The organism is Bradyrhizobium yuanmingense (assembly GCF_900094575.1).
Classification (GTDB): Bacteria; Pseudomonadota; Alphaproteobacteria; order Rhizobiales; family Xanthobacteraceae; genus Bradyrhizobium; species Bradyrhizobium yuanmingense.
The window spans coordinates 109,386-192,853 of record NZ_FMAE01000011.1 but is presented as its reverse complement, the minus strand read 5'-3'; the positions used below and the strand labels follow the sequence as shown (position 1 = coordinate 192,853).

Here is an 83,468-nt window from a genome sequence, read left to right as displayed (position 1 = left end):
AGCCCCGTCCAGGACGTCGTCGCGCAGACCTCGCGTGCCAACCTGGTGTCTCAGTTCAACAACATCCTGAACCAGATCGACACGACCGCGCAGGACTCCTCGTTCAACGGCGTCAACCTCTTGAACGGCGACCAGCTCAAGCTGGTGTTCGACGAGACTGGCAAGTCGAGCCTCAGCATCACCGGCGTGACCTACAACTCCAAGGGTCTGGGCCTCGCCTCGCTGACCAGCGGTGTCGACTTCATCGACAACGCTGCCACCAACAAGGTGCTGACCAACCTCAACGCCGCCTCGAGCACGCTGCGCTCGCAGGCCTCGAGCCTCGGCTCGAACCTGACGATTGTGCAGGTCCGTCAGGACTTCAACAAGAACCTGATCAACGTGCTGCAGACCGGCTCGTCCAACCTGACCCTGGCCGACACCAATGTTGAGGCGGCCAACAGCCAGGCGCTGTCGACCCGTCAGTCGATCGCGGTCTCCGCGCTGTCGCTGGCCAACCAGTCGCAGCAGAGCGTGCTGCAGCTGCTCCGCTAAGTCGCGGACGACATCGCAAGACGATTACGGCGGCGGGGCTTCGGCCCCGCCGCTTTCTTTTTGCGCACTGTTCGGAGATTTCGAGAGAGCAGGCGCCGCTCGAAAAAGTAACCAGCGGTTATGGTTAATGGATCGTAGTCGCCAGGAATTGCCAATGATTTCAGATGGATTGCGCGCCGTGCGCGCACGGTCCGCCCGCTTATGGTGAACCGGCGCTTATGCGGGCTTCATGCGTTTCACCCTTTGTTAGCCATGTCACGGCACGCTGGCCCCGTCACTCGATCCGGAAGCGATCGAACGAAGACGCGTAAGCCAGAAGGGTAAGAGTCATGTCCAGTATTGTTCTCTCTGCGTCGGTTCGTCAGAACCTGCTCTCTCTCCAGTCCACCGCCGATCTTCTCGCCACCACACAGAACCGTCTGTCGACCGGCAAGAGCGTCAACTCGGCCCTGGACAATCCCACCAACTTCTTCACGGCCCAGTCGCTCGACAACCGCGCCAGCGACATCAACAATCTGCTCGATGGCATCGCCAACGGCGTGCAGGTGCTGCAGGCTGCCAACACCGGCCTGACCTCGCTGCAGAAGCTGATCGACTGTGCGAAGTCGATTGCCAACCAGGCGCTGCAGACCACGGTCGGTTATTCCACCAAGTCGAACGTTTCGGCCACGATCTCCGGTGCGACGGCGGCGGACCTGCGTGGCACGACTTCGTTCGCCAGCGCGACGGCGAGCAGCAACGTGGTGTATAGCGGTGCGGCCGGCGGCACCACGGCGGCGACCGGCACGAGCACGCTCGGCGCCACCATCGGCGTCTTCGCCAGCACGGGCGCAACGGCTGGTGACGGCACCACGGCGCTGGGCGGCACCATGACCCTGCTCGCCACCAACGGCACGACCGCGACCGGCCTCGCCGGCAACGCCCAGCCTGCCGACGGCGACACGCTGACCGTGAACGGCAAGACCATCACCTTCCGCAGCGGCTCGGCTCCGGGTGCGTCCTGCGTTCCGGCCGGCTCGGGCGTCAGCGGCAACATCGTCACCGACGGCAATGGCAACAGCACCGTCTATCTCGGCACCGCCGGCACTCCGGCCGCGACCGTCAACGACCTGTTGAGCGCGATCGATCTCGCCAGCGGCGTCAAGACGGTCTCGATCACCTCGGGTGCGGCGACGATCGCCACGAGCAACGGCCAGACCGCTTCGACCGTCGCTGCGGGCGCCGTCACGCTGAGGAGCTCGACAGGTGCGGATCTGAGCGTCACCGGCAAGGCCGACCTGCTCAAGGCTCTCGCCCTGACGACGTCGACGGGTGCAGGCAACGCTACTGTCAACGTCAACCGGACCACGAGCGCGGCCTCGCTGGGTGCGACGATCACCGACGGTTCGACGTTGAACGTCAACGGTAAAGTCATCACCTTCAAGAATGCGCCGATCCCGGGCTCGACCGGTGCGCCGAGCATTCCGACCGGCTATGGTGCGAACGGTAACGTCCTCACCGACGGCGCCGGCAACTCGACGGTCTATCTGCAGGGCGGCACGCTCAACGACGTCTTGAAGGCGATCGACCTTGCCACCGGCGTGCAGACCGCGACCATCAGCGCCGCCGGCGTTGCCACGCTTGCGACGGCCACCGGCCAGTCCAACTCGACGATCAATACGTCCGGTCAGCTCAAGATCTCGACCGGCGTCAACGCTGATCTGTCGATCACCGGCACCGGCAATGCGCTGAACGTGTTCGGCCTCGCCGGCAACACCGGTAATGCGACCGCGTTCACCGCGGCACGCACCTCCGGTATCGGCGGCATCGCCGGCAAGACCCTGACCTTCACCTCCTTCAACGGCGGCACGGCGGTCAACGTCACCTTCGGCGACGGCACCAACGGCACGGTCAAGACGCTCGATCAGCTCAACACCAAGCTGCAGGCCAACAATCTGGCTGCGACGATCGACGCCAACGGCCTGCTGACGATCTCGACCACCAACGACTACGCGTCCTCGACCATCGGTTCGAGCGCCGCGGGTGGTGCGATCGGCGGCACGCTCACCTCGGCCCTGACCTTCTCGACCGCTTCCACGCCCGTCCAGGATGGCGTTGCCCAGACGGCGCGTGCCAATCTGGTGACTCAGTTCAACAATATCCTCAACCAGATCGACACCACCGCGCAGGACTCCTCGTTCAACGGCGTCAACCTCTTGAACGGCGACCAGCTCAAGCTGGTGTTCGACGAGACCGCCAAGTCGAGCCTGAACATCACGGGCGTGACCTACAATTCCAAGGGTCTCGGCCTCGCCTCGCTGACGGTCGGCGTCGACTTCATCGACAACGCCGCCGCCAACCGGGTGCTGACCAACCTCAACGCCGCCTCGAGCACGCTCCGCTCGCAGGCCTCGAGCCTCGGCTCGAACCTCTCGGTGGTGCAGATCCGTCAGGACTTCAACAAGAACCTGATCAACGTGCTGCAGACCGGCTCGTCCAACCTGACCTTGGCCGACACCAACGTCGAGGCGGCCAACAGCCAGGCACTGTCGACCCGGCAGTCGATCGCGGTCTCGGCGCTGTCGCTGGCCAACACGTCGCAGCAGAGCGTGCTGCAGCTGCTCCGCTAACAAGCGGCTGAAATCACTGACTAAAATCGAGCGGCGGGGCCTTGGCTCCGCCGCTTTTTCTTTGCGTCCGGGGGCGGGCAGGGGCGTTCATCGGCGGTTAACCCTATCCCTTAAACCGCCGTTAACCATACTTTAAAGGACACCTCCTAAAACTGGACAAAAGGTCGGCTTTCCAGTCCGCGCGGCCGATTCGTATCCGGTTCAAGAGGAAGACTCGCCAATGTCCAACATCGTTCTCTCGGCGTCAGTTCGCCAGAACCTGTTGTCGCTGCAGTCGACGGCCGACTTGCTGGCCACGACGCAGGAGCGGCTGTCGACCGGCAAGAAGGTCAACACGGCGCTCGACAATCCCACCAACTTCTTCACGGCGCAGGGGCTGGACAACCGGGCGAGCGACATCAGCAACCTGCTCGACGGCATCAATAACGGCGTCCAGGTGTTGCAGGCCGCCAACACAGGCATCACCTCGCTGCAGAAACTGATCGACAGCGCCAAGTCGATCGCCAACCAGGCGCTGCAGACCACGGTCGGCTATTCCACCAAGTCGAACGTCTCCACCACGATTCCCGGCGCGACCCCGGCCGACCTGCGCGGCACGACCTCCTATGCGAGTGCGACCGCGAAGAGCAACGTGCTCTATACCGGCGCGGCCGGCGGCGTGACCCCGGTCACGGGAACTGCCGCACTCGGCGCCTCGCTCGGCTCGACCGCCGGCACCTTCACCGGCACGGCCGCGCTCGCCGCCGACGGCACCACCGCGCTGTCCGGCACGGCGACGCTGGTCGGCACCACGGCATCGACCACCTTCGGCACGCCGCCCGCGGACGGCGACACCATCACGGTGAACGGCAAGACCATCACGTTCCGCACCGGCGCTGCTCCGAGCGCCCAGCCGACCGGCTGGGGCCTCGACGCCAGCGGGCACATCGCCACCGATGGCAACGGCAATTCAATCATTTATCAGGGAACGGCGGCGGCGCCCCTAGCGACCGTCAACGACGTCCTCACCGCCATCGACCTCGCCAGCGGCGTCAAGACCGCAACCATCAGCGCAGGCGCGGCGACATTCGCGGTCAGCGGCTCGGCCGGCCCTGTCGGCACGCTTCAGGTAGCATCGTCCATCTCGGGTGGTGGCGCGGTGACGCTGAAGAGTTCGACCGGCGCCGATCTGAGCGTGACGGGCAAGGCCGACTTCCTCAAAGCACTCGGCCTGACGTCCGCGACCGGCGCGGGCAACGCGAACGTGACCGCGAACCGCTCGACGACCGCGGGTTCGCTCGGCACCCTGGTCCAGGACGGCTCGACGCTGAACATCGGCGGCAAGACCATCACCTTCAAGAACGCGCAGACGCCGCAATCGACAGCGAGCGTGGCCACCGGCTATGGCGTCAGCGGCAACGTCGTCACAGACGGCAACGGTAACTCGACGGTCTACATCCAGAGCGCGACGCTGACCGATCTGCTTAACGCGGTCGACCTCGCCACCGGCGTCAAGACCGCCAGCATCTTCAACGGCGCGGCAACCATCTCGACCACCGCGGGCCAGATCCCGTCGTCGGTCAACAGCAGCGGTCAGCTTGCGCTCTCGACCGGCATCAATGCCGACCTGTCGATCACCGGCACCGGCAATGCGCTCAGCGCCTTCGGCCTCAGCGGCAACACGGGAACGGCGACGGCCTTCACCGCGGCGCGCACCTCCGGCATCGGCGGCATCAGCGGCAAGACCCTGACCTTCACCTCCTTCAACGGCGGCACGCCTGTCAACGTCACCTTCGGCGACGGCACCAACGGCACCGTCAAGACGCTTGACCAACTCAACGCGCAGCTTCAGGCCAATCACCTGACGGCCACGATCGATGCCAACGGCGTGCTCACGGTGACCACCGTCAATGAATACGCCTCTTCGACGCTCGGCTCGACGATCGCGGGCGGCGCGGTCGGCGGCACGATCACCGGCGTTCTCGCCTTCACCACCGCGCAGCCGCCGGTCCAGGATCCCGTGGCGCAGACCGCGCGCTCCAACCTGGTCAACCAGTTCAACAACATTCTGGCCCAGATCGACACGACCTCGCAGGACTCCTCCTTCAACGGCGTCAACCTGCTCAATGGCGACACGCTGAAGCTGGTCTTCAACGAGACCGGCAGCTCCACGCTGAGCATCAACGGCGTGGTGTTCAATGCGGCGGGCCTCGGTCTCAGCAATCTCGTCAACGGCGTCGATTTCATCGACAACGGTGCCACCAACAGGGTGCTGGCCAGCCTGAACGCGGCCTCGAGCACGTTGCGTTCGCAAGGCTCCACGCTCGGTTCGAACCTGTCGATCGTGCAGGTGCGTCAGGACTTCTCCAAGAACCTGATCAACGTGCTGCAGACCGGCTCAGCCAACCTGACGCTTGCCGACACCAATGAGGAAGCGGCGAACAGCCAGGCGCTGTCGACGCGCCAGTCGATCGCGGTCTCCGCGCTGTCGCTGGCCAACCAGTCGCAACAGAGCGTGCTGCAGCTGCTCCGCTAATTCCGCAGCGCAACTTCGCTATTCGAGATTACGCGGCGGAGCTGATGCTCCGCCGTTCTTTTGAGGAAGATCGCTAAGACGAGATTAGCCGAGATCGACGCGCATCACGCCAGGCGAGTTTACATCGTGCGTGCGTAGATCTAGCGTTGCGCTGACGAAGGACTCCGTGCCCCGTAATTCTGCGGAGTACTTCCAAGCACGATACGTAAGCAAATCTTAAGCGGTGCTGCCTAGGGTTGGGAAAGAAATCCTTAAGCGCGTACAACGCGCTAGGTAACCTCCAGGGTGTGATTGATGTCGAATTCCGCTGCCTCGGCTTATGCGCGTGTTGCAACCACCACCGCATCTCCTCGCGACATCGAGGCGCAGACTCTGCTCAAGGCCGCCAACAAGCTCCAGGACGCGGTGAACAACGCCGATCCGCTCAGCGAGCAGACCATGCAGGCCCTGATGTTCAACCGCAAGCTCTGGACCATCTTCCTGAGCGAGGCGATGCGCGACAGCAATCCGCAGCCGATCGACGTCCGGCAGAAGATCGCCAACATCAGCGTGTTCGTGTTGAGCCAGACCGCCGCGCTGCAGATGAGCCCGCAGTTCGATCACTTCCGTCCGCTGATCGAGATCAACCGCAATATCGCGGCAGGGCTGTCCGGACGGCCGTGACGGAATTCGTGATGGTCGCATCACGAGCACATCGGCGAAACTCGCAATTTAGGCAGGAGCTGATCGCGGCCAGTGGTCTTGCCTCGGCACGCGAACTCCGCGCTGACCGATGACGGCCAGACGCAGAGCAGAAACATCGGCATCGATCGCGTGATCGTTAGGCGCTGAGATCCGTGCTGAGCGGACGCGAGGGCTCGGACTTCATGTCCAGTGCGTGGAAATAGGCACGCCGGCGGAGCATCGCCTCGTCAGGGAACTGGTTCACCACCGTGTCGGTCTTGTCGTTGACGACCTGAAAGACGAAGGACGCGGCCGCCTGGTCGAACACGACCTGGCGCGAGATGTTCTCGTGGTTCGGCAAATCATTGCGCACCGGCGCGCTCGTATCGCTCGCGGCGACCGTTTGCCTCACCGGAAGATCAGTTTGCACAGCCTCGTTCGCCGCCGAATTCGACGTCGGTACGATCTGCACGGGGGCCGGGATCCCCACCGGCCTGATGCTGAAATCTGTACTCATGGCAGCCTCCTGGTTGCCTTACGTGAGTCAAATCCCAACCCCTCTAATCACGCAAGCATGGAACACCAGGACTGAACACCCGGTAAGGAAACGTGCCTAACCGCGCGACGCCATCGCCGCGCGGTTTTTCCTAAAATTGTCGGTTGTTCTCGTGCTGCTCAGAGCGAGCGGCTGACCGCAAGCGGCGTGATATGGCGCGGACCTGGCGCTGCGCTGCGCCCGGCGGCGGTATAGGTGTTCGGCACGTTGCGCTTCTGGATCTCGGCGTTGACGCCGCGCACGACGCTTTCGGAAACCGCGTGCGCGGTCGCGAGCACGGTGAGATTGACCTGGAGCATCGCGCGGAACGCATCGTGGTGGCGATGCAGCGTCGAGAGCAGCTCCGGCGCGGACTTCGCGAGCTGGTCCTGGTTTGCCTTCAGCTGGCCGACTGCGCTGACGTAGCTGCGCGACAATTCCTGCTTCTTGCCCTCGAGCGTCATCGCCTCGCGGACCTTGCCGGCGCGGACGAGCTCTGTCTCGCGCTCGATCAATCCGAGCAGGGCGCTCATCGCGTCCATTAGGCCTTCGGCGAGCTTGCGCGCCTCGCTGCTGACGGGCGCGCTGCCCGGGCGCTGGCCCTGCATCGGCTGACGTGAGGCGTTGAAATGGTTCATCTCGTTTGACCTTATGCCGTGCGGATCGTTTTCGCCTGCTGCAGGATGAGGGTACGGTAGACGTCGCTGGCGATGCCGACGCCGCCGGCCTGGGCGAAGTTCTTGGAATATTGCTCGGTCAGCATCGAGCGCCATACGCCGGTGCCGGGCGTGTCGCCGAACGGACCTTCGCCTTTCAGGCCCGAGGTCATCTGCGCGAACATGCTGTTGAGGAACATTGCCTCGAAGTCGGTGGCAGTCTTCTGCGCCTTGGCCTGTTGCTGCGGCGAGACCTTTTGCAGCGCGGCGGCGAGCTCGAAGTCCGGCCGGCCGTTCCGGCTCTCGACCGAGAAGGCCGAATTGGTGGCGAGGCGAGGGGGGTTGATCGCGGTGGTCTGCATCACATCACCTCGATGTCGGCTTCGATGGCGCCGGCAGCCTTGATCGCCTGGAGGATGCTGATCATGTCGCGGGGGCCGATGCCGAGGCCGTTGAGGCCGTCGACGAGCTGCTGGAGCGAGACGCCGTCCTTGACGAGCGCCAGCTTCTTGCCGTCCTCGGTGACGGTGACGCTGCTGCGCGGCGCGACCACGGTGCGGCCGCGTGACAGCGGATTGGGCTGGCTCACTTGCGGGCTCTCGGAGATGGTGACCGTGAGGTTGCCCTGCGCCACCGCGACGGTGGCGACGCGGACGTCGCGGCCCATCACGATGATGCCGCTGCGTTCGTCGATGACGATCTTGGCGGCGAGATCAGGGTCGACCTGGAGCTGCTCGATCTCGGTGAGGAAAGCGACGACGTTGCCCTTGAACTCGGGCGGGATCGACAGCTGCACCGTCGAGGGATCGATCGGCTCGGCGGTCTTGACGCCGAGATAGTCGTTGATCGCGGCCGCGATGCGCTTGGCCGTCGTGAAGTCGGGGTTGCGCAGCGCCAGGCGGACGTTCGGCAGCCGGTTGAGCGCGAACTCGATCTCGCGCTCGATGATGGCGCCGTTGGCGATGCGTCCCACCGTTGGCACGCCGCGCACGATCTTGGCCGCCTCGCCCTCGGCCTGGAAGCCGGAGATCGCGAGCGAGCCCTGCGCCACCGCATAGACGTTGCCGTCGGCGCCGAGCAGGGGGGTGACCAGCAGGGTGCCGCCCTGGAGGTTCTTGGCGTCGCCGAGCGCGGACACCGTGACGTCCATGCGCGTGCCCTGAGTGGCGAAGGCCGGCAGGTTGCCCGTGACCATGACGGCGGCGACGTTGCCGGTGCGGATGGTGGCGCCGCGGATGTTGACGCCCATGCGCTCGAGCATCGCCTGCAGCGACTGCTTGGTGAAGGGGATGTTGTTGAGCGTGTCGCCGGTGCCGTTGAGGCCGACGACGAGGCCATAACCGATGAGCTGGTTCTGCCGCACGCCCTCGATATTGGCGAGGTCCTTGATGCGCGAGGTCGCCGCCGCCGAGGTGACCGACAGCGCCAGCGCCGACAGCGCGGCGCAGGCCAACCCAACAATCCTCACCCAACGAACGCCTGGCATCTCTGCTCCCCAAGGCCCCTAGAAAGGGCTCCTCAAATCGGACAGGACTTGCACGACACTCCCATGACGAGCTGGTCCGGCGCTTTCCTTGCGAGCGCTGTGCCAACGCCTGGTGGCGAGCTAGGTGGCTGAATAGCTTGAATAAATCTGTTGCGTCCGCTGTCAGCACTCGTTCGCCCTGGGGAGCGAAACTGCCGCCTGTCGGCAGATTTTGCCGGGCCGTTTACGCAGCGTTAACCATAAGACAGCGAAGGTGAGGCATCGATCACCCGGATTCTTTCCGATGCGCATCTACGGACCGAACGGTACGACGCTTGGCACGCCGGCCAGCCAGGCCAAGCGGACGGGCTCCGGCAGTTTCGTGCTGCCCGACACCTCATCGGCGCAGGAGACGCGGAGCGCTGCCGCACCGAAGGCGGCCGCCAACATCGATGCGCTGCTAGCGTTGCAGGGTGTCGAGGAGGATCCGGTCGAGCGCCGCAAGCGCTCGGTCGCCCGCGGCAGGACTGCGCTCGACGTGCTCGACGATCTCAAGATGGGCCTGTTGTCCGGCAATCTCGACGCCTCGACCGTGATGCGGCTGCGTGATGCGGCGGCCCACCTGAAATCGTCCTCGGGCGATGCCGGTCTCGATGCGGTGCTCTCCGAGATCGAGCTGCGGGTCGAGGTCGAACTGGCGAAGGCCGGGCAGGCGTAGTCACGGAGGCTCTTACGCCGCTTCCTCCTTCAACTGCGCATCATAGCGGCGCTGGGCGGCGAGCACGTCTTTCAGATTTTGCTCGGCCCAATCGCGTAAGGGATCCACAGCCGCCGCCAGTGTCAGGCCGAGCTGGGTGATCGAATATTCCACCGTCACTGGCACGGTCGCGATGGCGCGGCGCCTGATCAGGCCGTCGCGTTCGAGCGACTTAAGCACCTGGCTCAGCATCTTCTGCGAGATGCCTTCAATCGTGCGGCGCAATTGATTGAAGCGCATCGGCTCCTCGCGCAGGAGCAAGAGGATCAGCACCGCCCATTTGTCGCCGACGCGATCGAGGATTTGGCGGGTGGGGCAGTTCGCTGCGTAGACGTCGGGTTTCATCGTCGGTTCTCGGAAATCCATACCGTTGCTTGGCATCCGCGTGCCGGTTGTACGCGATCAGTTACCTCAGCGTAATCAGGTAAGCACAAAGTGCTCTCTTAACACCAGCATTCTTTGCGATATCTAGTCTCTGTCAGTTACCATAGAAGCAAAGGAGCCTTCCATGAAAATCGCAGTCGCCGGTGCCTCGGGCCGGGCTGGGTCGGAGATCACCAGGGAACTGTCCCGCCGCGGCCACACGGTCACGGCCATCGCCCGGAACCCGGAAAAGATTGCGGCCCTGCCGAACGTCACGCCAACCAAGGGGGATGTGCTCGACCAGGCGGGCCTCGCCAAGCTGTGGGCCGGTCACGACGTCGCCGTGAGTTCCGTGCACTTCCTGGCCAGTGATCCGCTCAAGCTGATCGGTGCGGCGAAGGACTCCAAGGTCGGTCGCTACCTCGTGGTGGGCGGCGCCGGGAGCCTCGAGGTTGCCCCGGGCGTGAAGCTGGTCACGACTCCCAATTTTCCGGCCCAATACAAGGCCGAAGCGGAGGCGGGCTCGGCCTTCCTGGACCTGCTGCGGCAGGAAAAGGACCTGAACTGGACCTTCATCTCGCCCTCGGCGCTGTTCGAGGAGGGGGAGCGCACCGGCAAGTTCCGGCTCGGGACCGACCAGCTTCTCGCAGATGCGAACGGCAAGAGCTGGATCACCTTCGCCGACTACGCCATTGCGCTCGCCGACGAGATCGAAAAGCCGGCCCACCTGAAGCAGCGCTTCACGGTCGGCTATTAAGGGCGGCCAGCTGCCTCCAAGCCCTCAAGGATAAACCTTCCTGTGCAAGGGCTTGGGGGCGCGGATCGGGCGGTGAGGGAAATATTGTCTGTCACGGGAGGCCACTATATAAGGCCCGGCTCAACGGACCCCGGTCCGTCCGCGAGTCGTTGCTTAAGAAGATAGGCCTCCCTTGGAAAAGTTGAAAAACTACCGACCGACCGACAAAGAGCCTTTCATGAACGACCGGCAGAAGGAGTACTTCCGTTTGAAGCTCCTCGCCTGGAAGGATGAGATCCTCAAAGAATCCAAGCTCACCCTGCAGGCTCTGCAGGAGGAGAACGTGAACCACCCCGATCTCGCCGATCGGGCCTCGTCCGAAACCGACCGTGCCATCGAACTCCGCGCCCGCGACCGCCAGCGCAAATTGATCGCCAAGATCGATGCCGCGCTCCAGCGTATCGAGGACAACACCTACGGCTATTGCGAGGAAACCGGCGAGCCGATCTCGTTGAAGCGGCTCGAGGCCCGGCCCATCGCGACGCTCTCGGTGGAAGCGCAGGAGCGCCACGAGAAACGCGAGAAGGTCTATCGCGACGAATAAGGTCCGAGCCGCAGAGATGCGGCTCTTTGTTTTTGGACGCAGGGCGCCATTTCGCGCCATGCTCCGCATATTGCCCATAGCTTGCCGTCGCGCCCACCATGGCGACAGCGCGATCGCGAAAGGTGAATCGCGATCAACGGGCTAGACCGGATTGCTCCGAGCTCACGTGAGTTCGGATGAGAAACAGCCTTCACTTCAGGTGCGGGAGATTTTGCGAGTCGCATCAACGAGATCGACTCTGAAGTTGAGACGCTGATCCAGCTGCATCAAGCATCGCTGCAATCAGGCCTGCTGCGACGTCTCGAGACGGGCATTCCCATAAAGCCTGGACCAGCTCAATATTTCCTTAAACGCCGGCAGCAGGCCGTACGCCGATCGAGCGCCGCAAAGGCGCCAACACGAAGCGCGCCGTTCTTCAGCGCTAACAGAGTCTCCAGCTTGCGGGGAACGTGGGTCATGAGCACTGTTCTGGTCACCGGCGGGTCGGGCTTCGTCGGCATCCATGTCGTCCTGCAACTTCTGGCCGCCGGCCATGCCGTGCGGACGACGGTGCGCCGGCCAGAGCGCCAGGCCGATGTGCTCGCCATGCTGCGCGAGGGCGAGGCGGCGACGCCCGAGAGCGTGGCCTTCGTCGCCGCCGATCTGACCCGGGACGACGGCTGGGCGGCGGCGGTCGCGGGCTGCGACTACGTTCTCCATGTGGCGTCCCCGCTCTCGACCACCGTCCCCACGGACGAGAACGAGATGATCATCCCCGCCCGCGACGGAACGATCCGGGTGCTCCGGGCCGCGCGCGCGGCCGGTGTCAAGAGAGTCGTCATCACCTCGTCGCTGGGCGCGATCGGCTATGGCCATCCGCCGCGCGACAAGCCGTTCGATGAGACCGAATGGACCAATCTCGCCGGTGTCGACGGCCAACCCTACGTCAAGTCCAAGACGCTGGCCGAGCGGGCGGCTTGGGATTTCGTCGCGGGCGAGGGGAATGGGCTGGAGCTGTCGGTGATCAACCCTGCCGGTATTTTCGGGCCGGTGCTGGGGCCGGACTTTTCCGGCTCGATCGAGATCGTCAGATCTCTGCTCGACGGTGCCATGCCGGCGGTGCCGCGGGTCTATTTCGGCGTGGTCGACGTCCGCGACGTCGCCGAGCTGCATCTGCGGGCGATGATTGCTCCGGAGGCGAAGGGCGAGCGTTTCATCGCGGTCTCCGGCGAGACGATGTCGATCCTCGACATCGCCCGCGTGCTGCGGCGGGAACTCGGGCCCCGGGCGCGCCGGGTTCCGCGGCTCCAGGCGCCGGACTGGCTGGTGCGGCTGGCCGCCCGCCGGATTCCGCTGCTGCGTGCGGTCGTGCCGATGCTCGGAATGATCAGGCATTCCACCAGCGCCAAGGCCAAGTCGCTGCTCGGCTGGCAGGCGCGCTCCAATGAGGAGGCGATCCTTGCGACCGCCGAGAGCCTGATCCGGCTCGGCCTCGTCAAGGGGTGAGGGCATGCCGCCCGCGCTTGTCAGGCCGGAGCGGGGATGCTGAAGTGCCGCCTTGGACTGCGTAGCGTGGGAGGCGGCGCCGATGGACAAGATTCTCGAAGCCGCAAAGGCGATCGCGCTGGCGCGCCGCAACCACGCCCCGCTCGCGGCGCTGGAGCGCCCCCCTGCGGACGAAGCCGAGGGCTATCAGGTCCAGCGCACCCTGCACGATTTGCTGCTGCCGCATGTCGGTCCGCTCGTCGGCTACAAGATCGGCTGCACCAGCCAGGTGATGCAGGACTATATCGGCATCCCGCACCCTTGCGGCGGCGGCGTGTTCCAGAAGGGCGTCCATGACAACGGCGCCAAGCTCGCCGCCTCCAATTATGTCCGGGTCGGGGTCGAATGCGAGATCGCGGTGCGGCTGAAGCGGGACCTTGCCGCCGGCGAAGCGCCGTTCACGGCCGAATGGGTCGGCGAGGCGGTCGAGTCCTATCATCCGGCGATCGAGATCGTCGACGACCGCTACGTGAAATGGGAGACGATGGGCGCGCCGACCCTGATCGCCGACGATTTCTTCGCCGCCGGCTGCGTGCTGGGTCCCTCGGTCCCGCGCTCGTCGGTGCCGGACCTCAAGGCGGTCAAGGGCCGCGCCATCGTCAACGGCGAGGAGGTCAGCCACGGCACCGGTGCGGACGTGCTCGGCCATCCCCACAACGCGCTCGCCTGGCTCGCCAACCATCTCGCCGCCGAAGGCAAGGGGCTGCACGCCGGGCAGCTCGTGCTCACCGGCAGCCTGGTGAAGACGCTGTGGCTGAAGGCCGGCGACAAGGTGCGGATGGAGCTGGACGGGCTCGGCGTGGTGGAGGCGGAGTTTACGTGAGCGGCATTGGTCCTCTCCGCAGTCATTCCCCGCGAAGGCGGGGAATCCGGTACGTCGCGCCTTCGCCAAGGCTTCGGCGGACAAGTCGCTGCGCTCGCAATGACGGAGTGTGTTGTCGCGGCGTTGCAATAATGTCGCGGACCTGCCTCGCAGTACGCAGTTTCTGACACATCCCGACAAAGGCATCTTGCGCCCGCCGGCAATCGGGTCTATGAGCCCCGTCCCATTCAACCTGCGCGTTCAAAATTGAGGAGACCAGCCGTGAGTACTTTGTGGCGATCGACACATTCCGTGCCGACGCTCTCAGTGCGTCCGGCTGACAGTCATCCAATCATGTTGAACGACAATGGCACAGTCATTGATTCAGCGCCGGCGGGAGGCCGAGCGCACGCGGGTTGAAGCCTACGAGCTGTCGCTGCGGCATGTGTCGCAGCGGACGCGTCCTCCACCGGATTTCGAGAACGCGATCAAAGAGGCCAGGCGTGGCTTCGAGGCGGACGTCCTTCGCGATGCTTCGGCATGGAAGCCGCAGCTGAAAACTCGCGACGCGGCGCGTCTTCGTCTTGGCGCCGCCCGCTATCTCTTTGCGCGCTATCCTGTCGCTGAGCATCTGGAGCAGATCTGGATCGACAGCGCGGGACTGAGCCGCGACGAGATCATGTTGCGCAAGCGATGGTATGTCGTGGCGGCCGGCGGCGGTTCGCTCTACGCCGCCGGTGCGGCCGAATGGCTGTCTCGCAAGGAGGTCCATGCGTTCCTCAATCCGTTGGGGAAGGTCGGCTTCGAGGCTGCGATCTGGCAGGCGATTGCGCGTTCCTATGCGACCGATCCCGCTGTTGCGATGCGGATCGCGCGCACCAGGATCACACAGACGCAGCGCGCTCAGCATCGCTTCTGGCGCGAGGTGGTGCGCTTCTTCTGCGCGTATGCCACCACGGTCGAGGACATGGATGACTTCCATGACTACCTCGCCGATTGCCACCGGCGTGATCCAGAGTACACCCTCAAGGGGCGTTCACTGATCTCGCTTGGGCGGCAGATGCGCGAATGGCATCGCGATCTCGATGCGATTGCTCGTATCGAGGCCGCACGCCGTCGCGCCGAGGCGGCGCGAAACCGTGCGGGGGGGCTGGCAGCAGGCCCCGAGCAGAGCGAGGACCGTTGGCCCGGTGCAGCGATCGCGGACTGGTCATGGACCAAGTCGTCCAAGGACCGCGCCAAGCGCGAAGAATATGTCGTGGTCCAGTTGCGGACCGCAGCCGATCTCGTGGCTGAGACGCGGGGCATGCGTCACTGCGTCGCCACTTACGCGACAAAGTGCATTGCCGGGCATGCCTCGATCTGGTCGCTCCGTCGCCGTGCCTCGGGTGACGTCCAGCGGCTGCTGACCATCGAGCTTGATACCCGTTCCAGGGCGGTTCAGGTTCGTGGGTTTGCGAACCGTCCGCCGTTTGCCGAGGAGTGCAAGATCCTCCAGCGATGGGCGCAAGCACGCGGGATCATGCTGCTGTGAGAGAAGCCTGCGCCGCTTCGGCGGCGCAGGCAAAATACATGCGGCCCTCGCCAGGGGAGCTAGCGAGGGCCGCGTAGTACATCGTCGTTCGCGCCTTTAGTTCGCGAGCACGATGTGGGAGCTCTTGAAGGGGCTTAGAAGGGCAGCAGCACGTCCATGACCTGCTGGCCGTAGCGCGGCTGCTGCACGTCGGTGATCTGGCCGCGGCCGCCATAGGCGATGCGGGCCTGGGCGATCTTGGTGGAGTCGATGGTGTTGTCGCTCTGGATGTCCTCGGGGCGGACGATGCCGGCGACGATCAGCTCGCGAATTTCGAAGTTGACGCGGATCTCCTGCTTGCCTTCGACCACCAAATTGCCGTTCGGCAGCACCTGGGTCACCACCGCGGCGACGTTGGTCTGCAGAGCTTCCTTGCGGTCGACGCTGCCCTTGCCCTCGCTCGAGGAGGTCGAGTCGGCGGTCAGGATGCGGCCGGGGAGGATCTTGTTGGCCTGGGTGATCGTCTGGGAGCCGATGAAGTCCGTGATCCCGGAATCTTCCTTGTTGCTGCGGCTGCGCGAGGTGTCGTTCTCGATGTTGGCCTTGTCGGTGATGTTCACGGCTACCGTCAGGAGATCGCCGACCTGGCGGGCGCGCTGGTCCTTGAAGAAGGCGCGGCTGCCGTTGCGCCACAGCGAGTTCGGATTGTAGGAGGCGACCTCAGGCTTGGGCATCGGCATCTGCACCGGCTTGTAGCCGGGCTGCGTCGTCGGGTTGTCGATCGCCGACAGCTTCGGCTGCTCGCCGATCTGCGACAGGCGGTCGATCGAGGAGCAGCCGCTCGCCAAGGCGCAAATTGCAAGCAGCAGGGCAGAGATCGCGATGCGACGAAGGCGGGAGGCCGAACTGAACGTGGACATGAATCTACTCTGACTTGGCTGGAGCTTGCGAGAGGCGGACTTGCGGAATCTGGGCTTGGGCGATCTCGGCTGCGGACGCGGGTGCCTGGACCAGGCTCTGCGCCAGGGCAGCGGCCGCCGGCACGGGGTCGCGCTTGACCGACGAGGTCTGCTCGACCGCCGGTGCCATCGGTGCGGACTGGCTGGCGCCCTGCACCGTGACCTGGCCGCGGCCGGTCACGATGCCGGTCAGCGTGCGCTTGGAGTGCAGATTGAGCACGCTGACGGTGTCGCCCTCGGCACCGCTCTCGATCGCCTTGCCGCGCGTGGTGAGATAGAGACCGGGCACCTGGTAGATGATGGTGACGGCCTGGTCGCGCACCACGAAGTCGGGCTTGACGAGGTCGGCGGCGCGGATCGGCGTGCCCGCGCGCATTGCTCGGCGCAGCTGCATGCCGATGCTGCGGTCGCGCGAGGCAGGCTCGCCGGCGACTTCGGCCTTCGGCCGGCGCTCCAACGACAGGTCGGAGGATTTCAGGAGATCGGCGCGGTCGATGTCGCGGGTCAGCACGGCCACCTCCACCGTCTCGATCGCGGTGCCGGTGAAGCGCAGCTTGGTCGGCGCGGCGTTGCCGTCGTTGGCGATCTCGAAGGCGATGTCGAAACGCGTGCTGCGGGCATCATAGCGGGTTGCGACCGGCTGCAGCGCGCCGCTGTTGGAGGCGTCCAGCCGCATCTCGGCGACGCTGCGGTCGAACGTGATGGTGATGTTGGCGGCGTCGCCGAGGCCGAAGCGGCGCTCGAGCGCCGCGGCGACGGCGTTTTCGATATCCTTGCTCGCGAGCGTGCGGGCGAGGCGGGTGACCTGGACCTCTTTGATGTCCCCGGTCATGACGCCGATCACCTGCTTGGCTCGCAGGACCGAGAGCACCTGGCCTGTCGTCAGCGTGCCGGTGGTGCCGAGATCGGGCGAGCGGTAGACCGGGATCAGCGCGGCCGATCCGGCGTTGTCGATGAGATCGCCGATCCGCACCACGTCCGAAGTCACCGTGACGCTTGCGCGCAGCGTCGGCGCGGCGATGAAATCGTCGGCGGCCGCTGCCGGCAAGGCCAGCGCGAGAAGGGTGGAGATGGCGGCGAGGGTGGCGCGGATCATGGTCATCACCTCAGCGGAACAACGCCGTGGTCGATTGCATCATCTGGTCGGCGGCGCTGATCACCTTGGCGTTCATCTCGTAGGCGCGCTGGGCGGCGATCAGGTCGCTCATCTCCGAGACGACGTCGACATTGGCCTGCTCCAGGCTGCCTTGCGTGAGCTTGCCGTAACCTTCGGTGTTCGCGGTGCCGTCCTGCGGCGCACCGGACGAGGGCGTCTCGGTGAACTGGTTGTTGCCGACCGGCTGCAGGCCCGCCTTGTTGATGAAGCGCGTGACGCCGATCTGGCCGACGATCGAGGAGGTGGTTGAGCCCGGCAACGTCACCGAGACCTGGCCCTGCTCGCTCACGGAGATGCCCGAGGCGTTGTTGGGAATGGTGATAGTGGGCTGCACCGGATTGCCCTGCGCGGTGACGACGCGGCCCTGATTGTCCATCTGGAAGGTGCCGTCGCGGGTGTACTGGAAGGTGCCGTCGGGCATCAGGATCTTGAAGAAGCCCTCGCCCGAGATGGCGAGATCGAGGTCGTTGCCGGTCTGCGACAGCGTGCCTTGCGTCATGCTGCGCGGCGTGCCGACGGTCTTGACGCCGCCGCCGATGTCGACGCCGACCGGTAGGATGGTGCCCTGGTCCGACGATTGGGCGCCGACGCGGCGGACGTGCTCGTAGATAAGATCCTGGAACGCCGCCGTCTGCTTCTTGAATCCGGTGGTGCGGAGGTTGGCGATGTTGTTGGAGATCACCTGAACGTTGAGTTCCTGTGCCGCCATTCCGGTCGCTGCGGTGTGAAGCGCCTGCATCTCAGTTCTCCTTCAATCAGGCCGGAACGTCGGCGAGCTTCTCGATCGCCGATTTATGGAGGTCGCTCTGCTGCTGCAGCAGGTTGGCGACCGCGGCGTAGCTGCGCATCACCTCGACCATGCGGGTCATCTCGCCGACCGCATTCACGTTCGACTTCTCGACATAGCCCTGCTGCAGGGTGGACTTGGTGTCGGGCTGCTGGTTCGCCGAGCCGGCGGCATAGAGATTGGCGCCGAGCTTGGTCAGCTTGGCCGGATCGTCGAACGAGACCATGCGGATCTTGCCGCGGATCGAGTCGGTCCGCGCCGTGCCCTCGAGCACCGTGACGGTGCCGTCGGGCGCGACGTTGATGTCGTGGTCGGTCGGCTGAAAGGTGATCGGGCCGGCATTGCCAAGCACGAGATTGCCGTCGGCGGTGACGAGCTGGCCGGTGCTGTTGAGCGAGAACTTGCCGTCGCGGGTATAAAACTCGCCGCCGTTGGCCTGCACTGCGAAATAGGCGCCGCCGTTGATCGCCATGTCGAGCGGATTGTTGGTCGGCTCCAGCGGCCCCTGGCTGATGTTGCGGAAGGTGCCGCGGTCGTGGACATAGGAGACCCGGCGGTCGCGGCCGATGAAATTGTCCTCACGCGCGTTCGAGTTCAGATATTCCTCGAACAGCGAATGGTCGGACTTGAAGCCGTTGGTGTTGGCATTGGCGACGTTGTTGGCGATGACATCCATCTGCCGTTCCAACGTCATCTGCCGTGACAAGCCGATCAGACGCGCGTTCTGCATCGGAAATCTCCCCTGAGCGGATCTGCCATTTCGCTCTCCCAAGCGCCTTGGCGGACCCCGTGACCGAGACCGTCGGGCTCTCCCAAGCCGTGCGGTCTCGGGCCTGTCTCAGCGAAAGCCGTGCCAATCAGGAAAATCACGTAACTTCAATGTGTTGGCGACTTTCGAGGGGCGCGAGCAGGCGGCAGAAAGGTTCTGTTAGCCATGTTTGCCCGGCAGATTTTTCCTAGCGGCGGCCCAATCGAAAGATTCCGTTAACCATTATTACCGTAGCGTTTGCGCATCAGAGGAGCGCATTGCGCTGGGGCATTCGTATCGCGTCATTGTCTGCCAGGAGGCTTCGCTCTTTCGACCCCTTTGAGAGATGAACGGGCGCGGCAACCATGGCAGAGAACGAGGAAGGCGGCGCAGCCGCTGATGGCGCGGAAGCCGCTCCGCCGAAGAACAAGCTCAAGCTCATCATCATGGTCGTCGGCGCGCTCGCCGTGCTCGGCGGCGGTGCTGCGACCTGGTTCTTCTTCTTCCGTCATAGCGGCGATGAGCATCATGCCGAGGCCGCGCCGCCGCCGAAGCCGCCGGCCTTCGTCGACGTTCCCGACCTGATGGTCAACCTCGCCGGTTCGCCCGGCGAGCGCGTGCAATATCTGCGGTTGAAGATCGTGCTGGAGCTGAAGGAAGAGAAGCAGATCGAGGCGATCAAGCCGACGATGCCGCGCGTCACCGACATCTTCCAGACCTATGTGCGCGAGCTGCGCCCGTCCGACCTCAACGGTTCGGCCGGCATCTTCCGCCTCAAGGAGGAGCTGACCAAGCGCGTCAACGCGGCGGTCGCCCCGATCCAGGTCAGCGCCGTGCTGTTCAAGGAAGTCGTGGTCCAGTGAGCATGACGGACTAGGGATCATGGCGGGCAACGACCAAGTCGACCAGGATGCAATTGCCGCCCAGTGGGAGGCCTCGCTCGATAGCGAGGATCCCGCCGAGGCGGCAAAGGCTGCCGCCGAGAACGAGCTATCGGAGACGATGGCCCTGCAATGGGCCGCCATGGTCGAGGACGGCAGCCGCGATCTCGGCACCGGCAAGAATTCCGGCGAGCGGGTGTTGTCCCAGGAGGAGATCGACAATCTCCTCGGCTTCACCGTCGGTGACGTCACGCTCGACGACCATTCCGGCATTCGCGCGATCATCGATTCGGCGATGGTCTCCTACGAGCGCCTGCCGATGCTCGAAATCGTCTTCGACCGCCTGGTGCGGTTGATGACGACCTCCTTGCGCAATTTCACCTCCGACAACGTCGAAGTCTCGCTCGACCGCATCACCTCGGTGCGCTTCGGCGATTACATGAACTCGATCCCGCTGCCCGCCGTCCTCACCGTCTTCAAGGCCGAGGAGTGGGAGAACTTCGGCATGGCGACGGTCGATTCCAACCTGATCTATTCGATGATCGACGTGCTGCTCGGCGGCCGCCGCGGCACCAGCCAGCTGCGCATCGAGGGCCGGCCCTACACCACGATCGAGACCGAGCTGGTCAAGCGGCTGGTCGAGGTGGTGCTGGCCGACGCCGAGCAGGCGTTCCGGCCGCTGTCGCCGGTGACCTTCTCGATCGACCGGCTCGAGACCAATCCGCGTTTCGCCGCGATCAGCCGTCCCGCCAACGCCGCGATCCTGGTGCGCCTGCGCATCGACATGGAAGACCGCGGCGGCAACATCGAGCTGCTGCTGCCTTATGCGACCATCGAGCCGATCCGGGGCGTCCTGCTCCAGATGTTCATGGGCGAAAAGTTCGGCCGCGACCCGGTCTGGGAGGGCCACTTCGCCACCGAGATCGTGCAGGCCGAGATCGCCGTCGACGCCGTGCTCTACGAGGCCGACATTCCGCTCAAGCAGCTGATGCGGCTCAAGGTCGGCGACACGCTGCCGCTCGACATGCGCGCCGACGCCAACGTCACCGTGCGTTGCGGCGACGTCACGCTGACCGAGGGGCGGATGGGCCGGGTCGGCGACCGCGTCGCGATCCGTGTGACGAAACCCTTGCGCAAGCCAAGTACGACACTTGCGATGTTCGAGAAGGTGGACGAGCAGAACAAGATGATGGAGGCCCCATGAACCACTCCCTGGGAATGGCGATCGAGACGCTGGTGGCTATCCTGCTGATGCTGACGATCGTCTACTGCGTCACGCTCAACAAGCGCTTGAGGCGGCTGAAGGCGGACGAGCATTCGCTGAAGGCCGTCATCGCCGAGCTGATCACCGCGACCGAGATTGCCGAGCGCGCGATCGGCGGGCTGAAGCTCGCCGTGCGCGACGTCAACGAGAACCTCGGCAGCCAGCTCGCCGCCGCGACGCAGATGTCGGATCAGCTCTACAAGCAGCTCGGCGAGGCCGACAACGTGGTGCGGCGCCTGTCCAAGATCGCGATCGCCGCGCGTCCCGTCACCAATCCGGAGACGGTCGCCGCGCCCGCGCCCAAGCCGTCGTCCGCGAAGGCGGTGGCGGCGGCCGCCGAAGCCTTCTCCGAGCGCCGACGATCCAACGGCCTTGCCGCATGAAGCCTGGGTATGAAGTCCTTTCGTAACATCCGCGTCATTCCGGTCGTCCTGGTCGCCGTTGCCGGCCTCGCCACGCTGAAGGTGGCGGGCCTTGCGATCAACGGCGGCTATGTCTTCGACTACAAGCCGAACCAGGGCAAGAAATCCTGGGCGGAAGAGAACCTGAATTTCCCGACCGGCCGCGAGGATCCCGACATCACCGGCTCGACCCCTGCGCCGAAGGAAGCACCTAAGCCGGCAGCGCCCGAGACCAAGATGGAGGGTGGCACCGTCGTCAAGATCGACGAGGGGCAGCCGCAGGTCTCGGCCGCGGAGCGCGCGATCCTGGAACGGTTGCAGGCGCGGCGTCAGGAGATCGAGGCGCGCCAGCGCGAGATCGACATCCGCGAAAGCCTGCTCAAGTCGGCCGAGAAGCGCATCGAGACCAAGGTCGAGGAGATGAAGGCGGTGGAAACCCGCATCTCCGCGACCCAGGCCGAGCAGAAGGCCGCCGAAGCCCAGCGCATGAAGGGCCTCGTGACCATGTACGAGGGCATGAAGCCCAAGGATGCCGCGCGGGTGTTCGACCGGCTCGAAATGGGCGTGCTGATCGAGATCGCCTCGGCGATCGCGCCGCGCAAGATGTCGGACATCCTGGGCCTGATGTCATCGGAAGCCGCCGAGCGGCTGACCGTCGAGATGGCCCGCCGCGCCAATGGCGGCGGCGATCAGTCCGCCTCGGCCGGCGAATTGCCCAAGATCGACGGCAAGCCGACGCAAAAGCCGAATTGAGGCTCGAGGAGAAGCGCGCTTTCAATCCGCGCGCTGTCGACTGAAGCCCAGAGAAATGCCTCGTGCGCCTAATTCGCGAAGGCCTGTTGCACCCTGCGAACAGGCGGGCGCAACTGCTGCTCCATCTGGGCGAGGATATTGACCTGCTGCTTGATCAGCGCCGCCTTTGAGACGCGGGTCACGAGCTGCAGGGTGCTGTGGCAACAGGCACATTCATATGTCTTCAGGGCATATCCTCTTGCAATCGGGACGATCGCGACGACCGCTCTTGCTCTGCTACACACAATGCAACCGGCTTCTCCGCTCATTGATTACCCCCAGAGCTAACCAATGCGATTTGCATCGCCGAGATTCACATCTGATTCAGAGTCGCGCGCGAACCGCAACGAGCCGAAGGTTGTGAGTGCGCGCGCTCAGCAACCCGTCAAGGTGGAAATCAGAACCCGTGGCGGATGCAGCCGGGGCAGGCGGCATCCTCCGGGACTGCGATGACTTGACGCGCGCAGGTGTGAAGTGGCGTACAGTGGTGCTCAAGGCGCCGTCCTACGCTTCGGTCATTCGCAGTCGGCAGCGCAGGAGGAGGCCATGAACTACTCGTCCGCAGCAGAACGCGTCATCGAGGCCGTCAACCGGATGCTCATAGCGGCGATGACATCCGCATGGACATCCGCGCTAAGCCATCAGCATGCCGCGCCGCCGGATGGCGAGGCCGGCAACGATGATCAATCTTCTCTTGGCGAAGAGAGCTCCTCGGCGCCCGATGGCGCCGGGACGCAACACTGAAGAGCCCATTGGCTCGGGGCGTCACAAGATCAGATCGTGCAAGCCGTGGCCGTGAGCCGGACTTGGGCCATGAGGCGGATCAACATCGGGCGGAGATGGTTCAGGCGTGAACGCCAGTTCGAGCCCGTGGAATCCTCCAGCGTGGCCGGGATGACCGGCGAGGTCTAGATGATCCGGCACCACGCTGTGCTGTGAGCCCTGCGAAGCGTTATCCTTGAACTTGAACGACTCGCCGAGCTGTTGCGTCTCGCTTGCAAGCGAATGGTTGGCGCCTCCGCTCGACGACTTCAGAAGGCTCGGATTGAGCGTCGCCTCTGCCATTCCATCGTTGGCACGACCGTGGGCATGCGCCGCCTCGTCGGCGTTTCCTTGATGCGAGGCGCCGTGATTCCCGGCATTGTTCCCCGGTGCAAGCCCGCGCCCGGCGTGCTGTTCGGCGGCATTCTGGTCAAAATTCAGCGCGGCGATGGCAATGTCAGGCATGTGGCCGCTTCCAGCAATCGCGCCACTTTTGGCCAGCAATGCTGTGTCGGGACCGGCCAGGTGGTCGAAGACAAAACTGGCCTCCGTCGGTGCGGCGACGTATTGCGACATCGTAGACGGTCCGCTGCCCGAAGGAGCTACCGCAACAATAGCGAGTGTTTCGGTCGAGGGCGTTTGCATCGGGTCCGAACTGGAGATGCTCGAATATTCAGTTTGTTCGATCTGGTCCGAAGGCGTATCCAGGTTGTGGAGCGGCTCGCTTGACTGGATGTCCGGACTCTCTGCGAGGAGCGTGCCGTCGCCGCTTCCGGAGTCGGACGAGATTTCGGAAGTGATCGTCATTAGCCCGGCCGCATCACTCTGCAGGGTTGCGGTGAGGTCGGTCAGCTCGCTGGCGACCGCCACTACAGGCGCCGCTGGCGCCAGGATGAAGTCCGAGGCATCGACGGTTGCAATCCCCTGCAAATGGATTTCGAGCAGACTGGAATCGCCGATGTGCAGGGTCTGGTCCGTTGAGTTGACGTACACGATGGTTTCGTTCGACGCGCTGTCATAGATCCAGGCGATCGTATGTGGCGGCACCGTCGTGTTGGTTGAGCTCAACGCCAGGATGGCAAACCCGAGCGCGCCAAAGGCGGTCAGGTCGATCCTGTCCGCTCCCGATGCGAAGTCGGTGATGGTGTCGAACTGACCGGCACGGGAATCGGCAACGAACAAATATGCGAAACGATCGTTGCCATTGCTGCCGGTGAGTTGGTCCGCACCAAATCCGCCGGTTATGGTATCGGCGCCGTTGTTGCCGTTTACCGTATCGTTTCCCGAGCCGCCGTAGATGGCATCATTGCCATCGTTGCCCTTGATCGTGTCATTGCCTGAGCCGCCATAGAGAACGTCCGTCTTGCCGGTCCCATTGACCGTATCACTGCCGGCTCCCGCATAGATGACCTGACCTGTGTCGCCGCCGCCGGCGATGGTTTCGCTCCCCGGCGTTCCGTACACGTTCGGAGGATCGGAGATCACGACGGATCCGGTGGCCAGGTTGTCAAAATCGTTGGGGTCGGCATCACTGGCGCCATGAATGGCGACGGTCACCGTCTGCGTGGTACCGTCGATCGCGGTTACCGTGAATGTGTCGGTCAGGGTGTCGCCGGAATCGAGAGCCTCAACCACGCTATTGTTGTTGTCGAGGGTGTACGTCCATGCGCCGGCTGCGGTCATCGTGAAGGTGCCGTATCCGTCGTCGCTCGCGGTCGGTGAAGAGATCGCGGTGAACGTATTCGGCGCGTTGTCGACGTCGGTACCGGTCAGCGTGCCAGTCGCGATGGGAGCGCCGGGCGAGAAGGTTCCTGCCTCCGTCACTGAGCCGGTCGTGGTGCCGGAAATGAGGGCCGCGTCGTTGCTGCCGTGAATGGTGATCGTCACCACCTGTGGCGTGCCGTCGAGGGTCGTGACAGTAAAACTGTCGGTGAGTGTGTCCCCGACATTCAGCGCCTGCACCGCGCCGCTCGCATTGTCGAGCATGTAGGTCCACGCGCCGGCGGCGGTTAGCGTAAAGGTGCCATAACCATTCGTGCTTGCCTTGGGCGAACTCAGTGCTGTGAAGGTATTGGACGCATTGTCGACGTCGGCGGCAAACAGCGTGCCGGTTGCGCTCGGGCTGCCCGGTGTCGCATTGGCAACGCCGCCGGCCTCGGTCACCGCGCCGGTCGTGGTGCCGGAAACGATGGCGGCATCGTTGGTGCCATGGATGGTGACCGTCACCACTTGGGCGGTTCCATCCAGAGTGGTCACCGTGAACCTGTCGGTCAGCGTTTCGCCGGTATTGAGCGCCTGCACCGCAGCGTTGGCGTTGTCGAGCGTGTAGGTCCACACGCCGGCAGCCGTCATGGTGAAGGTGCCGTAGCCGGCGGCGCTCTGCGTCGGCGAGCCGACGGCCGTGAATGCATTTGCGATCGTGTCCACGTCGGTATCGGTGAGGGTGCCGGTCGCGATGGGCGTGCCGGGGTTAGCACTGGCGACGCCGCCAGCCTCGATGACGGCGCCGGTCGTGTCGCCGGAGATGACCGCTGCATCACTGGTTCCCTGGATGGTGATCGTCACCACCTGGGGCGTGCCTCCGATCGTGGTCACCGTGAAGCTGTCGGTTAGCGTTTGGCCGGCATTGAGCCTCTGCACTGCGAGGTTCGAATTGTCCACGGTGTAGGTCCACACGCCGGCAGCCGTCATCGTGAAGGTGCCATAGCCGCCGGTGCTCGTCGTCGGCGAACTCACGGCCGTGAACGTATTTGGTGGGTCGTCGACGTCGGTATCGGAAAGCGTGCCGGTCGCAATCGGCGTGCCGGGCGTTCCATTGGCAATGCCGCCAGCCTCGACGATCGAGCCGGTCGTGGTGCCGGAGATGATTGCAGCGTCGTCGACACCGTTGATGGTGACTGTGAACGTCTGACTCGCAGAACTGAGGCCGTCGGAAACCGTGACGACGAAACTGTCGGTCGTGGGCGCCTTCAGCGCGTTGATCGCGATGCTGTCAGGCACGAACGTGTAGGCGCCGCTCGTACTGTTGACGTAGAGCGTTCCGTACGGACCGGGCTTTGACAGGTCGTATGTCACTCCGCCGAGGACCGTCTCGCCGGCGGTTGCCCCTATGACGCCAAAGGTCAGCTTGGCGCTGCCGCTGGTGCTGCTGGCAGCGAAGATTCCGCTCGTCGCAGTGAATGTATCAAACACCACCGTATCGAGCTCGGTCGGCCCCGCTCCGGTGCTGAGTGTCGGCGGTATGGGGTCGAAAACGGGAATGGCGAATGGCGACACAGGCGCCAGCAAATTCTGCAGCGAGGGCGCGTCGGGCTGAATGAAATTGATCGGCTGCAGCAATTGGGTTTTGACGAAGGGAGGCGTGCTCGAGCCATGCGGCCCCTGTCCGTCCAGATTGGCGAGCACGTCCTGCTGTGCGGCGCGCAACTCGTCCATGCGAGCGGCCGAGTTCGCGACCTGATTGACACTGATGGTGGATCCCACTTTCTTGACGATGATCGTTTCGCCGGGATCATCGACGATGATGTGCCGTGGGATCGGCTCCTTGGTCACGAGCTCAAATGCGCCGTGCGCAAGGTCCTTGTAAGTGATGGAGTCGTCATCCAGGAATGTGACGTCCGGGTCCGCGGCCTCGGCATTTTCCGCAACCGAGAAAGTCAATGCTGCAAGCGTCAGCATTCCGAAACCGCCCGCGTGACTTCGGGCGCGAATGCCTGCAATTGGCGTATTCAGCTGGAGAGACCCGGTTTCTGCCAGCCGATCTGGTACGAAACTGAAGCTGCCTCGGGTCACGTCGAACAGGGCTGTAGGTGGCGTGCCTTCGACGTCGAAGACGAATTCGCTCAGCGCGAGGCGAGTGTCGCAGGAGATGTTGAAGAAAGTACCGTCGATAAAGCGAATCGTGATCTGTCCGTCGGCGTCAGTCTCTATCACGTCAGCCCGGTAGACAGGCGCGCCGGCTACGGCCTGTGTGGCGACGCCACTGGCTCGCGTGAGCGTACCGCAGCCGATCGCTGTATGAATATGGCCAATGATTTGGACGGGTAGGGCCGCGGCGGCCCTATTGCCAACCTGGACATCGGATGCAACCAACATGGCTCGACCTCGCCTGGGTGATTAATTCAGGCTCGGCGTGCTGCCATGGTCTTTCGGGGCGGCCCTCGCCAAGGGACAAATATCCTGGGCGCTGGCAGCCGAAGGCTTGCCGCCGAAAATCATCAAGTCTGGTCCAGAGAGACGCATGGCGCGGGGACGGCGGCGCGTAATACCATTCCCGGCGCGTATCCCTCCCGCTAAAGTGATTAAATTGACAAACGAGAGCTTATTTAATTTGTGGCGCTTCCGTAGCGTTACGGTAAACTAGAACGATTAAAATTATTAAACAAGAAATTTATTTATTGCGACCGCGCTTCGCGGTTCAAGAGCGGTTCAAGAAATGAGCCGCCGCTAGTCGATAGGATCTTCTCGGAAAGGGCGGATCATGTGCAGACCTACGACAGCCGCTTTGGCGACCGGCTTGGTCTTGGCGCTAGCCAATTTCTCGCCGAGTGCGGCTCAAGCGCAAGTCGATTCCACCGGGCCCGCCGTCGCCAGCTCGTCTTCCAAACCGATCGGGAAGGTGGCGACGGCCACAGGCTCCGTCACGATCGAACATGCGGGCGCAGTGATCGTTCAAGCGAATGTCTCAAGTGAGCCCGGCCAGGCCAAGAGGGGTGATCCCGTATATCTTGGTGACGTGGTGCTGACCGGAGACGACGGCCGGGTCGGAATAAATCTTAGCGACGGCAGCTCGTTCAATTTATCGAGCAACGCCCGTATGGTGCTGGATCACTATGTGTATGAGCCGGCCGGCAAGTCCAACGCGACCCTGTTCAGTCTTGCCAAGGGAACGTTCACTTTTGTTGCGGGCAATGTTGCGAAGACCGGCGATATGAAGGTCGATACGCCCGTTGCCACGTTGGGGATCCGAGGTACGACGCCGCACATCGAGATTTCTGATGACGGGTCAGCCAAATTTTCGACGCTGATCGAAGAGGGCAAAAGCAAGGTCCTGAAGAAGCCGCCGGCCGGCGCGGCGCCGGAGCCCGATCGAAGCGCCAATCGCAGGCTCATTATCTGTCGGGGATGCTGAGAAGTTTGCTCGGCCGAAGCCGCCGTGATGCCGGCGCAGCGTCCGGCCCGGCAGAGAGACGCAACATGAGTGCTTCGTTTCGCTCGCGGAGTTCGGCGCTTGGTGTGAAAATCGCACGGGCCAGTGTCATCAGGGCAGGGATGCTCATTCTGATCGTTGGACTCTCCGGTTCGTCAGGCTTGGCGCAGACGTCGAAGAAGAGCAGCTCACTCAAGAATATCGAACTGTGCAACGGGTCAGATCGCGTCTCGCCCGAAGCTCGGATCGAGGCCTGCACGGCGTTTATCGATGCGGGCGAGGGGAGCGCAAACGGCTTCGCTGTCGCCCATAACAACAGGGGCAATGCCCGTAGCGCCAAAGCCGACTACGGAGGCGCGATCAAGGATTTCCTTGAAGCGATCCGGCTCAACCCGAATTATGCGAAAGCCTTCAACAACCTCGGCGTGGCTTATCTGAGGACGGGCTCTTACGACCTTGCTCTTAGCGCTTTTCAGGAGGCGCTGAAGCTCAACCCCAACTATGCCACTGCCTTTGCCAACCGTGCGGCAGCGTTCTTGAAGAGGAATGCGTACGACCGTGCAGCGCAGGACTATGACGAAGCAATTCGCCTTGACCCGAAGCTGGAGGCGGCCTGGAGCGGACGCTGTTGGGCCCGGGCCATCCTCGGCGCCTTGCAGGCTGCGATGGAGGATTGCGAGATGGTGCTTCGATTGGGAGCAGGTAACGCCGCGACATACGATTCGCGAGCCCTGATAAATCTGAAAATGGGACAACTCTCCGCGGCTATCGACGACTACAACGCGGCGCTGCGGTACGCCCCCAAGCTGGCGAGCGCGCTGTACGGTCGCGGGGTCGCCAGATTCAAGCTCGGCGACACAGACGGCGGCAATAGCGATATCTCGGCGGCCAGAAGGATCGAGGCCCGAATCGCCGAAGATTTTGTCCGCTATGGGGTGCCGCAAAGGGACTGACAGGCCGCGACATCGTGCAGCCGTTAACAACTGCTTAACCGCCTGCGTCTCAAATTCAAACTCGCGGAACGGCCCCCGCTCCATCCGGCACGGCATGCTGTTCCCGCAAATCAAGACATAGCATTAACAAGTCCTTAATTGGCGAGACCTACAGTCGACGGCACGGGCCGGCGCCAGTGCCGGCATGCCCGCCGAACCGGAAGAAATGCCGCCAATGGCGCGAGAGGCTGCCGCTGGATTTGTGTCGCGAGCCCGCGCATCGGCGCGGGGCTTGTCGCGTCACGCCCGCGCCGCGGCCTTGCTGGCGGCCTGTCTCCTGCTTGGCCTTGCGGCGCCCGGCCGGGCGGCCGATCCGATCAGGGGCGAGGCGACGTTTTCAGCCGGTGGCGGCTTTGCCCGTCTCGTCATCAAGCTCGGCGAGGACGTTCCCTCCGAGGTGACGACCGCGGGCTCGATCCTCGTCATCCGCTTCGACCGGCCCGTCGATGTTCCCGTCGAGCGCATTCCAGAAGGCGCGCCCGATTACGTCAATTCCGCCCGCCGCGACCCTGACGGCGGCGCCATCCGCCTGTCGCTGGCGCGGCGCGTCACCGTGAACACCATGAACGCCGGCGAGCGCACCTTCATCGACCTGCTGCCCGAGGGTTGGAAGGGGCCGCCGCCGAGCCTGCCCATGGACGTGGTCAAGGAGCTTGCCGAGCGGGCACGCGCGGCCGAGCGTGCGCTGCGCGCCCAGCGTGCCGCCGCGGAGTCCAGGAAGCGTCCGCCGATCCGCGTGCGCGCCTCGGTGCAGCCGACCTTCGTGCGCTTCGTGTTCGAGATGCCCGACGGGGTCGGCGTCTCCTCCGTGCTCAACGAGCAGAAGCTGACGCTCGTCTTCAACGCCAATCTCAATTTCGACCTGGCGGACGCGGTCCTCGCCGCGCCGCCGAACGTCGCCTCGATCAAGCAGAAGTCCGATATCGACCAGACCAATGTCGAGATCGCGCTGATCGGCGATGCCGACGTGCATTCGTTCCGCGACGAGAAGAACTACGTCGTCGACGTCTCCTTCCAGCCCGACAAGGGGAAGTTGGCGGCAACGCCCGAGGCGACGATCGCGCAGATGAAGCCGGTCGGTCGCGGGCCGGCGGCTGCCGCTGCACCTGCACCTGCACCGGAAAAGCCCGCCGCCGAGAAGAAGGACGCCCATCGCGAGATCCCACCGCCGACCTCCGAGACGATCGCGCGCGAGGCCAGGATCGACATCAAGCCCGAGGTGAAGGTGGAAGCGCCCGCCGCGCTGCCGCCCGCCGAAACGCCGAAACCGGCAGCCTCTCCCGCGGCCGAAGCGGCCCAACCGCCCAAGGAAGCTGCGAAGCCGGCGCCGGCGGCTGCGGCTGCGCCCGTCGAAGCGCCCAGGGAGGTCGCGAAGGAACCGGTCAAGGATGCCGCTAAGGATGCTGGCAAGGATGCTGCCAAGGCTGGGCCGGGGGAGGTGCCGGTCGCGCCCGCGATTGCCAGCGTCGATGCGCGCCGCGACAGCGACGGCTTGCGCGTGACGTTCCCGTTTCAGGTCGCAACGCCGGCGGCGGCGTTCCGCCGCGGCGACACCGTGTGGCTGGTGTTCGATACGCCGAAGCTCGTCGATGTCGAGGCGATCCGCACCAAGGGCGGCGCGATGATCGGCGAGGTCGGCCGCGTCCCGCTCGACAAGGCGCAGGCGGTGCGCATCCGTCTCACCCGTCCGCTGGTCTATTCGCTGACGAGCGAGGAGGTCGGCAAGGAGACCAACTGGATGTTGACGCTCGCCGACAAGATCCAGGCGACGCCGCTGCCGCTGATGATGTCGCGCAACATCACCGATCCCGCGCTCGCCAATATCGCGATCCCCTTCGCCAATCCGGGCCAGCTGCACAAGCTCACCGATCCCGATGCCGGCGACACGCTCTATGTCGTCACCGCGCTGCGGCCGGTGCGCGGCTTCATCAAGCGGCAGGACCTCGTCGATCTCTCGCTGCTGGAATCCGCGCACGGCATCGCGATCCGGCCGAACTCCGACGAGATCGGCGTCGAGGTCGGCTCCGACAAGGTCATTCTCGGCAAGAAGGGCGGCTTGACCCTGTCGCCGGTCGACATCTCGGCCGAGCGGGCGCCGACCGCCGTGCGCCCGATCTTCAGTCCCGAAGGCTGGCGCAAGGGCCAGTCGGAAAACTTCATGGCGCGCCAGGGCGAACTGATGACGGCGATCTCGGCGGTCGAGCCGGCGCTGCGTTCGCTGCCGCGGCTCGATCTTGCGCAATTCTACATGTCGCGCGCCATGTATCACGAGGCCAAGGCCGTGACCGACGTGATGCTGAGCGATCCGCTCAACAAGGAGGAGAGCGGCGCGCTGATCATGCATGCGATCGCCAACATCCTGATCGGCCGGCCGGCGCAGGGCCTGAAGGATCTCGCCAATCCTGCGATCGGCAATAGCCACGATTCCCAGCTTTGGAAGGCGCTCGCCTATGCGCGCCAGGGCAAATGGGCCGATGCGCGCGAAAAGTTCAAGAACGTCGAATTCGCCATCGCCTCGCTGCCGCTCGACATCCAGCGCATCGTGACGATGGACGCGATGCGCGCATCCCTCGAGGTGAAGGACTATGCCGGCGCCTCCAAGCGCCGCAACGAGCTCGAGGTGGTCGGTGTCCCGCCCGAAGCCGCGCCAGGCTTCGCCGTGCTGCGCGGCCGGCTCGCCGAGGCGCTCGGCCACGACAAGGATGCGCTCGACGATTACAAGCTCGCGGTCGCCTCGAATGACCGTCCGGCTGCGGCCGAGGCCAAGCAGCTCGAGATCGCGCTGCGTCAGAAGCGCGACGAGATCGGCAAGGAAGAGGCGCTGCGCGAGCTCGAGACGCTGTCGATGACCTGGCGCGGCGATGCGATCGAGGTCAAGACACTGCAGATGCTGTCGCGCCTCTATGCCGATAACGGGCGCTACCGCGATGCGCTCACAGCCGCGCGCACCGCGACGAGGCTGCAGCCGAACGCCGAAGCCTCGCGTCAGGCGCAGGATCTCGCCTCCGAGCTGTTCACGCAGATCTTCCTCGGACCGAAGGGCGACGAGCTGCCGCCGGTCGAGGCGCTCGGGATGTTCTACGAGTTCCGCGAGCTGACGCCGATCGGCCGCCGCGGCGACGAGCTGATCCGCCGTCTCGCCGACCGTCTCGCCTCGATAGATCTGCTCGACCAGGCCGCCGAGCTCCTGCAATACCAGATAGATCATCGCCTCGAAGGCGCCGCGCGCGCCCAGGTCGCCGCGCGCCTCGCCATGATCTATCTCGCCAACCGCAAGCCCGACTTGGCCATCACCGCGCTGCGCGCGAGCCGCATCAGCGATCTCTCAGGCGAGCTCCGGCAGCAGCGCCTGCTGCTGGAGGCGCGTGCGCAGAGCGACGTCGGCCGTCATGATCTTGCGCTCGACATTGTCTCCAACGTCGCCGGGCGGGAAGTGCTCCGCCTGCGCTCCGACATCTTCTGGGCGGCGCGGCGCTGGCGCGAGTCCGCCGAGCAGATCGAGCTCTATTACGGAGACCGCTTCCGCGACTTCAAGCCGCTCAATGCGGTCGAGAAGAGCGACATCATCCGCGCCGCCGTCGGCTACGCCCTCGCCGACGACGCGATCGGCCTGTCGCGCTTCCGCGAGAAATACGCCCCGCTGATGAGCGAGAGCGCCGACCGTCTCGCCTTCGACACTGCGAGCAAGCCGGCCGCAGCCTCCAGCGCCGAATTCGCCGAGATCGCCAAGCTCGCTGCCAGCGTCGACACGCTCGACGGCTTCCTGCGCGAGATGAAGCAGCGCTTCCCCGACGCCACCGCCCGCGCGCCCGGCGCGCCGCAGACCAAAGACACGAGCGACCACACCGGCTCGCTGCCCACGATCCCGGTCGTGCGGCAGATCAAGATGACGCGGTAGGGCTCGGTGCCGCGCGAAGCGCGGCCCGTGACCGCGCCACAAACTCGTCATTGCGAGCGCAGCGAAGCAATCCAGACTCTTTCCGCGGCGGCAGTCTGGATTGCTTCGTCGCAAGGGCTCCTCGCAATGACGAGGAGGGAGCGGGGGCTGCCGCTGAGAGCGGCAAGGACGCAGCAGCGAACGAAGCCTTACCCCCCGTAACTCTGCACCAGGCTCCCCGCCACCAGCGACCAGCCGTCGACCAGCACGAAGAAGATCAGCTTGAACGGCAGCGAGATCGTCGCCGGTGGCAGCATCATCATGCCCATCGACATCAGCACGGAGGCGACGACGAGGTCTATGATCAGGAACGGCAGGAACAACAGGAAGCCGATCTCGAAGGCGCGCTTCAGCTCGGAGATCATGAAGGCGGGGACGAGGATGCGTAAGGCGAGATCGTCGGGCGTGGCCGGCGGCGCCTCGCCGGAGAGATCCAGGAACAGCTTCAGGTCCTTTTCGCGCACGTTCTTCTGCATGAAGCCGCGCAGCGGCACGGAGGCGCGCTGGAACGCGTCCTCGACGCCGATCTGGTTGGCGACGAGCGGGCGGATGCCCTCGTCGTAGGATTTCTGCAGCACCGGGCCCATCACGAAGAAGGTGAGGAACATCGCGAGCGCGATGATCACCGAGTTCGGCGGGGCGGTCGCAGTGCCCATCGCGGTGCGCAGCAGCGACAGCACCACCACGATGCGGGTGAACGACGTCATCATGATCAGGATCGACGGGGCGATCGAGAGCACCGTGAGCAGCGCGATCAGCTGGATCGCGCGCTCGGTGACGCCGCCGCCACCGGCGCCGCCGCCGAGATTGATGCTGATGTCCTGGGCATGCGACGGCATTGCGAGCGAAGCCGCGCCGACCAGGACAGAAAGGAAAAGAACTCTACGCGGGAGGGCGGGCAACCTCACGAAGACGGCTTCGGACGGCCGAGCAGGGAGGCCATCTCGTCTTCGAGATTTTCAAAGCTGGTCTTTTCCGCAGCCGGCTTCGCCGGCGCAGCGGGCGGTGCCGGCGGCTCGCTGCGGGCGGCGCGCGCCGGAGCGGGCGGCGGCTCCGGCGCAACCGGAGGCGCGACCGTTTCCCCGGCCGGGCGGCGCAGGGCAGCCTCGAGCCGCTGCGCCATTTCGGCGAGATTCTGCTCGGCGCTCGAGGGCGCGGCAGCCGCTGCCGGCGGCGGAACGGGCGCAGCCTGCGGCACGGGCGGAGGAGGAGGTGGTGCAGCGGCGCGCTCGGCCCGCACCGGCGGCATCTTCATCGGCTCACTGCCGCGCGGCGGACGCGGCATCAGCGGCGGCTCGCCGCGGGCGATGCGCGGCGGCAGCGGCTCGGGCCGCGGTTCGCGCTCGGGACGTGGCGCGATCGGCTCCGGCGTAAAGCCGCCCAGAGCCGGCTCGCTGCGGCGTTCGGCCAGTGCAGGCGCAGGCCGGCGCACCTCGTCGGCGAAGGATGGCCGCGCGGGCCGCGGCGGCGGCTCGGGCATTTGCGGTTCGGGATGATCGAGCAGCTCGGGCCGCGGCGCTTCGTCGGCCCAGCCGCCGGCATCGGGCATGGGGGCAAGGCGCGGCGGTTCGGCGGCACTCGGACGTTGCGGGATCTGGTCGCGGCTGGGCGCGGCGCGAACGATGTTGGGCTCGACAACGATGTCGGTTGGGCCGCCGATCATCAGCAGATGCTCGACATTGTCGCGCCGGACCAGCACCAGGCGGCGCCGGCCGTCGACCGCGGCGGCGTCGATCACGGCGAGCCGGGGCATCCGGCCGCGCTGGGTGTTGGCGCCGATGCGGCTACCGGCGAATCGGCGAACCAGCCATGCAGCGACGCCGATCAACGCCAGAACGACGATGAACGCGACGATGAAGGTGATAGGGCTGCCTTGCATACTTGTCCCCGACAAATGGCGCTTTTTTCGTGCCCATGGTCAGTCGAATCGACCACCGGCGGACGATGCCCCAAACTGCGATTTCTTAACGTTCCACGGCAAGTTTTGCCGTCCCCAACTCTTAATAACCCATGAATCGCCCGATCCAAAACGACTTCTTGCCCTGTGCACGTCTCGCCAAACGGCTGGGTTAATGCCACTTTTCGCGGCGTCGAATGGCGGGGCGCAAGAATCAGTTTCGGCTGGGGACATGCATCACGACCCGTCCTTAACCAGCTGTTAACCATACAGGCGGCAAATTCTGCCTAGCGGCGGTCCCTAGGGTCCGTCGGGGCGGAGGGAGCCGCGACGATGTCCATCAACGATATTCCGGAACTGTCGGTGCTTCGCACCAAGATGCAGTGGCATCAGGAGCGCCAGCGCGTCCTGTCCGAGAACGTCTCCAATTCCGACACGCCGAAATTCCGGCCGCGCGACCTGGTCGAGCCGAAGTTCGACAAGGCCGGCGCCGTCACGGGGTCCATGGGGCCCTTGGTCCTGACCCGGACCAGCGCCTCGCATTTGGCGCCGTCGGGGGCCGCTTCCGCCTTCGACCAGAACAAGAATGCGGGTTTCGAGACCCGCCCCGCCGGCAATGCCGTCAATCTCGAGGAGGAGATGATGAAGGCCGCCAGCAACCAGATGGACTACGCCGCGGTGACCTCGCTCTATTCGAAGAGCCTGCGCCTGCTCAAGACCGCGATCGGCAAAGGTTAGGCCCTAAAGGAGGCGGATCATGGCAAATGACAGCAGCGACTTCGCCCGCTCCATGGCAATCGCGACCTCGGGCCTGCGCGCGCAGGCCGGCCGCATGCGGGTGATCTCGGAGAACATCGCGAATGCGGATTCGACGGCGCAGACCGCCGGCGGCGATCCCTACCGGCGCAAGGTGCCGACCTTCTCATCCGCGCTCGACCGCACGCTCGACGCGCAGGTCGTCACCCTCGGCAGGATCAAGCCCGACCAGTCCGCCTTCCGCGTCAGATACGAGCCGAACAATCCGGCTGCGGATGCCAGCGGCAACGTCAAATATCCCAACGTGAACTCGGTGGTGGAGATGACCGACATGCGCGACGCGCAGCGGTCCTACGAGGCCAACCTCAACATCATCAGTGCGACGCGCCGGATGATCCAGCGCACGCTCGACATCCTCAAGAGCTGAACAGGACATTTGAGCCATGGCATCACCGACAATTGCCGCCAATGCTTACGCCAGCCTCGCCCGCGTGCTGGAGAACACCGGCACCGGCGCCGGCAAAGGCAGCGAACCGAACGGCCAATCCTTCGCCGCGCTGCTGAAGGACGCCGTCGGCAGCGTCGTGGAATCCGGCCGCAAGTCCGACGCGCAGACGGTCGCAATGGCCGCCGGCAAGGCCAACGTGATGGACGTGGTTACGGCGGTCGCAGACACCGATGTCGCGGTGTCCACGCTGGTCTCGGTCCGCGACCGCGTCATCGCGGCCTATGAAGACATCATGAAGATGCCGATCTGATGCGCGCCGTCATTCCGGGGCGCGACGAAGTCGCGAGCCCGGAATCCATGGTGCGACCAACGCTGCGGCTAAATGGATTCCGGGTTCTCGCTTCGCGAGCCCCGGAATGACGACAAACAATTTCAGAGTGAGAACTCCCAAATGACCGGACCCGAGACCCTCGACGTCGCGCGCGATGCGATCTGGACCATCGTGATCGTGTCGTCGCCGCTGATGGTGGTCGGCCTCGTGGTCGGCGTCATCGTGTCGCTGTTCCAGGCGCTGACGCAGATCCAGGAGCAGACGCTGATCTACGTGCCGAAGATCCTCGCCATCTTTGCCACGATGCTGTTGGCGCTGCCGTTCATGGCCGATTCGATGCACGCCCACATGCTGCGGATATCGTCGCGAATCATAGGCGGCTGAGGCACTATGCGTGAATTATGCGCATCGACGTCTCGCTGCTGCCGGCGCTCGCCGCTTCCTTCATGCTCGCCTTCGCCCGGGTCGGCGCGATGGTGATGCTGCTGCCCGGCCTCGGCGAGACCAACATCCCGACGCGGATCAAGCTGTCGATCGCGCTGCTGCTCACGCTGATCATCCTGCCGCTGCATCGCAACGCCTATCAGGTCGACATGGGCTCGCTGGCGCCGCTGCTGGTGCTGATGCTGCATGAGATCGCGATCGGCATCGTGCTCGGCGCGACCGCGCGCGTGACTTTGTCGGCGCTCCAGGTTGCGGGATCCGTGATCGCGCAGCAGATGGGGCTCGGCTTCGTCACCTCGGTCGATCCGACGCAGGGCCAGCAGGGCGTGCTGGTCGGCAACTTCCTGACCATGCTGGGCGTGACGCTGCTGTTTGCCACCGACAGCCATCATCTGGTGATCGCGGCGCTGAACGACAGCTACACGATCTTCTCGCCGGGCGAGACCGTGTCGAGCGGCGACGTCGCCTCGCTTGCGACGCGTGCCTTCGCCGCCGCGTTCCGCCTCGGCTTGCAGCTCTCCGGGCCGTTCCTGGTGTTCGGCCTCGTCTTCAATATCGGACTGGGCGTGCTGGCGCGGCTGATGCCGCAGATGCAGGTCTATTTCGTCGGCGTGCCGCTGTCGATCTTCGCGGGCTTCCTGGTGCTTGCCGTGGTGCTCACCGCGATGATGGGCACCTTTCTCGACTACTTCATCGGTGTCATGCACCAGATGATGCCGCTCAGGTGAGGGGGATCGATCGGTGGCCGAAGACAACGATCCCGAAAGTCAAACAGAAGACCCGACGCAAAAGCGCCTCGACGATGCGCTCGAACGCGGCGACGTCGCCAAGAGCCAGGAGATCAACACCTGGTTCATGATGGCAGGCGGCACGCTCGTCGTCTCCACCTTCTCGGGCTCGGTCGGCAGCGGGCTGCTGACGCCGATGCGCAACCTGCTTGCCAATTCCTGGATGATCAAGACCGACGGCAAGGCCCTGCTCGCGCTGATGGAGCAGATCGAGCTCGCCGTGCTTGCCGCGATCGGCGTGCCCCTGTTGATGCTGGTGCTGGCGGCCATCGCCGGCAACATGCTGCAGCACCGGCTGGTTTGGTCGGCCGAATCCCTGAAACCCAAGTTCAACAAGATTTCGCCGGGCGCCGGCTTCAAACGCATCTTCGGCAAACAGGCGGCGGCCAATTTTCTCAAGGGCATCGGCAAGCTGGTCGCCTTGGCCGTGGTCATGACCATGATCCTGTGGCCGGAGCGGCACCGCATGGAGGCGATGGTCAGGCTCGATCCGGCCGCCATGCTCGGCGCCAGCACCAGCATGACCATCCAACTGCTCGGCGCGGTGGTCGCCGCGCTCGCGATCGTCGCCATCGCCGACTATTTCTTCCAGTACCGAAGCTGGTTCCAGCGGCAGAAGATGTCGCTCCAGGAGATCAAGGAAGAGTACAAGCAGTCCGAAGGCGACCCCCACATCAAAGGCAAGATCAGGCAGCTGCGGCAGCAGCGCGCCAAGAAGCGCATGATGGCGGCGGTTCCCAAGGCCTCCGTGATCATCACCAACCCAACCCACTATTCGGTGGCGCTGTCCTACGAGCGCGGCATGACCGCGCCGATCTGCGTCGCCAAGGGCGTCGACAATCTCGCCTTCAAGATCCGGGAGATCGCGCGCGAGCACGACATCCCGATCGTGGAGAACGTGCCGCTGGCCCGCGCGCTCTACGCCACGGTGGACATCGACCAGGAGATCCCGACCGAGCACTACCATGCCGTCGCCGAAGTCATCGGCTACGTCATGCGCCTGAAGCGCGGATTCAGCGCCGGGCGGGGATAAGATGCCCGAAAAGAACCGGAAATGGCCGTAATCTGGGAATCAGCGTACCTTTTGCCGCTGCTGCCCTTGCACCTCAGGGTCCGATTCAGGCAGGGAGGACCCCACGCGCCCGGTGGCGCGTTGATTCTCTGCCGACAGGCTGCGCCAGCTCGAGAATGACCGCCGAGACCGACCACGACCTCACACGCGAGCCCGTTGCGGCGCACGAGCCGTCGCCGCGCTCGGGCAGCATTGCGCTGGTGCTGCTGGTGGCCGCCGGCCTCGTCGCCGTGGCCGTCGGGCTGATGACGCTCGGGCGCGCGCAGGCGCAGCCCTATATCCTCGGCATCCTCGCCGTGCTGGCAATGGTCGGCCTGTTCAACCTGTTCGCCTTCGCCGCCGGCATCATCCGCTTCGCCGACCGCAATCTCGACGATCCCGTCATCGGCCGCATCTCCGATCACGCCTTCGACGGCCTCGCGGTCACCGACGCGCGCGGACACGTGGTCTATTCCAATGCCGCCTATCTGACGCTGACCGGCGCCACCGGACCGCAGGACGTGCGCCCGGTGGAGCGAGTCTTCATCGGCAACCCCGACGTCTCGGAAGCCGTGTTCCGGCTGCTCAAGGCCGCGCGCGAGGGCAAGCGGCAGCAGGAAGAGGTGCGCATCTCCGGCCATGACGGCAATCAGGGCCGCTGGCTGCGCATGCGCGTGCGCCCGCTCGGCACCGGCAAGCGCGAGGCGAAATACGCGGTGTGGTCGATCGCCGACATCACGCGCGACCGCGAACGCCAGGAGGACGTGTTCCAGGAGCTCCAGCACGCGATCGAATATCTCGATCACGCCCCGTGCGGCTTCTTCTCGGTCAATCCGGCCGGCGAGCTCGCCTATGTCAACGCGACATTGGCGAACTGGCTCGACTACGACCTCGCCGAGATCGGCTCCGGCGGCCTGAAGCTCACCGATATCGTCTCCGGCGACGGCGCTTCGCTCTTGACCTCGATCGTGGCGGTGCCGGGCGAGGTGAAGACCGAGGTGTTCGACATCGACCTGCGCATGCGCACCGGCAAGACCATGCCGGTGCGGCTCTATCACAAGCTCGCCTTCGGCGCCGACGGCGCGCCGGGGCCCTCGCGCACGCTCGTGATCAGCCGCGCCCGCGACGAGCGCAGCGACCCTGATCGTGCCGCCGAAGTGCGCTTCATGCGCTTCTTCGACCACACGCCGATGGCGATCGCGACCGTCGATCGCGCCGGCAACGTGGTGCGCGCCAATGCGCGCTACGCCAAGCTCAGTCAGGCGCTGGGGCTCGACACCTCTTCCAAGTCGATCTTCCGCGCGGTCAATTCGCGCGACCGGCACCTCCTGATCGCGGCCATCAACCAGGCCGCCGAAGGCAAGGCCGATATCGCGCCGGTCGAGGTGGCGCTGGAAGGGTCCAAGGAACGCTGGGGCCAGTTCTTCGTGACGCCGGTCGATTCGGCCGAGACCGAGGCGGAAGCCGCCATCGTGCACATGCTCGAGACCACCGAGCGGCGCGCGCTGGAAAACCAGATCAACCAGTCGCAGAAGATGGAGACGGTCGGCCAGCTCGCCGGCGGCATCGCCCACGACTTCAACAACGTGCTGTCCGCCATCATGATGGCGAACGACTTCCTGCTGAACGCGCACAAGCCGACCGACCCGTCGTTCCAGGACATCATGCAGATCAAGCAGAACGCAACGCGCGCCGCCACCCTGGTGCGGCAGTTGCTGGCGTTCTCGCGGCGGCAGACGCTGCGGCCGCAGGTGCTCGATCTCGGCGACGCGCTGTCCGATCTCACCATGCTGCTGCGGCGGCTGATCGGCGAGAAGGTCAAGCTCGACCTCGTCCACGGCCGCGACCTCTGGCCGGTGAAGGTCGACGTCTCCCAGTTCGAGCAGGTGATCGTCAACCTCGCGGTGAACGCGCGCGACGCCATGCCTGACGGCGGCAAGCTGATCATCCGCACCGCCAACGTCACCAGCGACGATTCGGGCAAGCTCGCCTACAAGGGCATGCCCGCCGCGGATTATGTCCGCATCGAGGTCGCCGACACCGGCACCGGCATCCCCGCCGACATCCGCGACAAGATCTTCGAGCCGTTCTTCTCGACGAAAGAGGTCGGCAAGGGCACGGGCCTCGGGCTCTCCACCGTCTACGGCATCGTCAAGCAGACCGGCGGCTTCATCTACGTCGATTCCGAGCCGGGGCAGGGCACCTCGTTCCACATCTTCCTGCCGCGCCACATCGCCGAACCGGAGGTGCAGGTCGAGCAGCCCGCAGCCGCAATCGGCGCGACCAGCGACGCCGCGAAGGAAGCCGCGCCCCCCGCGGCGGCAGAGGCGAAGCCGCGTACCGACCTCACCGGGCAGGGCACCATCCTGCTGGTCGAGGACGAGGAGGGCCTGCGCGCGCTCAATGCCCGCGGCCTGCGCTCGCGTGGCTACACCGTGGTCGAGGCCGAGAATGGCGTCGAGGCCATGGAGGTGCTGGACGAGCAAAGTGGCGCGATCGATCTCGTCGTCTCCGACGTCGTCATGCCGGAGATGGACGGCCCGACGCTGTTGAAGGCCATGCGCGAGAAGAACCCCGACATCAAGTTCATCTTCGTCTCCGGCTATGCCGAGGATGCCTTCGAGAAGAGCCTGCCCGAAGGCCAGCAGTTCGACTTCCTGCCAAAGCCCTTCACGCTCAGCCAGCTGGTCGCGGCGGTGAAGGAGACGATGACGAAGCAGGGGTGAGACCTGCCGCTCTCCTCGCAATGACGGCTGGTGGGCCAGCTCGGCTCGCGGACCCGGGTAAAAGCGGAAATCGGGTCGTAAACCCGGCGGTAAGCATCCTCCAATGGTTCCCGTAAAACCCCTGTCATATATGGGCTTTTGCCACATCCCCGCGACTGAGGGCCGCAGCCGCAAGTTCCGAAACCGGCTTCACTTTTGGGGAAGTCTGACCATCTTAGGGGCACGTCCCCATGCCGGGGATTTGGGAAACGCACATGACTTTCTCGCTTCGCTCCCGGAAATTCTTCAACACGATCGCCGTCGTGCTGGCGCTTGCGCTGCCGACCGCGCTGACGATCTCGTCGGCCGACGCCCGCGCGGGTGGCGGCATGTCGTCCGGTTCGCGCGGTACGCGCTCCTATTCGGCGCCGCCGTCGACCACGACCGCACCCGGCTCGGCCTCGCAGTTCAACCGCACCTACACCCAGCCGGGCGCAGGCATGAACTCGGCCGCGACCGCGCCGGCGCGCGGCGGCCTGTTTGGCCGCGCCGGCGGCTTCATGGGCGGCCTTGCGGCCGGCTTCCTCGGCGCCGGCCTGCTCGGCATGCTGTTCGGTGGCGGCCTGTTCGGCGGCCTCGGCGGCCTGTCCTCGATCATCGGCCTGATCATCCAGATCGCGCTGGTGGTGCTCGTGGTCCGGCTGGCAATGTCCTGGTGGCAGCGCCGTCACACTCCGCGGGCGGCTTACGCCAATGTTGAGGCCGGCGCAGCGCCCGGACCGCAGACGAACTATCGCAGCGGTCTCGGTGGTGGCCTTGGTGGCGGCCTCGGTGGCTTCGGCTTCGGCGCCAACAACGCGCCGCTCGAGATCAAGCCGGACGACTATGAGGCGTTCGAGCGCCTGCTCGGCGACGTCCAGGCCGCCTGGTCGAACGAGGACGTGGCCAAGCTGCACACGCTCGCGACGCCGGAAATGGTCTCCTATTTCGAGCAGGACCTCGCCCAGAACCGCGCCCGCAACGTGGTCAACAAGGTCACGGAAGTGAAGCTGTTGCAGGGCGACCTCGCGGAAGCCTGGCGCGAAGGCGAGACCGACTATGCCACGGTGGCGCTGCGCTTCGCGCTCACCGACAAGACGGTGGATCGCAACACCGGCGCAATCGTCGCCGGCAGCGAGCAGCCGGGCGAGGCGACCGAGATCTGGACCTTCGCCCGCCGGCCGGGCACAGGCTGGGAATTGTCAGCGATTCAGCAGACCAACTGATCGCGGACGAGATGAGGAACCAGGGCGTCGTGCTTCGGCACGGCGCCCTTTTCTTTTGGGCCTCTCGCAGCACGGCATCGGAATAAGCGGGGGCGCCTCGGGTTGAAGTCAGGCGGCGAACAAAACGTTGGGAGGACAGGATGATCCGTATCGAGAAATCCATGACGATTTCCGGTGTTGCGCTGGCTATTGTCTTGCTTGCTGCCCCATCGGCGCAAGCGCAGTCGGCCGACATGACCTTTTTCGTGACCTCCAACGGCCCCGGCAAGGGCGCCGATCTCGGCGGCCTCGAAGGAGCCGACGCGCAATGCCAGAAGCTTGCACAAGCCGCCGGGGCCGGCACCAAGACTTGGCGCGCCTATCTGTCGACGCAGGCCGCCGACGGCAAGCCGGCCGTCAACGCTAAGGATCGCATCGGCAAGGGGCCGTGGCAGAACGCCAAGGGCACGGTGATCGCCAAGGACGTCGCCGAGCTGCACGGCGCAACGAACAATCTCACCAAGCAGACCGCGCTCAGCGAAAAGGGCGAGGTCATCAATGGTGCCGGCGACCAGCCGAACCGGCACGACATCCTCACGGGATCGCAACCGGACGGCACCGCGTTTGCCGGGCCGGACGATCGCACCTGCAAGAACTGGACGTCGAGCACGCAAGGCGCTGCGATGGTCGGCCATTTCGATCGCCGGGGTCTGCGCGACGACGAGCCCTCGAAATCCTGGAATAGCTCTCACCCCTCGCGCGGGCCCGACGGCGGCTGCTCGCAGGCCGATTTGAAGACCACCGGCGGCGATGGTCTGCTGTACTGCTTCGCGGCGAATTGAGACGCTGAGTTCTCTCCACCGTCGGAGCTCTCTCCATTCGTCATCGCGAGGAGCTCTTGCGACGAAGCAATCCAGAGTGTCCCCGCGGAGGCATTTCTGGATTGCTTCCGCCTTCGCCAAGCCTTCGGCGGACAAGTCGCTTGCGCTCGCAATAACGGCGTATGTTGAACCGCCGTTCCGCCTCACGCTGACGGAACCTTCAGCCACGTGCTACATTGGTCCGATCGCCTCCACGCTCACGGACCCCCCATGACATACGAGCTCTACTACTGGCCCGAGATCCAGGGCCGCGGCGAATATGTGCGGCTGGCGCTGGAGGAGGCGGGTGCCGCTTACGTCGATGTCGCGCGCGGTCCGCGCGGATCGGCCGCGATGATGAAGATGATGGATGCGCAGAAGGGCACGCCGCCCTTTGCGCCGCCGTTCCTGAAGGCGGGCAAGCTCGTCATCGGCCAGACCGCCAACATCCTGCTCTATCTCGGCTCCCGCCATGGGCTTGCGCCGAAGACGGAGGCCGGCAGGCTCTGGGTGCACCAGCTTCAGCTCACGATCACCGACTTCGTCGTCGAGATCCACGACACCCATCATCCGCTCGGGCCCTCGCTCTATTATGAGGATCAGAAGGCGCCGGCGAAGAAGCGCACGGCCGACTTCTGGGACGAGCGCGTGCCGAAATATCTCGGCTATTTCGAGCGGCTCCTCGCCGGGAGCGGCGGCATTTACGTGACGGGCCGGCGCCTGACCTATGTCGATCTCTCGCTGTTCCAGCTCGTCGATGGGCTGCGTTATGCTTTCCCCAAGCGCATGAAGGCGTTCGAGAAGGATGTCCCGGGCCTCGTCGGCCTGCACGACCGCATCGCCGCACGGCCCAACATCCAGGCCTATCTCGCAAGCGAGCGCCGCATTCCCTTCAACGAGCAGGGCATCTTCCGCCGCTATCGCGAGCTGGACCGATAGCGGCTTCGTGCAGTTGGCGCGTTCACCAGACGCCGGGGATGAGGCGATGGCGCACCCGCGCCGTGTAATCGGTGTAGCCGGGCAGACCCTCGCGCAGCGTGCGCTCCTCGATCGGAATGCGGACCGCGAGCAAGGCGAGGAGAAGCGGCATCATCGCAAGTCCCCACCACGATCCCAGCAGCAACGGCACGCCGGTGAAGAACAGGATCATGCCGCTGTACATGGGATGGCGGACATAGGCATAGGGTCCGGTCGAGATCACGTGCTGCGCGCGCTCGGCTTGCAGCTTCACCACGGGCGCGGCGAACGAGTTCTCGCGGAACACCCACATGGTGAACAGTGTCGAGCCCAGGAACAGCCCGAGTCCGAGCACCTGCAACGCCGTCGACATGTCAGAGGATCGAACACGCCGGTCGAGCCCCATCAGGACAAGCCAGGCCAGGATGGCGACGATGAACAGCGCCATGAACATCTTGTCGGCGGCGGGCTGATCCTTTTGCAGCACCGGCCGCAGGCGTTCGGCGAGCAGCGCCGGATCGGTCCGGTAGAGCCACCAGCCGCAGAGTGGGCCGAGCAGGGCGGAGGTTGCGAGGAAGGCCCAGGCCGACGGCCAATGCAGCGTCCCCGCGCACGCGAACAGCAGCGCGCCCATGCCGACGACGAACACCGTGTTCCGCAATAGCAGCCGTGCGAACATGCGCAGGTCCCGAGTGAACGGCGCATGATCCTGGTGCAGCTATCCGGCAAAGATGCGGCCGGACACGCCAAAAGCCCGATCGACCGGATCGGGCGCTTCGGTCTCGGGACGCCTGATCAGGCGAGCTGATCGATCCGCGTGCCCTGACCCGGCGGCAGCGGCGCCGGCGGCTGCGGCTTGAAGGTCGGATTCTCGTCCTTGACCTTGGTCTGATCGTCCTGCGGCTTGGTCGTGTCGTAGTTCGGAACCACGATCGCGATCGGCGGGGGCGCAACGGTAGAAACCTTCATCCGCAAATCCTCACACATGGAAACAATCAAGCCTGCCCTGCGAGGAGCGAAATTTCCTTCAAGCCAATCGTTAAAATGTGAGGGAATTGGCGCGGTGAAGGCTGTCCACGCGTGGCATCCGCAAACCGAGACGACGAGGCCTCTCCCCGTCATTGCGAGGAGCCCTTGCGACGAAGCAATCCAGACTGCTTCCGCGGATACAGACTGGATTGCTTCGCTGCGCTCGCAATGACGGAGTATGCGGCGGACGCCATCGCGCGATACGCACCCCGCAAGGGTGCGGAAAGAGCTGGCGCGTGCCCTATTCGTCCTTGCCGCGCGTGATGGCGATGGACGCCTCTGTCTTGGTGCGGGTGCATTCCATGTTGAGCCGGCGGTAGCGCATGGTGACCTTGTCGCCGCGCAATAGACCCATCCGCTTCAGGCAGCGCGTCGCGCCCGTCGTGGTGTCGTCCTTGGTCACGGTGAAGACGATCGCCGCCATCGAGCCGACCAGCGCGTAGAATTCCGGCTTCGGCTTGCGATCACCCTTGGCGTAGAGCTCGATGGAATATTTGTCGCCGCGGCAACCCACGGACAGCTCCTTGGCCGCCGGGTGCGTGAGATAGACGACGTTGGCGGCGCGGAAATTCACCTTGAGGCGATCGACCTGGCTCGCCAGCTCCTTGGCGCTGTCGTCGCAGCGATCGGCGCGGGCAGGCGAAGCGAGAGCCACAAGGCCGGTGAGGGCGGCGGCGACCAGGATCGCGCCGCGGACGTTCAAGTTCAATGTCATGATGAAAAGCCCCTTAGGTCACGCATTCAAGCGTCGGCGGACGCGAATCGCAAGGGTGGGCAGAGGCATTTCCACGAGCTGTGCCAATGCCTTCCGTGCCGAACCTACCCCTCCCATGCGCACCGCTCCCTTTCTTTTCTGGCTAGAATGCGCTTAGAACGCTTCTATGCCGAGAGGCCCGCCACGGCCCCAAAACCCCGAGATTTGCCCCATGAACGCTCCCACCGCCTTCCCCGACCAGTCCAAGCCCGTTCCGCCCTACAAGCACACCCCGCTGTTCCCGCTGGGCAAGGACGAGACGCCCTATAAGAAGATTTCGTCCGAGGGCGTCAGGGTCGAGAAGGTGCTCGGCAAGGACATGCTGGTGGTGTCGCGCGAGGCGCTGCGGGCGCTGTCGGAGGCGGCCTTTGGCGACATCAACCACTATCTGCGCCCCGGCCATCTGAAGCAGCTCCGCGCGATCCTCGAGGACGGCGAGGCGAGCCCGAACGACAAGTTCGTCGCTCTGGACTTCCTCAAGAACGCCAATATCGCGGCTGGCGGCGTGCTGCCGATGTGCCAGGACACCGGCACCGCGATCATCATGGGCAAGAAGGGCTGCAACGTCATCACCGACGGTGACGACGAGGCGGCGCTGTCCGAAGGCGCGCGTGACGCCTACCTGCGCCGCAATTTGCGCTACTCGCAGGTCGCGCCGCTCTCGATGTACGAGGAGAAGAACACCGCCAACAACATGCCGGCGCAGTGCGAGATCTACGCCGAGGGCGATGACGCCTACAAGTTCATGTTCATGGCCAAGGGCGGCGGCTCCGCCAACAAGAGCTTCCTGTTCCAGGCCACGCCCTCGGTGCTGACCAAGGACCGGCTGCTCGCGTTCCTGAAGGAAAAGATCCTCACCCTCGGCACCGCCGCGTGCCCGCCTTATCACCTCGCCATCGTGATCGGCGGCACCTCGGCCGAGCTGTGCATGAAGACGGTGAAGCTCGCTTCGGCGCGCTATCTCGATGCGTTGCCGACGCACGGCTCGCCCGACGGCAACGCCTTCCGCGACGTCGAGATGGAGAAGGAAATCCACAAGATGACGCAGAGCCTGGGAGTGGGTGCGCAGTTCGGCGGCAAGTATTTCTGCCACGACGTGCGGGTGATCCGCATGCCGCGCCACGGCGCCTCGCTGCCGATCGGGCTTGGCGTGTCCTGCTCGGCCGACCGCCAGGTGCTCGGCAAGATCACCAGGGACGGCGTCTATCTCGAGGAGCTCGAGCACAATCCCGCGCAATACCTGCCGCAGGTCGAAGAGTCGCTCGGCGGCGAGGTCGTCAAGATCGACCTCAACCAGCCGATGAAGGACATTCTGGCGACGTTCTCGAAATATCCGATCAAGACGCGGGTCTCGATGACGGGCACCATGATCGTCGCGCGCGATAGCGCCCACGCCAAGCTGCGCGAACGGCTGGAGAAGGGCGAGCCGCTGCCGGACTATTTCAAGAACCATCCGGTCTATTATGCCGGCCCCGCCAAGACGCCCGAGGGCTACGCCTCCGGCGCGTTCGGTCCGACCACCGCGGGCCGTATGGATTCCTTCGTCGACCAGTTCCAGGCTGCCGGCGGCTCGATGGTGATGGTCGCCAAGGGCAACCGCGCCCCTAGCGTGCGGGAGGCCTGCAAGAAATACGGCGGCTTCTATCTCGGCTCGATCGGCGGCGCCGCGGCGAACCTCGCCGAGCACTGCATCAAGAAGGTCGAGGTGCTCGAATATCCCGAGCTCGGCATGGAAGCGATCTGGCGCATCGAGGTCGTCGATTTTCCGGCGTTCATCATCATCGACGACAAGGGCAACGACTTCTTCAAGGAGTTGAATTTGGGCTAGTTGCTTCACCCGCACGCGCGCGGGGGAAGATGCTCGTGCCGTAACAATGATCGTCATGCCCGGGCTTGTCCCGCCTGCGCGGCCGAAGCCGCTTCGGCGAGGCGAAGGCCCGGGCATCCACGTTCTTAGTGCCGCAAAGAAGCCGTGGATGGCTGAACAACAAGCCCGGCCATGACGAAGCCAATGCTTCAGCGCCTCAACTGCAATTCGTGACCTGGTTGGAGCACAGCGCGCGCCACCAGCCGCGGACGCCGTCGTGGCTCTCGACCAGACCCCAGAGCCCACTGCAGGCGAAGATGCGCTTCGGGCCGCCGTCGGTGTCGAGCGGCCCGCCGAGCTCGCGCTGGGCCGGCATCCATTTGGCATCGATGAAGGGCGCCTGAAACAGCCCGCCCATGCGCGTGGTGCCATTGGCATAGTTCGCGCCGACCTTGTTCGAGGCGACCCAGCCGCGCCCGGCATAGGGCCTCGGCGCGCTGCGCGGATATCGCGTCTCGTCCTCATAGTCCTTGCCCGGCGGCCTCGCGTCTTCGATCAGGAACCAGCCGTCCCTGAAGCCGATGATGCGGAATTCGGTCAGCCAGCCGCCCTCGGGCGTGTTCTCGGCGCCGCCGAGCCTCAGCCGGTAGGGCGGCGGCAATGTGCCAAGCACGCGCGCCTTGATCGACGGCTCGGCGCGCACGTTGAGGCCGCTGGAATCCTTGTCGATGGACCAGGCGCCGAGATCGCAGGGCTCGGTGCCAGCAGGCAGCTTTGCACGCTTGGCGGCGAGCTCGGCGTGCATCCTGGCGAAATCATTGTCGTCGTTATCAGGGGCCGGCCCGGTGCGCGGCTTCAGCTCGGCTGACGTCGCCCGCGTCGCGTCCGCCGTCAGCGTGACGACCAGAGCCTGGCGCGCCGCAAAGACGCTTCCCGGTGTCTTCGGATCGTTCGATGTCGCGGGATAGACCGCGAGATAGCCGGTCGACCCCTCGGTTCGATAAGCGGTGCCGGCAACATAGCCTGCCGGCACCAAGGCGAGCGCGCTCGCGCGCCACGCCGGTTCGTTGTCATCCGCGTGCGCTGCCTGTGCTGCGACAGACAGGATTGCCGCCGCGATGAGGAGGAGCGCACGCATCGGTGCAGCGCGCGGCTTTACGCCCGCGCGCCCGTGAAGGGGAAGCTGCCCATCGGGCCGATGCCCATCTCGCCGCTGATGCTGTCGCCGGAGACCGTGCCGGTGAATTCGAGCGTGAGCGGCATCGGCTTGTCGATCGAAACCTTCCAGGAGACGTTGTCGCCGGAGACGGTGCCGTCGAAGATCTCGGTGGTATTGCCTTCCGCGCCCTGCGTGCCCGTGAGCGTGCCGCCAGCAGCCTTCAGGCTCAGCGTCGCCTGGCGCTCGCCCATCGGCGTCGTCATGGTCAGATTCCAGTTGCCGTCTACGGCCATTCCCGTCTCCCGAACAGATTGCGGCGGTCCGCGACGATCCGCGGCCGTCCCTGGCCGAGCCTATAGCCCAACTCGCAGCTCCTGCCTAACGCTCCGGTAGGGCATTTAGGCGCGGGCAGCGGCGCGTCGGCGGTTGGTTACGATCAGCCGCAGAACGAAGTACTGCACGGCAAAAGCCAGGATCTTGGCGCCGCCTGCGACCACCATAAGATAGAACGCCCAGAGCTTCAGATCGCCGGTGGCGGCGACTGCCATCATGCCGGCGCCGATCACGAACATCAGCGCCGCCCAGGCATAGCCCGCGATGGTGACATATTCCGGGACGGTCTCGACGATGACGGGCGGCATGTAGCGCAGCATCCAGCCGCGCTTGAGCATGATCGCGCCGATCGCGAAATGTGCGATCGAGGGTTTTGCCAGCATGAAGCGCGGATCATTGGTCAGCAGCGTGATACCGCCGAGCACGATGACCAGAGCGAGGCTCGCATAGGTCATGTAGTGGAGCGGCTGTCCCTTGAGGCGCGCATAGAGCACCTGCGCGAACGCGCCGGCAATCGCCACCGCCGTTGCGAGGATCACGTTGTCGGTGAGGAGATAGACGGCCAGGAAGATGATAACGGAGAGGAGGTCGGAGGCGAGGCGGGCGAATACGTCCTTCATCGTCATTCCTGTTTCGCGGTCGTGGGCAGGGCGCAGACTGCCGCACCCTACTTGATCCGGCGATGCCCGGCATATCAATTTGTGAAGACAACCGCGCTGGTACGAGATGGCGCATGGCAGCCTACCGACCAGAATGCCAGGCTAGGACCAGCAGCGCAGGATTCGGAACCGCAACAAGCAGAGCGCGATGCGCGAGACAGGGAGCCGCGCCGGACCACCCGTCTCTTACAATGTCAAGACGACGTAAACGACCTCCAGAAAATGAAATGCTGCAACGAGCTGGCCGGTCATCTCGTCGACCAGCCCCGTCCAGGGCAGGCGCGACACCATGGGGAGTGCGGCGGCGAGCAGAAGGCCGGCCGCGAGCAGGACGCCGCCTTCGAAGAACGTGAGGCTGCGCCGGCGCAGTCGCATCGCCAGGAATGCAAGTGCGGCGCCGGCCGGGGCGAGGACAGCGATGGAGTCCGCGGTGATCGAGAGCATGTGCATCGGCCTTCTTTGACCACGCAATATCCACGTGGATTCCGGGATCGCGATCTCCTCGCGCCCGTTGACGAGGGCTACGCCGCGCCGACCCAATTGCCGTGGAAGCCGTCGGGGACGCGGTGGCCGAGCTGCACCAAGGCCGCGGGGCCGGCCTCGATATCGGTGGCATTGAACACGGCGAGATCGCTGCGGTTTTCCCGCGCGCGCCAGACGACCGCGAGCAACCAACCGTCGCCTTCGGCGGCATCCCTGGATCGCTCGACGAAAACAGGCTCGGAGATGGTGTCGCCGGCCGGCAGCAGGTATTGGCCGAGCCGCCTGCCGTTGCCGTCGACATGGACGATGCCTGCGAGCGCGCCGAACATCGGCAATTTCGGATTGGCACAGGCGTACCAGCCGTGACGGCTCTTCAGGCCGGCGCGGCGATCGTCGATGCGCGGGAATTCCCCGGTGAGATCGTCGAGATACGTCTGCTGGAAGCGGTCGGTATTGCCTGCGAGATCGAAGGTCCAGCGGCAATGGCGGGCGCGCGATTTCTCGGGATCGGTGGGCCGGCCGTCCGGATGCGGAAACAGCGGCGCTTCCTCGAACTGCATGACGTCGGCGACGATACGGCCCTCGTCCTCCCACGCATTCATGACATGGAAGACGTAGCAGGCTTCGGCACGAAACCAGACGATGTCCTTCGCCGTGCCGCTGCGCTTCATCACGCCGACATAGGCGCCCTTGTCCGGCTCCCAGGCATAGGGCGGCTTTCCGCTCATCGCGCGCTCCATGCTGCCCGTGATCGGCAGGATCGGAAACAGCACATGGTTCGCGGTGACGATGAAGTCGTGCACCATGCTGGCATAGGGCGCCTCAAACCGCTCGAACCGCGTCGCCTTGCCTGTTGCGTCGATCGATCCGTAGGAGAGGGCAGGCGTCAGCGGGCCCGCAGCGTTGTAGCCGAAGAACACTAGCTCGCCGGTGACGGGATCGATCTTGGGATGCGCGGTGAAACTGCCGGCGACGCGGCCCTGGTAGTTGTGATAGCCGCGCGTCGCCAGCGTGCCCGGCTCGATCTCCGTCGGCAGGTGCGCTTCTTCCAGCGCCAGCAGCTTGCCGGCGTGGAAGATGATGTTGGTGTTGGCGACGCCGCCATCGGTCAGGTTTGCCGGCGCATCCGGCAGCTTGCGGCCGAAGCCGCCGAACAGCGCGCGGCCGGCGTCGTGCTCGGCGAGCCATTTCGGCGTGCGGACCCAGCGGTTGCGGTAGCTGGCGCGCCCGTTCTCGAGATGGAAGGCGTGCAGCATCCCATCGCCGACGAACCAGTGCGCGCCGGGCGAATCGAACTGCGGATTGGGGCCGTTGCGATAGAGCGTGCCGTTCAGCTCGCGCGGCAATTCGCCGACGATCTTCAGGAAGGGCGCGTCGGCCTCGAATGGGATCGGCGCGATATTGTTGCTGCGCTCGGCCATGGCGTCGTGCTGCACGGCGAATCCTCCCTTATCTTTACATCGTAAAGATTGAGTAGACCCGATCGCAGCTTTCGTCAAGCGAAATCTTTACACTGTCAATATTGCGTCATATAGCTTGCAAATGGCCAAGACAGACACCAAGGGCGACGCGGCGCGCAGCCCGCGTGCCCTAAGAAAAACCACCTCGACCGCGGCATCGCGCACCTCGCGGCGCGCGAGAAGCGCCAAGACCGAGACGCCGTATCATCACGGCGCGCTCCGCGAAGCGCTGCTCCAGGCCGCCGAACGGGTGCTGGAGCGCGACGGGCTTGCCGGCCTGACATTGCGTGCGGTGGCGCGCGAGGCCGGCGTCTCGCATGCCGCCCCAACCCATCATTTCGGCGACCTGACGGGCCTGCTCAGCGAGCTCGCGGCCGTCGGCTTCCGCCAGTTCAACGTGGTCATGGCCGCTTCGTGCGATGCCGCCACCACGCCGCTCGAAGCCGCGCTGGCGCGGCCGAAAGCCTACATCGCCTATGCGCAGGCCCATCCCGGCATGTACGGCATCATGTTCCGCACCGAACGGCTGGACTATTCGAGGCCGTCGCTGCACGAGGCGGCCGAGGCATCTTTCGCCGGACTTGCCAATGCGATCGGCATGATGCGGCAGGAGCAGATCAGCGGCGATGCGCTGACGCTGAACCAGGGCGCGGCAATCGCGCGGGCCTGGTCGCTGGTGCACGGCTTCACCATGCTGCTGCTCGACGGACGGCTGAAGGACATTCTCGCGCGGCTGCCGGAGGGGACGACGGCGGAGCGGCTGCTCGAGACGATGCTGACGGTGCCAGTGACGCCGAAGCTTCCCGCGCCCTGATCAACAACGACGCACGCAACCCTCGTCGTGGTCATGCGTTGACGCTGCATGGCAAAGACAGCACGCACGCCCTGGAAACGCACAAATCCCCGCAAGCGGGCCGGCAAGGCATCCAAGCACCTCAGCGCCGCGCAGAAATCGGCGGCGAAAGCGCGCGCCCGCCGCGCTGGCCGCCGCTATCCCAACCTTGTGGACAACATGCGCATGGCAGCGAAGAAGAAGAGCGCCAAGACGAAGAGCTCCAAGAAGACCTCAAAGTCGAAGGCGTCGAAAGCAAAGTCGAAAACGTCAGCCAAGAAGACCCGTAAGCGCACCGCGAAGAAGGCCAAATCCCGCAAACGCAGCGCATCCGCCCGTGAACAGGATCCGCGCGGCGGCCTGACGGCGGCGGGCCGCAGAGCGTTCGCGCGCAAACAGGGGCATGCCTGGGGCGAGCCAGTTCCGAGGACGGTGGCAGAGGCGCGGCGTATCGCCGCCAAGGGCGAGCGGCTGCTTGCGCGCTATCGGCGCGTCAAGGCGAGGGGCTAATTTAGCGCATCGTGGCGAGCTCGACGGCGCGGCCGCGTGTGCCGATGATCTTGACCTCGTCCTTGCCGCAAGCGAAGCCGCGGGCGAGATCGTCGGCGGCCTTGCGCGCGAGCTCGTTGGCGTTCGGGTTGGCGATCGCGTCGACATAGGCGACGTGGCAGACCGGGCCCGGCGGCAGCCGGGTCACCACCAGCATGGCCTTGGTGTTCGGCCGCCCCTGCTTGTCGGGATCGGAATTGTCGGCGATGTGCCAGCGCTGGATGATCGCAAACGGCTTTGCGCCGGCCGCGCGCCATTCGATAGTCGTCTCGGATGAATTGAACGGGGCGAACCAGAGGTTGGCCGCGGGTTCCTCGCTTGCTGCCTTGCGGTTGCGCCCGACCGAGACGATCTCGCGAAGATCGTCCTCGGCGATCAGCACGATCAGCCCGTCCTTGCCCGGACAAACCCGCGTGCTGCTGCCGTCGAGCGCGCTGGGCTTGCCGATCTGCCGGCAATCTTTTGGTGCCGCCGAGGTGTAGCTGCTGGCCACGGATTGAGCCTCGGCGCCGCTCAGGCCAATGCAAGTCATCAGGACGGCGAAGCCAATAGTAGTGATACGGTTCATGTGAGGCTTTGGTGGAGTGGGAACTCTTCATCCCATCAGACGTCTTGATTGTGGGCAAGGTTCAAACAGAGTTGGGATATACCTGACAGCAGCACGGAATCGTTCTACAAGGGCGGCTTCGCTTGGGCTCCTCCTGCCTGGTTCGCGTTCTCATTTTCTCGATCATGCCAGCCATCTCGAACAAACCTTATCGCGTCGGCCGCTCCAAGACCGGACTCGGCCTTTTCGCCACCAAGCCGATCAAGAAGGGTACCCGGATCATCCGCTATTTCGGACCGATCCTGGATTCCAGGATTCCCGAGCAGGACGAGATCGAGAACAAATATCTGTTCGAGCTCAACGGGCGCTGGACTATCGACGGATCCGTGCGCAAGAATCTCGCGCGCTACATCAATCATTCCTGCCGGCCCAACGCGGAATCCGACGTTCGTCCGCGCGAGCGCAAGGTCTATATCCGCGCCATCAAGAACATCGAGCCGGGCGACGAGATCAACTACGATTACGGCACCGACTATTTCAAAGCCTATCTGAAGCCGATCGGCTGCAAGTGCGATTCCTGCGAGAAGAAGCGCAAGAAGCTGCGCGCCGAGGCGAGGGCCGAAGCCGCCAAGGTGAAGGCGCGGGCCGAGCGCAAGGCGCAGAAGGCGGGCGCGAAAAGCACGGCTACGAAAAAGAAGAAGCTGAACGGCAAGCACTTCCCCGGCAAGGTCGGTCGCGCCAAGGCGTAGCCTCGCGCAGCACCCACCGGCTTTCACGAGTCCCCCTGATTGATCCTCAGGCTGCCGGCTGAAATGCAGCGGAGTCTCCACCACTCCATCATTGCGAGCGAAAGCGACTTGTCCGCCGAAGCCTTGGCGAAGGCGGAAGCAATCCAGAATCCCACCGCGGAAAGACTCTGGATTGCTTCGCTGCGCTCGCAATGACGCTGTTGATACAGCGCGTTCAGATGTCGCACCGTCGCCCTGAGGCGGCCGCCTCTTCGACGGTTCTCGAAGGGCGACGGCCCGCGTGCATCGGGATCGTTCATCCTTCGAGGCTCGCTGCGCGTGCGCCTCAGGCCCCGTAGATGAATTGAGTCTTGCGAAACCCATCGCTTTTCCGCGCCACTCGCCGTACTCGCTGCCTACCGGCGAGGCGTCGGGCAAAACACCCAAAATCTGTCAATCTCGGCGCGCAAAAATATATCGCTTTTCCGAATTTCGGATTTGTGGCATGTGTTGCCTATTCCGGCCCCTGCCAGAGGGGCGCTTCGCGATCGTCACGAGATGCGGGCCGGGGTGCGGTGGACGCGGTAGCGCCGGCGCGATTTGCCTGAGGGCAGGGCGGGCAACCGTGAGTCTCAGGCGATGCGCATACGACACGGCGCGGTCAACGCGACTTGGTTGATGGTCTGGGGTGCGCACACTAAGCCCCGGGCGCCGAGGCCAAATCGTCCGCGGACGGAGAAGTCGTGTGGTCCTGACGCCCGGGGTCTGTGCGTCAAGCCTTACGGTGATGCGGCGGCCCGACCGGGTGCGCGCATCAGAAGCCGAAAGGCGACGGGGGCAATAGTGCAACGCTCCCCGAGGAGAGCACGAAGGACACCGTTAAAACCATCCGCGCAGGGAAGGCCGGGCGACCGGCAACACCTGTGGTCCACCCCGTGTGCATTTCCTTGTACACGGACTCGGGTGCCGCCGGCGCCCGGCCTTCCCTGCGCCCTCCGGCAACCGAAGGGCGCAAGCAACGAAGCAAAGCTCGGGCGAAATCCGCCGCGAGAACGCGAGGTCATGCATGCATCCGGGTACGATCCGATATGACGAAGCTTTCGCGTTCCCCGATTTTGCGCCGCGGAGCTGGCACGCCAGGATCACGCCGCCACGGCGCGCCCGCTCTTCTTCAAGCCCACATATTGCAGCTCGGCGAACACGCCGGTGGCGATGGCTTGCGCGACGACCATGAGCTGGCCGGCGAGATTCGGCGACACCGCGCCCGAGAGCAGCAGCGCGATGCTGCCGACGGTCCAGGCGGCGTTGCCGATCACGACCAGCAGCACCAGCGATTTCGCGACCGTGGCCCGCGAGGCGAGCCAGCCGACCAGGGCGGTGTAGGCGATCAGGAACAGGCCGGTCTCGCGCAGCAGCGCTTCGGGCAGGTTGAACAGCGCTGCGAACGCGGTCGCGCCGAAGGTGAAGCCGAGCGCGGCGACGCCGCTGAATATGGCGTCGGCGAAGAGGGCGCGGCGCAGGAAGGTGGATGCATCGATCATCTCAGGGTCTCCTTGGTTGGGCTGGGGTGGAACTTTAGCGCCGCCCGCGCCACCAGGCGCGGAGCAGACGGGCGAGCCGGAACGGGCAGAGGCTCCTGCCGACGCCGTGCTCGAAGGCGATGACCTGCGCGACGACATAGTCGCCGGTCGAATGCAGCAGCGGCTCCGGCATGTTGAGGCTGCGCGCCAGCATCCGCGTTGCGAACGCCATGGCCCAGGGCAAGACGTGGTCTGCGACGGTCCGGTAGAGCAGCAACGCGATCATGGTCATCTCCTGTTGCGACCCAAGATGCGCGTGCTCGTCCCCCAATTCGATTACCTCGGTGGTAATGGAAGCGCCTAAATCGGCGTGCTAGCTTTTGACCATGAACGCACATGCATCCACCGCACGCACCGAACGCAGCCAGCCGGTCCATATCGGCGACCATTTGCGCGAATGGCGGCAGCGCCGCCGCATGAGTCAGCTCGATCTCGCCGGCGAAGCCGACATCTCGGCGCGGCATTTGAGCTTCGTCGAGACCGGTCGCGCCACGCCCTCGCGCGACATGGTACTCAGGCTCGCCGAGCGGCTCGACGTGCCCTTGCGCGAACGCAACGTGCTGCTGGTCGCAGCCGGTTTCGCACCGGCCTTTCCGCAGCGCCCCTTGGAGGATCCCGCCTTGAAATCAGCCCGTGCGGCGATCGACCTCGTCTTGAAAGCGCATGAGCCCAATCCGGCGCTCGCGGTGGACCGGCACTGGAACCTGGTCTCCGCCAACCGCATGGTGGCGCCGCTGCTCGATGGCATCCCGCAGCATCTGCTCGGCCAGCCGGTCAACGTGCTGCGGCTGGCCTTCCATCCCGAGGCGCTGGCACCGCGCACGGTCAATCTCGCCGAATGGTGCGGGCACCTCCTGGAGCGGCTGCATCGGCAGTGCGAGGCGACAGCCGATCCGGAGCTGATCAAGCTCTACAATGATCTGAAGAGCTATCCGATTCCAGCGCGCTCGGCCCCGCTGCCAGCCGACAACGTCGCGATCCCGTTCAAGCTGCGGCATGGCGGGGAGATCCTCAGCTTCTTCTCCACCACCATGGTGTTCGGCACGCCGGTCGACATCACCCTGTCGGAGTTGGCGCTGGAGACGTTCTTTCCGGCGGACGAGCGCACCGCCGAACGGCTGAAGCAGATGGCGGCCGGGCTGCGCTAGCGCCGTTTACAGGACGGAGCAGCGCTCGCATAATCGGCGGATGGACACACGCGCGTTCCGGCGATTGCGGCCGGCCAATCCCGTCGGTGATCTCCTGCGCCGCTGGCGCACCCGTCGTGCATTGAGCCAGGCGGAGCTGGCGTTCGAGGCCGGCATTTCGATCAAGCATCTGAGCTATGTCGAGACCGGGAAGGCGGCGGCAAGCCGGGACATCCTGCTGCAGCTCGCCTCGGCGCTCGATCTGTCGTTGCGTGATCGCAATGCGCTGCTCGAGGCCGGCGGCTTCGCGCGGCAATATGGCGAGCGCGATCTGTCGGCGCCGGAGCTTGCCGAGGCGCGGCGTGCCATCGATCTTCTGCTTCTCCGTCACGAGCCGTTCCCGGCGATCGTCACCGACCGGCGCTGGAACGTGATGCAGGCCAATCGCGCCGCCTCGCGCCTGATGACCATGCTGCTTGGCCCTCTACGCATGCAGCGGCCGCTCAACCACATGCGCATGTTCCTCGCTCCCGACGAGCTCAAGCCGTTCGTCGAGAACTGGCCGATTGTTGCGGCCGCGCTGCTGACGCGGGCGCGGCATGAGGCAATGGCCGCGCCGCTCGACGAGGCCCTGCAATCGACCTGGCGCGAATTGATGCGGCTGCCGCAGCTGCCTGCGCCGTCGACCGAGGACAACGCCGCCCCGGGGCCGCTGTGCGAGGTGCGGCTGCGCAAGGGCGATATCGGCATTGGTCTGATCGGTGCCGTGCTGACGCTCGGCACCCCCCAGGACGTCACGCTGCAGGAGCTTCGCGTCGAGATGTTCATGCCTGTTGATGCCCCCTCCGAGGCCGCCTTGGTCGCGCTTGCAGATCAGGACGCTTGAGCCTGCACGGCTTCGCGCCGCTCGAAGCTCATGGCCTGCATCACCTCCGCGAACGGCCCGTTACAGTCACTCAGTGTCGCCGTGGTGAGGCCCGCGCCATGGGCGCCGACGCGCGTCGCGGCGCGGATCAGGATCCATTCGCCCTCAGGCGGACGGAAGAAATAGAGGCTGATTTCCGGGTTGATGAAGGTCCAGCTGCGCATGTCGACGATCTGCGCGACGCCGCTGGAGAAGTCCGCGGCCTGCACCGCCTGGAGCAGCGGCGTGTTCGGCTCGCCCTCGACCAGCGGCGCATCGAGCCGCATCCAGGCCGCGGCCGGGCCCGGCTTCTCCAGCGCGCCCTCAATGAGCCGCACCGACACGTTCTGGAAATAACGGCTCCATTTCTGCGCGAAGGCGGGCGGCGGGCTGCCGGCCTCGGGGCACTTGTCGACGGGCGTGGGCCTCGCGAACGGATCGATGGGCGACTCGCCGCTCGGCGCCGTCAGCAGCGCCGTGCAGCGGCCGATCTCGGTCTCGCCGTCCATCAGCCGCACCTGCAGGGTCTTGGCCTTGCGACCGTCGCGCAGCAGCTCGCTGACCGCCCTGAACAGGCGCAGGCCCGCCGGCCGCCACAGATCGAAGGTCAGGCGCCGCACAGCAAAGCCGGATCTGGCGGCGAGGCGCTCGACCTCACGGGTCATCAGCGCGGTGGTGGCGCTTCCCTGCAGCATGTCCGGCGACCACGGCCCGCCGGCATGCTCGGTGGCCCGGAACAGTTCGCCGTCCGGCTTGAAAATGGCGCTCATCGCGGTCTCCCCTTTGGGCTTGATTGTGGCCGTAAGTATCGTGGCCGTAAGTATCGGGGCGGGGAGAACCGGTCACAATAACCGCAGAGGTGAAGTCGTGAGCCATGCAGGACGGGTGCCTTGCGCCGCCCCCGGTTCGGCTTATGTTCGGGCGGACCCTCGAAGTGCCCGAAGGAGGCGCCTGACATGAGCACGCTGAAACCGCTCCAGATCGACGTCGTCTCAGATGTGGTCTGCCCCTGGTGCTATATCGGCAAGCATCGCATCGAGAGCGCGCTGGGGCTGGTGCCTGACGTTCCGGTCAAGCTCAATTTCCGTCCCTTCTTCCTCAATCCCTGGGTGCCGCGCGAGGGCATCAGCCGCGAGGCCTATCTCACCCAGAAGTTCGGCTCGGTCGAAGCCTATAAGGGCATTGCGGGACGCGTCGTCGCGGCCGCGAGCGAGGAGGGGCTCGTCTACAAGCCGGAGCTCGTGGCGCGCCAGCCCAACACGACTGACTGCCACCGCCTGATCCTCTGGGCGGAAGCGATCGGCAAGGCGCCTGAGATGAAGCAGCGCCTGATGGAGCTGTACTTCCGCGATGGCGGCGATCTCACCGATGTGAACGTGCTGGTGCAGGCGGCCGCCGACATCGGCCTCGATGCCGACGACGTGCGCAAGCGCCTCGCCACCGACGAGGACGTCGCGCGCGTCTCGGCAGATGCGCAGGAAGCCGCCGACAAGGGCATCTCCGGCGTGCCGACCTACGTCTTTGCGCAGAAGTACGCCGTCTCCGGCGCGCAGGATCCGAACCTGCTTGCCCGCGCCATCCGACAGGTCTCCGAGGAGATCAACGCGCAGGCGGCGGAGTAGCTTTTTATTTTCGGAGCCGGCGAACCACGCCGCGCGCGGCCTCGTGCGCGGCGTTGAGGCCGACCAGCGCGCCGTGAATGAGCGCCACGACCGGGTCGTGCCGCCGCAGCGGGATCAGCACATCGCCGATGGCGAGGCGTCCGCGCCAGATCGGGTTGATCATGGGGTGATCGGCATTCGCCGTCGAGTCCGCGCTGGCGACGGCGGGGTCGGCGCAGAGATGGCGGGTGAGGTCGAGCGTGAGCTGCACGCCCGGCGAATATTTTGCAAAGCGCTCGTCGATCCCGAGCTTGAAGAAGAAGGCACGATCCTGATGGCGCAACACGATGCCGGCGGCAATCGGCGTCGCGCCGGCGCGAAGGGTGACGATCTCGCACTGCGCGGTCTCTGCCAGCGCCGGCACGGCGCGGCGAATGAAGGTCGCGTCGCCCGGATGCTGGACCAGCGCGGTGCCCCGCTTGCCCTTCCAGCCGCTCGCTTCGAGCTGCAGAAAGGTTTCGAGCGCACGTCCGATCTGGTCGGAGCTGCGCGCGATCTCGAACACGACGGGGCCGTGCTCCTCGAGACGGTGACGCTGGCGCCGCAGCTCCTTGAGCTTCTTGGCGCCGAGCGCCTCGCGCAACAGCGTGTCGCCATCCTGCGTCGCATCGAGGCTGGCGCGGATGTAGGAGCTGAGGATTCTCGGCTTCAGGCCGTCGCGCTTCAGCACCTGGTTGAGTGATGCCATGGCTGCGCCATCGAGCGCGACGTCGGTCAGCACGAGCGCATGCGCGCCGGCCTCGCGCGCCTGCTGCAGCAGACGCGCAGCGGCTTCGAGCGGAGCGTCGCGGTCGAGCAGCGGGCTGCACAGCGTGCCATAGGGATGCGCGCTCACCAGGGCGGGCAGGGGGATCTTTAGGGCGCGCCAGAGTGAGACCACCGGCATCAGGCCGATCAGCCGGGCCGAAGTGCCGTCAAATGCGGACAGTGCCGAGGCATCCGTGCGACCGCGCGCAGTTGCGCTGACGGCGAGCTCCCAGGCGGGCAGGTAATATCCGTTCGGCTCGATCGCCCGCTGCGCCAGCGCGCGCCATTGGCCGGTGTCGACGGCCGCAAGCGGAACAGGCGCGCGCGCCATCGCGGCATCCCTTGCCGATGCCGGATTGATCGCAGCCTGATGCGCGATGTCGACCACGTCCCGTCGTCCCCGTTCACACGAGCTGGGGCCCGATGCCACCGGCCATGCTTAGCGCAAAGATTGGAAAATACCGTTGGCACGCCGCTGCAATTCGAGCGGTAGTGTTAACATTCCATTCAGCATCGGGCCGGGGGTGACCCTGAGGAATCGTGGCTAGTCTCCCGGCACGAAATGATCGCGGGTGCTCGCGCGGCCGCCGCTGGCGGTATCGGTGATGGTGATCTCGATGTCGCGGGAGGTCTTCGGCAGGTCGCTGGGCCCGACCTGTACCGACAGCCTGACCTCGCGGGTCTGATCCTGCCCGACCTCGATGATGGGCTTGCCGCCAGGTTCCGCCTCGATGCCGGCGACGCGAATGGTCGCGCCCGGCAGACCGGAGACTTCGAGCGCAAACGATCGCTGTGCACTCTTGTTGAGGATACGCACGGTGTAGTCGTTGCGCACGCCGCCGTCCGAAAGCTGGACGAAGAGGGGATTGCGCTCGTGCAGTACGTTGACGTCCATCGTCGCGCGAGTGGCGAGAGTGTACAGCATGATGCTGCCCACAATGGCGATGGCCGCGGCATAGATCAGCGTGCGCGGACGGATGATGCGGTAGATCGCCGGCTTGCCCTCGCGTCGGCGCTGCATGTTGATGTCGGTGTCGTAGCCGATCAGGCCCTGGGGCCGGCCGATCTCGCGCATGACGTTGTCGCAGGCGTCGATGCACAGGCCGCACTGGATGCAGCCGAGCTGGATGCCGTGGCGGATGTCGACGCCGGTCGGGCAGACATTGATGCACTGATGGCAGTCGACGCAATCGCCGGCGGGATCGCCATGGGCGCGCGCGGCATCCGCCTTCTTCACCGACATGCGCGGCTCGCCGCGGTCACGCCGATAGGTGACGTTGAGCGCCCATTCGTCGGTCAGCGCTGCCTGGATCCGCGGCCACGGGCACATGTAGATGCACATCTGCTCGCGGGCGTGACCGGCAAAGACATAGGTCGTAGCGGTGAGGATGCCGATCCAGAGATAGGCGATGAACGGGGCCTGGAAGGTCGCGAGCTCCTTCACCAGCGTCGGCGCGTCGGAAAAGTAGAGCACCCAGGCGCCGCCGGTCCACCAGGCGATCATGATCCAGAGGAAGTGCTTGAGCGCGACCTTGCGAAGGTGGTCGAACGTCCAGTAGCGCTTGTCGCCCTGCATGCGCTCGCGCCGGTCGCCCTCGACCCAACGCTCGACCGCGTAGAACAGGTCGGTCCACACCGTCTGCGGGCACATGTAGCCGCACCACAGCCGTCCCGCGACCGCGTTCATCAGGAACAGAATCATCGCCGCGATGATGAGGAGACCGGTGAAATAATAGACCTCCTGCGGCCACAGCTCGATGAAGAAGAAGTAAAAGCGCCGATGCGGGAAGTCGATCAGCACGGCCTGGTCGGGCAGGCCGGGTCCGCGATTCCAGCGCACGAACGGCAGCAGGTAATAGGTTCCGAGCGTGACGCACAGGATCGCCCATTTGATGCGGCGGAAAGGGCCATTGACCGACTGCGGGTAGACCTTCTTCCGCTTCTCGTAGAGAGGCCCCTCGATGAAGGTGTCGTCGGTCATCCCATGCTCCCCGCGTTTTGCGAAGGCGAGAGTCCGACTTGCCGGCGCAGAAGAGCCGGCAAAGAATCTCCAGCACTGCGCGGACTTTCGGGCTCGCGATGTTGTAGTATATCGTTTGGCCGTCCCGCTTTGGTTTGACCAAGCTCAATGCGCGCATCTTTCCGAGATGCTGGGATAGCGCGCCCATGGTATTTGCGCCCTACGCAAGGGCGCTCTCGCTCAGGAGAGGTCATGGTCACGACGTCTTTTACGCCGATCGCGTCGCTCGTTGGCGGTGCGATGATTGGCCTCGCGGCCGTTCTGCTGATGTGGGCAACGGGTCGGATCGCCGGCGTCAGCGGCATCGCGGCGCGGCTGTTTCCGCCCTATGAGGACAGCGAACTCGCTGGGCGCCTTGCCTTCGTCGCCGGTCTTGCTGCTGCGCCCGTGCTGGTCCGGCTCGTCACCGGAGGTCTGCCGGAGCAGACGATCGCGGCGGGGCCGGCCCTCCTGATCATCGGCGGATTGCTCACGGGTTTGGGTTCGGTGTGGGGCAGCGGCTGCACCTCGGGCCACGGCGTTTGCGGCCTGTCGCGGCTGTCGGTGCGCTCGCTGGTTGCGACCATCACCTTCATGGCCGCCGGCATGGCGACTGTGGTCTTGATGCGGCACTGGAACTGACGGCGATGGCAATCCTGGTTCAATTCGCGATTGGGCTGATCTTCGGCCTCGGCCTCATCGTCTCCGGCATGTCGAACCCCGCAAAGGTGCTGAACTTCCTGGACGTCGCCGGCATTCAGGCAGGGACATGGGATGCAAGCCTCGCCTTCGTGATGGCGGGCGCGGTGGCCGTGACCTTCGTCGGCTTCAGCCGCGTTCTCAAGCTTCCGCGTCCATTCTTCGCTGATCGATTCTATTTGCCGACGCGGCGAGACATCGATCCCAGGATCGTCGCAGGTCCGGCGATCTTCGGCATCGGCTGGGGGCTGGTAGGCTTTTGCCCGGGGCCGGCGCTGACCGCGCTCGGATTTGGCTCGCTCTCCGCCGTCATCTTTGTCGTGGCGATGTGCGCCGGCATGGTGCTCGCCCGCTTCATCGCTCAGCTGCCGTCATCGACGCGCTACATCACGCCGGCCGATCCACTCGAAACCTGAGGTTACGGGACCGGGCGAATAGTCTCGCCCGGTCTCCGACCATCAAGCCTTCATCGCTCACCAGCTACCGACGCCGACGCTGACGCCGGGCGCGCGAATGCCGACGCCGGCGCGCGGGCCGTCATCGTAGTGGCGATGATAGCTCCGGCGCTCATAGTAGCGGTCGCGCGGCATGTAATTGTAGGAATCGCGCACGATCACGCGCGACCCGCCCCGCGTGCGATAGCAGCGACCATCCTCGTCGCAGACGAGTCGCACCTGCTGCACGAGATCCGGATTGGTGTATTCGCTGGTCGTATAGATATCGGAAGCCTTGGCCCCCGAGGCGGCGGCCAAGGCCCCCACGCCTGCCAGCAGCGCAATAGTCAACGTCCTCATCATGTCCTCCTCGAAACTGCCCTCGGCGGTAACAAGAAGGGGAGGCGGTGATCGTTCCGGGTCATCTACAGGTTTTTCCCGGAACCTGTCGTCAGGGGCGGGTTCCTAGATCGGCTCGTAAGTCTCCGTGCCGCAGATGTCGTCGGCGTCGGCGCGCCGGCGGTCCACGACCCTGCCGTCGTTGATCGTCACGATGTAGGTCTGGGCGCCGAGCGACGTACCGGTCGCCGAGGTGAGCTGCGCGCGGACGCACGCGGTCCAGCCCGGTCCTCGCAGCTCACGATGCGGCGGAGCGACGTGAACCTCGCGCGGATAGGACGTTGCGAGAAAGACGACGTCGATCTGCTCGCGCACCACGCGCTTGACGTCGGGCGGCGCTTCCGGCGGCTGCTCGGGCTCCTTCATGCGCATGAATTCCGGCACCGGTGCGCGGCTGTCGGCAAAGCCGCAGGCACCGAGCGCAAGCGCGCCAATGAGCAGCGCCGCATGAGCAATGATCCGCAACATCCGTGAAAGGTCCCCTGCGGGCAGACAGATAGGCACGAATGCGATCGGACGAAGTCCAGGCCGATCAAGATTTGCTGAGGTCCCGGAACCCGGACATCGCTATTCCGCGATTGGAGGCTGGCTTGTACCCCAGAGGTGGGGGATTGCGGTAATGCGGATTCTGGTCATCACGCCGCCGTGCTGGCGCTGAGGGCCGCCTCAGCGCAGGCGCAGTGCCCGCCCAATGACCGCGTCGAGTCGATCGACGTTGCGGGGCTCATCATCGCTCGCGGGTGTTACGCGCGTGATTGCGAGCCAGTCATGATGGTGGTGTGCACGCGATGCGAACCTTCGTTCACATCGCGCCCGCTATTGCACGAAAGCGAGGCCGACGCGCTTGTCGCTGCGCCAAACTGTGCGACAATGCCGTACGAAATGGTCACAGGCGATCGAGAGCGTGACCGATTGCGGCAACATGACGGGAGTGTCGAGGTCGATCGCCGCGCCGCCCGCCGACATGTTTCGCACCGTGCAAGGAATGCCGCTGTTTTCGAACGTGATCTTTCCGCCCTTGAAAACACGGTGACGTTGCGATGTGCGCTTCTCAATCATCTGCATCAGTCCTGCCGATGAGTATGAAGTAGTGCATAGAAATTACGTTGAACTAAACTCAATACTGGCGCTACTTGCACGGCGTTTCAGACTTTGTTTACGACGTTAGAGCGGCGAGCCGCTCGTGCGAACCTGCCCAAAGAGCCTACCCAAAGAGCCTACCCAAGTGCCTTTCCTTTATGGCGTGACACGCCGATGGAGATATTGATGAAGACTTCGCTTTCGATTTTGTTCGCCGCAGCGCTCTCGCTGGCCTCGATGCCCGCCCACGCCGTCAAGTGGGACCTCTCGACCATGACCTGCAAGCAGTTCCTCGAGAGCGGCGAGGACAACATCGGCGTCGTGCTGACCTGGATGGACGGCTGGTACAAGGGCGACGAGGACAACGCGATCATCGACACCGACATCTTCATCGAGAATGCCAAGAAGTTCGGCGCCTATTGCGGAAAGAATCCGACCGTCAGCGTCGTCACCGCGGCCGACGAGATCCTCGGCAAGTGACATTGCCGGCGCAATGACGGCAAGCGCGATCGCGCTTGCTGTCCCGACATGATTTCCATCGAGAGCCGCGTCGAGCCTTGCGCTTCGCGCGGCTCTCTTGTTTTCAGGGCGCGTTCACCCCGGCAGCATCGCGAACGCGCTCGACACCATCGCGGCCGGCTTGCCGTCGGCGGCCGAGAGCAGCGTGACGCGGCCAAAGCTCATGGTGCGCCCGAGCCGCACCACGCGCGCGTCCGCCAGCACGTCGGACGCGGCGATCGCGCGCATGAAATGCGTGGTCTGATCGACCGTGGTCATGGGACGGTAGCCGCGATTGGCCGCGAGGATCGCGATCACCATTGCGGTATCGGCGAGCGCCATCAGGGCCTGGCCGCAGACCACGCCGCCATTGCGGCACAGCCGCTCCGAAAACGGCATGCGCAGCAGCGCGCCGGGCTGCCAATCCGGGACGTCTGCGGGCGGCACATGCTCGATGCGCTCGACCGCGAGGTTGAGGTCCTGGACCCAGGGCGCAAAGACCTCGCCGAGGATGCGTCTGGCGTCGGCGAGGCCGAACTCGGCTTCTGGCTGCGTTTGCATTGCTGTCGCGCTCTCCTGTGTTGCCGGATGTTTCGCCGCATTGTGCGCGCATCGGCGAGGCAAAGTCACCCGGTCTGGCGCCGGCCGCCTCGGCTTGAAAATGCCTGACTTGGCCCGATATGATGCCTGGCTTGGGTAGGGGTGGATGATGTTGCGTCGCTGTATCCTCGTCTTTTGCATGGGCCTGCTCGGTCTCGCGCTGAGCGGGTGCACCAAATGCGGTCCGATCTGGGACGATTGGCTGCAGACGCCCAAATCATGCCGATCGGATCGGCACTAGCGGCCACCGGTCCGTGACCGGGCTGACGAGGATGACAGGGCGCGGGGCGATCCGCGCCTCATGGAAGACTTAAGGAGTGAATGATGAAGCTTTTCCGTTTGGCCGCGGTGCTGGCCGTGCTGGCGGGACCTGCCTACGCGCAAATGCCCAACATCAATTTGATGCAGGATGCCCCGAGCAAGTCGCCGGAGGAGAAGGCCATCGAGGCCGAACGTGAGAAGGCCTACAAGGAAACACTGAAGAAGATTCCGGATACCAAGGCGTCCAGCGATCCCTGGGGTGGCATGCGTGCCGAACATCCGAAGCAGCCGGCGGCGCCGAAGGCGTCGTCGGCCGCAACCAGTGCGCCGAAGAAGGCCAAGAGCGGGACGGCCGCCAACTGACCCGTTCCGGGGAGGCACAATGCTCCTCGGAAGGACTCCTCTTGATCCGGCCCGCGCCCTACATTGTCGGTAGCGTAGTGCGCAGAGGAAGGCAGGACATGGCCGATCGTCCGCGGGATCTCGCCGAGCGGATGGCGCGCCGGCGCAAGGCGGCCGGCAAGCCCGGCCAGTCCGCCGGCGATGGCTATCTGCGCGAGACCTTCACGCTGCCGCGGGCGGCGGCACGGGAGCGGGCGCAGGCCTTCTTCGCCCGCTACCCCAAGGCCGGCTATATGAGCGAGGTCGAGACCTGGCGCGAATTGCCCGGCGGCGATATCGAGTTCACCATGCGTCGGCTGCCCAGCGCCGACTGACGCGCGCTATGACGCAGAAGGCGAAACGGTTCAGGCCGTCTTTCGCCCGATCGCCTTCAGTTCGCGGTCGATGCGCAGCTGCACGCGCCGGATCGCCAGCAGGTCGATCCGGGTCTCGGTCTTGCCGGTCCTGATCCGGTCGCCGATGCGGAACTGCCACTGCCAGACTGCGGGAATCGCCGTCTTGGCGATGGTGAACTCGACGCCCCTGTGATTCATGGTCACCTCCCACGATTCACCCTTGTGCCTGCAAACATGTTGGTCGTCGCAATATTCCGCAGGCAAGAAAAATGTCGCCCGCGGCCTCCGTGGTTCTCCGACCATGAACAAAGTTCCTGGAGCCCGGCCGGGGTGCATCCGGCGGTCCCGCATCGCGGTTCCAATCGAAGCGCCGGATCCGCTCGACGGCATGTGCCTTGCTTGCCGATCACGGGCAAGCAACCATGGGCGCCTCATGCTCGGCATTCCCCGCCGCTACTCGCATTTCGTCTTCGGCATCATCCAGTCCGGGCTGACCTCGCTGATCGCGGCGGGGATCGCCAGCTTTCCCGCCGGCAGCCCGATGCTCTTCGTGCGGCACTGGATGGTGTCCTGGCTGATCGCATGGGCTGCGATGCTGCCGGTCGTGCTGCTGGCGGCGCCCGCGATCCGCGCCTTCTCGCTGCGCCTGACCCAGGAGGAGCGGGAGCCCCGCGCCGGCCGGTAGCCGGGCGAGCTAGCCGGCTGGCTGACGAAAGCCTGACAGGCGGACCGCCGGCAGGTGCGCGATCGAAAGGCCGCACACTGGCCCCGTACCGGTCCCAATTTCGACATCCGTCCGCACCACTGCGGACACACCCGTCGGCAAGATTTTATCCGTTCGGCGCAGCCATGGGGGAAACGTGGCGCGCCGGAAACGGGGTGGCATCATATGGATAACGTAGAGCGGTCATTCGCCGCCGCGACGGCGGCTGGCTTCGTCGTGCTGGTGATAGGCCTGGTTCTGCTGGCGGTGCTCTAGCAGGCGCTGCTGCAGACGGAACTGACGTGCTGGGCCGTCCTATCGAAGGCGCCGGCGCGCCTTGCCTCTCAAAAGTGGCAAAACAACCCCATGCACAGTAGGGGTCCTGGCGATTTCATCGCTTCGCCAATGGGTTGCTGGTAGTATTTAGCTACCTGGTGCATCCGCGGTCGCGGCGCCCCGACCGGCGATGCCGATCGGAGGTTCCGGGCAAGGAACAGAGCGGAGTGCCGCATCGCGGGCGGGCCTGGCCCGCTCCGGACGGCGGTCCTGGCAGTGCCTAATGAACCTTGATCTCGTTCAGCGGCAGACGGAGCTCGGCGGCGCGCTCTTCGCGGTCCTTCTTGCGGAACTCGTTTTCCTTGCGCTCGAACTTCACCATCTCCTCGTGGGCGGCGTCCAGCAGCGGCTTTTGCCTCAGCGTATCGTGGTGCGTGTCGTTGTTCGTCATGACCAGAGATCCCCAAAAGTTGCGGTCCCATCCCCACAGAAGGCCCGAGACCGCGAAAAGGTTCGGTGCCGTAGGATTACGGAAACATGACGGCGCCCTGGTCGCGCGTCGTTGATCCCGGTCATGGTCGCGTCGAGGAACCCGGCGTAGGCGACTATTCCGGCGGCTGCAGCCCCGGCGATTTGACCCAATCGTTCAGATGATTGGCAACGTCGGCCTGGCGCGCCTTCTTGAGCAGCGCGTCCCGCTCCGGCCCGGAGGTAGCTTGGATGCCTGCTCGCGGACCTGCTTCACCCATGCCGACAGCCGGTCCTGAAGGGTCAGTTGCTGCTTGAAACGTCGTCGCTTCAACATGGCGCGCTCTTTCCGTGCGAGGAGGCGGGAGCGCGAGGTCAGCGTTCTCATCACCGATAGTGGCCAGGGTCCGCGCGGTGATGATGCATTAGGATCCAGAAATGGATCCGCGTCTGTTCAGTTGTGCACGCAGAGCAAAGCGGGGAGCGTGACGATCCAGCATGGCTGGTTTGTCAGAGGTTGATTTATCAACCGAAAGAGGCCGCCAGACGAGGCGGCCTCCGGTCATCCCAGGAACTTGCCACCAGGGCACCGAATGAGGTTGCGGTGACGGCGAGGAAGGCCACGAAATACCATAGGCGATGCATGCCGCGGCAACGCGGACGCGCAGCCATGGTTCATGAAGCTGTTTCGAACAGCTCTGTGGTCTTCTGGTCCAGTCGGCAAGACAAAAACCCTTGGGGCTGTCCTAATTAGGACACCCGCAGAGACAGATTAGAACAGTTAGAGAATTCTCCCCTTGAAGCGGATTGGCTGGGCCATTTTGATTTCCATCGCATCGGGTTTGGCTTTCGTCTTGTTGACGAAGCCGAATTGTTTCCGCGGTACCGAGCGCCTGACGCTAACCGGCTGGGAATGTGTTCAGGACAGGCCGCCGCTTTGACACTGCTGAGGGAAATTAGGGCAAAGGGGAAAACCCGCAAAAGAACATATTGCGAACTGAGAACAAATGGGGTACATTGCTTTTATCGCCGAGCTGCCTCGCAACCGTTTGTCCCTCACGCGAATCCTCGCCATAAGGAGCACGACCCAATGTCCGCAACTGCCCTGCGTATCGTCGAAGGATCCTCCATGGACAAGAGTAAAGCTCTGGCCGCCGCGCTCTCCCAGATCGAGCGGCAGTTCGGCAAGGGCTCGGTGATGAAGCTCGGCAAGAACGATCGCTCCATGGACATCGAGGCGGTGTCCTCCGGCTCGCTCGGGCTCGATATCGCGCTCGGCATCGGCGGCCTGCCCAAGGGACGCATCGTCGAGATCTACGGGCCGGAATCCTCGGGCAAGACCACGCTGGCGCTGCATACGGTGGCGGAAGCGCAGAAGAAGGGCGGCATCTGCGCCTTCATCGACGCCGAGCACGCGCTCGATCCGGTCTATGCCCGCAAGCTCGGCGTCAACATCGACGAGCTCCTGATCTCGCAGCCCGACACCGGCGAGCAGGCCCTGGAGATCTGCGACACCCTGGTGCGCTCGGGCGCGGTCGATGTTCTCGTGGTCGATTCGGTGGCGGCGCTGGTGCCGAAGGCCGAGCTCGAGGGCGAGATGGGCGATGCGCTGCCGGGCTTGCAGGCCCGTCTGATGAGCCAGGCGCTGCGCAAGCTGACGGCCTCCATCAACAAGTCCAACACCATGGTGATCTTCATCAACCAGATCCGCATGAAGATCGGCGTGATGTACGGCTCGCCGGAAACCACCACCGGCGGCAATGCGCTGAAATTCTACGCCTCCGTCCGCCTCGACATCCGCCGCATCGGCGCGATCAAGGAGCGCGACGAGGTGGTCGGCAACACCACGCGCGTCAAGGTGGTCAAGAACAAGCTGGCCCCGCCCTTCAAGCAGGTCGAGTTCGACATCATGTACGGCGAGGGCGTCTCCAAGATGGGCGAGATCCTCGATCTCGGCGTCAAGGCCGGTATCGTCGAGAAGTCCGGCGCCTGGTTCTCCTATGACAGCCAGCGCCTCGGCCAGGGCCGCGAGAACGCCAAAGCGTTCCTCAAGGGCAACCCCGACATCACCGCCAAGATCGAGACCGCGATCCGCCAGAATTCCGGTTTGATCGCCGAGCAGATTCTGGCCGGCACGCCGGAGCGCGACGCCGACGGCGAGGAGCCGGCGGACGAGTAAGACCTAACGCGAAAATTTTTCGCGAGGAGCGGGCACTGAGGACGTTGAGTTGCCGACGTCTTCGGTGCCCGTTTCGTTTTGCGTCGCGTTGATCAGGTGGTGCGATGAAGCGGCTGATCTTGACTGGCTGGGGCGGCGGGAGTGATCTCGGTCGATCGGGGTTGGCCGAGATCGTCATACCTTTCCATTTTCAATTTGAGTGGGGGCCGCTCCCGCCGGCGGAAAAGCTCTCAGCTTATTTGGCTGCCCAAACCGCAGAGCTAGGCCATGCCGAACATTGGTCGGATTGGGTCCGCTGGTCCCGCGGCGCCAAGGGCCGCAAATTGTCGCTGGCCGAATTTTGCGAGCCGTATGACGAGATCGAACTCTGGTTCGGAGCGACTCCGCGCGACCAATTGCAACTGGTCTGGTTGCTCGATCACCTCAGCAGCTATCCTGCGCTAGCGCAGAAGCTCGGGCTGCGATTGCTGGACTCCGATCTGTTTTTCAGTCCCGATTATGATTTCGCCAAGGGCGAGCCCCATATTCCTGTTATGGACGTTGCTGCGGAGGAGTTCGAGACTGCCAAGTTGGCGTGGTCGGCCTATCGCGCGCGGACGCCTGAGGCTTGCATGGATTTGCTTCACCGCGATCTGAGTGCCTTGCTGATGCTGCGGCCGGTTTTGCTCGATCTGCTGGCGGAACTGCCGTCACCCAGGACCGGGCTTGGTGCGACCGAGACGCGATTGCTTGAGATGCTTGCCAGAGGGTTTGCCAACACGAACGGGTTGTTTCACCTGCGCTCGCAGCGGCGTACCTATGTGTTCGGAGAATTTGAGTTGGGCTCGTTGCTTGAGGGGCTAGCGCTCGGCCCGAGGCCGGCCGTGGCCGGCTTGGGCGACGAACTGCGCACGATCGACCCTAAGAATTTGAGGGCTCGGCATGAAGTCTATCTGCGCAGCCGCCTTTCGCTGACCGAGTTCGGGAAGGCTGTCCTGGCGGGCCATGACGACTTCAGCCGTTACAATCCGATCGATCGTTGGTGGGGTGGCACGCATCTGACCAACGATCGGCTGTGGCGCTCCGGCCCTGTCCTGACGATGCCCTGAGAGGCTGACGTGACGCGGCTCATTGTGACAACAGATTCGTCCGCCGCCGGCGCGATACAGCGGGCCGGCCTTGCCGACCTCGTCCTTGCGATCGAGCGTCGCTTGGTCTGGGGACCGCCGCCCACGCAAACGGAATGCCAGGCATTCTTCTCCCCGCGCGTGGCTCAGCCGAACGGCCTGCACTGGCTCGACGACACGCCGGTTTGGCGCCTGGAAAGGTCTGGGGTGAAGGGGCGCGGACTGATTGATCTGTTGTCCGAATGTGGCTCGGCCGAACTATGGATGGGGCCAGAGCCGAACGCACAATTACTTCTGCTCTGGCTACTCGACCATTGCGGCATCGAGGAAGCGGCATTGTCCAAGCTCGCGATACGTCACCTGGACCTTGCCGTAGGCGATGTCGCGCCAACGCAACTGGCGAAGCTGAACCCACCGATTGTCAAGCTCACGAAAGATCACCTTGAACTGGCTGGTCGCGCCTGGCGAGCTTACCGTGCGCCGACGCCGCAGGCCTGGTTCGATCTCCTCGAAACGGATTTGCGCCTGCTTCCGCAGCTCGAGCGTTGCGTCGTTGATCTGCTCGAAGAGCTTCCCAACGTGACCAGCGGCCTTGGGGCCACGGAAACGCGGATTCTGGAATTGATCGCGCCGGGCGAGGTGCAGCCCTTTGATGTGTTCCCGGGATATCAGAAGCCCAACGAGCGTCGCGTCTTCGATTACTGGGAAGTTGGCGCCCTGCTTGATGGACTAGCACGATGCGAGAGGGCAGCGGTCGCTGGACTGGACGAAGGCCCGTTTTCCCTGGAGATGCACGACGATTCGAGCCGCCTCCAGCGGTACAAGCAATCCCGCTTGTCGCTCACCGCGTTCGGCAAAGCGGTGCTTGGCGGCGATGAAAACTTTTGCCGCCATAACCGAATCGATCGCTGGTGGGGCGGCATCCATCTGACCAACGACCGGCTGTGGCAGTGGGACCCCGAGGCCCTCTCACTCATCGCGCCTGATTAGTGCGTAACTCTTCGCTCAGAGTGTTCTTGTATTGTATCATTTCGAGAGGCAATCGTGTCACATTTGATCCTGGCAACGAACGATCGTGCGGAGGACACACTTCGCCAGTCCGGCGTTGCGAACGTCGCGCTCGGGTTCTATCCGCGGTTCGTCTTGGGGGAACTGCCTTCCGACGAGCAACTCTTGAGGGGCCTGGAGCGCCGATCGGAAAAGCACCGCAATCCCGGCGATCATTGGCTCGATGACGTTTGTCGCGGTGCACTCGACGGCTTCGGCACGCGCGATATTGGTTTGTTCGAGCTGTGCGAGAAGTTCGACTCAATTGAAATATGGGTGGATGCTCGGCCCAATGATCAACTTGTGCTCGTCTGGCTGCTGGACCTGATTCGTCCTCACAGGGAGATCACGAGCAAGCTGAGCCTGGTGCATGCGGACGATACTATTGCCAACAATACCCCGGAGTCTGTCGCAAAATGGAAGCTGCCGGCCTTCAAGGTGACCGAGAACCATTTGGTGACGGCAAGCCGCGCCTGGCGGGCCTATCGGGCTGAAACGCCAGAATCCTGTTTCGATCTGCTCATGACGGATCTGATGCTCCTGCCGAGACTTCGATCGGCGCTAATCGCGGTGCTCGAAGAGCTTCCGGACAGCGTGACGGGACTCGGTGCAACTGAAATGGATCTGCTGGATTCTGTGAACGACGGGCAAACCGACCCAAGGCTCGTCCAACACGCGAGATGGCTTCGCGATGTATTCGGCGAAAACGACGCGCGTGACGCTTTGCTCGAGCTGGGGGCGTATTCGGCGCCGTCGCTCTTATTGGGCGATCCGGCGTTCGACAATGAGGATCGTTACTTCGGCAGGAGTGAGTGGAGGCTCACGCTGACTGAACTCGGGCGTTCACTTCTCGCCCGCGAAGACGATATGTGGCGGCACAATGCCATTAAACGATGGTGGGGTGGGACCGAGTTGACCAACGAACGGCTGTGGCGGTGGGATCGCGAAAGCCGATTGCTGGTTGCGCCCTAGGTCAGCTTCGTAGGATGGACTAGTCTTACTGAGTCACTCGGCCGCGCCGCGAGAAGTGTTATCGGTCCGGCAGCGCGGATGAGGCCACTGCTTGACTATTGTACCGGCCTGATGCTGCCGGTGAACAAGGGCGCGTCGACGATGAAGCGTGTGATTCTGACTAGTTCGTCCGGCGTTGGTCTCACCTATGCTGGTCGTGCTGACATGGTCGTCCCGTTGATCTTTCGGTTCGTTTGGGGGCCGTTGCCTACGTCGCACCACCTCGAGGACTATCTTACGGGAGGCTATTACAGGGGCGATCCGGAGGTGCGGTGGTCCGATCTTGTTGGCCGGTTGCCTCAGACCGGTCTCGCGCACAAGGAGACTGGCCTGGTTTGGTTTTGCGAGACCTATGGCGTCGAGTTCATCGAGCTGTGGTTCGACCCTGAGCCTAACAGTCAATTGCAACTCATCTGGATGCTGGACTATTTGCGGTCCCATCCATCGATCACCCATTGTCTTAGACTGCGACGGGTCAATTTCGATCTGCGCGAAGCGGACGGCCCGCAACTTCGCGATCGTACGGTGCGGGAATCGGAGATCGCAGAGTGCGACTTCGAGATAGCCAACATGGCCTGGGAGGCGTATCGGGCGCCGACGCCTGAACTTTGCTTCGGGTTGCTGACAAGGGATTTACCCAGGCTACCTTTCCTGAAGCCGGCTCTGGAAGCGTTGCTAGCTGAACTGCCGTCACCAATCACCGGATTGGGCGCGACGGAGGCGCGGCTTATCGAGCTGATTGCAAGGGGGCACAACCGTACAAAAGAACTGTTTCAGCCGGGCGGGCTGCTCGAAACGCGCGTGTTCGACCAGTGGGAGCTGGGTCCGTTGCTCGAAGGGCTTGCGTCGGGCCCGATGCCGGCGGTCGCAGGTCTCGATCCGAAACTCGCGACGCTCGCCCCGCACGATGCGCGAGGTCGCAACGCCGCCTATCGTCGGAGCCGGTTGTCGCTGACTGAATTTGGCAAAGCGGTTCTGGAAGGCCGCGAAGATTTCCGTCGCCACAATCCGATTCGACGTTGGTGGGGCGGCACGCTGCTCACCAATGAACGGCTTTGGCGGTGGGATGGCGAGCGCCGGTTGTTGATTGCGCCCTAGCGGCGCACGCAGTGCCGTAGGGCCGAAGGCGTAATCCACCACCGTTCGGTTCAGCGGACGCAGAAGTGGTGGGTTACGCGTCGCGGACTGCGCTTTGCGCAGCCGCGAGGCTAACCCACCCTACACATCCTACTCCGCAGCTTCTGCGTAATCGCTCACCGGCGGGCAGGAGCACACGAGGTTGCGGTCGCCATAGACGTTGTCGACGCGGCCGACGGGGCACCAATATTTGTCGGAGCGCGAGACGCCGTCGGGGAAGCAACCCTCCGTGCGGGTGTAGGCGCGCTTCCAATCGTCGTCGGCGATGTCGTGCACGGTGTGCGGGGCGTGGCGCAAGGGCGAGGCTGCGATCTCAAAGCGACCGGCCTCGACCTCGGCGATTTCCTTGCGGATCGCGATCATGGCGTCGCAAAAACGATCCAGCTCGGCCTTGGATTCCGATTCGGTCGGCTCGATCATCAGCGTGCCCGGTACCGGGAAGCTCATGGTCGGGGCGTGGAAGCCGTAATCGATCAGGCGCTTTGCGATGTCGTCGACGGTGACGCCACTCGTCGTCTTCAGCGGACGCGGATCGACGATGCACTCATGCGCGACGCGTCCCTTCTCGTTCTTGTAGAGCACCGGGAAATGCGGATCGAGGCGCGCTGCGATGTAATTGGCGTTGAGGATCGCGATCTCGGTGGCGCGCTTCAGGCCTTCACCGCCCATCATCAGGATGTAGATGTAGGAGATGGTAAGGATCGACGCCGAACCGAACGGCGCGGCCGAGACCGGACCGACCGGCGCGTCTGCCTTCGTCGCGGGGTGGCCGGGGAGGAACGGGGCGAGATGCGCCTTGACGCCGATCGGGCCCATGCCGGGGCCGCCGCCGCCATGCGGGATGCAGAAGGTCTTGTGCAGGTTGAGATGGCTGACGTCGGCGCCGTAATCGCCGGGCCTGGAAAGGCCGACCTGCGCATTGAGGTTGGCGCCGTCGAGATACACCTGGCCGCCATGGCCGTGCACGATGTCGCAGATCTCGCGGATGTGCTCCTCGAACACGCCGTGGGTCGAGGGATAGGTGATCATGACAGCTGCGAGGTCGTTCGCGTGCTTCTCCGCCTTGGCGCGGAGATCATTGACGTCGACGTCGCCGTTCTTCTCGCAAGACACCACCACCACGTCCATGCCGACCATCGCGGCCGAGGCCGGATTGGTGCCGTGGGCGGAGGAGGGGATCAGGCAGATCTTGCGATGGCCCTGTCCGCGCGCGGCATGATAGCCGCGGATCGCGAGCAGCCCGGCATATTCGCCCTGCGCGCCCGAGTTCGGCTGCAGCGAGATCGCGTCATAGCCGGTGATGTCGCAGAGCCATTTCTCCAGGCGTGCGAACAGCGCGTGATAGCCTTGAGCTTGCTCGCGCGGGGCGAACGGATGCAGCGAGCCGAATTCCGGCCAGGTCAGCGGCATCATCTCGGTGGTCGCGTTCAGCTTCATGGTGCAGGATCCAAGCGGGATCATGGCGCGGTCGAGCGCGAGGTCGCGATCACTGAGCTTGCGCATGTAGCGCAGCATCTCGGTTTCCGAGCGATGCGCATGGAAGACGGGATGGGTCAGGAAGGCCGTAGCGCGCTTCAATTCGTCCGGCAGCGCCTCGCGCGTCTCGGCGTCGATCTCGGCATAGGCAAGCTTGCCGCCGAAGGCGCGCCAGACCGCTTCAATCGTCGCAGGCGTCGTGGTCTCGTCGAGCGCGATGCGAAGAGCCGTATCGCTGACGCCGAGATTGATCTTCTCGCTTGCTGCCCGCGCGACGATCTCGGCGCGCTTGCCGCCGGCATCGACGCTCAGCGTGTCAAAGAAGCTGTCCGATTGCGGCGCGAAGCCGAGCTTGCGCAGGCCGGTCGCGAGCACGGCGGTGCGGCGGTGGACGTTGCGCGCGATCTGCGTGAGGCCCTCGGGGCCGTGATAGACCGCATACATCGAGGCGATCACGGCGAGCAGCACCTGCGCGGTGCAGATGTTGGAGGTCGCCTTCTCGCGGCGGATGTGCTGCTCGCGAGTCTGCAGCGCGAGGCGATAGGCCGGCATTCCGCGGGAATCGACGGAGAGGCCGACGATGCGGCCGGGCAGCGAGCGCTTCAGCGCATCGCGCACCGCCATATAGGCCGCGTGCGGGCCGCCATAGCCCATTGGCACGCCGAAGCGCTGCGCCGAGCCGATGGCGATGTCGGCCCCGAGCTCGCCGGGCGAGGCGAGCAGCGTCAGCGCCAGGAGGTCCGCGGCGACGATCGCAAGTGCGCCCTTGGTCTTCAGCGCGGCGATCGCAGGCCTGAGGTCGCGCAACGCGCCCGAAGAGCCCGGATATTGCAGCAGCGCGCCGAGCACGTCTGACTTGTCGAGATCGGTGAGGGGATCGCCGACGACCAGAGTCCACCCCAGCGGCTCGGCGCGGGTGCGCATGACCGCCAGCGTCTGCGGATGCACGTCCTTGTCGACGAAGAAGGCTTTTGCCTTCACCTGCGAGTGGCGCTCGGCGAGCGCCATGGCTTCGGCCGCCGCGGTGGCTTCATCGAGCAGCGAGGCGTTGGCGACGTCGAGCCCGGTGAGGTCGCAGATCATGGTCTGGAAGTTGAGCAGCGCTTCCAGCCGGCCCTGGCTGATCTCCGGCTGGTAGGGCGTATAGGCCGTGTACCAGGCCGGGTTCTCCAGGATGTTGCGCTGGAACACCGCAGGCAGGATGGTGCCTGAATAGCCCTGGCCGATCAGCGAGGTGAAGACCTGATTCTGGCCAGCGAGCTCGGCCATGTGCGCGATCGCCTCGGTCTCGCTGAGCGGCTTGCCGAGATCGAGCGGGGCGGCCTGCCGGATGGAGGCCGGCAGCGTTTCCGCGATCAGCGCATCGACGCTCTTGGCACTGACTGTTTCAAGCATGGCGGTGACATCGCGCGCCGATGGGCCGATGTGACGGCGAACGAAACTGGCGGCGGCGTCGCCGTTGGTCTTGCGGTGCGCGGTCATCGCTTGCTCCATCGTGCTTAAGCCGTATGCGCCTTGTAGGCGGCTTCATCCATGAGGCCGCCGAGCTCGCTTCTGTCGGCCATCTTGACCTTGAAGAACCACGCCTTGCCTTGTGCATCCGAGTTCACCAGCGCCGGCTCGGCCACGAGCTCGGCGTTGGTCTCGAGCACTTCGCCAGAGATCGGCGCGTAGACGTCGGAGGCCGCCTTGACGGATTCGACGACCGCGGCGGCCTCCGCCTTCTTCAGCGCGCGGCCGACCTTGGGCAGCTCGACGAACACGACGTCGCCGAGCTGCTGCTGGGCGTAATCGGTGATGCCGACGGTGGCGACATCGCCGTCGATCGCCAGCCATTCGTGATCAGAGGTGTACAGCGTCGTGGTCATTTCGAATCCTCAGCGTTTGTAGGTGTTTTTCACGAAGGGCATGGCGGCCACCTGTAAGGGCAGTCGCTGGCCGCGCACCTCGGCGAAGAGCTTTGTGCCAAGCGCGCTCAGATTCGTGGGCACGTAGCCCATCGCAACCGGCGCATTCAGGCTCGGGCCGAAACCGCCCGAGGTGACTTGTCCGATCGGCTCGCCGGCCGCGTCATTCGCAAACAGCAGCGCGCCCTCGCGCACCGGCGCGCGGCCTTCGGCGCGCAAGCCGACGCGGCGGCGGGATGCGCCGCCATCGAAATGCGCGAGGATTTTCGCGGCGCCGGGGAAACCGCCGGTGCGCGCACCGCCGCTGCGGCGGCTTTTCTGCACCGACCATTCCAGCGCGGCCTCGACCGGCGTGGTCGTGGTGTCGATGTCGTGGCCGTACAGGCAGAGCCCGGCTTCCAGCCGCAGGCTGTCGCGGGCCCCGAGGCCAATCGGGAGCACGTCGGGATTTTCCAGCAGCATTTTTGCGAGGCGTTCGGCATCGCCTGATGGAACCGAGATCTCGAAGCCGTCCTCGCCGGTGTAGCCGGAGCGCGAGACGAAGCACTTGATGCCGGCGACCTCATGCGGGCCGGCATCCATGAATTTCATGGCCGGCGCGTCTGCACAGAATTTCGCCAGCGCCGCTTCCGCCTTCGGGCCCTGCAACGCGATCAGCGCGCGGTCTGCGAGCGTGTCGATGATGCAGGCGTCGGACAGGCTCGCGCGCAGATGCGCCTCGTCCTCGGCCTTGCAGGCGGCGTTGACGACCAGGAACAGGTGATCGCCGAAATTGGCGACCATCAGGTCGTCGAGAATGCCGCCGTCGTCATTGGTGAACTGGGCGTAGCGCTGCCGCCCTGCGGCGATCGCCACGATATCCTGCGGCACCAGCCGCTCCAGCGCGCGGGCGGCGTCCTCCACATTGCCGGATTTCGGCCGGAGCGCGAGCTGGCCCATGTGGGAGACGTCGAACAGGCCCGCTTTGGTGCGGGTATGGAGGTGCTCCTTCAAGACGCCCGCGGGGTACTGCACGGGCATGTCATAGCCCGCGAACGGCACCATCTTGCCGCCCAGGGACACATGGAGGTCGTAGAGGGGGGTGCGTTTCAGGGAGTCTTGGTCGTGCGCTAGCATCTTGAGGGCCCTCGGCGGTTCCCCGGGGAGGATTCCCCGATGGACACCAGTCGAAGCCCCATCTGTCGCTGTGCCTGAGAGTATTATCCCGTCGGCGGACGCTGTCCGAGCCTACACCCGTCGGCGCCTCTTTCCAGATGCTGTCAAAGCCACGCGGTCCTTTTGCCTGAGAGTTTCCGGGGCGGTTGCTCCTTCGGCGCCGGCTACCAGGTGCCGGTCTCTCCCGACGTGGCCGTACGATACAGATGGGTAGAGACCACAGGGGAGCCAAGCCTGTCAACGCGTTCGCACGCCCTATCCAACGAGATTGCGCGGTCGCGGCAACCCTCTGATCTCCTTGCACAGTTTCTGGACAGCGAAGCTGGCCTTGTCTAAAAGCGCTTTGGCCCGCAGATATCAGCCTTAACGGTCCGGTTTGGACCGCGAAAAGCGGGCCCAAGCATACCCGATTGGATGAACATGAGCGGCGTCAACGAGATCAGGTCGACCTTTCTGAACTTCTTTGCCGAGAACGGCCACGAGATCGTGCCGTCCTCGCCACTCGTGCCGCGCAACGACCCGACGTTGATGTTCACCAATGCCGGCATGGTGCAGTTCAAGAACGTCTTCACCGGCGTCGAGAAGCGGCCCTATCAGCGCGCCACCACCTCGCAGAAATGCGTGCGCGCCGGCGGCAAGCACAACGACCTCGACAATGTCGGCTACACCGCGCGCCATCTCACCTTCTTCGAGATGCTCGGCAATTTCTCGTTCGGCGATTACTTCAAGGAGCGCGCGATCGAGCTCGCCTGGAAGCTGATCACGAGCGAGTTCGGGCTGAAGAAGGACAAGCTGCTCGTCACCGTCTACCACACCGACGACGAGGCGGCCGGCCTGTGGAAGAAGATCGCCGGCTTCTCCGACGACCGCATCATCCGCATCCCGACCTCGGACAATTTCTGGGCGATGGGCGACACCGGGCCGTGCGGCCCGTGCTCGGAGATCTTCATCGACCGCGGCGAGCACATCTGGGGCGGTCCTCCGGGATCGCCGGAAGAGGACGGCGACCGCTTCCTCGAATTCTGGAATCTCGTGTTCATGCAATACGAGCAGGTGACGAAGGAGGAGCGCGTTAATCTGCCGCGTCCCTCGATCGACACCGGCATGGGCCTGGAGCGCATGGCCTGCATCCTCCAGGGCGTCGAGAGCGTGTTCGAGACCGACCTGTTCAAGAACCTGATCGACGCGACCTCGTCCGCGCTCGGCAGCGGACCGAACGAGCAGAACGTCGGCTCGTTCCGCGTCATCGCCGATCACTTGCGCTCGTCCGCCTTCCTGGTCTCGGACGGCGTGCTGCCCTCGAACGAGGGCCGCGGCTATGTGCTGCGCCGGATCATGCGCCGGGCGATGCGCCATGCGCAGCTCTTGGGTGCCAAGGAGCCGCTGATGCACCGGCTGGTCTGGGCGCTGGTGCGCGAGATGGGCCAGGCCTATCCGGAATTGATGCGCGCGGAAAAGCTGATCGAGGAAACGCTGCGGCTGGAAGAGACCCGCTTCCGCAAGACTCTCTCGCGCGGCTTGGCCATCCTCGACGAGAAGAGCGCGTCCTTGAAGAAGGGCGACATGTTCGACGGCGACGTCGCCTTCACGCTGTACGATACCTACGGTTTCCCGCTCGACCTGACGCAGGACGCGCTGAAGTCGCGCGGCATCGGCGTCGACCAGGCGGCGTTCACCGACGCGATGGAGCGCCAGAAGGCCAAGGCGCGCGAGTCCTGGAAGGGCTCGGGTGAGGCCGCCTCCGAGGCGATCTGGTTCCCGCTGCGCGAGAAGCTCGGCGCCACCGAATTCCTGGGTTACGAGACCGAGAGCGCCGAGGGCGTGGTCTCGGCGCTGGTCAAGGACGGCGCCGAGGTGACGAGCCTCAAGGCCGGCGAGACGGGCGCGATCGTGCTGAACCAGACGCCGTTCTATGCGGAGTCCGGCGGCCAGGTCGGCGACACCGGCGTGCTCTCGGGCGAGGGCAGCATCAAGGTTCGCGTCACCGATACGCAGAAGAAGCTCGGCGATCTCTTCGTCCATATCGGCACGGTCGAGAGTGGCGAAGTGAAGCTCGGCACGGCGCTGCAGCTCGAGGTCGATCATTCCAGGCGCTCGACCATCCGCGCCCATCACTCGGCGACCCACATCATCCACGAGGCGCTGCGCCAGGTGCTCGGCGATCACATTGCCCAGCGCGGCTCGATGGTCGCGCCGGACCGGCTGCGCTTCGACTTCGTGCATCCGAAGCCGATCACGGCTGAGGAGCTCGCCCGGGTCGAGGACATCGCCAACGACGTGGTGTTGGAGAACGACGAGGTCACCACGCGCGTCATGGGCGTCGACGAGGCCCGCGAGGCTGGCGCGCGCGCGCTGTTCGGCGAGAAGTATGGCGACGAGGTCCGCGTCGTCTCGATGGGCAGGACCGCGCGCGAGCGCGGCGCCAACGCGCTCGGCTGGTCGGTCGAGCTCTGCGGCGGCACCCATGTGAAGCGCACCGGCGATATCGGCCTGATCACGGTCACGAGCGAGAGCGCGGTCGCCTCCGGCGTGCGCCGGATCGAGGCGCTGACGGGCAACTACGCGCGAAAACATGCCAACGACACCATGGCGCTGGCGAAGATCGCGGCGAACGAGCTGCGCACCTCGCTCGACGACGTGCCGGCGCGCATCTCGGCGCTGATGGAGGAGCGCAAGAAGCTCGAGCGCGAACTCTCCGATGCCCGCAAGAAGCTCGCAATGGGCGGTGGCGCCTCCGCCGGCAACGGCGCAGCGTCGGGCGTGCGCGAGGCCGGCGGCGTCAAGCTGATGGCGCGCGCGGTCGAAGGCATCGAGATGAAGGATCTCAAGAGCCTCGCCGACGACGGCAAGAAGCAGATCGGCTCGGGCGTCGTCGCCATCGTCGGCGTCACCGGGGACGGCAAGGCCGGAATCGTGGTCGGCGTCACGCAGGACCTCACCGCGCGCTTTAATGCCGTGAATCTCGTGCGCATCGCCTCCGAGGCGCTCGGCGGCAAGGGCGGCGGCGGCCGGCCCGACATGGCCCAGGCCGGCGGCCCCGATGGCGCCAAGGCGTCCGAGGCCCTGAGCGCGATCGAAAAAGCGATGGCGGGCGCTTAGCTCAATGTCTACCGGACTGCTGAACGCTCAGCCCTTGTTCATGAAGACGTAGTCGGCGGAGTAGGGCGCGCTCCTGAACTCGCCGGCCTTGTCGCAGGCACCGTCGAGCTTGCCGCAATGGGTGTTGATGCGCTGGACCGTGGTCACGGGCGTGAGTGCGCCGCTGCCGCGATGCGAGGTGACGTCTAGTTTCAGCCAGGGAATGTCGGCTGCGGTCGCGCCCGGCGCATTGCCGGCGGCTTTACCCGTCACC

General features: G+C 64.8%; 84 protein-coding genes, 2 pseudogenes and 1 riboswitch (1 of these 87 only partly in view). Of the genes and pseudogenes, 47 read left to right on the top strand and 39 right to left on the bottom strand.

Annotation, left to right across the window (positions count from 1 at the left end):
* The 4 genes from GA0061099_RS33135 to flaF form a co-directional block, all read left to right on the top strand.
* Positions 1 to 534: flagellin (locus GA0061099_RS33135; protein ID WP_276327053.1), on the top strand; the 534-nt coding region annotated here is incomplete at its 5' end.
* A gap of 329 nt (positions 535 to 863) precedes the next feature.
* Positions 864 to 3,143 carry a DUF1522 domain-containing protein gene (locus GA0061099_RS33130; protein ID WP_074448251.1) on the top strand — a complete coding sequence of 760 codons (2,280 nt, stop codon included), beginning with the start codon at positions 864 to 866 and terminating at the stop codon, positions 3,141 to 3,143.
* A 220-nt stretch (positions 3,144 to 3,363) separates the two neighbouring features.
* Positions 3,364 to 5,658, top strand: coding sequence for a DUF1522 domain-containing protein (locus tag GA0061099_RS33125; protein WP_074448250.1), 2,295 nt, complete (start codon positions 3,364 to 3,366; stop codon positions 5,656 to 5,658).
* A gap of 294 nt (positions 5,659 to 5,952) precedes the next feature.
* The gene (flaF, locus tag GA0061099_RS33120; RefSeq protein WP_018642830.1) at positions 5,953 to 6,321 is read left to right on the top strand and encodes a flagellar biosynthesis regulator FlaF; all 369 of its coding nucleotides are present in this window, start codon (positions 5,953 to 5,955) and stop codon (positions 6,319 to 6,321) included.
* Between the two features lie 157 nt (positions 6,322 to 6,478).
* On the opposite strand, the gene GA0061099_RS33115 is transcribed toward flaF, so the two are convergent.
* The 4 genes from GA0061099_RS33115 to GA0061099_RS33100 form a co-directional block, all read right to left on the bottom strand.
* Positions 6,479 to 6,838, bottom strand: a complete 360-nt coding sequence (locus tag GA0061099_RS33115; protein WP_036027927.1) for a hypothetical protein — start codon at positions 6,836 to 6,838, stop codon at positions 6,479 to 6,481.
* A 158-nt stretch (positions 6,839 to 6,996) separates the two neighbouring features.
* Positions 6,997 to 7,494 carry a hypothetical protein gene (locus GA0061099_RS33110; protein ID WP_036027926.1) on the bottom strand — a complete coding sequence of 166 codons (498 nt, stop codon included), beginning with the start codon at positions 7,492 to 7,494 and terminating at the stop codon, positions 6,997 to 6,999.
* 11 nt (positions 7,495 to 7,505) lie between these two features.
* Entirely contained in the window at positions 7,506 to 7,874 is a 369-nt protein-coding gene (flgJ, locus tag GA0061099_RS33105) for a flagellar assembly peptidoglycan hydrolase FlgJ (RefSeq protein ID WP_036027925.1), read from the bottom strand.
* Positions 7,874 to 8,998, bottom strand: a complete 1,125-nt coding sequence (locus GA0061099_RS33100; protein WP_036027924.1) for a flagellar basal body P-ring protein FlgI — start codon at positions 8,996 to 8,998, stop codon at positions 7,874 to 7,876. Before GA0061099_RS33100 ends, flgJ begins: the two co-directional genes overlap by 1 nt.
* A gap of 283 nt (positions 8,999 to 9,281) precedes the next feature.
* On the opposite strand from GA0061099_RS33100, the gene GA0061099_RS33095 reads away from it, so the two are divergent.
* Positions 9,282 to 9,695, top strand: a complete 414-nt coding sequence (locus GA0061099_RS33095) for a flagellar assembly protein FliX (protein WP_036027923.1) — start codon at positions 9,282 to 9,284, stop codon at positions 9,693 to 9,695.
* 12 nt (positions 9,696 to 9,707) lie between these two features.
* Here the strand turns inward: GA0061099_RS33095 and GA0061099_RS33090 are convergent, their stop codons facing one another.
* Positions 9,708 to 10,079 (bottom strand): winged helix-turn-helix transcriptional regulator, encoded by a 372-nt coding sequence (locus tag GA0061099_RS33090; RefSeq protein WP_025037390.1) that lies wholly within the window; start codon positions 10,077 to 10,079, stop codon positions 9,708 to 9,710.
* 163 nt (positions 10,080 to 10,242) lie between these two features.
* Between GA0061099_RS33090 and GA0061099_RS33085 the strand changes: the two genes are divergently transcribed.
* The 5 genes from GA0061099_RS33085 (at position 10,243) to GA0061099_RS33060 (ending at position 15,297) form a co-directional block, all read left to right on the top strand.
* A complete protein-coding gene (locus GA0061099_RS33085) occupies positions 10,243 to 10,854 on the top strand; it encodes an NAD(P)-dependent oxidoreductase (RefSeq protein WP_036013109.1) in 612 nt (203 codons plus the stop codon).
* Positions 10,855 to 11,071: 217 nt separating this feature from the next.
* Positions 11,072 to 11,437, top strand: a complete 366-nt coding sequence (dksA, locus tag GA0061099_RS33080; protein ID WP_085966600.1) for an RNA polymerase-binding protein DksA — start codon at positions 11,072 to 11,074, stop codon at positions 11,435 to 11,437.
* Between the two features lie 456 nt (positions 11,438 to 11,893).
* The gene (locus tag GA0061099_RS33070) at positions 11,894 to 12,922 is read left to right on the top strand and encodes an SDR family oxidoreductase (protein WP_036027922.1); all 1,029 of its coding nucleotides are present in this window, start codon (positions 11,894 to 11,896) and stop codon (positions 12,920 to 12,922) included.
* A gap of 82 nt (positions 12,923 to 13,004) precedes the next feature.
* The gene (locus GA0061099_RS33065; RefSeq protein WP_036027921.1) at positions 13,005 to 13,784 is read left to right on the top strand and encodes a 2-keto-4-pentenoate hydratase; all 780 of its coding nucleotides are present in this window, start codon (positions 13,005 to 13,007) and stop codon (positions 13,782 to 13,784) included.
* Positions 13,785 to 14,130: 346 nt separating this feature from the next.
* Positions 14,131 to 15,297 carry a PcfJ domain-containing protein gene (locus GA0061099_RS33060; RefSeq protein ID WP_036027920.1) on the top strand — a complete coding sequence of 389 codons (1,167 nt, stop codon included), beginning with the start codon at positions 14,131 to 14,133 and terminating at the stop codon, positions 15,295 to 15,297.
* Positions 15,298 to 15,431: 134 nt separating this feature from the next.
* Here GA0061099_RS33060 and flgH read toward each other — a convergent pair whose 3' ends face one another.
* The 4 genes from flgH to flgF are packed head-to-tail and all read right to left on the bottom strand — an operon-like array spanning position 15,432 to position 18,908.
* Entirely contained in the window at positions 15,432 to 16,196 is a 765-nt protein-coding gene (flgH, locus tag GA0061099_RS33055) for a flagellar basal body L-ring protein FlgH (RefSeq protein ID WP_036027919.1), read from the bottom strand.
* 4 nt (positions 16,197 to 16,200) lie between these two features.
* Positions 16,201 to 17,331, bottom strand: coding sequence for a flagellar basal body P-ring formation chaperone FlgA (gene flgA / locus GA0061099_RS33050; RefSeq protein ID WP_036027931.1), 1,131 nt, complete (start codon positions 17,329 to 17,331; stop codon positions 16,201 to 16,203).
* Positions 17,332 to 17,341: 10 nt separating this feature from the next.
* Positions 17,342 to 18,130 (bottom strand): flagellar basal-body rod protein FlgG, encoded by a 789-nt coding sequence (gene flgG / locus GA0061099_RS33045; RefSeq protein ID WP_036013098.1) that lies wholly within the window; start codon positions 18,128 to 18,130, stop codon positions 17,342 to 17,344.
* A gap of 16 nt (positions 18,131 to 18,146) precedes the next feature.
* Positions 18,147 to 18,908: a flagellar basal-body rod protein FlgF gene (gene flgF / locus GA0061099_RS33040; protein ID WP_036027918.1), complete on the bottom strand. Its 762-nt coding sequence runs from the start codon at positions 18,906 to 18,908 to the stop codon at positions 18,147 to 18,149.
* A 383-nt stretch (positions 18,909 to 19,291) separates the two neighbouring features.
* Between flgF and fliL the strand changes: the two genes are divergently transcribed.
* The 5 genes from fliL to GA0061099_RS33010 all read left to right on the top strand — a co-directional run bounded on the left by fliL (position 19,292) and on the right by GA0061099_RS33010 (position 23,008).
* A complete protein-coding gene (gene fliL, locus GA0061099_RS33035) occupies positions 19,292 to 19,789 on the top strand; it encodes a flagellar basal body-associated protein FliL (RefSeq protein WP_036027917.1) in 498 nt (165 codons plus the stop codon).
* 19 nt (positions 19,790 to 19,808) lie between these two features.
* On the top strand, positions 19,809 to 21,011 hold the full coding sequence (gene fliM, locus GA0061099_RS33030) for a flagellar motor switch protein FliM (RefSeq protein ID WP_036027916.1): 1,203 nt from the start codon (positions 19,809 to 19,811) through the stop codon (positions 21,009 to 21,011).
* A complete protein-coding gene (locus GA0061099_RS33025) occupies positions 21,008 to 21,454 on the top strand; it encodes a DUF6468 domain-containing protein (RefSeq protein WP_074448249.1) in 447 nt (148 codons plus the stop codon). The genes fliM and GA0061099_RS33025 overlap by 4 nt, the downstream gene beginning before the upstream one ends.
* Positions 21,455 to 21,463: 9 nt before the next feature.
* On the top strand, positions 21,464 to 22,225 hold the full coding sequence (locus tag GA0061099_RS33020; protein WP_036013086.1) for a MotE family protein: 762 nt from the start codon (positions 21,464 to 21,466) through the stop codon (positions 22,223 to 22,225).
* A gap of 585 nt (positions 22,226 to 22,810) precedes the next feature.
* Positions 22,811 to 23,008 (top strand): hypothetical protein, encoded by a 198-nt coding sequence (locus GA0061099_RS33010; protein ID WP_074448248.1) that lies wholly within the window; start codon positions 22,811 to 22,813, stop codon positions 23,006 to 23,008.
* A gap of 21 nt (positions 23,009 to 23,029) precedes the next feature.
* Here the strand turns inward: GA0061099_RS33010 and GA0061099_RS33005 are convergent, their stop codons facing one another.
* The gene (locus GA0061099_RS33005; protein ID WP_225151168.1) at positions 23,030 to 27,121 is read right to left on the bottom strand and encodes a VCBS domain-containing protein; all 4,092 of its coding nucleotides are present in this window, start codon (positions 27,119 to 27,121) and stop codon (positions 23,030 to 23,032) included.
* Positions 27,122 to 27,530: 409 nt separating this feature from the next.
* Between GA0061099_RS33005 and GA0061099_RS33000 the strand changes: the two genes are divergently transcribed.
* The 3 genes from GA0061099_RS33000 to GA0061099_RS32990 all read left to right on the top strand — a co-directional run bounded on the left by GA0061099_RS33000 (position 27,531) and on the right by GA0061099_RS32990 (position 33,065).
* Positions 27,531 to 28,157 (top strand): FecR family protein, encoded by a 627-nt coding sequence (locus GA0061099_RS33000; RefSeq protein ID WP_306469098.1) that lies wholly within the window; start codon positions 27,531 to 27,533, stop codon positions 28,155 to 28,157.
* A 65-nt stretch (positions 28,158 to 28,222) separates the two neighbouring features.
* Positions 28,223 to 29,128, top strand: a complete 906-nt coding sequence (locus GA0061099_RS32995) for a tetratricopeptide repeat protein (RefSeq protein ID WP_081492984.1) — start codon at positions 28,223 to 28,225, stop codon at positions 29,126 to 29,128.
* A 214-nt stretch (positions 29,129 to 29,342) separates the two neighbouring features.
* A complete protein-coding gene (locus tag GA0061099_RS32990) occupies positions 29,343 to 33,065 on the top strand; it encodes a tetratricopeptide repeat protein (RefSeq protein ID WP_050996032.1) in 3,723 nt (1,240 codons plus the stop codon).
* A 188-nt stretch (positions 33,066 to 33,253) separates the two neighbouring features.
* Here GA0061099_RS32990 and fliP read toward each other — a convergent pair whose 3' ends face one another.
* Together fliP and GA0061099_RS32980 are read right to left on the bottom strand one after the other, a co-directional pair.
* The gene (fliP, locus tag GA0061099_RS32985; protein ID WP_036027911.1) at positions 33,254 to 34,012 is read right to left on the bottom strand and encodes a flagellar type III secretion system pore protein FliP; all 759 of its coding nucleotides are present in this window, start codon (positions 34,010 to 34,012) and stop codon (positions 33,254 to 33,256) included.
* Positions 34,009 to 34,983, bottom strand: a complete 975-nt coding sequence (locus GA0061099_RS32980) for a flagellar biosynthetic protein FliO (RefSeq protein ID WP_074448247.1) — start codon at positions 34,981 to 34,983, stop codon at positions 34,009 to 34,011. The genes fliP and GA0061099_RS32980 overlap by 4 nt, the downstream gene beginning before the upstream one ends.
* 351 nt (positions 34,984 to 35,334) lie before the next feature.
* Here GA0061099_RS32980 and flgB point away from each other — a divergent pair, with 351 nt between their 5' ends.
* The 10 genes from flgB to GA0061099_RS32930 all read left to right on the top strand — a co-directional run bounded on the left by flgB (position 35,335) and on the right by GA0061099_RS32930 (position 44,567).
* Positions 35,335 to 35,739 (top strand): flagellar basal body rod protein FlgB, encoded by a 405-nt coding sequence (flgB, locus tag GA0061099_RS32975; protein WP_036027908.1) that lies wholly within the window; start codon positions 35,335 to 35,337, stop codon positions 35,737 to 35,739.
* A gap of 19 nt (positions 35,740 to 35,758) precedes the next feature.
* Positions 35,759 to 36,184 (top strand): flagellar basal body rod protein FlgC, encoded by a 426-nt coding sequence (gene flgC, locus GA0061099_RS32970; protein WP_036013073.1) that lies wholly within the window; start codon positions 35,759 to 35,761, stop codon positions 36,182 to 36,184.
* Positions 36,185 to 36,200: 16 nt separating this feature from the next.
* Complete coding sequence (fliE, locus tag GA0061099_RS32965; protein ID WP_036027907.1) at positions 36,201 to 36,515, top strand: flagellar hook-basal body complex protein FliE; 315 nt, start codon at positions 36,201 to 36,203, stop codon at positions 36,513 to 36,515.
* Positions 36,516 to 36,656: 141 nt separating this feature from the next.
* Positions 36,657 to 36,920, top strand: a complete 264-nt coding sequence (fliQ, locus tag GA0061099_RS32960; protein ID WP_025037372.1) for a flagellar biosynthesis protein FliQ — start codon at positions 36,657 to 36,659, stop codon at positions 36,918 to 36,920.
* A gap of 17 nt (positions 36,921 to 36,937) precedes the next feature.
* Positions 36,938 to 37,708 carry a flagellar biosynthetic protein FliR gene (gene fliR / locus GA0061099_RS32955; RefSeq protein WP_036027906.1) on the top strand — a complete coding sequence of 257 codons (771 nt, stop codon included), beginning with the start codon at positions 36,938 to 36,940 and terminating at the stop codon, positions 37,706 to 37,708.
* Between the two features lie 13 nt (positions 37,709 to 37,721).
* A complete protein-coding gene (gene flhB / locus GA0061099_RS32950; RefSeq protein WP_036027905.1) occupies positions 37,722 to 38,801 on the top strand; it encodes a flagellar biosynthesis protein FlhB in 1,080 nt (359 codons plus the stop codon).
* A gap of 155 nt (positions 38,802 to 38,956) precedes the next feature.
* Positions 38,957 to 41,545 carry a cell cycle histidine kinase CckA gene (gene cckA / locus GA0061099_RS32945; RefSeq protein WP_036027904.1) on the top strand — a complete coding sequence of 863 codons (2,589 nt, stop codon included), beginning with the start codon at positions 38,957 to 38,959 and terminating at the stop codon, positions 41,543 to 41,545.
* Between the two features lie 230 nt (positions 41,546 to 41,775).
* On the top strand, positions 41,776 to 42,789 hold the full coding sequence (locus tag GA0061099_RS32940; protein WP_036027903.1) for a Tim44 domain-containing protein: 1,014 nt from the start codon (positions 41,776 to 41,778) through the stop codon (positions 42,787 to 42,789).
* Between the two features lie 140 nt (positions 42,790 to 42,929).
* The gene (locus GA0061099_RS32935; protein ID WP_036013064.1) at positions 42,930 to 43,610 is read left to right on the top strand and encodes a lectin; all 681 of its coding nucleotides are present in this window, start codon (positions 42,930 to 42,932) and stop codon (positions 43,608 to 43,610) included.
* Between the two features lie 249 nt (positions 43,611 to 43,859).
* Positions 43,860 to 44,567, top strand: a complete 708-nt coding sequence (locus tag GA0061099_RS32930; RefSeq protein WP_036027902.1) for a glutathione S-transferase — start codon at positions 43,860 to 43,862, stop codon at positions 44,565 to 44,567.
* 22 nt (positions 44,568 to 44,589) lie between these two features.
* Here the strand turns inward: GA0061099_RS32930 and GA0061099_RS32925 are convergent, their stop codons facing one another.
* The 3 genes from GA0061099_RS32925 to GA0061099_RS32920 form a co-directional block, all read right to left on the bottom strand.
* Positions 44,590 to 45,264 carry a methyltransferase family protein gene (locus GA0061099_RS32925; RefSeq protein ID WP_036027901.1) on the bottom strand — a complete coding sequence of 225 codons (675 nt, stop codon included), beginning with the start codon at positions 45,262 to 45,264 and terminating at the stop codon, positions 44,590 to 44,592.
* 116 nt (positions 45,265 to 45,380) lie between these two features.
* Positions 45,381 to 45,554 carry a hypothetical protein gene (locus GA0061099_RS41515; RefSeq protein ID WP_167361693.1) on the bottom strand — a complete coding sequence of 58 codons (174 nt, stop codon included), beginning with the start codon at positions 45,552 to 45,554 and terminating at the stop codon, positions 45,381 to 45,383.
* A gap of 301 nt (positions 45,555 to 45,855) precedes the next feature.
* On the bottom strand, positions 45,856 to 46,329 hold the full coding sequence (locus tag GA0061099_RS32920; RefSeq protein ID WP_036027900.1) for a hypothetical protein: 474 nt from the start codon (positions 46,327 to 46,329) through the stop codon (positions 45,856 to 45,858).
* A gap of 211 nt (positions 46,330 to 46,540) precedes the next feature.
* Here GA0061099_RS32920 and GA0061099_RS32915 point away from each other — a divergent pair, with 211 nt between their 5' ends.
* Positions 46,541 to 48,196 (top strand): fumarate hydratase, encoded by a 1,656-nt coding sequence (locus GA0061099_RS32915; RefSeq protein ID WP_036027899.1) that lies wholly within the window; start codon positions 46,541 to 46,543, stop codon positions 48,194 to 48,196.
* A 196-nt stretch (positions 48,197 to 48,392) separates the two neighbouring features.
* Here GA0061099_RS32915 and GA0061099_RS32910 read toward each other — a convergent pair whose 3' ends face one another.
* The 5 genes from GA0061099_RS32910 to GA0061099_RS32890 form a co-directional block, all read right to left on the bottom strand.
* Positions 48,393 to 49,313: an SH3 domain-containing protein gene (locus GA0061099_RS32910; protein WP_036027898.1), complete on the bottom strand. Its 921-nt coding sequence runs from the start codon at positions 49,311 to 49,313 to the stop codon at positions 48,393 to 48,395.
* Between the two features lie 17 nt (positions 49,314 to 49,330).
* Entirely contained in the window at positions 49,331 to 49,627 is a 297-nt protein-coding gene (locus tag GA0061099_RS32905; protein ID WP_036013050.1) for a hypothetical protein, read from the bottom strand.
* 105 nt (positions 49,628 to 49,732) lie between these two features.
* A complete protein-coding gene (locus GA0061099_RS32900; RefSeq protein WP_036013049.1) occupies positions 49,733 to 50,287 on the bottom strand; it encodes an inner membrane-spanning protein YciB in 555 nt (184 codons plus the stop codon).
* Positions 50,288 to 50,512: 225 nt separating this feature from the next.
* Complete coding sequence (locus tag GA0061099_RS32895) at positions 50,513 to 50,770, bottom strand: hypothetical protein (protein WP_338060696.1); 258 nt, start codon at positions 50,768 to 50,770, stop codon at positions 50,513 to 50,515.
* Positions 50,771 to 50,847: 77 nt separating this feature from the next.
* Entirely contained in the window at positions 50,848 to 52,245 is a 1,398-nt protein-coding gene (locus GA0061099_RS32890; protein ID WP_036027896.1) for a carotenoid oxygenase family protein, read from the bottom strand.
* 106 nt (positions 52,246 to 52,351) lie between these two features.
* Between GA0061099_RS32890 and GA0061099_RS32885 the strand changes: the two genes are divergently transcribed.
* Positions 52,352 to 53,083: a TetR/AcrR family transcriptional regulator gene (locus tag GA0061099_RS32885; RefSeq protein WP_036027895.1), complete on the top strand. Its 732-nt coding sequence runs from the start codon at positions 52,352 to 52,354 to the stop codon at positions 53,081 to 53,083.
* 48 nt (positions 53,084 to 53,131) lie between these two features.
* Positions 53,132 to 53,611, top strand: a complete 480-nt coding sequence (locus GA0061099_RS32880; RefSeq protein ID WP_036027894.1) for a DUF6321 domain-containing protein — start codon at positions 53,132 to 53,134, stop codon at positions 53,609 to 53,611.
* A 1-nt stretch (position 53,612) separates the two neighbouring features.
* Here GA0061099_RS32880 and GA0061099_RS32875 read toward each other — a convergent pair whose 3' ends face one another.
* Complete coding sequence (locus GA0061099_RS32875; protein WP_036027893.1) at positions 53,613 to 54,218, bottom strand: hypothetical protein; 606 nt, start codon at positions 54,216 to 54,218, stop codon at positions 53,613 to 53,615.
* Positions 54,219 to 54,382: 164 nt separating this feature from the next.
* Between GA0061099_RS32875 and GA0061099_RS32870 the strand changes: the two genes are divergently transcribed.
* Positions 54,383 to 54,946, top strand: coding sequence for an SET domain-containing protein (locus GA0061099_RS32870; RefSeq protein WP_036027910.1), 564 nt, complete (start codon positions 54,383 to 54,385; stop codon positions 54,944 to 54,946).
* 23 nt (positions 54,947 to 54,969) lie between these two features.
* Here the strand turns inward: GA0061099_RS32870 and GA0061099_RS40490 are convergent, their stop codons facing one another.
* The 3 genes from GA0061099_RS40490 to GA0061099_RS32860 form a co-directional block, all read right to left on the bottom strand.
* A complete protein-coding gene (locus GA0061099_RS40490) occupies positions 54,970 to 55,245 on the bottom strand; it encodes a hypothetical protein (protein WP_141697703.1) in 276 nt (91 codons plus the stop codon).
* Positions 55,246 to 56,067: 822 nt separating this feature from the next.
* Positions 56,068 to 56,466 (bottom strand): hypothetical protein, encoded by a 399-nt coding sequence (locus GA0061099_RS32865; RefSeq protein WP_036027891.1) that lies wholly within the window; start codon positions 56,464 to 56,466, stop codon positions 56,068 to 56,070.
* A gap of 34 nt (positions 56,467 to 56,500) precedes the next feature.
* Entirely contained in the window at positions 56,501 to 56,731 is a 231-nt protein-coding gene (locus GA0061099_RS32860) for a hypothetical protein (protein ID WP_192893150.1), read from the bottom strand.
* A 100-nt stretch (positions 56,732 to 56,831) separates the two neighbouring features.
* Here GA0061099_RS32860 and GA0061099_RS32855 point away from each other — a divergent pair, with 100 nt between their 5' ends.
* Positions 56,832 to 57,653: a helix-turn-helix domain-containing protein gene (locus GA0061099_RS32855; protein ID WP_036027889.1), complete on the top strand. Its 822-nt coding sequence runs from the start codon at positions 56,832 to 56,834 to the stop codon at positions 57,651 to 57,653.
* A 40-nt stretch (positions 57,654 to 57,693) separates the two neighbouring features.
* Positions 57,694 to 58,518, top strand: a complete 825-nt coding sequence (locus GA0061099_RS32850) for a helix-turn-helix domain-containing protein (protein ID WP_074448246.1) — start codon at positions 57,694 to 57,696, stop codon at positions 58,516 to 58,518.
* On the opposite strand, the gene GA0061099_RS32845 is transcribed toward GA0061099_RS32850, so the two are convergent.
* Positions 58,506 to 59,306, bottom strand: coding sequence for a thioesterase family protein (locus GA0061099_RS32845; RefSeq protein ID WP_036027880.1), 801 nt, complete (start codon positions 59,304 to 59,306; stop codon positions 58,506 to 58,508). The two genes, GA0061099_RS32850 and GA0061099_RS32845, sit on opposite strands and share 13 nt — an antisense overlap.
* A 186-nt stretch (positions 59,307 to 59,492) precedes the next feature.
* Here GA0061099_RS32845 and GA0061099_RS32840 point away from each other — a divergent pair, with 186 nt between their 5' ends.
* Positions 59,493 to 60,158, top strand: coding sequence for a DsbA family oxidoreductase (locus GA0061099_RS32840; RefSeq protein ID WP_036027879.1), 666 nt, complete (start codon positions 59,493 to 59,495; stop codon positions 60,156 to 60,158).
* Between the two features lie 4 nt (positions 60,159 to 60,162).
* Here the strand turns inward: GA0061099_RS32840 and GA0061099_RS32835 are convergent, their stop codons facing one another.
* From GA0061099_RS32835 to GA0061099_RS42235, 3 genes and pseudogenes are all read right to left on the bottom strand, one after another.
* Positions 60,163 to 61,332 carry a GNAT family N-acetyltransferase gene (locus GA0061099_RS32835; protein WP_036027878.1) on the bottom strand — a complete coding sequence of 390 codons (1,170 nt, stop codon included), beginning with the start codon at positions 61,330 to 61,332 and terminating at the stop codon, positions 60,163 to 60,165.
* A gap of 156 nt (positions 61,333 to 61,488) precedes the next feature.
* Positions 61,489 to 62,925, bottom strand: coding sequence for a cytochrome c oxidase accessory protein CcoG (gene ccoG, locus GA0061099_RS32830; protein ID WP_036027877.1), 1,437 nt, complete (start codon positions 62,923 to 62,925; stop codon positions 61,489 to 61,491).
* 43 nt (positions 62,926 to 62,968) lie between these two features.
* Positions 62,969 to 63,106, bottom strand: a pseudogene (locus tag GA0061099_RS42235) (ArsR/SmtB family transcription factor); the annotation flags it as partial.
* 50 nt (positions 63,107 to 63,156) lie between these two features.
* On the opposite strand from GA0061099_RS42235, the gene GA0061099_RS32820 reads away from it, so the two are divergent.
* Positions 63,157 to 63,585 (top strand): YeeE/YedE family protein, encoded by a 429-nt coding sequence (locus GA0061099_RS32820; RefSeq protein WP_036027876.1) that lies wholly within the window; start codon positions 63,157 to 63,159, stop codon positions 63,583 to 63,585.
* A gap of 5 nt (positions 63,586 to 63,590) precedes the next feature.
* Positions 63,591 to 64,058: a DUF6691 family protein gene (locus GA0061099_RS32815; protein WP_036013015.1), complete on the top strand. Its 468-nt coding sequence runs from the start codon at positions 63,591 to 63,593 to the stop codon at positions 64,056 to 64,058.
* Positions 64,059 to 64,115: 57 nt separating this feature from the next.
* Here the strand turns inward: GA0061099_RS32815 and GA0061099_RS32810 are convergent, their stop codons facing one another.
* The 3 genes from GA0061099_RS32810 to GA0061099_RS32800 all read right to left on the bottom strand — a co-directional run bounded on the left by GA0061099_RS32810 (position 64,116) and on the right by GA0061099_RS32800 (position 65,540).
* The gene (locus GA0061099_RS32810; RefSeq protein WP_036013014.1) at positions 64,116 to 64,439 is read right to left on the bottom strand and encodes a hypothetical protein; all 324 of its coding nucleotides are present in this window, start codon (positions 64,437 to 64,439) and stop codon (positions 64,116 to 64,118) included.
* Between the two features lie 102 nt (positions 64,440 to 64,541).
* Positions 64,542 to 64,943 (bottom strand): hypothetical protein, encoded by a 402-nt coding sequence (locus tag GA0061099_RS32805; protein ID WP_036027875.1) that lies wholly within the window; start codon positions 64,941 to 64,943, stop codon positions 64,542 to 64,544.
* Positions 64,944 to 65,291: 348 nt separating this feature from the next.
* Positions 65,292 to 65,540, bottom strand: a complete 249-nt coding sequence (locus tag GA0061099_RS32800) for a PilZ domain-containing protein (RefSeq protein ID WP_225147583.1) — start codon at positions 65,538 to 65,540, stop codon at positions 65,292 to 65,294.
* A 201-nt stretch (positions 65,541 to 65,741) separates the two neighbouring features.
* Between GA0061099_RS32800 and GA0061099_RS32795 the strand changes: the two genes are divergently transcribed.
* Positions 65,742 to 66,035: an HdeA family protein gene (locus tag GA0061099_RS32795; protein ID WP_036013032.1), complete on the top strand. Its 294-nt coding sequence runs from the start codon at positions 65,742 to 65,744 to the stop codon at positions 66,033 to 66,035.
* Positions 66,036 to 66,149: 114 nt separating this feature from the next.
* Here GA0061099_RS32795 and GA0061099_RS32790 read toward each other — a convergent pair whose 3' ends face one another.
* Positions 66,150 to 66,614, bottom strand: a complete 465-nt coding sequence (locus GA0061099_RS32790; RefSeq protein WP_036027874.1) for a PaaI family thioesterase — start codon at positions 66,612 to 66,614, stop codon at positions 66,150 to 66,152.
* A 363-nt stretch (positions 66,615 to 66,977) separates the two neighbouring features.
* Between GA0061099_RS32790 and GA0061099_RS32780 the strand changes: the two genes are divergently transcribed.
* Both GA0061099_RS32780 and GA0061099_RS32775 read left to right on the top strand, forming a co-directional pair.
* Positions 66,978 to 67,277 carry a hypothetical protein gene (locus GA0061099_RS32780; protein ID WP_036027886.1) on the top strand — a complete coding sequence of 100 codons (300 nt, stop codon included), beginning with the start codon at positions 66,978 to 66,980 and terminating at the stop codon, positions 67,275 to 67,277.
* 98 nt (positions 67,278 to 67,375) lie between these two features.
* Complete coding sequence (locus GA0061099_RS32775) at positions 67,376 to 67,630, top strand: hypothetical protein (RefSeq protein WP_036013009.1); 255 nt, start codon at positions 67,376 to 67,378, stop codon at positions 67,628 to 67,630.
* A 30-nt stretch (positions 67,631 to 67,660) separates the two neighbouring features.
* Here GA0061099_RS32775 and GA0061099_RS32770 read toward each other — a convergent pair whose 3' ends face one another.
* Positions 67,661 to 67,849 carry a hypothetical protein gene (locus tag GA0061099_RS32770; protein ID WP_036027873.1) on the bottom strand — a complete coding sequence of 63 codons (189 nt, stop codon included), beginning with the start codon at positions 67,847 to 67,849 and terminating at the stop codon, positions 67,661 to 67,663.
* Positions 67,850 to 68,084: 235 nt separating this feature from the next.
* Here GA0061099_RS32770 and GA0061099_RS32765 point away from each other — a divergent pair, with 235 nt between their 5' ends.
* A complete protein-coding gene (locus tag GA0061099_RS32765; RefSeq protein WP_036027872.1) occupies positions 68,085 to 68,336 on the top strand; it encodes a DUF2798 domain-containing protein in 252 nt (83 codons plus the stop codon).
* A gap of 574 nt (positions 68,337 to 68,910) precedes the next feature.
* Here the strand turns inward: GA0061099_RS32765 and GA0061099_RS41510 are convergent.
* Complete coding sequence (locus tag GA0061099_RS41510) at positions 68,911 to 69,081, bottom strand: hypothetical protein (protein ID WP_036027871.1); 171 nt, start codon at positions 69,079 to 69,081, stop codon at positions 68,911 to 68,913.
* A gap of 154 nt (positions 69,082 to 69,235) precedes the next feature.
* Positions 69,236 to 69,379 (bottom strand): hypothetical protein, encoded by a 144-nt coding sequence (locus tag GA0061099_RS32760; protein WP_338060695.1) that lies wholly within the window; start codon positions 69,377 to 69,379, stop codon positions 69,236 to 69,238.
* 809 nt (positions 69,380 to 70,188) lie between these two features.
* On the opposite strand from GA0061099_RS32760, the gene recA reads away from it, so the two are divergent.
* From recA to GA0061099_RS32735, 5 genes are all read left to right on the top strand, one after another.
* Complete coding sequence (gene recA / locus GA0061099_RS32755; RefSeq protein ID WP_027577058.1) at positions 70,189 to 71,277, top strand: recombinase RecA; 1,089 nt, start codon at positions 70,189 to 70,191, stop codon at positions 71,275 to 71,277.
* 104 nt (positions 71,278 to 71,381) lie between these two features.
* Positions 71,382 to 72,365: a hypothetical protein gene (locus GA0061099_RS32750; protein ID WP_036027870.1), complete on the top strand. Its 984-nt coding sequence runs from the start codon at positions 71,382 to 71,384 to the stop codon at positions 72,363 to 72,365.
* Between the two features lie 9 nt (positions 72,366 to 72,374).
* Complete coding sequence (locus GA0061099_RS32745) at positions 72,375 to 73,373, top strand: hypothetical protein (RefSeq protein WP_036027868.1); 999 nt, start codon at positions 72,375 to 72,377, stop codon at positions 73,371 to 73,373.
* A 54-nt stretch (positions 73,374 to 73,427) separates the two neighbouring features.
* Positions 73,428 to 74,402: a hypothetical protein gene (locus GA0061099_RS32740; RefSeq protein ID WP_036027867.1), complete on the top strand. Its 975-nt coding sequence runs from the start codon at positions 73,428 to 73,430 to the stop codon at positions 74,400 to 74,402.
* Between the two features lie 111 nt (positions 74,403 to 74,513).
* The gene (locus tag GA0061099_RS32735; protein WP_244429365.1) at positions 74,514 to 75,539 is read left to right on the top strand and encodes a hypothetical protein; all 1,026 of its coding nucleotides are present in this window, start codon (positions 74,514 to 74,516) and stop codon (positions 75,537 to 75,539) included.
* Between the two features lie 129 nt (positions 75,540 to 75,668).
* Here GA0061099_RS32735 and gcvP read toward each other — a convergent pair whose 3' ends face one another.
* From gcvP to gcvT, 3 genes are read right to left on the bottom strand one after another with little or no spacing between them, the layout of a single operon-like run.
* Positions 75,669 to 78,536, bottom strand: a complete 2,868-nt coding sequence (gcvP, locus tag GA0061099_RS32730) for an aminomethyl-transferring glycine dehydrogenase (RefSeq protein WP_036027884.1) — start codon at positions 78,534 to 78,536, stop codon at positions 75,669 to 75,671.
* A gap of 17 nt (positions 78,537 to 78,553) precedes the next feature.
* The gene (gene gcvH / locus GA0061099_RS32725; RefSeq protein ID WP_036027866.1) at positions 78,554 to 78,922 is read right to left on the bottom strand and encodes a glycine cleavage system protein GcvH; all 369 of its coding nucleotides are present in this window, start codon (positions 78,920 to 78,922) and stop codon (positions 78,554 to 78,556) included.
* A gap of 9 nt (positions 78,923 to 78,931) precedes the next feature.
* Complete coding sequence (gene gcvT, locus GA0061099_RS32720; protein WP_036027865.1) at positions 78,932 to 80,077, bottom strand: glycine cleavage system aminomethyltransferase GcvT; 1,146 nt, start codon at positions 80,075 to 80,077, stop codon at positions 78,932 to 78,934.
* 145 nt (positions 80,078 to 80,222) lie between these two features.
* Positions 80,223 to 80,313: riboswitch (glycine riboswitch) on the bottom strand.
* Positions 80,314 to 80,536: 223 nt separating this feature from the next.
* On the opposite strand from gcvT, the gene alaS reads away from it, so the two are divergent.
* Complete coding sequence (gene alaS / locus GA0061099_RS32715) at positions 80,537 to 83,215, top strand: alanine--tRNA ligase (RefSeq protein ID WP_036027883.1); 2,679 nt, start codon at positions 80,537 to 80,539, stop codon at positions 83,213 to 83,215.
* Between the two features lie 27 nt (positions 83,216 to 83,242).
* Here the strand turns inward: alaS and GA0061099_RS32710 are convergent.
* Positions 83,243 to 83,468 (bottom strand): annotated as a pseudogene (locus GA0061099_RS32710) (DUF3455 domain-containing protein) (its annotated part continues 65 nt past the right edge of the window); the annotation flags it as partial.

Bases quoted from the DNA above. Each gene is read 5' to 3' on its own strand.
- GA0061099_RS33130 (WP_074448251.1), top strand. From the start codon at position 864: ATGTCCAGTATTGTTCTCTCTGCGTCGGTTCGTCAGAACCTGCTCTCT.
- GA0061099_RS33125 (WP_074448250.1), top strand. From the start codon at position 3,364: ATGTCCAACATCGTTCTCTCGGCGTCAGTTCGCCAGAACCTGTTGTCG.
- flaF (WP_018642830.1), top strand. From the start codon at position 5,953: ATGTCGAATTCCGCTGCCTCGGCTTATGCGCGTGTTGCAACCACCACC.
- GA0061099_RS33115 (WP_036027927.1), bottom strand. From the start codon at position 6,838: ATGAGTACAGATTTCAGCATCAGGCCGGTGGGGATCCCGGCCCCCGTG.
- GA0061099_RS33110 (WP_036027926.1), bottom strand. From the start codon at position 7,494: ATGAACCATTTCAACGCCTCACGTCAGCCGATGCAGGGCCAGCGCCCG.
- flgJ (WP_036027925.1), bottom strand. From the start codon at position 7,874: ATGCAGACCACCGCGATCAACCCCCCTCGCCTCGCCACCAATTCGGCC.
- GA0061099_RS33100 (WP_036027924.1), bottom strand. From the start codon at position 8,998: ATGCCAGGCGTTCGTTGGGTGAGGATTGTTGGGTTGGCCTGCGCCGCG.
- GA0061099_RS33095 (WP_036027923.1), top strand. From the start codon at position 9,282: ATGCGCATCTACGGACCGAACGGTACGACGCTTGGCACGCCGGCCAGC.
- GA0061099_RS33090 (WP_025037390.1), bottom strand. From the start codon at position 10,079: ATGAAACCCGACGTCTACGCAGCGAACTGCCCCACCCGCCAAATCCTC.
- GA0061099_RS33085 (WP_036013109.1), top strand. From the start codon at position 10,243: ATGAAAATCGCAGTCGCCGGTGCCTCGGGCCGGGCTGGGTCGGAGATC.
- dksA (WP_085966600.1), top strand. From the start codon at position 11,072: ATGAACGACCGGCAGAAGGAGTACTTCCGTTTGAAGCTCCTCGCCTGG.
- GA0061099_RS33070 (WP_036027922.1), top strand. From the start codon at position 11,894: ATGAGCACTGTTCTGGTCACCGGCGGGTCGGGCTTCGTCGGCATCCAT.
- GA0061099_RS33065 (WP_036027921.1), top strand. From the start codon at position 13,005: ATGGACAAGATTCTCGAAGCCGCAAAGGCGATCGCGCTGGCGCGCCGC.
- GA0061099_RS33060 (WP_036027920.1), top strand. From the start codon at position 14,131: ATGGCACAGTCATTGATTCAGCGCCGGCGGGAGGCCGAGCGCACGCGG.
- flgH (WP_036027919.1), bottom strand. From the start codon at position 16,196: ATGTCCACGTTCAGTTCGGCCTCCCGCCTTCGTCGCATCGCGATCTCT.
- flgA (WP_036027931.1), bottom strand. From the start codon at position 17,331: ATGATCCGCGCCACCCTCGCCGCCATCTCCACCCTTCTCGCGCTGGCC.
- flgG (WP_036013098.1), bottom strand. From the start codon at position 18,130: ATGCAGGCGCTTCACACCGCAGCGACCGGAATGGCGGCACAGGAACTC.
- flgF (WP_036027918.1), bottom strand. From the start codon at position 18,908: ATGCAGAACGCGCGTCTGATCGGCTTGTCACGGCAGATGACGTTGGAA.
- fliL (WP_036027917.1), top strand. From the start codon at position 19,292: ATGGCAGAGAACGAGGAAGGCGGCGCAGCCGCTGATGGCGCGGAAGCC.
- fliM (WP_036027916.1), top strand. From the start codon at position 19,809: ATGGCGGGCAACGACCAAGTCGACCAGGATGCAATTGCCGCCCAGTGG.
- GA0061099_RS33025 (WP_074448249.1), top strand. From the start codon at position 21,008: ATGAACCACTCCCTGGGAATGGCGATCGAGACGCTGGTGGCTATCCTG.
- GA0061099_RS33020 (WP_036013086.1), top strand. From the start codon at position 21,464: ATGAAGTCCTTTCGTAACATCCGCGTCATTCCGGTCGTCCTGGTCGCC.
- GA0061099_RS33010 (WP_074448248.1), top strand. From the start codon at position 22,811: ATGAACTACTCGTCCGCAGCAGAACGCGTCATCGAGGCCGTCAACCGG.
- GA0061099_RS33005 (WP_225151168.1), bottom strand. From the start codon at position 27,121: ATGTTGGTTGCATCCGATGTCCAGGTTGGCAATAGGGCCGCCGCGGCC.
- GA0061099_RS32995 (WP_081492984.1), top strand. From the start codon at position 28,223: ATGAGTGCTTCGTTTCGCTCGCGGAGTTCGGCGCTTGGTGTGAAAATC.
- GA0061099_RS32990 (WP_050996032.1), top strand. From the start codon at position 29,343: ATGGCGCGAGAGGCTGCCGCTGGATTTGTGTCGCGAGCCCGCGCATCG.
- GA0061099_RS32980 (WP_074448247.1), bottom strand. From the start codon at position 34,983: ATGCAAGGCAGCCCTATCACCTTCATCGTCGCGTTCATCGTCGTTCTG.
- flgB (WP_036027908.1), top strand. From the start codon at position 35,335: ATGTCCATCAACGATATTCCGGAACTGTCGGTGCTTCGCACCAAGATG.
- flgC (WP_036013073.1), top strand. From the start codon at position 35,759: ATGGCAAATGACAGCAGCGACTTCGCCCGCTCCATGGCAATCGCGACC.
- fliE (WP_036027907.1), top strand. From the start codon at position 36,201: ATGGCATCACCGACAATTGCCGCCAATGCTTACGCCAGCCTCGCCCGC.
- fliQ (WP_025037372.1), top strand. From the start codon at position 36,657: ATGACCGGACCCGAGACCCTCGACGTCGCGCGCGATGCGATCTGGACC.
- fliR (WP_036027906.1), top strand. From the start codon at position 36,938: ATGCGCATCGACGTCTCGCTGCTGCCGGCGCTCGCCGCTTCCTTCATG.
- cckA (WP_036027904.1), top strand. From the start codon at position 38,957: ATGACCGCCGAGACCGACCACGACCTCACACGCGAGCCCGTTGCGGCG.
- GA0061099_RS32940 (WP_036027903.1), top strand. From the start codon at position 41,776: ATGCCGGGGATTTGGGAAACGCACATGACTTTCTCGCTTCGCTCCCGG.
- GA0061099_RS32935 (WP_036013064.1), top strand. From the start codon at position 42,930: ATGATCCGTATCGAGAAATCCATGACGATTTCCGGTGTTGCGCTGGCT.
- GA0061099_RS32930 (WP_036027902.1), top strand. From the start codon at position 43,860: ATGACATACGAGCTCTACTACTGGCCCGAGATCCAGGGCCGCGGCGAA.
- GA0061099_RS32925 (WP_036027901.1), bottom strand. From the start codon at position 45,264: ATGTTCGCACGGCTGCTATTGCGGAACACGGTGTTCGTCGTCGGCATG.
- GA0061099_RS41515 (WP_167361693.1), bottom strand. From the start codon at position 45,554: ATGAAGGTTTCTACCGTTGCGCCCCCGCCGATCGCGATCGTGGTTCCG.
- GA0061099_RS32920 (WP_036027900.1), bottom strand. From the start codon at position 46,329: ATGACATTGAACTTGAACGTCCGCGGCGCGATCCTGGTCGCCGCCGCC.
- GA0061099_RS32915 (WP_036027899.1), top strand. From the start codon at position 46,541: ATGAACGCTCCCACCGCCTTCCCCGACCAGTCCAAGCCCGTTCCGCCC.
- GA0061099_RS32910 (WP_036027898.1), bottom strand. From the start codon at position 49,313: ATGCGTGCGCTCCTCCTCATCGCGGCGGCAATCCTGTCTGTCGCAGCA.
- GA0061099_RS32905 (WP_036013050.1), bottom strand. From the start codon at position 49,627: ATGGCCGTAGACGGCAACTGGAATCTGACCATGACGACGCCGATGGGC.
- GA0061099_RS32900 (WP_036013049.1), bottom strand. From the start codon at position 50,287: ATGAAGGACGTATTCGCCCGCCTCGCCTCCGACCTCCTCTCCGTTATC.
- GA0061099_RS32895 (WP_338060696.1), bottom strand. From the start codon at position 50,770: ATGCTCTCGATCACCGCGGACTCCATCGCTGTCCTCGCCCCGGCCGGC.
- GA0061099_RS32885 (WP_036027895.1), top strand. From the start codon at position 52,352: ATGGCCAAGACAGACACCAAGGGCGACGCGGCGCGCAGCCCGCGTGCC.
- GA0061099_RS32880 (WP_036027894.1), top strand. From the start codon at position 53,132: ATGGCAAAGACAGCACGCACGCCCTGGAAACGCACAAATCCCCGCAAG.
- GA0061099_RS32875 (WP_036027893.1), bottom strand. From the start codon at position 54,218: ATGAACCGTATCACTACTATTGGCTTCGCCGTCCTGATGACTTGCATT.
- GA0061099_RS32870 (WP_036027910.1), top strand. From the start codon at position 54,383: ATGCCAGCCATCTCGAACAAACCTTATCGCGTCGGCCGCTCCAAGACC.
- GA0061099_RS40490 (WP_141697703.1), bottom strand. From the start codon at position 55,245: ATGAACGATCCCGATGCACGCGGGCCGTCGCCCTTCGAGAACCGTCGA.
- GA0061099_RS32865 (WP_036027891.1), bottom strand. From the start codon at position 56,466: ATGATCGATGCATCCACCTTCCTGCGCCGCGCCCTCTTCGCCGACGCC.
- GA0061099_RS32860 (WP_192893150.1), bottom strand. From the start codon at position 56,731: ATGATCGCGTTGCTGCTCTACCGGACCGTCGCAGACCACGTCTTGCCC.
- GA0061099_RS32855 (WP_036027889.1), top strand. From the start codon at position 56,832: ATGAACGCACATGCATCCACCGCACGCACCGAACGCAGCCAGCCGGTC.
- GA0061099_RS32850 (WP_074448246.1), top strand. From the start codon at position 57,694: ATGGACACACGCGCGTTCCGGCGATTGCGGCCGGCCAATCCCGTCGGT.
- GA0061099_RS32845 (WP_036027880.1), bottom strand. From the start codon at position 59,306: ATGAGCGCCATTTTCAAGCCGGACGGCGAACTGTTCCGGGCCACCGAG.
- GA0061099_RS32840 (WP_036027879.1), top strand. From the start codon at position 59,493: ATGAGCACGCTGAAACCGCTCCAGATCGACGTCGTCTCAGATGTGGTC.
- ccoG (WP_036027877.1), bottom strand. From the start codon at position 62,925: ATGACCGACGACACCTTCATCGAGGGGCCTCTCTACGAGAAGCGGAAG.
- GA0061099_RS32820 (WP_036027876.1), top strand. From the start codon at position 63,157: ATGGTCACGACGTCTTTTACGCCGATCGCGTCGCTCGTTGGCGGTGCG.
- GA0061099_RS32815 (WP_036013015.1), top strand. From the start codon at position 63,591: ATGGCAATCCTGGTTCAATTCGCGATTGGGCTGATCTTCGGCCTCGGC.
- GA0061099_RS32810 (WP_036013014.1), bottom strand. From the start codon at position 64,439: ATGATGAGGACGTTGACTATTGCGCTGCTGGCAGGCGTGGGGGCCTTG.
- GA0061099_RS32805 (WP_036027875.1), bottom strand. From the start codon at position 64,943: ATGTTGCGGATCATTGCTCATGCGGCGCTGCTCATTGGCGCGCTTGCG.
- GA0061099_RS32800 (WP_225147583.1), bottom strand. From the start codon at position 65,540: ATGCAGATGATTGAGAAGCGCACATCGCAACGTCACCGTGTTTTCAAG.
- GA0061099_RS32795 (WP_036013032.1), top strand. From the start codon at position 65,742: ATGAAGACTTCGCTTTCGATTTTGTTCGCCGCAGCGCTCTCGCTGGCC.
- GA0061099_RS32790 (WP_036027874.1), bottom strand. From the start codon at position 66,614: ATGCAAACGCAGCCAGAAGCCGAGTTCGGCCTCGCCGACGCCAGACGC.
- GA0061099_RS32780 (WP_036027886.1), top strand. From the start codon at position 66,978: ATGAAGCTTTTCCGTTTGGCCGCGGTGCTGGCCGTGCTGGCGGGACCT.
- GA0061099_RS32775 (WP_036013009.1), top strand. From the start codon at position 67,376: ATGGCCGATCGTCCGCGGGATCTCGCCGAGCGGATGGCGCGCCGGCGC.
- GA0061099_RS32770 (WP_036027873.1), bottom strand. From the start codon at position 67,849: ATGAATCACAGGGGCGTCGAGTTCACCATCGCCAAGACGGCGATTCCC.
- GA0061099_RS32765 (WP_036027872.1), top strand. From the start codon at position 68,085: ATGCTCGGCATTCCCCGCCGCTACTCGCATTTCGTCTTCGGCATCATC.
- GA0061099_RS41510 (WP_036027871.1), bottom strand. From the start codon at position 69,081: ATGACGAACAACGACACGCACCACGATACGCTGAGGCAAAAGCCGCTG.
- GA0061099_RS32760 (WP_338060695.1), bottom strand. From the start codon at position 69,379: ATGGGTGAAGCAGGTCCGCGAGCAGGCATCCAAGCTACCTCCGGGCCG.
- recA (WP_027577058.1), top strand. From the start codon at position 70,189: ATGTCCGCAACTGCCCTGCGTATCGTCGAAGGATCCTCCATGGACAAG.
- GA0061099_RS32750 (WP_036027870.1), top strand. From the start codon at position 71,382: ATGAAGCGGCTGATCTTGACTGGCTGGGGCGGCGGGAGTGATCTCGGT.
- GA0061099_RS32735 (WP_244429365.1), top strand. From the start codon at position 74,514: ATGCTGCCGGTGAACAAGGGCGCGTCGACGATGAAGCGTGTGATTCTG.
- gcvP (WP_036027884.1), bottom strand. From the start codon at position 78,536: ATGACCGCGCACCGCAAGACCAACGGCGACGCCGCCGCCAGTTTCGTT.
- gcvH (WP_036027866.1), bottom strand. From the start codon at position 78,922: ATGACCACGACGCTGTACACCTCTGATCACGAATGGCTGGCGATCGAC.
- gcvT (WP_036027865.1), bottom strand. From the start codon at position 80,077: ATGCTAGCGCACGACCAAGACTCCCTGAAACGCACCCCCCTCTACGAC.
- alaS (WP_036027883.1), top strand. From the start codon at position 80,537: ATGAGCGGCGTCAACGAGATCAGGTCGACCTTTCTGAACTTCTTTGCC.